115 protein-coding genes, 2 tRNA genes and 1 other RNA gene (1 of these 118 running past the window's edge) are annotated in these 115,343 nt (G+C 34.3%); 67 read left to right on the forward strand and 51 right to left on the reverse strand.

Translation table 11 applies throughout. The annotated features are described in order from the left end of the window. Window positions 1-19 precede the first annotated feature (19 nt). The 3 genes from BLQ19_RS12540 to BLQ19_RS12550 form a co-directional block, all read right to left on the reverse strand. Window positions 20-94, reverse strand: a tRNA-Pro gene (locus tag BLQ19_RS12540). A gap of 41 nt (window positions 95-135) precedes the next feature. Beyond that, a tRNA-Ser gene (locus BLQ19_RS12545) sits at window positions 136-223 on the reverse strand. Window positions 224-323: 100 nt separating this feature from the next. After that, window positions 324-2,372 (reverse strand): HD family phosphohydrolase, encoded by a 2,049-nt coding sequence (locus BLQ19_RS12550; protein ID WP_074538586.1) that lies wholly within the window; start codon window positions 2,370-2,372, stop codon window positions 324-326. A gap of 203 nt (window positions 2,373-2,575) precedes the next feature. Between BLQ19_RS12550 and BLQ19_RS12555 the strand changes: the two genes are divergently transcribed. Both BLQ19_RS12555 and BLQ19_RS12560 read left to right on the forward strand, forming a co-directional pair. After that, window positions 2,576-3,751, forward strand: a complete 1,176-nt coding sequence (locus tag BLQ19_RS12555) for an acetyl-CoA C-acyltransferase (RefSeq protein WP_074538587.1) — start codon at window positions 2,576-2,578, stop codon at window positions 3,749-3,751. Window positions 3,752-3,769: 18 nt separating this feature from the next. Continuing rightward, window positions 3,770-4,522, forward strand: a complete 753-nt coding sequence (locus tag BLQ19_RS12560; protein WP_025614671.1) for a C40 family peptidase — start codon at window positions 3,770-3,772, stop codon at window positions 4,520-4,522. An 86-nt stretch (window positions 4,523-4,608) separates the two neighbouring features. On the opposite strand, the gene BLQ19_RS12565 is transcribed toward BLQ19_RS12560, so the two are convergent. Together BLQ19_RS12565 and gyrA are read right to left on the reverse strand one after the other, a co-directional pair. Next, the gene (locus tag BLQ19_RS12565) at window positions 4,609-5,871 is read right to left on the reverse strand and encodes a tetratricopeptide repeat protein (protein WP_024480159.1); all 1,263 of its coding nucleotides are present in this window, start codon (window positions 5,869-5,871) and stop codon (window positions 4,609-4,611) included. 25 nt (window positions 5,872-5,896) lie between these two features. Continuing rightward, a complete protein-coding gene (gene gyrA, locus BLQ19_RS12570) occupies window positions 5,897-8,428 on the reverse strand; it encodes a DNA gyrase subunit A (protein ID WP_024480158.1) in 2,532 nt (843 codons plus the stop codon). 256 nt (window positions 8,429-8,684) lie between these two features. Here gyrA and BLQ19_RS12575 point away from each other — a divergent pair, with 256 nt between their 5' ends. Both BLQ19_RS12575 and BLQ19_RS12580 read left to right on the forward strand, forming a co-directional pair. Further along, entirely contained in the window at window positions 8,685-11,234 is a 2,550-nt protein-coding gene (locus BLQ19_RS12575) for an ATP-dependent Clp protease ATP-binding subunit (RefSeq protein ID WP_074538588.1), read from the forward strand. 295 nt (window positions 11,235-11,529) lie between these two features. Further along, window positions 11,530-11,931, forward strand: a complete 402-nt coding sequence (locus BLQ19_RS12580; protein WP_025614669.1) for a hypothetical protein — start codon at window positions 11,530-11,532, stop codon at window positions 11,929-11,931. A gap of 114 nt (window positions 11,932-12,045) precedes the next feature. Here BLQ19_RS12580 and BLQ19_RS12585 read toward each other — a convergent pair whose 3' ends face one another. The 3 genes from BLQ19_RS12585 to BLQ19_RS12595 are packed head-to-tail and all read right to left on the reverse strand — an operon-like array spanning window position 12,046 to window position 14,214. Beyond that, window positions 12,046-12,225, reverse strand: a complete 180-nt coding sequence (locus BLQ19_RS12585) for a hypothetical protein (RefSeq protein ID WP_025614668.1) — start codon at window positions 12,223-12,225, stop codon at window positions 12,046-12,048. Window positions 12,226-12,252: 27 nt separating this feature from the next. Beyond that, complete coding sequence (locus BLQ19_RS12590; RefSeq protein ID WP_074538589.1) at window positions 12,253-12,663, reverse strand: hypothetical protein; 411 nt, start codon at window positions 12,661-12,663, stop codon at window positions 12,253-12,255. Window positions 12,664-12,666: 3 nt separating this feature from the next. After that, window positions 12,667-14,214, reverse strand: a complete 1,548-nt coding sequence (locus tag BLQ19_RS12595) for a bifunctional ADP-dependent NAD(P)H-hydrate dehydratase/NAD(P)H-hydrate epimerase (RefSeq protein ID WP_074538590.1) — start codon at window positions 14,212-14,214, stop codon at window positions 12,667-12,669. 272 nt (window positions 14,215-14,486) lie between these two features. Between BLQ19_RS12595 and thrA the strand changes: the two genes are divergently transcribed. From thrA to thrC, 5 genes are read left to right on the forward strand one after another with little or no spacing between them, the layout of a single operon-like run. Then, window positions 14,487-16,931: a bifunctional aspartate kinase/homoserine dehydrogenase I gene (gene thrA, locus BLQ19_RS12600; protein WP_074538591.1), complete on the forward strand. Its 2,445-nt coding sequence runs from the start codon at window positions 14,487-14,489 to the stop codon at window positions 16,929-16,931. Between the two features lie 10 nt (window positions 16,932-16,941). Further along, window positions 16,942-17,868, forward strand: a complete 927-nt coding sequence (locus tag BLQ19_RS12605; protein WP_074538592.1) for a homoserine kinase — start codon at window positions 16,942-16,944, stop codon at window positions 17,866-17,868. A gap of 31 nt (window positions 17,869-17,899) precedes the next feature. Beyond that, window positions 17,900-18,937: an acyltransferase family protein gene (locus BLQ19_RS12610; protein WP_074538593.1), complete on the forward strand. Its 1,038-nt coding sequence runs from the start codon at window positions 17,900-17,902 to the stop codon at window positions 18,935-18,937. Between the two features lie 4 nt (window positions 18,938-18,941). Further along, entirely contained in the window at window positions 18,942-19,391 is a 450-nt protein-coding gene (locus BLQ19_RS12615) for a hypothetical protein (protein ID WP_139150259.1), read from the forward strand. A 52-nt stretch (window positions 19,392-19,443) separates the two neighbouring features. Continuing rightward, on the forward strand, window positions 19,444-20,736 hold the full coding sequence (thrC, locus tag BLQ19_RS12620; protein ID WP_074538594.1) for a threonine synthase: 1,293 nt from the start codon (window positions 19,444-19,446) through the stop codon (window positions 20,734-20,736). 96 nt (window positions 20,737-20,832) lie between these two features. On the opposite strand, the gene BLQ19_RS12625 is transcribed toward thrC, so the two are convergent. Beyond that, a complete protein-coding gene (locus tag BLQ19_RS12625; protein ID WP_074538595.1) occupies window positions 20,833-21,780 on the reverse strand; it encodes a polysaccharide lyase family 7 protein in 948 nt (315 codons plus the stop codon). A 211-nt stretch (window positions 21,781-21,991) separates the two neighbouring features. Then, window positions 21,992-23,725 carry a polysaccharide lyase family 7 protein gene (locus tag BLQ19_RS21730; protein ID WP_029448670.1) on the reverse strand — a complete coding sequence of 578 codons (1,734 nt, stop codon included), beginning with the start codon at window positions 23,723-23,725 and terminating at the stop codon, window positions 21,992-21,994. A gap of 254 nt (window positions 23,726-23,979) precedes the next feature. On the opposite strand from BLQ19_RS21730, the gene gcvT reads away from it, so the two are divergent. The 5 genes from gcvT to BLQ19_RS12655 all read left to right on the forward strand — a co-directional run bounded on the left by gcvT (window position 23,980) and on the right by BLQ19_RS12655 (window position 27,906). Next, entirely contained in the window at window positions 23,980-25,065 is a 1,086-nt protein-coding gene (gcvT, locus tag BLQ19_RS12635) for a glycine cleavage system aminomethyltransferase GcvT (RefSeq protein WP_029445972.1), read from the forward strand. Further along, a complete protein-coding gene (locus BLQ19_RS12640) occupies window positions 25,065-25,979 on the forward strand; it encodes a glutaminase (RefSeq protein ID WP_074538596.1) in 915 nt (304 codons plus the stop codon). The genes gcvT and BLQ19_RS12640 overlap by 1 nt, the downstream gene beginning before the upstream one ends. Before the next feature lie 3 nt (window positions 25,980-25,982). Further along, window positions 25,983-26,804 (forward strand): sugar nucleotide-binding protein, encoded by an 822-nt coding sequence (locus BLQ19_RS12645; protein WP_024480143.1) that lies wholly within the window; start codon window positions 25,983-25,985, stop codon window positions 26,802-26,804. A 25-nt stretch (window positions 26,805-26,829) separates the two neighbouring features. Continuing rightward, window positions 26,830-27,117 carry a 4a-hydroxytetrahydrobiopterin dehydratase gene (locus tag BLQ19_RS12650; protein WP_024480142.1) on the forward strand — a complete coding sequence of 96 codons (288 nt, stop codon included), beginning with the start codon at window positions 26,830-26,832 and terminating at the stop codon, window positions 27,115-27,117. A gap of 78 nt (window positions 27,118-27,195) precedes the next feature. Further along, entirely contained in the window at window positions 27,196-27,906 is a 711-nt protein-coding gene (locus BLQ19_RS12655; RefSeq protein ID WP_024480141.1) for a YebC/PmpR family DNA-binding transcriptional regulator, read from the forward strand. Window positions 27,907-28,004: 98 nt separating this feature from the next. Here the strand turns inward: BLQ19_RS12655 and BLQ19_RS12660 are convergent, their stop codons facing one another. The 8 genes from BLQ19_RS12660 to BLQ19_RS12695 all read right to left on the reverse strand — a co-directional run bounded on the left by BLQ19_RS12660 (window position 28,005) and on the right by BLQ19_RS12695 (window position 34,854). Further along, a complete protein-coding gene (locus BLQ19_RS12660) occupies window positions 28,005-29,027 on the reverse strand; it encodes a hypothetical protein (protein ID WP_074538597.1) in 1,023 nt (340 codons plus the stop codon). A gap of 70 nt (window positions 29,028-29,097) precedes the next feature. Next, window positions 29,098-29,646 carry a 1-acyl-sn-glycerol-3-phosphate acyltransferase gene (locus BLQ19_RS12665; protein WP_025614656.1) on the reverse strand — a complete coding sequence of 183 codons (549 nt, stop codon included), beginning with the start codon at window positions 29,644-29,646 and terminating at the stop codon, window positions 29,098-29,100. Window positions 29,647-29,668: 22 nt separating this feature from the next. After that, entirely contained in the window at window positions 29,669-30,745 is a 1,077-nt protein-coding gene (locus BLQ19_RS12670; RefSeq protein WP_024480138.1) for an iron-containing alcohol dehydrogenase family protein, read from the reverse strand. Between the two features lie 6 nt (window positions 30,746-30,751). After that, entirely contained in the window at window positions 30,752-31,375 is a 624-nt protein-coding gene (locus BLQ19_RS12675; RefSeq protein WP_074538598.1) for a CatA-like O-acetyltransferase, read from the reverse strand. A gap of 2 nt (window positions 31,376-31,377) precedes the next feature. Continuing rightward, on the reverse strand, window positions 31,378-32,079 hold the full coding sequence (locus BLQ19_RS12680) for an HAD family hydrolase (protein ID WP_074538599.1): 702 nt from the start codon (window positions 32,077-32,079) through the stop codon (window positions 31,378-31,380). Then, complete coding sequence (kdsB, locus tag BLQ19_RS12685; RefSeq protein ID WP_034668590.1) at window positions 32,070-32,798, reverse strand: 3-deoxy-manno-octulosonate cytidylyltransferase; 729 nt, start codon at window positions 32,796-32,798, stop codon at window positions 32,070-32,072. Before kdsB ends, BLQ19_RS12680 begins: the two co-directional genes overlap by 10 nt. A 22-nt stretch (window positions 32,799-32,820) precedes the next feature. After that, a complete protein-coding gene (locus BLQ19_RS12690; RefSeq protein WP_024480134.1) occupies window positions 32,821-33,387 on the reverse strand; it encodes a DUF4126 domain-containing protein in 567 nt (188 codons plus the stop codon). Window positions 33,388-33,414: 27 nt separating this feature from the next. Then, window positions 33,415-34,854, reverse strand: coding sequence for an ATP-dependent DNA helicase (locus BLQ19_RS12695; protein ID WP_074538600.1), 1,440 nt, complete (start codon window positions 34,852-34,854; stop codon window positions 33,415-33,417). A 103-nt stretch (window positions 34,855-34,957) separates the two neighbouring features. On the opposite strand from BLQ19_RS12695, the gene BLQ19_RS12700 reads away from it, so the two are divergent. The 4 genes from BLQ19_RS12700 (at window position 34,958) to BLQ19_RS12715 (ending at window position 37,618) form a co-directional block, all read left to right on the forward strand. After that, the gene (locus BLQ19_RS12700; protein WP_024480132.1) at window positions 34,958-35,608 is read left to right on the forward strand and encodes a hypothetical protein; all 651 of its coding nucleotides are present in this window, start codon (window positions 34,958-34,960) and stop codon (window positions 35,606-35,608) included. Continuing rightward, on the forward strand, window positions 35,586-36,416 hold the full coding sequence (locus BLQ19_RS12705) for a DUF3822 family protein (protein ID WP_025614650.1): 831 nt from the start codon (window positions 35,586-35,588) through the stop codon (window positions 36,414-36,416). The genes BLQ19_RS12700 and BLQ19_RS12705 overlap by 23 nt, the downstream gene beginning before the upstream one ends. Beyond that, on the forward strand, window positions 36,416-36,949 hold the full coding sequence (locus tag BLQ19_RS12710; RefSeq protein ID WP_074538601.1) for an RsmD family RNA methyltransferase: 534 nt from the start codon (window positions 36,416-36,418) through the stop codon (window positions 36,947-36,949). The genes BLQ19_RS12705 and BLQ19_RS12710 overlap by 1 nt, the downstream gene beginning before the upstream one ends. Before the next feature lie 72 nt (window positions 36,950-37,021). Further along, window positions 37,022-37,618: an LURP-one-related family protein gene (locus BLQ19_RS12715; protein ID WP_025614649.1), complete on the forward strand. Its 597-nt coding sequence runs from the start codon at window positions 37,022-37,024 to the stop codon at window positions 37,616-37,618. Here BLQ19_RS12715 and rnpB read toward each other — a convergent pair. After that, window positions 37,616-37,937: RNase P RNA component class A (gene rnpB, locus BLQ19_RS12720), an RNA gene on the reverse strand. The two genes, BLQ19_RS12715 and rnpB, sit on opposite strands and share 3 nt — an antisense overlap. 131 nt (window positions 37,938-38,068) lie before the next feature. Between rnpB and BLQ19_RS12725 the strand changes: the two genes are divergently transcribed. Further along, window positions 38,069-39,922 carry a DNA polymerase III subunit gamma/tau gene (locus tag BLQ19_RS12725; protein ID WP_074538602.1) on the forward strand — a complete coding sequence of 618 codons (1,854 nt, stop codon included), beginning with the start codon at window positions 38,069-38,071 and terminating at the stop codon, window positions 39,920-39,922. A gap of 70 nt (window positions 39,923-39,992) precedes the next feature. Further along, a complete protein-coding gene (locus BLQ19_RS12730; protein ID WP_074538603.1) occupies window positions 39,993-40,574 on the forward strand; it encodes a MiaE family protein in 582 nt (193 codons plus the stop codon). Here the strand turns inward: BLQ19_RS12730 and BLQ19_RS12735 are convergent. The 10 genes from BLQ19_RS12735 to rpsA form a co-directional block, all read right to left on the reverse strand. After that, entirely contained in the window at window positions 40,571-41,470 is a 900-nt protein-coding gene (locus tag BLQ19_RS12735; protein WP_024480127.1) for a Ppx/GppA phosphatase family protein, read from the reverse strand. The genes BLQ19_RS12730 and BLQ19_RS12735 overlap by 4 nt on opposite strands. Before the next feature lie 13 nt (window positions 41,471-41,483). Then, on the reverse strand, window positions 41,484-43,556 hold the full coding sequence (ppk1, locus tag BLQ19_RS12740; RefSeq protein WP_074538604.1) for a polyphosphate kinase 1: 2,073 nt from the start codon (window positions 43,554-43,556) through the stop codon (window positions 41,484-41,486). After that, the gene (locus BLQ19_RS12745; protein WP_074538605.1) at window positions 43,553-44,041 is read right to left on the reverse strand and encodes a SixA phosphatase family protein; all 489 of its coding nucleotides are present in this window, start codon (window positions 44,039-44,041) and stop codon (window positions 43,553-43,555) included. Before BLQ19_RS12745 ends, ppk1 begins: the two co-directional genes overlap by 4 nt. 32 nt (window positions 44,042-44,073) lie before the next feature. Then, window positions 44,074-44,718 carry a pyridoxamine 5'-phosphate oxidase gene (gene pdxH, locus BLQ19_RS12750; RefSeq protein ID WP_024480124.1) on the reverse strand — a complete coding sequence of 215 codons (645 nt, stop codon included), beginning with the start codon at window positions 44,716-44,718 and terminating at the stop codon, window positions 44,074-44,076. A 94-nt stretch (window positions 44,719-44,812) separates the two neighbouring features. Continuing rightward, complete coding sequence (locus BLQ19_RS12755; RefSeq protein WP_074538606.1) at window positions 44,813-45,718, reverse strand: ribonuclease Z; 906 nt, start codon at window positions 45,716-45,718, stop codon at window positions 44,813-44,815. A gap of 17 nt (window positions 45,719-45,735) precedes the next feature. Continuing rightward, the gene (locus BLQ19_RS12760) at window positions 45,736-46,197 is read right to left on the reverse strand and encodes a DUF3291 domain-containing protein (protein WP_029448652.1); all 462 of its coding nucleotides are present in this window, start codon (window positions 46,195-46,197) and stop codon (window positions 45,736-45,738) included. After that, window positions 46,194-46,526: a ribonuclease Z gene (locus BLQ19_RS12765; RefSeq protein ID WP_074538607.1), complete on the reverse strand. Its 333-nt coding sequence runs from the start codon at window positions 46,524-46,526 to the stop codon at window positions 46,194-46,196. Before BLQ19_RS12765 ends, BLQ19_RS12760 begins: the two co-directional genes overlap by 4 nt. A gap of 6 nt (window positions 46,527-46,532) precedes the next feature. Next, window positions 46,533-47,459: an aspartate carbamoyltransferase catalytic subunit gene (locus BLQ19_RS12770; RefSeq protein WP_029445957.1), complete on the reverse strand. Its 927-nt coding sequence runs from the start codon at window positions 47,457-47,459 to the stop codon at window positions 46,533-46,535. A 30-nt stretch (window positions 47,460-47,489) separates the two neighbouring features. Beyond that, complete coding sequence (gene pyrR, locus BLQ19_RS12775) at window positions 47,490-48,035, reverse strand: bifunctional pyr operon transcriptional regulator/uracil phosphoribosyltransferase PyrR (RefSeq protein WP_024480120.1); 546 nt, start codon at window positions 48,033-48,035, stop codon at window positions 47,490-47,492. A 165-nt stretch (window positions 48,036-48,200) separates the two neighbouring features. Continuing rightward, window positions 48,201-50,021: a 30S ribosomal protein S1 gene (gene rpsA, locus BLQ19_RS12780; protein ID WP_074538608.1), complete on the reverse strand. Its 1,821-nt coding sequence runs from the start codon at window positions 50,019-50,021 to the stop codon at window positions 48,201-48,203. A gap of 281 nt (window positions 50,022-50,302) precedes the next feature. On the opposite strand from rpsA, the gene BLQ19_RS12785 reads away from it, so the two are divergent. The 3 genes from BLQ19_RS12785 to BLQ19_RS12795 all read left to right on the forward strand — a co-directional run bounded on the left by BLQ19_RS12785 (window position 50,303) and on the right by BLQ19_RS12795 (window position 54,173). Continuing rightward, complete coding sequence (locus BLQ19_RS12785; protein ID WP_024480118.1) at window positions 50,303-50,683, forward strand: LysM peptidoglycan-binding domain-containing protein; 381 nt, start codon at window positions 50,303-50,305, stop codon at window positions 50,681-50,683. Between the two features lie 207 nt (window positions 50,684-50,890). Further along, window positions 50,891-53,473: a right-handed parallel beta-helix repeat-containing protein gene (locus BLQ19_RS12790; protein ID WP_074538609.1), complete on the forward strand. Its 2,583-nt coding sequence runs from the start codon at window positions 50,891-50,893 to the stop codon at window positions 53,471-53,473. 4 nt (window positions 53,474-53,477) lie between these two features. Beyond that, a complete protein-coding gene (locus BLQ19_RS12795) occupies window positions 53,478-54,173 on the forward strand; it encodes a fibronectin type III domain-containing protein (protein WP_074538610.1) in 696 nt (231 codons plus the stop codon). 89 nt (window positions 54,174-54,262) lie between these two features. On the opposite strand, the gene cmk is transcribed toward BLQ19_RS12795, so the two are convergent. Both cmk and lon read right to left on the reverse strand, forming a co-directional pair. Then, window positions 54,263-54,955, reverse strand: a complete 693-nt coding sequence (cmk, locus tag BLQ19_RS12800; RefSeq protein WP_074538611.1) for a (d)CMP kinase — start codon at window positions 54,953-54,955, stop codon at window positions 54,263-54,265. A gap of 119 nt (window positions 54,956-55,074) precedes the next feature. Further along, entirely contained in the window at window positions 55,075-57,525 is a 2,451-nt protein-coding gene (gene lon, locus BLQ19_RS12805) for an endopeptidase La (protein WP_025614638.1), read from the reverse strand. 217 nt (window positions 57,526-57,742) lie between these two features. Here lon and BLQ19_RS12810 point away from each other — a divergent pair, with 217 nt between their 5' ends. From BLQ19_RS12810 to BLQ19_RS12825, 4 genes are read left to right on the forward strand one after another with little or no spacing between them, the layout of a single operon-like run. Next, complete coding sequence (locus BLQ19_RS12810; RefSeq protein ID WP_024480113.1) at window positions 57,743-58,294, forward strand: RNA polymerase sigma factor; 552 nt, start codon at window positions 57,743-57,745, stop codon at window positions 58,292-58,294. Between the two features lies 1 nt (window position 58,295). Continuing rightward, window positions 58,296-58,856: a hypothetical protein gene (locus BLQ19_RS12815; protein WP_074538612.1), complete on the forward strand. Its 561-nt coding sequence runs from the start codon at window positions 58,296-58,298 to the stop codon at window positions 58,854-58,856. Then, window positions 58,837-59,925, forward strand: coding sequence for a DUF4097 family beta strand repeat-containing protein (locus BLQ19_RS12820; protein ID WP_074538613.1), 1,089 nt, complete (start codon window positions 58,837-58,839; stop codon window positions 59,923-59,925). The genes BLQ19_RS12815 and BLQ19_RS12820 overlap by 20 nt, the downstream gene beginning before the upstream one ends. 31 nt (window positions 59,926-59,956) lie before the next feature. Further along, the gene (locus BLQ19_RS12825; protein ID WP_074538752.1) at window positions 59,957-60,682 is read left to right on the forward strand and encodes a head GIN domain-containing protein; all 726 of its coding nucleotides are present in this window, start codon (window positions 59,957-59,959) and stop codon (window positions 60,680-60,682) included. 51 nt (window positions 60,683-60,733) lie between these two features. Here BLQ19_RS12825 and BLQ19_RS12830 read toward each other — a convergent pair whose 3' ends face one another. Then, a complete protein-coding gene (locus BLQ19_RS12830) occupies window positions 60,734-62,260 on the reverse strand; it encodes a polyamine aminopropyltransferase (RefSeq protein WP_074538614.1) in 1,527 nt (508 codons plus the stop codon). Window positions 62,261-62,311: 51 nt separating this feature from the next. Between BLQ19_RS12830 and BLQ19_RS12835 the strand changes: the two genes are divergently transcribed. Together BLQ19_RS12835 and BLQ19_RS12840 are read left to right on the forward strand one after the other, a co-directional pair. Continuing rightward, a complete protein-coding gene (locus BLQ19_RS12835) occupies window positions 62,312-62,878 on the forward strand; it encodes a Cj0371 family chemotaxis-regulating polar lipoprotein (RefSeq protein ID WP_024480108.1) in 567 nt (188 codons plus the stop codon). Further along, window positions 62,847-64,019 (forward strand): glutathionylspermidine synthase family protein, encoded by a 1,173-nt coding sequence (locus BLQ19_RS12840; protein WP_175444436.1) that lies wholly within the window; start codon window positions 62,847-62,849, stop codon window positions 64,017-64,019. The genes BLQ19_RS12835 and BLQ19_RS12840 overlap by 32 nt, the downstream gene beginning before the upstream one ends. On the opposite strand, the gene speD is transcribed toward BLQ19_RS12840, so the two are convergent. From speD to glgB, 6 genes are all read right to left on the reverse strand, one after another. Next, window positions 64,012-64,386 carry an adenosylmethionine decarboxylase gene (gene speD, locus BLQ19_RS12845; RefSeq protein WP_051327627.1) on the reverse strand — a complete coding sequence of 125 codons (375 nt, stop codon included), beginning with the start codon at window positions 64,384-64,386 and terminating at the stop codon, window positions 64,012-64,014. The two genes, BLQ19_RS12840 and speD, sit on opposite strands and share 8 nt — an antisense overlap. A 22-nt stretch (window positions 64,387-64,408) precedes the next feature. Then, window positions 64,409-64,948, reverse strand: a complete 540-nt coding sequence (locus BLQ19_RS12850; RefSeq protein ID WP_074538616.1) for a hypothetical protein — start codon at window positions 64,946-64,948, stop codon at window positions 64,409-64,411. Window positions 64,949-65,047: 99 nt separating this feature from the next. Next, window positions 65,048-66,376: an MFS transporter gene (locus BLQ19_RS12855; RefSeq protein ID WP_074538617.1), complete on the reverse strand. Its 1,329-nt coding sequence runs from the start codon at window positions 66,374-66,376 to the stop codon at window positions 65,048-65,050. 94 nt (window positions 66,377-66,470) lie between these two features. Further along, window positions 66,471-67,280, reverse strand: coding sequence for a M48 family metallopeptidase (locus tag BLQ19_RS12860; protein ID WP_024480103.1), 810 nt, complete (start codon window positions 67,278-67,280; stop codon window positions 66,471-66,473). Window positions 67,281-67,380: 100 nt separating this feature from the next. Continuing rightward, the gene (locus BLQ19_RS12865) at window positions 67,381-69,780 is read right to left on the reverse strand and encodes a glycoside hydrolase family 31 protein (RefSeq protein WP_074538618.1); all 2,400 of its coding nucleotides are present in this window, start codon (window positions 69,778-69,780) and stop codon (window positions 67,381-67,383) included. A 101-nt stretch (window positions 69,781-69,881) separates the two neighbouring features. Beyond that, window positions 69,882-71,777, reverse strand: a complete 1,896-nt coding sequence (gene glgB, locus BLQ19_RS12870; RefSeq protein WP_074538619.1) for a 1,4-alpha-glucan branching protein GlgB — start codon at window positions 71,775-71,777, stop codon at window positions 69,882-69,884. A gap of 166 nt (window positions 71,778-71,943) precedes the next feature. On the opposite strand from glgB, the gene BLQ19_RS12875 reads away from it, so the two are divergent. From BLQ19_RS12875 to BLQ19_RS12900, 6 genes are all read left to right on the forward strand, one after another. Beyond that, window positions 71,944-72,507, forward strand: a complete 564-nt coding sequence (locus tag BLQ19_RS12875) for a dihydrolipoamide dehydrogenase (RefSeq protein ID WP_074538620.1) — start codon at window positions 71,944-71,946, stop codon at window positions 72,505-72,507. A gap of 154 nt (window positions 72,508-72,661) precedes the next feature. Beyond that, a complete protein-coding gene (gene msrB / locus BLQ19_RS12880; protein ID WP_034668541.1) occupies window positions 72,662-73,162 on the forward strand; it encodes a peptide-methionine (R)-S-oxide reductase MsrB in 501 nt (166 codons plus the stop codon). Window positions 73,163-73,344: 182 nt separating this feature from the next. Further along, a complete protein-coding gene (gene lpdA / locus BLQ19_RS12885; protein WP_024480098.1) occupies window positions 73,345-74,736 on the forward strand; it encodes a dihydrolipoyl dehydrogenase in 1,392 nt (463 codons plus the stop codon). Window positions 74,737-74,816: 80 nt separating this feature from the next. Next, complete coding sequence (locus tag BLQ19_RS12890; RefSeq protein ID WP_074538621.1) at window positions 74,817-75,101, forward strand: DUF3817 domain-containing protein; 285 nt, start codon at window positions 74,817-74,819, stop codon at window positions 75,099-75,101. 103 nt (window positions 75,102-75,204) lie between these two features. Continuing rightward, window positions 75,205-75,888 (forward strand): hypothetical protein, encoded by a 684-nt coding sequence (locus tag BLQ19_RS12895; protein ID WP_074538622.1) that lies wholly within the window; start codon window positions 75,205-75,207, stop codon window positions 75,886-75,888. 2 nt (window positions 75,889-75,890) lie between these two features. Next, window positions 75,891-76,190: a hypothetical protein gene (locus BLQ19_RS12900; RefSeq protein ID WP_074538623.1), complete on the forward strand. Its 300-nt coding sequence runs from the start codon at window positions 75,891-75,893 to the stop codon at window positions 76,188-76,190. A 1-nt stretch (window position 76,191) separates the two neighbouring features. Here BLQ19_RS12900 and aroQ read toward each other — a convergent pair whose 3' ends face one another. The 3 genes from aroQ to BLQ19_RS12915 form a co-directional block, all read right to left on the reverse strand. Further along, complete coding sequence (gene aroQ / locus BLQ19_RS12905) at window positions 76,192-76,605, reverse strand: type II 3-dehydroquinate dehydratase (RefSeq protein WP_025614625.1); 414 nt, start codon at window positions 76,603-76,605, stop codon at window positions 76,192-76,194. Window positions 76,606-76,835: 230 nt separating this feature from the next. After that, the gene (locus tag BLQ19_RS12910) at window positions 76,836-77,300 is read right to left on the reverse strand and encodes a hypothetical protein (protein WP_024480093.1); all 465 of its coding nucleotides are present in this window, start codon (window positions 77,298-77,300) and stop codon (window positions 76,836-76,838) included. Window positions 77,301-77,426: 126 nt separating this feature from the next. Then, entirely contained in the window at window positions 77,427-77,942 is a 516-nt protein-coding gene (locus tag BLQ19_RS12915) for a hypothetical protein (RefSeq protein ID WP_074538624.1), read from the reverse strand. Between the two features lie 185 nt (window positions 77,943-78,127). On the opposite strand from BLQ19_RS12915, the gene xerD reads away from it, so the two are divergent. Further along, window positions 78,128-79,024, forward strand: a complete 897-nt coding sequence (gene xerD, locus BLQ19_RS12920) for a site-specific tyrosine recombinase XerD (RefSeq protein ID WP_074538625.1) — start codon at window positions 78,128-78,130, stop codon at window positions 79,022-79,024. Window positions 79,025-79,026: 2 nt separating this feature from the next. Here the strand turns inward: xerD and BLQ19_RS12925 are convergent, their stop codons facing one another. Further along, window positions 79,027-79,512 (reverse strand): hypothetical protein, encoded by a 486-nt coding sequence (locus BLQ19_RS12925; RefSeq protein ID WP_139150260.1) that lies wholly within the window; start codon window positions 79,510-79,512, stop codon window positions 79,027-79,029. Between the two features lie 118 nt (window positions 79,513-79,630). Beyond that, window positions 79,631-80,923: an NAD(P)/FAD-dependent oxidoreductase gene (locus BLQ19_RS12930; protein WP_074538753.1), complete on the reverse strand. Its 1,293-nt coding sequence runs from the start codon at window positions 80,921-80,923 to the stop codon at window positions 79,631-79,633. Between the two features lie 95 nt (window positions 80,924-81,018). Here BLQ19_RS12930 and BLQ19_RS12935 point away from each other — a divergent pair, with 95 nt between their 5' ends. The 3 genes from BLQ19_RS12935 to BLQ19_RS12945 all read left to right on the forward strand — a co-directional run bounded on the left by BLQ19_RS12935 (window position 81,019) and on the right by BLQ19_RS12945 (window position 83,721). After that, entirely contained in the window at window positions 81,019-82,446 is a 1,428-nt protein-coding gene (locus BLQ19_RS12935; protein WP_074538627.1) for an amidohydrolase, read from the forward strand. 120 nt (window positions 82,447-82,566) lie between these two features. Continuing rightward, window positions 82,567-83,061 (forward strand): RNA polymerase sigma factor, encoded by a 495-nt coding sequence (locus tag BLQ19_RS12940; protein ID WP_074538628.1) that lies wholly within the window; start codon window positions 82,567-82,569, stop codon window positions 83,059-83,061. A 12-nt stretch (window positions 83,062-83,073) separates the two neighbouring features. Continuing rightward, the gene (locus BLQ19_RS12945; protein WP_074538629.1) at window positions 83,074-83,721 is read left to right on the forward strand and encodes a DUF8845 family protein; all 648 of its coding nucleotides are present in this window, start codon (window positions 83,074-83,076) and stop codon (window positions 83,719-83,721) included. On the opposite strand, the gene BLQ19_RS12950 is transcribed toward BLQ19_RS12945, so the two are convergent. Both BLQ19_RS12950 and BLQ19_RS12955 read right to left on the reverse strand, forming a co-directional pair. Then, window positions 83,718-84,521 (reverse strand): lysophospholipid acyltransferase family protein, encoded by an 804-nt coding sequence (locus BLQ19_RS12950; RefSeq protein WP_029445934.1) that lies wholly within the window; start codon window positions 84,519-84,521, stop codon window positions 83,718-83,720. The genes BLQ19_RS12945 and BLQ19_RS12950 overlap by 4 nt on opposite strands. Window positions 84,522-84,560: 39 nt before the next feature. Continuing rightward, on the reverse strand, window positions 84,561-85,199 hold the full coding sequence (locus BLQ19_RS12955) for an NUDIX hydrolase (RefSeq protein WP_074538630.1): 639 nt from the start codon (window positions 85,197-85,199) through the stop codon (window positions 84,561-84,563). On the opposite strand from BLQ19_RS12955, the gene BLQ19_RS12960 reads away from it, so the two are divergent. Continuing rightward, entirely contained in the window at window positions 85,198-85,902 is a 705-nt protein-coding gene (locus BLQ19_RS12960; protein WP_074538631.1) for a peptidylprolyl isomerase, read from the forward strand. The two genes, BLQ19_RS12955 and BLQ19_RS12960, sit on opposite strands and share 2 nt — an antisense overlap. Before the next feature lie 22 nt (window positions 85,903-85,924). On the opposite strand, the gene BLQ19_RS12965 is transcribed toward BLQ19_RS12960, so the two are convergent. Together BLQ19_RS12965 and BLQ19_RS12970 are read right to left on the reverse strand one after the other, a co-directional pair. Beyond that, window positions 85,925-86,542: a trimeric intracellular cation channel family protein gene (locus BLQ19_RS12965; protein ID WP_074538632.1), complete on the reverse strand. Its 618-nt coding sequence runs from the start codon at window positions 86,540-86,542 to the stop codon at window positions 85,925-85,927. Between the two features lie 2 nt (window positions 86,543-86,544). After that, window positions 86,545-87,258: an RDD family protein gene (locus BLQ19_RS12970; RefSeq protein WP_025614615.1), complete on the reverse strand. Its 714-nt coding sequence runs from the start codon at window positions 87,256-87,258 to the stop codon at window positions 86,545-86,547. A 33-nt stretch (window positions 87,259-87,291) separates the two neighbouring features. Here BLQ19_RS12970 and BLQ19_RS12975 point away from each other — a divergent pair, with 33 nt between their 5' ends. The 13 genes from BLQ19_RS12975 (at window position 87,292) to BLQ19_RS13035 (ending at window position 99,533) form a co-directional block, all read left to right on the forward strand. Beyond that, window positions 87,292-88,257 carry a stage II sporulation protein M gene (locus BLQ19_RS12975; protein WP_074538754.1) on the forward strand — a complete coding sequence of 322 codons (966 nt, stop codon included), beginning with the start codon at window positions 87,292-87,294 and terminating at the stop codon, window positions 88,255-88,257. Further along, window positions 88,250-89,146, forward strand: a complete 897-nt coding sequence (locus tag BLQ19_RS12980; RefSeq protein ID WP_074538633.1) for a hypothetical protein — start codon at window positions 88,250-88,252, stop codon at window positions 89,144-89,146. The genes BLQ19_RS12975 and BLQ19_RS12980 overlap by 8 nt, the downstream gene beginning before the upstream one ends. 5 nt (window positions 89,147-89,151) lie before the next feature. Further along, the gene (locus BLQ19_RS12985; protein ID WP_074538634.1) at window positions 89,152-89,889 is read left to right on the forward strand and encodes a DUF4129 domain-containing protein; all 738 of its coding nucleotides are present in this window, start codon (window positions 89,152-89,154) and stop codon (window positions 89,887-89,889) included. After that, a complete protein-coding gene (locus tag BLQ19_RS12990) occupies window positions 89,876-91,099 on the forward strand; it encodes a DUF4350 domain-containing protein (protein ID WP_074538635.1) in 1,224 nt (407 codons plus the stop codon). The genes BLQ19_RS12985 and BLQ19_RS12990 overlap by 14 nt, the downstream gene beginning before the upstream one ends. Then, the gene (locus BLQ19_RS12995) at window positions 91,089-92,087 is read left to right on the forward strand and encodes an AAA family ATPase (protein ID WP_025614610.1); all 999 of its coding nucleotides are present in this window, start codon (window positions 91,089-91,091) and stop codon (window positions 92,085-92,087) included. Before BLQ19_RS12990 ends, BLQ19_RS12995 begins: the two co-directional genes overlap by 11 nt. A gap of 71 nt (window positions 92,088-92,158) precedes the next feature. Next, entirely contained in the window at window positions 92,159-93,490 is a 1,332-nt protein-coding gene (locus BLQ19_RS13000; protein ID WP_074538636.1) for a DUF58 domain-containing protein, read from the forward strand. Window positions 93,491-93,634: 144 nt separating this feature from the next. Further along, window positions 93,635-94,738 carry a toxin-antitoxin system YwqK family antitoxin gene (locus BLQ19_RS13005; protein WP_074538637.1) on the forward strand — a complete coding sequence of 368 codons (1,104 nt, stop codon included), beginning with the start codon at window positions 93,635-93,637 and terminating at the stop codon, window positions 94,736-94,738. A gap of 104 nt (window positions 94,739-94,842) precedes the next feature. Next, complete coding sequence (locus BLQ19_RS13010; RefSeq protein WP_074538638.1) at window positions 94,843-95,736, forward strand: hypothetical protein; 894 nt, start codon at window positions 94,843-94,845, stop codon at window positions 95,734-95,736. Between the two features lie 126 nt (window positions 95,737-95,862). Continuing rightward, complete coding sequence (locus tag BLQ19_RS13015) at window positions 95,863-96,648, forward strand: SGNH/GDSL hydrolase family protein (protein WP_074538639.1); 786 nt, start codon at window positions 95,863-95,865, stop codon at window positions 96,646-96,648. A 164-nt stretch (window positions 96,649-96,812) separates the two neighbouring features. Beyond that, window positions 96,813-97,172, forward strand: a complete 360-nt coding sequence (locus tag BLQ19_RS13020; protein WP_074538640.1) for a cupin domain-containing protein — start codon at window positions 96,813-96,815, stop codon at window positions 97,170-97,172. Window positions 97,173-97,235: 63 nt separating this feature from the next. Beyond that, window positions 97,236-98,033 carry an ion transporter gene (locus tag BLQ19_RS13025; protein WP_074538641.1) on the forward strand — a complete coding sequence of 266 codons (798 nt, stop codon included), beginning with the start codon at window positions 97,236-97,238 and terminating at the stop codon, window positions 98,031-98,033. A gap of 52 nt (window positions 98,034-98,085) precedes the next feature. After that, a complete protein-coding gene (locus BLQ19_RS13030) occupies window positions 98,086-98,496 on the forward strand; it encodes a hypothetical protein (protein ID WP_074538642.1) in 411 nt (136 codons plus the stop codon). Window positions 98,497-98,720: 224 nt separating this feature from the next. After that, window positions 98,721-99,533, forward strand: a complete 813-nt coding sequence (locus BLQ19_RS13035) for a VanW family protein (RefSeq protein ID WP_074538643.1) — start codon at window positions 98,721-98,723, stop codon at window positions 99,531-99,533. Between the two features lie 75 nt (window positions 99,534-99,608). On the opposite strand, the gene BLQ19_RS13040 is transcribed toward BLQ19_RS13035, so the two are convergent. Further along, window positions 99,609-100,001, reverse strand: a complete 393-nt coding sequence (locus tag BLQ19_RS13040; RefSeq protein WP_029445920.1) for a hypothetical protein — start codon at window positions 99,999-100,001, stop codon at window positions 99,609-99,611. Between the two features lie 395 nt (window positions 100,002-100,396). On the opposite strand from BLQ19_RS13040, the gene BLQ19_RS13045 reads away from it, so the two are divergent. Next, complete coding sequence (locus BLQ19_RS13045) at window positions 100,397-101,107, forward strand: DUF4488 domain-containing protein (RefSeq protein ID WP_074538644.1); 711 nt, start codon at window positions 100,397-100,399, stop codon at window positions 101,105-101,107. A gap of 50 nt (window positions 101,108-101,157) precedes the next feature. On the opposite strand, the gene BLQ19_RS13050 is transcribed toward BLQ19_RS13045, so the two are convergent. Both BLQ19_RS13050 and BLQ19_RS13055 read right to left on the reverse strand, forming a co-directional pair. Then, the gene (locus BLQ19_RS13050) at window positions 101,158-101,364 is read right to left on the reverse strand and encodes a helix-turn-helix transcriptional regulator (protein ID WP_029445918.1); all 207 of its coding nucleotides are present in this window, start codon (window positions 101,362-101,364) and stop codon (window positions 101,158-101,160) included. Next, window positions 101,354-101,830 carry a hypothetical protein gene (locus tag BLQ19_RS13055; RefSeq protein ID WP_074538645.1) on the reverse strand — a complete coding sequence of 159 codons (477 nt, stop codon included), beginning with the start codon at window positions 101,828-101,830 and terminating at the stop codon, window positions 101,354-101,356. The genes BLQ19_RS13050 and BLQ19_RS13055 overlap by 11 nt, the downstream gene beginning before the upstream one ends. A 350-nt stretch (window positions 101,831-102,180) precedes the next feature. Between BLQ19_RS13055 and BLQ19_RS13060 the strand changes: the two genes are divergently transcribed. From BLQ19_RS13060 to BLQ19_RS13075, 4 genes are all read left to right on the forward strand, one after another. Beyond that, a complete protein-coding gene (locus BLQ19_RS13060; RefSeq protein ID WP_074538646.1) occupies window positions 102,181-103,218 on the forward strand; it encodes a hypothetical protein in 1,038 nt (345 codons plus the stop codon). Window positions 103,219-103,280: 62 nt separating this feature from the next. After that, window positions 103,281-103,625: a hypothetical protein gene (locus BLQ19_RS13065; RefSeq protein ID WP_074538647.1), complete on the forward strand. Its 345-nt coding sequence runs from the start codon at window positions 103,281-103,283 to the stop codon at window positions 103,623-103,625. A gap of 176 nt (window positions 103,626-103,801) precedes the next feature. After that, the gene (locus BLQ19_RS13070) at window positions 103,802-104,491 is read left to right on the forward strand and encodes a DUF4272 domain-containing protein (protein WP_074538648.1); all 690 of its coding nucleotides are present in this window, start codon (window positions 103,802-103,804) and stop codon (window positions 104,489-104,491) included. A 53-nt stretch (window positions 104,492-104,544) separates the two neighbouring features. Beyond that, entirely contained in the window at window positions 104,545-105,276 is a 732-nt protein-coding gene (locus tag BLQ19_RS13075; RefSeq protein WP_074538649.1) for a M949_RS01915 family surface polysaccharide biosynthesis protein, read from the forward strand. A gap of 28 nt (window positions 105,277-105,304) precedes the next feature. Here BLQ19_RS13075 and BLQ19_RS13080 read toward each other — a convergent pair whose 3' ends face one another. Next, window positions 105,305-106,519, reverse strand: a complete 1,215-nt coding sequence (locus BLQ19_RS13080; protein WP_074538650.1) for a multidrug effflux MFS transporter — start codon at window positions 106,517-106,519, stop codon at window positions 105,305-105,307. Between the two features lie 196 nt (window positions 106,520-106,715). Between BLQ19_RS13080 and udk the strand changes: the two genes are divergently transcribed. The 9 genes from udk to lepB all read left to right on the forward strand — a co-directional run. Continuing rightward, window positions 106,716-107,324 (forward strand): uridine kinase, encoded by a 609-nt coding sequence (udk, locus tag BLQ19_RS13085; protein ID WP_024480061.1) that lies wholly within the window; start codon window positions 106,716-106,718, stop codon window positions 107,322-107,324. Between the two features lie 26 nt (window positions 107,325-107,350). Next, complete coding sequence (locus tag BLQ19_RS13090) at window positions 107,351-107,683, forward strand: FtsB family cell division protein (protein WP_024480060.1); 333 nt, start codon at window positions 107,351-107,353, stop codon at window positions 107,681-107,683. Then, window positions 107,676-109,040 carry a methylmalonyl-CoA mutase subunit beta gene (locus BLQ19_RS13095; protein ID WP_074538651.1) on the forward strand — a complete coding sequence of 455 codons (1,365 nt, stop codon included), beginning with the start codon at window positions 107,676-107,678 and terminating at the stop codon, window positions 109,038-109,040. The genes BLQ19_RS13090 and BLQ19_RS13095 overlap by 8 nt, the downstream gene beginning before the upstream one ends. Beyond that, window positions 109,033-111,186 (forward strand): methylmalonyl-CoA mutase, encoded by a 2,154-nt coding sequence (gene scpA / locus BLQ19_RS13100; RefSeq protein ID WP_074538652.1) that lies wholly within the window; start codon window positions 109,033-109,035, stop codon window positions 111,184-111,186. Before BLQ19_RS13095 ends, scpA begins: the two co-directional genes overlap by 8 nt. A 345-nt stretch (window positions 111,187-111,531) precedes the next feature. Beyond that, window positions 111,532-112,305, forward strand: coding sequence for a ParA family protein (locus BLQ19_RS13105; protein WP_024480057.1), 774 nt, complete (start codon window positions 111,532-111,534; stop codon window positions 112,303-112,305). Then, window positions 112,305-113,210 carry a ParB/RepB/Spo0J family partition protein gene (locus BLQ19_RS13110; protein WP_024480056.1) on the forward strand — a complete coding sequence of 302 codons (906 nt, stop codon included), beginning with the start codon at window positions 112,305-112,307 and terminating at the stop codon, window positions 113,208-113,210. Before BLQ19_RS13105 ends, BLQ19_RS13110 begins: the two co-directional genes overlap by 1 nt. Further along, entirely contained in the window at window positions 113,200-113,862 is a 663-nt protein-coding gene (locus BLQ19_RS13115; RefSeq protein ID WP_074538653.1) for a DUF5683 domain-containing protein, read from the forward strand. Before BLQ19_RS13110 ends, BLQ19_RS13115 begins: the two co-directional genes overlap by 11 nt. Before the next feature lie 5 nt (window positions 113,863-113,867). Further along, window positions 113,868-114,569, forward strand: coding sequence for a 4-hydroxy-tetrahydrodipicolinate reductase (dapB, locus tag BLQ19_RS13120; protein WP_074538654.1), 702 nt, complete (start codon window positions 113,868-113,870; stop codon window positions 114,567-114,569). A 36-nt stretch (window positions 114,570-114,605) separates the two neighbouring features. Further along, window positions 114,606-115,343, forward strand: partial view of a signal peptidase I gene (gene lepB / locus BLQ19_RS13125; RefSeq protein WP_074538655.1) — the start only. Its footprint extends 963 nt past the window's final position; the window shows 738 of its 1,701 coding nt (coding positions 1-738); it begins with the start codon at window positions 114,606-114,608; its stop codon lies off the right edge, out of view.

Here is a 115,343-nt window from a genome sequence, read left to right on the forward strand (position 1 = left end):
CAACCTATCTCTAGGTTCGTCGGGGTGGCAGGATTCGAACCTGCGACCTCCGCGTCCCAAACGCGGCGCGATAACCGGGCTACGCTACACCCCGAGAAGTGTTGTAACACTATCTCTTTCAATAATAAAAAAAAGCGGAGAGACAGGGATTCGAACCCTGGGTACACTTTTGATGTACGACGATTTAGCAAACCGTTCCTTTCGGCCACTCAGGCACCTCTCCAGTAATTTCAATTATCTTGCATTTAAAATGCGGTTGCAAATGTACTTTTTAGAATACGATATCGCAACTTTTTTTTTACTTTTTTTTTATCTATTTTCTACTACTCTGGATACTCGACTCTTAGATGATAAATATTTGTTAGTTTTTGCTTCATCACCTTCTTTATGGCTTCAATTTCCTTAAAAGTGATGTTCGCATTTAAAAACTGATTGGCGTTCATCTGTCCGCTTATTATCTTGTTTACAAATTCGTCAATAATCAAGAACGTAGGATTTTTTAAACTTTTTGAAGCTGCCTCTATGGAGTCTGCCATCATTAAGATAGCTGTCTCCTTAGAAAAAGGAGTTGGTCCTGGATATCTAAAATCCTTTTCGTTCACCTCCCCATCAATTTCTAATTGCTTTTTATAAAAATAATAGACCAAAGTAGTGCCGTGATGCACCCGTATAAAATCTATAATCCGGTCGGGGAGATTATTTTTTCTAGCCAATTCAATACCTCCGATAACATGATCTATGATTATCTTCGCACTATCTATTGGCGCTAATTCATCATGCGGATTAACATTGGTAATTTGGTTTTCCGTAAAATACGTTGGATTATTCATTTTACCAATATCATGATACAAAGCCCCTACCCTAACCAGCATAGCATTTGCTCCTATCTCATTGGCTGCCGCCTCTGCCAAATTAGCCACTTGTAAAGAATGATGAAATGTCCCAGGAGCCTTATTGGATAATTCTTTTAAAAGTCTAGAATTTGTATCAGACAGTTCTAATAAAGAAACATCAGACACCAGTCCAAATACCTTCTCATAAATATAAATTAATGGTTGCACAAAAAGAGTGATCATCCCATTCAATAAAAACAAGCCGAAAACTAGCCATTGAACATTATCAAGATTTCCTTCGTGAATTATATGAAACGCAAAATATGCGACAATGTAAATAAGGATAATCTGCCCCACAGAGATAAAGAGATTCGCACGCTTGTACAATTCAGAAACCGTTAGAATAGTTACGATACCAGTAATAATTTGCAGAAAAACGTACTCAAAACTATTAGGCACTACGAAGCCTAAGATAAGCACTGCCAAAACATGTACAAACAGCCCTAAACGCGCATCAAAAAATGTTTTTAAGATGAGCGGTAAAATACAAAGCGGCACTACAAATACATAAGCCTCATTATACTTAACCACCAAGGTGGTCACAAATACCATGATAAGTATATTGAAGAAAATAAAAGTAACTTTCGTATTATTTTTATAAATGTCTTTCCTATATTTCTTTAAGAAAAGCAAAAGCATCATGAGTACTAATGCCACCAATACGGAGTAACCAAATAAAATAAAATAGTAATTATTTGAGGTCCACAATTCTGACTCATACTCACTTTTAAGCGATAATAGAATTTTATAGTTTTCAGATTCAACCACCTCTCCCTTAGCAATAATTAACTTGCCTTGATCTACAGTTCCGCGCGTATAAGACAGCTTAGAATACGCATCTTCTAAAACTTTCTTAGACAATTCTCTATCCTGAAACACATTAGGTTCCACTATTTCAAAAAGCAGCCGTTGGTACTCCTTTTCTAAATTAGAAACATTGTTTCGTTTAAGAACAACATTAATAACACTATCCAAATCTTCTTTTGTAAACAGCTGATTACTATTAATTCTTATCTCCTCATTATTCCGAATAAGATTTATACTATTGGATGTAGATTTAATTGCGGCATCATTCGACACCCCTTTTTCATAGAGAACATTCAATATATTTTCACCAACATCATAAAGTTTATCCTTATTTGCCGGCACCTCAGATAACCCGTCTATCAATCTTTTAAACTCAGAAGAATAAGCAGCGTACACTCCATTTACAATCTCCTTATCATAAGAGTAATACGGTATTTGTCTGTTTTTAATGGCAGCTTTCTCTTTCTCTATGTCATCATCAGACTTTTTTATAGAGAAATCTACCGGAGCATAGTAATTATCATACTGCCAAGGTTTCCCTTTTTGGAATTCATACTTAAACTTTCCTCCTTTGGGGAAGAAAAAAACAATAAGCACGGTAGAGAGTATATAGATAAAATATTTATATACGGTAGATTGATTTTTATAGAGATTATCTAAAAATGTACTCATTAGGATTTGTTAATGTATTTCAAAAATAGAAAATATAAGCTTAACAATTGATTTTAGGAGAATTCATAAATGCTATAGGAGTAAATAAAGTATAAACACTGAGGAATAAGTAAATATTAACAATATTCGCCTCCTTTTTTTAAAATCATCCCAGTTCATTGCACTTAAATTTATTAATTTCGCACAACTAATTATTCGACAAAATGAAAAAAGTAGTAATCGTATCTGCAGTGAGAACTCCTATAGGAAGTTTTATGGGTAGCTTATCCACTGTATCAGCACCAAAATTAGGCGCGACAGCAATTAAAGGCGCTTTAGATAAAATAAAATTAGATGCTTCTTTAGTAGAAGAAGTAATCATGGGTAATGTTGTTTCTGCAGGAACAGGTCAAGCACCTGCAAGACAAGCAGCTATTTACGCTGGAATACCAAATACTGTTCCCTGTACTACTATTAATAAAGTATGTGCTTCTGGAATGAAAGCCGTTATGCAAGCCGCTCAAGCAATTGCATTAGGAGATGCCTCTATTGTAGTAGCTGGTGGTATGGAAAACATGAGTTTAATTCCGCATTACGTACATATGCGTAATGGCCAAAAATTTGGACCTACTACACTTGTAGATGGGATGCAAAAAGATGGTTTAGTAGATGCTTACGATGAAAATGCTATGGGTGTTTGTGCAGATGCCTGTGCAACGAAATATGAATTCTCTAGAGAGGATCAAGACAATTATGCCATACAATCTTACAATAGATCTTCTGAGGCATGGGAAAAAGGCAATTTCAACAATGAAATTGTTCCTGTAGAAGTACCTCAACGTCGCGGTGAACCTACAATAGTACATCAAGACGAAGAGTATAAGAACGTAAGAATGGATAAAATTCCATCACTTAGACCTGCTTTTACAAAAGACGGTACGGTAACCGCTGCAAATGCTTCTACGATCAATGATGGCGCTGCTGCTTTAATACTAATGAGTGAAGAAAAAGCAAAGGAATTAAACTTAACTCCTTTAGCGACTATTATAGGATATGCTGATGCTGCTCACGAACCAGAATGGTTCACTACAGCACCTGCCAAAGCACTTCCTAAAGCTTTAGATAAAGCCAATATTACTATTAAAGATGTTGATTACTTTGAATTTAACGAAGCATTTTCTGTTGTTGGCTTAGCTAATATGAAATTATTAGGTCTTACGGATAAAAACGTCAACGTAAATGGCGGTGCTGTCTCTTTAGGACATCCTTTAGGCTGCTCTGGCGCAAGAATCCTGGTTACCCTAATAAATGTCTTAGAACAACAAAATGGAACCACAGGAGCTGCTGCTATTTGCAACGGTGGTGGTGGTGCTTCAGCCATTGTAATCAAAAGAAATTAATTATCAGTAGACCAAACTATGCAATACGGCATATGCCCTCTTAGTGTTGTTCCTGTACGATTAAATCCTGAAGATACCAGCGAATTAATAAGTCAGTTACTTTATGGCGATTACTATAAAGTAATTGACACTCGTAAATTTTGGAGTAAGATCAGGATCGCTTATGATGGTTGTGAGGGCTGGATTAGCAACTTACAATTAAGATTTATCACCGAAGAGGAATACACAGCTATTGCTGCTAAAAAAGACCATGTATACGCCAATGATTTGGTTTCTTTTGTAGCGACACCAGAAAATGCGCTGATACCTGTACTCTTAGGAGCCACCATAAGCAATGCTGCATTATTACAACATACCTTTGAAGGAAGTGCTACGGTAAAATCTTCTAACAAAAATAATCTAATCGAAGTTGCATTGCTTTACCTAAATGCACCATATGTATGGGGAGGAACTACTCCCTTTGGCATTGACAGTTCTGGCTTTACACAAATGGTCTATAAAATTAATGGCCATAATTTACTCAGAACCGCTGGCCAGCAAGCTACGCAAGGTGAAGCATTAAGTTTTATTGAGGAAAGTGAAGCTGGCGATTTAGCTTTTTTTGACACCAATGAGGGGATTATTAACCATGTGGGTATCATCATGCAAAATAATTATATCATTCACGTAAGTGGCACGGTAAGGATTGATCGTATAGACCACACCGGTATTTTTAATACTGATACAAAAACCTACACGCACAAACTCAGAGTAATCAAAAAAATATTTTAAACATATATCTTCTGATTACTTAAGAGCAATAAAAAAGCCTTTACATAATTTGTAAAGGCTTTTTATATTATTAGTAGTACATTGAATTACTCTCCAATTAACTTCTTTAATCTCATGAAGTTTTCATTATCACCTAAAGCTCCATAAATGTTCTTTAATTGCTCTAAGATTCCTTGATTATCTGGATTTAATTTTAAAGCTTGCTCTAAAATATCAGCACCCTTTTGAAACAATCCATCTTTTTTCTTTTTAAGCTCATCGTATTTTGCGATATCGGCTCTAGAATTCCCTAATGAATTCATAGAATCTATCATTCCGTTTCCTTCGTTTACATACGTTGTAGATAAGTTTAATTGTGCATTTACATAACCAGGGTTTATTTCTAAAGCTCTATTATATGCAGCTCTTGCATCTTCAATATTACCTTGCTCCATATTAACAACACCGATATTATAAAACAAATCTGCGTTATCTGGCTGCAATGCTGTAGCTTCTGCCATTAAAGACTTAAACTTATCTTTATCTCCTAATTTGAAATAAAGATTAGCTTCATTTAAAATTAAGTTAACATCTTCAGGGTCATTTGCACGTGCATCTTTATAAGCACCTAACGCTTTATCATCCTGACCTAATTGCGTATAAATTAACGCGATGTTTTTAATAATTTCAGAACTCTTAGAAGGACTTTTCTCTTCTTTAGGATCTTTGTAAGTCTTAGACTTTACCATAAGATCTCTTTGAGTCTTATCCATTTCTTCAGTTTCACCAGTAGCTACGTTAACCGCTGTATACTTAACTTCAGAACCGTCATACCCTAAGTCTTTAAGCTCATTGTAGTATGTTAATGCTTGCTCATATTCACCACCATTCACAGCACTACTTGCCGCATAATACAAGTAAACAGTATCTTTTGGACTCAATTGGTAGCCCATGTACAGTTTTTCTGCTGCTGGTTTGTATTGCTTATTGTTGTTATCTTCAACGGCAGCATTGATTAAATCTGCTGTCATTCCTGATAATTTTTGCTTTGATTCTACTGTATATTTAGCTTTTCCTGACGCTTCTTCCGTAGCAATAGTTTCTCTGTAAGACTCGATAGCTGTATTAAAGGCACTTGCATCTCCTTTTTTTGCAAGCATAGCAAAAGTTTCTCCTTTTAAGAAGTGATACTGTGCTTTCATTTTATCATCTGCACCACCTATTAAAGAGGAAGCACTTTCTAAGGCAGTTTTAGCTTCAGCTGCACTACCTGACTTTAATGCTTTTTCTGCAGTTTTTAACTCGTTCTTCTGCGAGAATGCTACCATTGTGCAAGACATTGCAGCTGCTATAAATAATCTAGTTTTCATTTTTAATATAATTTTAATTTAGTGTTTATTCTTCAGTTTCAGTATCCTCAGTATCAATTGCCGTGCCATTCTCCGGATCTACATCCAAATCGTTCACATCTAGCTCATCTACAGCATCTTCGTCTTTCATGACTTTTGCCACAGCTGCGATAGAATCTTTACCTTTTATATTGATTAATCTAACTCCTTGCGTAGCTCTACCCATAACACGTAGATCTTCAACGCTCATTCTAATAGCAATACCCGATTTATTGATAATCATTAAATCATCAGAATCAGATACATTTTTAATAGCTACTAAACCTCCTGTTTTTTCAGTAATAGAAATTGTTTTAACTCCTTTACCTCCTCTATTCGTCACTCTATAGTCTTCAATACTTGAACGCTTACCATACCCCTTTTCAGAAACTACAAGAATCTCTTCTTCAAAGTTATGTACAGATACCATTCCTATTACCTCATCATCATCGCTAGCTAAAGTAACCCCTCTAACCCCTGAAGCATTTCTACCCATTGGCCTTGTCTTACTTTCTTCAAAACGAATAGCTTTACCTGACTTAAGTCCTAAGAATATTTCACTAGTACCTGTAGTCAGTTTAGCTTCTAATAGCTCATCATCTTCTCTAATACCAATAGCATTAATACCGTTTTGACGTGGTCTAGAATATTGCTCTAAAGAAGTTTTCTTTACAATACCTTTCTTAGTCGCCATAATCACAAAGTGACTATTTACATATTCTTCATCTTTTAAATCTTGCGTACAGATGAATGCTTTTACTTTATCATCACTTTCAATACTAATTAAGTTTTGAATAGCTCTACCTTTTGATGATTTACTTCCTTCAGGAATTTCATAAACACGCATCCAGAAACATTTTCCTTTCTGGGTAAAGAATAACATATATTGGTGGTTGGTACCCACAAATAAATGCTCTAAGAAATCTTCATTTCTAGTAGAAGATGCTTTTTGACCAACTCCTCCTCTATTTTGTGTTTTGTACTCAGAAAGCGCTGTTCTTTTAATATAACCTGCATGAGAAATAGTTATTACCACTTGCTCATCCGGAATCATATCTTCCATACTAAGATCACCACCTGCAAAGTTTATTTCAGAACGTCTATCATCACCGTACTTAGCTTTTACTTCCGCTAATTCTTCTTTGATAATTTCCATTCTACGCTCTTTACGCGCAAGAATATCTTTTAAATCTTCTATAGTCTTTTTAATCTCATCGTATTCCGCACGTAACTTGTCTTGTTCCAGACCTGTCAATTGGCGTAAACGCATCTCAACGATTGCTTTTGCCTGAATTTCTGTCAGTTTAAAGCGTTCCATTAAGTTTGTTCTCGCTTCGTCTGCATTAGAAGAGGCTCTAATAATAGCGATAACCTCATCTATATTATCAGAAGCTATAATCAAACCTTCTAAGATATGTGCTCTATCTTCTGCTTTTTTAAGCTCAAATTCTGTTCTACGAACAACTACTTCATGTCTATGCTCTACGAAATAATGAATCATTTCTTTCACATTCAACATCTGTGGTCTTCCATTAACTAGTGCAATGTTATTAACACTAAAAGAAGACTGAAGCGCTGTATACTTATATAAGGTATTTAAAACAATATTAGGAATAGCGTCTCTTTTTAAGATGTAAACGATACGCATACCATTTCTATCAGACTCATCTCTAATGGTAGAAATTCCTTCTATTTTCTTATCATTAACAAGATCGGCAGTCTTCTTAATCATATCTGCCTTGTTTACCTGATAAGGAATCTCGGTAACAATGATACATTCACGCCCTTGAACCTCTTCAAAAGATGCTTTTGCACGCATTACTACACGCCCTCTACCAGTATGAAAAGCTTCTTTGACCCCATCATAGCCGTAAATAATTCCTCCCGTAGGAAAATCTGGAGCTTTTATATGGGTGATTAACTCATCAATGGTAATATCATTATTTTCAATATAAGCTATGGTACCATCTACAACTTCTGTAAGGTTGTGAGGAGGCATATTTGTTGCCATACCTACTGCTATACCAGAAGCACCATTTACCAATAAGTTTGGTATTCTGGTAGGTAATACTTTAGGTTCCTGTAAAGAATCATCAAAGTTTAATTGATGATCTACAGTATCTTTATCTATATCTGCCAACATGTCGTCAGCAATTTTACGCATACGCGCCTCTGTATAACGCATTGCTGCCGGGCTATCTCCATCAATAGACCCAAAGTTACCCTGACCATCTACAAGCATGTAACGCAAACTCCATTCCTGAGCCATACGTACCATAGAGTCATAAACAGAAGTATCACCATGTGGGTGGTACTTACCTAAAACCTCACCCACGATACGTGCAGATTTCTTATGAGCACTTGTTGAACGAACACCTAATTCGTACATTCCAAATAAAACTCTTCTATGTACTGGTTTTAAACCATCCCTAACATCAGGTAACGCACGTGACACAATGACCGACATTGAATAATCAATGTAAGCGGATTTCATTTCATCATCTATGTTGATAGGAATTAATTTTTCTCCTTCTGCCATTTTAAAATCTTATATTATTTACTAGGTTAAAAAACATGCCAATATACAGAAAATCGAAGCTATCAATACAATTCTTTCATAGTTTATTTAAGAATTTATCAACAGTTTACACTATAGTGTTATTAATAAAATGAATTGCCTTTAGTTGTGAATGTATGTTTTTTTCCGTCTATTAGATATAATTTATCGAATATAGGAACAGTATTTGTTATTGTTTCAGATAGATTTAGTATTTTTAATGTTGAAAGGAATATATATGGATGATAATTTTTCACCTAGAGTAAAAGATGTAATTGCTTACAGTAAAGAAGAAGCTTTACGACTTGGTCACGATTTTATAGGTACTGAGCACTTAATGCTTGGGCTATTGCGTGATGGAAGTGGAAAAGCAATTAGCATTCTTGACGCTTTAGATGTAGACTTAAATCACCTTCGTAGAAAGGTAGAGATTTTAAGTCCGGCAAATCCCAATGCTACTCCTATGCAAAAAGACAAAAAGAATTTGCATTTGACAAGGCAGGCGGAACGCGCACTAAAAACAACTTTTTTAGAAGCAAAGCTTTTTCAGAGCTCTTCTATCAATACAGCACATTTATTGTTATGCATTCTAAGAAATGAGAATGACCCAACTACAAAATTGCTACATAAATTGAAAGTAGACTATGATGGAGTTAAAGAACAATTCAAATCTATGATTACAAGTGATGATGACTATGTAGATTCACCTACATCAGAATCTTTCCCTAATGATGCCGATGATGCAGCAGAAGGTAAAGAAGGAAACTTTGGAGGAACAACGAATCAGAAAGGAAATAAAAAATCTAAAACTCCAGTTTTAGACAATTTTGGTCGCGATTTAACACAAATGGCGGAAGAAAATAAATTAGATCCTGTGGTTGGTAGAGAGAAAGAAATAGAACGTGTTTCTCAAATCCTAAGTAGAAGAAAGAAAAACAACCCCCTTCTTATAGGAGAACCTGGTGTTGGTAAAAGTGCAATCGCAGAGGGTTTAGCACTACGTATTATTGATAAAAAGGTATCACGTATACTTTATAATAAACGTGTAGTTACCTTAGATTTAGCTTCTTTAGTTGCTGGTACAAAATACCGTGGCCAGTTTGAAGAACGTATGAAAGCGGTTATGAATGAGCTTGAAAAGAATGATGATATTATTCTTTTTATTGATGAAATTCATACTATAGTAGGCGCAGGTGGTGCTACAGGAAGCTTAGATGCTTCTAACATGTTTAAACCAGCATTAGCAAGAGGAGAAATTCAATGTATTGGTGCAACTACCTTAGATGAATACAGACAGTATATAGAGAAAGATGGTGCTCTAGAGCGTCGTTTTCAAAAAGTAATTGTGGAGCCTACTACCGTAGATGAAACTATTGAAATACTTAAAAACATCAAAGGAAAATACGAAGATCACCATAATGTTATTTATACAGATGAATCTATTATTGCTTGTGTAAAGCTTACCAATAGATACATGACTGATCGTTTTCTTCCAGACAAAGCCATTGATGCATTAGATGAAGCGGGTTCTCGTGTACATATAGTAAATATGGATGTACCTAAGCAAATTCTAGAGCTTGAAAAGCAACTAGAAGATGTGCGTGAACTTAAGAATACTGTTGTAAAAAAACAACGTTATGAAGAAGCTGCGAAACTTAGAGATGACGAAAAGAAAATTGAAAAAGATTTAGCGGTAGCCCAAGAAAAATGGGAAGAAGAAAGCAAATTACATAGAGAAACTGTAACTGAAGAAAATGTTGCAGACGTAGTTTCTATGATGAGTGGTATTCCTGTAAATAGAATTGCTCAAACAGAGATAACTAAGTTATTTGAGCTACCAGACCTTATTAAGTCCAATGTAATTGGTCAAGATGAAGCGGTTGCTAAAGTAGCCAAAGCTATTCAAAGAAACAGAGCTGGATTAAAAGACCCTAATAAACCTATTGGATCTTTTATTTTCTTAGGTCAAACTGGTGTGGGTAAAACTCAATTGGCTAAAGTTTTAGCAAAAGAATTATTTGACTCTGAAGATGCATTGATTCGTATTGATATGAGTGAATACATGGAGAAATTTGCTATCTCTCGTTTGGTAGGAGCACCTCCAGGATACGTGGGTTACGAAGAAGGTGGCCAATTAACTGAAAAAGTTCGTCGTAAACCTTATGCCGTAGTTCTTTTAGATGAAGTAGAAAAAGCGCATCCAGATGTGTTTAACATGATGCTTCAAGTATTAGATGATGGCTTCTTAACAGATAGTTTAGGCCGTAAGATCGATTTTAGAAATACAATCATTATTATGACCTCTAATATTGGTGCGCGACAATTGAAGGACTTCGGACAAGGTGTTGGTTTTGGTACTTCAGCAATGAAATCTCAAACTGATTCTCACCAGAAAAGTGTTATAGAAAATGCATTAAAAAAGGCTTTTGCACCAGAATTCTTAAATAGAATTGATGATGTAGTGGTATTTAATCCTTTAGAGAAAGAAGATATTCATAAGGTTATTGATATTGAGCTTCGCAAATTGTTATTACGAATTAAAGATATTGGCTATGAATTAACCTTATCTGATAAAGCCAAAGATTACATTGCCGAAAAAGGTTTTGATAAACAATACGGAGCAAGACCATTAAAACGTGCTATTCAAAAGTACATTGAAGATGCTTTAGCAGAAGAAATTGTTAGTTCTAAACTACAAGAAGGTGACACTATATTTATGGATCTTGATGAAGAAAAAGATGAATTAACCATAAAGATTGAAAAATCTAAAAAAGAATCTGAAGCCTAATACCTTCTAAATTCAATTAAAAAGAGAGCCAATTGGCTCTCTTTTTTTGTTTTCACTACTGCTATACAAGTATGAAAGCCATATATAGCAATTAGGCTATAATCAGATACTTAAAAAGTACTACAACAATATAATTAGCAACAAAATAAATGTAATCGTTTTCATTCAATCACATTTCAGTATTCGCAAACTTTAGTTACTTAAGCGATATATAAGCGCTTTATCTATTATTTTTTAACAGTTTTAAGCTTAGTAGTATTTTCGTCCGCGAGACACACTATTTAAAATACGAAGAATGAGTATTGAACAATCGAAAAAAAGAGTCATCGTTCAAGAGTATCATCTTGAAACTGGTATGGTTCAAGTATACGATGATTACATGGTTGCTATTTTTGCCGAAGGCGCGACCATCACTCTAGAAAGAGCTTATCAAATCATAGGAATTGCAGAAATACACTTTAGGGAAAAAAACTTTGGATACATCAGTTTACGAAAAAATTCGTACGCTTTAGATCCTACCGTTTACAGCTACATTCGTGAAATTGAGAATTTAAAAGCATTTGCTGTTGTTTCTGTTAAAGAGATTGATATGCATAATTTCAAAATAGAAAAGCTATTCTACAAAAATTCCATGAAATTTTTCATTGAATTTGATAACGCACTCGCTTGGATCAAAAGACGTGTAAAAGCTAAATAAAACAGAAGAGCCTTTCATTTACATGAAAGGCTCTTTTTTTATCGAATCTATTAGTATACCAGAAAGAGCTAATCTGAATATTCGTTATGTAAATCAGTATTTTTTTTCATTGGCTTAATCTTTCCACTTCTGTTTTAAGTATTTCCCTAGCATACTCCCCACTATCCCTAAAAGAATAACTATCACCAGCTCTACCCAGTTAAAACCGCTATTCGGAACGTTAGTGGCTCTTGAGTAGATAATATACCCAACCACAGGACCATATGCTACTAAATTAATTACCAACTTTTTCATAGTTATTCCTTATTAAAATTACTTTAATTAATCTCGAAACTGATTGCGTTTTTCTTTCTTCTCCTGAACCTTAATTACAAAACCCGCTTTTTTAATACGCACGGTATCATAAACTGGTTTATCTAAAAAAATTTCATTAATCTTTGGGTCTTTACTAGAGTATTGCACTTTAAAATGCTTGCCCACCCAACCTGGATATATCTTACCATCTAAATAAGTAGCACCTTCAATTTTTTTACTGCCGACATAAAACTCATACATAGCATATGAATTTGAATTTTGAATATCAATCTCTGTGCACTCAACTATTCCATATACCGAAAAATATTTTAAATGAAAGTATGCCTGCAAATTAGTATATAAAAAAAAACATGCAAATAACAAACCAATAACAGCTACTGGTTTTTTAGAGCTAAAAAAATCTTTAAACTTATTCATTCTCTATTGCTGTTCTTGTTCTTCCATTTGCGGGGGCTGTTCCGGCTGCTTAAATAAATCGATATAGGCATTACCCAAACTATCTATGAGTGCACTAGCGGTGAGTGATTGGTAGCCAGTACTCTCCACCGCAATATCTCCAGAGGTTCCATGCAGGTACACCCCGAAAATTGACGCCGTCAAGGGTTCATAGCCTTGAGCAATTAATCCTGTGATGATTCCAGTTAATACATCACCACTTCCAGCAGTAGCCATACCAGGATTTCCTGTAGTATTTATATAGCCTTGACCATCATATACCGTTATGGTATGCGCCCCTTTGATCACTACAATACAATCATACTTTTTTGAAAATGCTTTTACTTTTTTTAATTTATCAAAATCGTCTTTCCACTTACCTAACAAACGTTCCAATTCTTTAGGATGCGGCGTTAATACCGTTTGTGCCGGCAAATTCTTCAAAAAGGCTTCATTTAAAGCCAAGATATTAATAGCATCAGCATCTAAGACCAATGGCGTTTTATTGCTTTTGAGAAAAGTACCTAATGCTTCCTGTGTCTCTTTAGCAGTACCTAAACCCACTCCTATTCCAATAACATCGGGCGTGATATCAAAATTAACTGCACTTATGCATTCATCCTGATCATCTGTTAGCACCATAATTTCTGGCAAAGCAGTCTGCAAAGGCACGTAACCACATTTAGGTAGGTATGCCGTCACTAAACCAGCACCAGAGCGCAAACAAGATTTTGAGGCTAATTGCACAGATCCTATTTTACCATAACTCCCACCAATAATTAAAGCGTGACCGTAAGTACCTTTATGTGCAAATTTCTCTCGCGGAATATAAGACGGTAATACCTCTAATTTGCTTATCAATTCATAGTCGACTTCCGTATTCGCTACAAATTCAGCATCAATCCCAATATCTATAATTTCCCATTGATTGGCATAAACACCTGTTTCTGGAAGGAAAAACACCAATTTAGGGGTTTGAAAACTCAAAATATGATTTGCTTTTACAACGGCATCTTCATTCTTTACTGGTTTATCCGTATAAAGTCCCGAAGGTAAATCTACCGCCAGAACAAAAGCATCTGATGCATTAATTTTTTGCATCAACTTAACCACCCAAGCATCTGGATTCCTATTTAATCCAATACCAAAAATAGCATCTATAACAATATCTTCTTTACTAATTTCTGGAAAATCAGAATCGCTATTAATAAAATTTGGCCAAATTTTACGATCTTTTAATCGCTTTAAATTCAATAAAAAATCATCAGAACGTTTCTCACTATAGTTTACGATATGTACTTCTATACTATAACCATGTTCTTGTAAATGTCTTGCGACAGCTACACCATCGCCACCATTATTACCAATACCACAAAACAGCTGAATTTTTACCGGAGCACCCTGAAGTCTAAGGTGTAACCAATTAAAAATTTGAATAGCGACGCGCTCCATGAGTTCATCACTTTTTATTTGCTGTTTTTCTATTGTATATTTATCAGCTTGGTAGATTTGTTTTGCGCTAAAAATCTTCATTCAATAATAATATTTAACATTAATTGCTGATTCCGTAAAAATTTCGGAAATCATTTGATAATGAACTCAAAAATACTACATTTGACTATATCTTTAAAAGATATAAAGACCTAATAATGGATAGTCAATTTAACCTTTCTACATTTTATATTGCGTGTGATACTACTATCACTTTCAGCACCACTACCCCATTGGGGTAATCTGCTATATACTCGTCCGTTTTCGCATATTCATGCATTTTTATTTTTATTACCACAAAACTATTTCTCATAATGAAAGTTCTAAAATTTGGAGGCACTTCTGTTGCTAACGCTAAAAACATAGCCCTTGTTAAAAACATTGTGGCTAATTCTCAAGTCAATAAAAATATCGTCGTAGTTTCTGCCTTAGGCGGAGTTACAGATTTACTATTAAGTACAGCAACACTAGCTTCTGCTCAAGATAACACCTATAAAAATAGCCTTAAAGAAATTGAGGAAAGACACTTAATTACCATTAAAGAATTGATCCCTGTTTTACAACAAAGCAAGGTATTAAGTAAGGTAAAAAGTGAACTTAACACGTTAGAAACCTTATTAGAAGGTGCTTATTTAATAGGCGAAATTACACCAAAACTATCTGATAAAATTGTTAGTTATGGCGAACTATTATCGTCTTACATCATCAGTGAATATTTTATTGCAGAACAACTCAACTGTAGCTACAAAGATAGTAGAGAACTTATAAAAACAAATTCTAACTTTGGTAAAGCCATTGTAGACTTTGCCACAACAAATTCTAATTGTAAAGAGTTTTTTACAGCCGTTCCTGAACAAGTTATTGTCATGGGTGGCTTCATAGCCTCTTCTACTTCTGGAGATTCTACTACCTTAGGCAGAGGGGGATCTGATTATACAGCTGCCATTATAGCTAGTGCTATTGATGCTGAACTTTTAGAAATTTGGACGGATGTTAGTGGAATGTATACGGCTAACCCAAGAATAGTAAAGCAAGCGATGCCTATTCCGCATATTTCTTATGAGGAAGCTATGGAGCTTTCGCATTTTGGAGCTAAAGTATTATACCCTCCAACAATACAACCTGTACTTTCTAAGGGTATTTCTATTGTCATTAAAAATACTTTTGATGCGGAAAACGAAGGTACCTTAATTACAAAAAATAAAAATGAACTAGGAAAAACTGTTCGCGGCATAAGTCATGTAGAGCATATTGCATTACTCTCGTTAGAAGGGCCTGGTATGGTTGGAATTCCTGGAATCTCTAAACGCTTTTTTGAAGTATTATCACAAGCAAATATTAGCGTTGTATTGATTACACAAGCATCTTCTGAACACTCTATCTGTGTAGGTGTTTCGGATAATGACGCTATAAAAGCGGTTCAAATTGTAAATGAAGCTTTTGAATATGAAATATCCTTAGGCAAAATTAAACCTGTTATTGCAGAAGAAGATTTAGCTATTATTGCCCTTGTGGGCGACAATATGAAGCGTCATCAAGGATTAAGCGGTAAAATGTTTAGTACTTTAGGAAAAAATAATGTTAACATAAGAGCAATTGCACAAGGTGCTTCTGAACGTAATATTTCTGCGGTCATTGTAAAAGATGACGTCAAGAAAGCCTTAAATACATTACATGAGGAGTTTTTTGAAGACAATACCAAACAATTAAACCTTTTTGTAATGGGTGTCGGTAATGTGGGCACAAAATTCTTAAATCAAATACAGCAACAACGTAAATTTTTAAAAGAGAACCTAAAATTAAATATCCGCGTTATTGGAATTTCTAATTCTAGAACAATGGTTTTTGATGAAGACGGTATCAGTCTTAAAAGTTGGGATGAAAAACTAAAAGCTGGAGAAAAAACAGACAAACAAAAGTTCTTTGAAAACATTCAAAAACTAAATTACAGAAATAGCATTTTTGTAGACAACACCGCTAGTGCAGAAGTTTCTGAAACCTATGCATCTTATTTGAAGAACAGTATTTCTGTGGTGACCTGTAATAAGATTGCTTGCTCTTCTGAGTACAACAATTACAAAAACCTGAAAGATTTAGCTCGCAAATACAATGCGCCATTTTTATTTGAAACCAATGTAGGTGCTGGTTTGCCTATTATTGATACGCTTAAAAATCTGATTGCGTCAGGAGATAAAATATTAAAAATTCAAGCAGTACTTTCGGGTAGCTTAAACTTCTTGTTTAATAATTTTAATGACCAATCTACTTTTCATGATATTGTTAAACAAGCACAAGAGCAAGGTTATACAGAACCAGATCCTAAAATAGATTTGAGTGGTATTGATGTAATGCGTAAGATTTTAATTTTAGCACGGGAAAGTGGCAACAAAATAGATATTGAAGAAATAACCAATACACCTTTCTTACCTGAAGAAAGCCTTGCTACCACAAACAATGAGGACTTTTTTGCTTCGCTAATTAAATATGAAGCTGATTTTCAAAAAATGTTTAAAGAGGCTAATGATACCGGCAGTAAATTAAAGTATGTTGCTCAATATGAAGATGGCAAAGCAAGCGTTGGCTTACAGCATATCCCTAAAGGTCACGACTTCTATAATTTAGAAGGTAGTGACAATATTGTATTATTCTATACAGAAAGATACCCTAACCAACCTATGATTATCAAAGGTGCTGGTGCTGGTGCTGAAGTAACTGCATCTGGTATTTTTGCTGATATTATAAGAATAGGTAACTTTTAATCTGTAGGCTATGAATGCAAATGAAATTAGAGTTTTCTGTCCAGCAACTATTGCTAATGTCTCTTGCGGATTTGATGTTTTAGGACTCGCTTTAGATGCTGTAGGTGATGAAATGGTGGTTAGAAAAACAACTCAAAAAGGCATCAGAATTACCAAGCTTATAGGGCAAGATTTACCTATGGAAACTCTACATAATGTAGCGGGTGTTGCCGGTTTAGCACTGTTAGCACAAAGTGATTACGAAGGTGGTTTTGATATTGAAATTTATAAAAAAATAAAAGCAGGAAGTGGAATTGGTAGCAGTGCTGCCAGTTCTACTGGTGCTGTTTGGGCCATGAATGCCCTTTTAGGCAAACCTTTTTCTCCATTAGAATTGGTGAAATTTGCCATGGAAGGAGAACGTTTAGCAAGTGGCGTAGCCCATGCAGATAATGTTGCTCCTGCCCTCTTTGGCGGTTTTACGCTCGTACGCAGCTACCAACCATTAGATGTTATTAAAATAAATACACCGAAAGAATTATATGCTACCGTTATTCACCCTCAGATTGAAGTAAAAACATCTGATTCTAGACGTATCTTAAAGACTACTATTTCTTTAGAAGACGGAATTAAACAATGGGGAAATGTGGGCGGATTAATTGCAGGCTTATTTACAGAAGATTATGAGCTAATTGGAAGATCATTAGAGGACCATATTGTAGAACCCATTCGTTCTATTCTTATACCTGGCTTTGACATGGTAAAACAAAAAGCAATAGAATCTGGCGCATTAGGTTGTGGCATATCCGGTTCTGGCCCCTCAGTGTTTGCATTAAGTAAAGGTATAGAAACTGCAAAAAAAGTAGCACAGGCCATGACTGATGTATACGATAAAATTGGGATAGATTACGACATTCATGTATCTAAAGTAAATACAGAAGGAATTAAAGTTTTATAAATAAGTTTGATGTATCGTTAAATTAAGGATTTTGAGATTAGATCAATTAACATTTTCTAGATTCATAGCTGCCATAGCAGTTGTAATATACCATTACGGCCTAGAAGTGTATCCTTTTAATTTAACACCTTTAAGAACATTATTTGAGCAAGGAAACATAGCGGTAAGTTACTTTTTTATACTCTCGGGATTCATTATGATCATTGCGTACCATCAGCATAAAAAATTAGAATTCTTAGCGTATATTAAGAAAAGATTTGCTCGGATTTATCCTGTGTACTTCTTGGCATTAGTGCTTGTTTTAGCTTTTAAATTATATTACCACAAAGACAGTGAACTCGGCAATCTGTTTTTGAATTTACTAATGCTCCAAAGTTGGATTCCCGGTAAAGCCTTAACGTTTAATTACCCAGCTTGGTCATTGGCTGTAGAATTCTTTTTTTACGCGTTATTTCCATTCTTATTCAATACGTTTTATAGCAAGCTGTCCCTTAAAAAATTACTATTTCCGATACTGAGTATTTTTACTTTAAGCCAAGTTGTGTTTCATTGGGGAATATTCTCAACATCCTACACAGGGTATCCTTCAAAATTTCATGAGTTCCTATTTTATTTTCCACCGATGCATTTAGCAGAGTTTTTAATTGGGAATTTAGCAGGCATATTTTTTGTAAAAAAACTACAGTACCATATTAAAAATTATGATTTAGGTATTTTAATACTTCTTTTCATGATACCGATTATATTATGGTACAATACGCAATTAAATTTTCACAATGGATTATTAGCCTTGCTGTTCATCCCTCTCATTTTACTTATGAGTGCAAACTCAGGATATATTGCTAAGATTACGAAATATGGTCCCTTAATTTTTTTAGGAGAAATAAGTTATGGCATCTACATTTTACAGAGTCCTGTATTTGCTTGGACTAAAGCACTATTAAAAGATTACAGCATCACTAACGAAACCACAAAATTCTATATAGCAACCGCTATGCTAATTGCGTGTTCAGCACTTTGTTTTACCTATATTGAAACACCATTACGCAATTTTTTTAAAAAATTTTAAGCCTATGAAAAGTATCCGACTATTATTTGTCTTAATTTTATTTTCGACTGTAGCCCTTGGGCAAGAAATACGAAAAGAAAGTTTGTTTGAAGGGACTTACAACAATGAGCCCATTCAAATTTACATTCAATCTTTTATGCAGGAATGCACCGGAGATATTTATTATAAAAGTATTGTACGTTTTCTTGATGCGGATAGAAATGAGAAAACTTGGCGAAAATTTGTAGTTTATGCAAATGACAATAATGGTTTTTTATTGGTAGATGACTACTGGAATTCTGGCAGGTACACTAACTACCTTTTTATTGAACAAAATGGATCTGAATTTAAAGGATATATTAAGAATGAAAAAATACCAAAAAAAGAAGTTTCCTTATATAGAAATACAATACGATCTGATTTTTCTGAACTAAGAGAAGAAGTTCAAAGCTTTGAAGATACGGATGATTGCTAGCCAACACTACAAGACATTATAAAACAACTCAAAAACTCCAAATTAAAAGAAAATGAATTTTTACAGCCTCAACAAAAAAGCCCCGAACGTAAGTTTTAAAGAAGCAGTAATTAAAGGTATTGCTCCCGACCGCGGTTTATATTTTCCTGAGAAAATTACTCCACTAACTAGTGATTTTTTTGAAAATATAGAAGATATGTCTACGATAGAAATTGCCCATAAAGCAATTAGACAATTTGTCTCTGATGACATTGATGATGATAAACTCAAAACTATATTAGAAGACGTTTTAAACTTTGACTTTCCTGTTGTGGAAATTAACAAAAATGTAGGAACCCTAGAACTGTTTCACGGCCCTACACTAGCATTTAAAGATGTAGGTGCTGGTTTTATGGCTAGGTGTTTAGGCCATTTTTCTGAAGGTAGTAAAAACGAGGTGACGGTATTAGTGGCTACCTCTGGAGATACTGGAGGTGCTGTTGCTAATGGTTTTTTAGGCGTAGAAGGTGTAAAAGTTGTAATCTTATACCCTACAGGTAAAGTAAGTGATATTCAAGAAAAGCAACTTACCACACTGGGCAAAAATATTACCGCCTTAGAAGTAGATGGTACCTTTGATGATTGCCAAACCATGGTAAAAACCGCCTTTCTAGATCAAGATATTACGAGCCTAAAACAATTAACCTCTGCCAATTCTATAAATGTAGCACGCTGGTTACCTCAATTATTCTATTTCTTATTTGCTTACAAACAAGCAAAATCTCAAGGAAAAGAGATTGTGTTTTCTATTCCGAGTGGAAATTTTGGTAATATCTGCGCAGGTATTGTTGCGCAACAACTTGGGATGCCTGTAAAGCATTTTATCGCTGCTACAAATGTAAATGATGTAGTCCCTAGATTTATGAATACGAAGAGTTATGATCCTAAACCTTCAATAGCGACTATATCGAATGCTATGGATGTAGGAGATCCTAGTAATTTTATAAGAATTAGACATATCTATAAAGATGACTTTAGCACCATAGAGAAAAATATATCTTCTTATGCGTTTACAGATGAGGAGACCAAAGAAGCCATGTTAGAGCTGTATAATGACTATAATTATATTGCAGACCCTCATGGAGCGGTTGGCTATTTAGGGCTTAAAAAATACCAAGAAACAAATCCTGACACTTATGGTATTTTCCTAGAAACAGCACATCCTGTTAAGTTTTTAGATATTGTAGAAGATACGATAAAAGAGAATATAGATATTCCTAAAAAGATTATCAAACAAATGAACAAAAAGAAAAAATCTATTAAAATCTCTACCTATGATGAATTAAAAAACTATCTGGTAGGTTAATTTTATTTGTACAAAAATTAGCATTAAAAAAGGGTATTCACATTAAATGAATACCCTTTATTGCTATCAACTAAATAACAAAAAATTATCGTTTTTCTAAAAGTGTTTTGCGAAGAAGTCATAAACAACAACTTCACCATAATTTAGAGGATCATCGGTATCACTACCTTCTTTTTCAGAATTACTTTGCGTATAGTTCCCAATTTTGAAATAAGACTGGTCATAATCTAAATCCATTAGCACAGCATTGCCTTCATCTAAAACAAGGTATTGTGTGGCTGTACCATTTTCATAGTTTGCCTTTAAATCTCCATCTTCACTATAATAACAGTAATGCTTACCATCTATGACTTCAAAAATTACTTCGTGGTTAGTTCCTAAATTATAATCTGTTTTTATGGTAACATCGGTTCTGAGTTTATTACCATTAAAGCTTAAAAATAAATGAGCATCTTCCAACCTTAATACCATAGCATCATCAATCCCAGCCTCTTTATCGCCATGAATTTGAGTTCCTACAACATGACTTTTATTTATAGGTAGCTGCGTAAATGCTTGTTTTACGTAAACTACATGTGTACCTGTGGTAGTCCAGTAAATATCAGCAGTACCATCTTCTGTTCTCTCTCTAAGTTCAGAGCGTATATAGGTAGAGTTTGTTGTGGTATTGTTAGTACTTCTAATTGGTGCTCTAAATACAATTCCGTTTTTAGCTTCATTCACATAGAAATATTCATTGTTATCCTCATCACAAAGGGTCTTATCTTCTGTTCCATCAGGATACGTAATTTTCCATTGTGCACAATTAGCCATCAAATCTGCCGGAATTTTAGCGGTGCCACTCGTTTCATCAGGAGTAGTGTCATCTTCTGGAACTGTTGGATCCTCAGGTTCCTCTACTTCTTCTACCGGAGTCTCCATTTCTTCAGCTGCACTAGTATCTTCTTCTAATGGACTTCCTTTATCTGAGCAATTTACATTTGCGCCTAAGATGGCAATAGCTATAAAAAATTTAAAAAAAGTAGTACCTAAGCTTTTCAACATAATTAAAATTTAAAATTACTTTTTGGTAAACCAAATTGGTTCACCAATTACAAATATCGTAAATAAATCGTAGCTATAGCGCTGTAAATTTAATATTTCGTTGAATGGCTTCAACTTTATCAAAAAATAGACCTAAAAAAAAGGGTATTCACATTTCTGCGAACACCCTTTACTGTTGACTAACTTACTCAAAAAAATTAAAAACTATTCCTTAATCATGATCTACGAAAAAATCATAAACCACTACTTCACCATAATTATTAGAGTTTCCGGTAGAACTACCTTCTTCTTCCGCATTACTTTGTGTGTAATTTCCAATCTTAAAATAGGATTGATCATAATCAATATCCATTAATACACTATTACTACCATCCTTTACTAAATAAGAGGAAGCTGTACCATTAAGATATTTACTTCTTAGATCACCATCTTCACTATAGTAACAATAATGCTTACCATTTTTAACTTCGAAGATTACTTCATGAACAGTTCCTAAGCTATAGTTAGATTTTACCGTTACATCACTTCTAAGTTTATTACCATTAAAACTTAAAAATAAATTAGAACCTTCTAAACGTAAAACCATTGCATCATCAATACCAGCAGCTTTATCACCATGTATTTGAGTGGCTACCAAATGATTTTTTTCAATAGGTAAATGTGTAATTGCTTGTTTTACATAAACTACATGGGTACCATCTGTAGTCCAGTAAATATCAGATTTACCATCTTCCGTTCTTTCTCTAAGTTCAGATCTTACATAATCAGAATTAGGAGTAGTTCCGTTATTACTGCGAATAGGAGCTCTAAATACCATCCCATTCTTTGCACTATTTACAAAGAAATATTCATTGTTAGCCTCGCCACAAAGTGTTTTATCTTCTTCTCCGTCAGGATAGGTGATTTTCCACTGGTTACAGTTACTCATTAAATCTGAAGGAATAGAAGCATTCCCTGTTGGCGGGTTGGTTGTACCTCCACCATCGCTCTCGCCACTAAACACTTGAACCTCTGCTAATGATAATGCATTTGTTCCTTTTAGTTTAATTCGAACTCTTGATCCTGTTACGCCACCTGTACTTATGGTTACTGAAGGATTAGGTGTGCTTGTAATAGTTGTTTTATAAACTTGTGTCCCTGCATCATTGTATACAAAAACATCAAAATTATTTAAGCGTGAAGAACAACAGCTATCAGTTCTGTTCCATATAACAATATCTCCAATGGTATAATCATCACCCAAACGCACTTGCCACCATGGGGAAGAACTATTAGAGGTATGCGTTACACTACCTTGACTCCAAGCTCCTGAAGTATTCCCATCTACAGCAAGACCAGGAAGACCTGCACTAGAAGAATAGTTAGAAGATTGTTCTGCTGTTTTACCTAAAGCAAGATTATCACTTACCGTAGTTTGACTAACACTTACTGGAGTAATTTTAATCCAGTTAATGTTCCATCCACCACCTGTTGCAAGTAATTTTAATGTACTGGTCCCTGCAGATAAATTAACGGTTTTAGAGGTGGTTACCCAACTTTGATATCCTCCTGTAGCCGCTTTATTTACATTTGATAATTTTGTATTCCCTTGGTAAAAATCAAACTTAGATGCGTTGGACTTAGAAGCTACTCTAAATTCAAATTTGTAGCTTCCTGAAGCTGGCACCGTCAGTGAATATTCTAGATAATCTCCTGAGTCTATCCATCCAACATTACTACCTCCTCCACTATCCGAAGTAGATTCTGTTTGGATACCCTTCATACCATCAAAGTTTTCTGCTTGAATGGTCTGCGCATTAGTCGATGAAATAGTCACGTTAGGCGACACCAATAAATTTTCATCTGAAAGATCGTTTTCGGCACAATTAAAAGCTAAAGCTAAAATTGGCACTGTTAAAAGTCTTAAAACTGTTTTTGACTTCATCAATTTTTGTGTGTTTTTCATAATACTTAAGTTGAGTGTTTCAATTGGTACTCCAATTTGGATTACCAATTTGGTTGACCAATTATAGACCCGAAATATTTAAATTCCAAATTAAATGTCATTTAATCGATGAAATCCATCTTTTTGACCGATTTTTTTAAAGAATTGATAATCTTGAAGAAAATAATGTAAGACTGTTCAATGAATATTCTCTGGCATTAAAGTGACATATCTAACATATTTTCAATAATTTTGAACGACTAAATAAATTAGAAATGAAAAACACCGCATTAACAGAAATACACGAAAAATTAGGCGCCAAACTTGTTCCTTTTGCAGGATTTAATATGCCTGTATCTTATGAAGGCGTAACTATTGAACATGAAACCGTAAGGGCTGGCGTTGGTGTATTTGATGTTTCTCATATGGGAGAGTTTTTAATTAGTGGACCAAATGCTCTTTCATTAATTCAAAAAGTAAGCTCTAATGATGCCTCCAAGCTCTCTATTGGTAAAGCTCAATATAGCTGTATGCCAAATGAAACCGGCGGTATTGTTGATGATTTAATTATTTATCAAATAAAAGAGGAGCAATACTTATTAGTAGTAAATGCTTCTAATATTGAAAAAGATTGGAACCATATTTCAAAATACAATACGAATATTAGTGCAGATATGCGCAACATATCTGAAGACTATTCCCTATTGGCTATTCAAGGACCGAAAGCTGTAGAAGCAATGCAGTCTCTTACCAATGTAGATTTAGCTACTATTAAATTTTACACTTTTGAGGTCGCACCGTTTGCAGGTATTGACAATGTTATAATTTCTGCCACTGGTTATACTGGTTCTGGAGGTTTTGAAATTTATTGCAAAAACACAGAAGTAGCACAAATTTGGACTAAAGTATTTGAGGCTGGAGAAGATTTTGGAATTAAACCAATTGGCTTAGCCGCTAGAGATACCTTACGTTTAGAAATGGGGTATTGTTTATATGGCAACGATATTAATGACACCACGTCCCCTATTGAAGCAGGTTTAGGATGGGTTACAAAATTTACTAAGGATTTTGTAAATAGCGAAAATTTAGCCAAAGAAAAAGCAGAAGGTTCTAGCAGAAAACTTATTGCATTTGAACTTGATGAAAGAGGTATTCCGCGTCATGATTATGAGATCGTAAATGCCGCAGGTGAAAAAATAGGTATAGTTACTTCTGGCACCATGTCTCCATCAATAGGAAAAGGAATTGGTTTAGGATATGTACCTAAAACAGCGAGCGCATTAGGCGAAAAAATTTATATTCAAATTAGAAAAAAAGCAATCCCTGCAACCATAGTGAAATTACCATTTTATAAAAATTAATGATTAAATACCCCGATATACTTCACAACATACAACTGGAAATTAATAAGGTTCCTGATCGAGGGAACGTGGCGAGTTATATTCCCGAGCTCTCAAAAATAGATCCTCATAAATTTGGTATGCATATTATTGATGCCAACCAAAATGAATTTTCCGTGGGCGATTCTGAAGAAGCTTTTTCTATTCAAAGTATTTCTAAAGTTCTCTCACTGAGTCAAGCAATTGGTCTTATCGGAGAAGAGCTTTGGAGTCGTGTTGATGTAGAACCATCGGGAGACCCTTTTAATCATTTATCGCTATTAGAACAAGAAAACGGTATTCCAAGAAACCCCTTAATAAATGCAGGGGCCATTGTTGTTGCAGATATACTCGTGTCTAAACTGAAAAATCCTAAAGAAGATTTTTTAACATATATACAAGAGATATCAGGAGATAAAAGCATTAATTTTGATGCTGATGTTGCTACCTCTGAAAAAGAAACAGGTTTCAGAAATTATGCAGCCGCCAACCTATTAAAATCATATGGGAATTTACACAATGATGTAGATACCGTTCTTGATTTTTATTTTCACCAATGTTCTTTAGCTCTAAACTGCAAGCAGCTTACCAAGCTCTTTTTCGTATTTATGAACCGCGGAAAATGTTTGCAAAACAAGACTTATTTAACCACCAGCCAAGTAAAACGAATTAATGCATTAATGCTAACATGCGGTTTTTATGATGAAGCCGGAGAATTTGCTTTTGAAGTGGGGCTGCCTGGTAAAAGTGGTGTAGGCGGAGGAATTGTGGCACTTTTACCCGACAACTACTGTGTAGCTACATGGTCTCCGGGACTTAATAAAAAAGGAAACTCTAAATTAGGCATGTTAGCGTTAGAGATGCTAACTACTGCAACAAAGCAGTCAATTTTTTAAAAGGTGGATAAAAAGAAAATTCTTATTCTTGGAGCCAGTGGCTTTATAGGCAATGCTATATACAAAGAGTTATGCAACTACTTTAATACCTATGGCACCTATTTTACTGCGCGCAAAGGTTTTGATAAAAACAAACAGTTCTACAGCTATAATTTAGAAGAAGACGATATTCACGAAATTTTAGAACTCGTACAACCAGATATTATAATATCTGCTTTGCGAGGTAGCTTTCCGGCGCAAATTATTGCACATGAACACCTGGTAGAATATGTAATGCAAAGTCATTGTAAGCTGTATTTTATATCATCTGCCAATGTATTTGATTCTTACAGCAAATACCCTTCTTATGAATATGACAAGACCTTATCGGAGAGTATCTACGGGCGCTTAAAGATAAAAATTGAAAATATGTTGCTTCGTATTCCTAAAGAAAAAATGGCCATCCTAAGAGTACCTATGGTTTTTGGAAACGGTTCACCTAGAATAAAGGAAATGAAAGCAAGTATTTTAAATAATGATCCCGTAGAAGTATTTCCTAATCTAGTTTTAAATGTGACCCATGATTTGAAACTTACACAACAAATACATTATTTAGTAAGTAAAAACAAAAGCGGTATTTATCATTTAGGAAGTAATGACTTGGTGCATCATGATGAATTTGTAAAGGAAATTTTAAAACGTGTAGGAAATTTTTCTCCGCTATTTAAAAGTGTTTACACCACCAATGAGGAGCGCTATTTGGCCGTTTTACCAAAAGATAACAAACTACCTAAAAACTATCAAACCACCTATGAAGAGATTATTAACGATCACGTTATAGGTTAACATTATATGTATTAAAAAAAGAACTATGGAAGCATTAAATTTATTAGAAATAGAACGTATTTTAGAACAATTAGACGGTTGGGAATATGTAGACGGCGCCATTGAAACTTCTTTTCAATTTGAAAATTTCAAAGAAGCTTTTACCATCATGACTCGTATTGCATTTGAATGTGAAGCACAAGGCCATCACCCAGATTGGAGCAATGTTTACAATTCTTTACATATTCGATTAAACACACATGATGTAGAAGGTGTAACCGAAAAAGACTTTAGATTAGCTAGAGCTATAGAAAGTATTGTTGATAGTGAATAACCTATCTTTGACTTTCACTTGTTAAAAATGCAAATTATATTAAATTTGTACCTACTAATATTATAATCAGATTTAGAAATGGGAAGAGCTTTTGAGTTTAGAAAGGCACGTAAAATGAAAAGATGGTCCGCAATGTCTAAGGCGTTTACGCGTATTGGAAAAGATATTGTAATGGCAGTAAAAGATGGCGGCCCAGACCCAGATACTAATTCCAGATTAAGAGCTGTTATACAGAATGCAAAGGCTATTAACATGCCCAAGGATAATGTAGAGCGCGCAATAAAAAGAGCAAGCGACAAAAGTCTTGGCGATTTTAAGGAGGTTCTTTTTGAAGGCTACGCACCACATGGTATTGCTATCTTAGTAGAAACAGCTACAGATAACAACACAAGAACCGTTGCGAATGTCCGTAGTTATTTTAATAAATGTAATGGGAACATGGGAACTTCTGGTTCCGTAGAATTTATGTTTGACCATACATGTAATTTTAGAATTCCCGCAGAAGGTATTGATCCTGAAGAACTTGAATTAGAAATGATAGATTTTGGTGCGGAAGAAGTTTTTGCTGATGAAGATGGTATTTTAATCTATGCTCCTTTTGAAAGTTTTGGAGCCATTCAAAAAGAATTAGAAACCAGAGAATTGGAAATTTTATCTTCTGGTTTTGAAAGAATTCCGCAAGTAACTAAAGAATTAAATGAAGAGGAAGCTGCTGATGTAGAAAAACTTCTTGAAAAATTGGAAGAAGATGATGACGTTCAAAATGTCTATCATTCTATGCAAGAATAAGATTCTTTCATTTTTCTTATGATAAAAAAAACCTGTTGAAGAAGTTCAACAGGTTTTTTAGTACAACACACAATTTATAAATCAACCTGAAATTCTTATTAGTTAGCGTAAAAATATAGCGAAGATGCCATTGCTAAACTTGTATTGATGGTTGGTGATAGATCTCCTCCAATAGTACTATTTGAAAAAGAAAGTACTCTACCTCCACCATTAGCAGCTTCCGCTATAAAGACAGTTTTTGTAGTCGCATCATATTCTGCTGCAACTGGGTTTCCTAATAATGTATTACTACCCGCTACCCGCACTTGATTATTTGCAACAGCCATAGTATCACCATTATTTACAGTGTCAAATTTGTTTTCAAAGTCTGAGATAATATGAAAGACACCATCGGAATCTGAGGCAGCATCACCAACATCTGTCAAAATCATTGTTCCGTTATCATAAGCCAGCCCATGAGTTCTTACAATACCTTCTATCGCGATTCTTTTAGAAGCACTTACTGCTGCATTTGTGGTGTTCATCGTTGTAAAATTGGTATAAACAGCTAATTCATTAGTCTTATCTACTACAGCATATAAATCTCCATTAACGAATTCGATACCCCACAAAGCAAAATCTGTAATTACAATATTGCGCAAAGTTAGTGTTCCATTGGTTTTAGTATATACAAACAACCTTCCGTCTGGAGTCGTAGTATCTCCATCTACATCGCTATTATCCGAAACAACGACAATATCATTATAAACTGCAATATCACGAGGACTTTGTAAATCTGAAGCGCTTGAAACAGTCGCTGAAATTGTAGCGCTAGCCAAGAATGTAGAAATATCAGAATAAACATTTAATTGGTTTGATGATCTCGAAGCCTGGATTACTTCATCTATAGCTGCATCATAGTAAATTCCTTCTGCAGCTGTTGAAGTAGTCGTTAAGGTTTTGATCTCTCCAGAAAGTATATCAAGAACCGTAATGTTTCCATCTGAATTATTAGAAACATACAACTGAGAACTTTTAATTGTATTGATTCCTGAATCATTATCATCATCATTATCACATGAAGAGAATGCTATCAATGTAAGAGCAGCTAGTAAGCTACAGCTAAATACGTTTTTTTTCATCTTTTAAATTTTATAGTTTTCTCTACCTACGAGAAACTTATAAAGAGGGTTTTAAAAAAATGAAAAAAAATTAATCTACTGTAAAACTCTTCTTAGGAATTCTACCTAATACGCCCTTGAAAAATGATTTGTATAATTTGAAATCTGCCGCTTGGTCTTCTGTAGGATTATAAGCTTCAGAAATTCTAATTTGTTTTTTTCCATAATCAAAAGCTACCATTACCACGGGTACTTTAGCCGCTTTTGCTATAAAATAGAATCCTGTTTTCCATTCCGTAACTTTATTTCTGGTTCCTTCTGGGGATAAAGCCAATCTAAACTTTTCTTTACGGTTGAAAATATCTGCAATAGCAGAAACGGTATCACTATTTTTATTTCTAATGATGGGTGCCCCGCCAACTTTTTTTAAATACCACCCAATAGGACCTACAAACAGACTCTTCTTCCCTATAAAGTTTATTTCTTCCTTCCATATTCTTCGCACTAAAAGGCCTAAGAAAAAATCGGAATAACTGGTATGAGAAACTACAATCATAACACACTTTTTTACGTCAGGAAAATCCCCGATAAGTGTCCACCCCATTAGTTTAAAATAAATAAATTTCGCAATAGCATGCATCATAGGATGAATTTATTTTACGTTATATCTTTTTAAATAGTTGCAGTAAACGATCATAGGTCATTATTTCTTTCCAATTATCCCCTAGTGCATTTTCCCACAACGGCACTAAACCAAAAGATACTTGAATCATAATATCAAATTGTTCCTCTGATAAACCGGCACAAATACCGGTAGGTAATTTAATTTGATGTTTTTCTTGCATCTGCTTAAATACTTTCACACCTTCTGGATAAAATTCTTCTAGGTATTGAAAAACCAAACAATTACCAATACCATGTTTTACGCCCAACAAATAAGACAATCCGTAACTCATAGCATGAGCAATACCCACTTGAGAATAAGCAATACTCATACCCCCATGCCAAGAGGCCATCATTAACTTATCCCGAGATTCTTCTTTTGAAATATCACCTAGATATACCTCGTGACACAAGTCTAGCGCTTTCTCTCCATAACTTTGACTAAATGCATTTAAATAAGTACCGTTCAAAGACTCTATACAATGAATATAGCAATCCATACCCGTATAAAACCATTGTTCTTTCGGAACACCATGTGTTAATTTCGGATCTAGAAGTACTTGATCAAAAGGCGTATGATCAGAATTGATTCCCAGTTTTTTCTCTGGCCCCATGAGTACAGTAGTTCTTGAAACTTCTGCTCCAGTACCACTAATGGTTGGTATCCCTACATGATAAATAGCTGGTTTTTTAACAAGGTCCCAACCTTGGTATTCCGCTGCACTTCCTGGATTGGTAAGCATTATAGCTACAGCTTTAGCTACATCTAATAAGGTACCGCCACCAATACCTACGATCCCAGAAGGCATTTCTGTGAAACTCTCCTTAATTTTAGCTACGAGAACATCTACTTGCGCTGTTTTAGGCTCTTCCTCTGATGAAATAAATATAATTTGATCATTAAAAAGCAAGGGAACTTCTGTAATTAAAGGTTGCCCCTCAAACACATCGTCTATAAAAAATATAAAAGGTGCTTCTGAGCTCTTACGCTTTGGCATTAAAATTTCTCCTAATTGAAGAAAACTCCCATGACCAAAAACTACTCTGGGTACCATTGGAAAATTCCTGTATTTCATTCCCTATTATTTATATGAATTTAAATATTCTTGAAATTTATCAAAGAAAAGACTTAAATGATACCCATCTATTAAAGCATGATTAACACTTGCGGCTATCGTCATTTCAAACTTACTATTTGATGCTTCTGCTTTTCCGAAAGCAAATTTAGGAACAGATTCCTTTACCCCTTTAAGTGGCTCCTTATGACCCTGAATAGGAATCCAAGGCATTGAAGAGCAGTAAATACAATCTAAAGTATTCACTGGCGGAAACAATGAATCACTATTAAAGATCCGTTCTTTTTCTCTGTTTAAATTATTGATAAACGTCAAGAGCTCCTCACTAAACGGAACAAAAGAAAAGCCAAATGTTTTATTAGGTCTGAGAATTGTAGCTGAAGTATGAATGGTATCATAGACAGCTACCTTATCATCTTCAATTCTATATTTAAAATTCTCCACAGAATTTATCGCACGCATGCAAGCATGTAAATACACCGCAAAAAAAGACAAACTATATTCTTTAGCGTAAGCCTTTGCTATAGTTACATCTACTTTTGTTGTTACTGAGAAATATGGGTCTAAAAAAGAATTAAAAAAATGAAAATGCTCTTTTCTATCCCAAGTATCTAAATCTAAAAACTTCATAGTTACACAAGTTTCAGTAGCTCTTTAAGTCCGCTAATTGTTTGGTATTCTTTTCCATTTGTTTCATGATCTTCTACTTGTTCATGCTGCCAAGTTGTATGAAACGGAACGTGTATTGCTTTTGCTCCAATATTAATAAGCGGCAATACATCAGACTTAAGTGAGTTTCCTATCATTAAAAAGTCCTTTACATCTATTTCTAAATGATCTAAAAGATTCTGGTAGTTAGATTCTTTTTTATCACTTAAAACTTCTACATGATGAAAGTAATCAGACAAATTAGAACGGTCTAATTTACGTTCTTGATCCAACAAATCTCCTTTAGTCAGGACAATTAAACGATACTTTTTTGATAACTGTTTTAGTACTTCCTCTACATCTGGCAACAATTCTACAGGTTGAGAAATCATCTCTTTTCCTATATCTAAAATTTTATGTAAGGTTTGATGCTGCACTTTATTATTTGATAATTCTAAGGCAGATTCTATCATAGAAAGTACAAAACCTTTGATACCATACCCATACAATTCGAGGTTTTTAATCTCCATTTTAAAAAGATCCTGATCTATAGTATTCTTAGTTTCGTAGCCTTCCAAAAGACTAGCAAATTTCTCTTCTGCTTCTCTAAAGTAGGTCTCATTCACCCAAAGGGTATCATCTGCATCAAAACCAATAACTTTTATTTCATCGTACTTTACTTCCATGCTTTTATTGCTCTTTCCAAATCTTCTGGAGTGTCTATTTCTATTCCTGAAACAGTAGTTTCTACCATTTTTAATTTTTTACCATACTCTAAATACCGGATAGCTTCAATTTTCTCAGTAGCTTCTAGAGCTAACATTGGCAAGCGTTGAAAATCCATTAAAGCTCTTTTTCTAAAGGCATATATTCCTTTATGCTTATAGTATACGCTCCCCACCTCTTTTGCTCTAGGATAAGGTATTGGAGAACGCGAAAAATACAAGGCAAAGTTCTTATTATCTACAATAACCTTTACCGTATTTGGATTACTAATTTCTTCCCAATCCGTAATTTTCACCATTAAGGAAGCTAAATCTATTTCTTTAGTAGGATCATTATCAAAAACGTCTAGCACACTTGCAAGACTTTCTTTTTCAGTAAAAGGCTCATCACCTTGTACATTTACGATAATATCAACATCCATAGCTTCTACAGCCTCTGCGATACGGTCACTACCACATTCGTGCTCTTTGACACTCATCATAGCTTTTCCACCAGCTTCTACAATAACATTAAAAATTACGTCGCTATCCGTAACTACAAAAACATCATCAAACAAATTGGTATTAACAGCAGCTTCGTAAGTTCTTAATATTACAGGCTTACCCTGTAAATCCTGCATTAATTTAGCAGGAAAACGAGATGCCGCGTAACGCGCAGGTATCATTGCAATTCTTTTCATGTTTTCAGTATAAGATTTGTAATTAAGCTCTTCTAGGTCTAATTTTTCTATAAATCCAGAAAATAACAGCTAAGATAATCACAACTAATACACCTGCAATTATTGGAGCAAATATTGATGCTGTGGTGACCACCATTGCAGTACCCGTTTCTACCGTAGATACAATAGGATTCGCTAATCCGCCTGTCGTTGAAGTAGAAGCCAGTCTTGTTGTTGCTGATGCTCCCTTTATTGCGGTTGCAGTACCACCACCAGCTATAATAGCTAATGACCATGTAACAACAGGATCTAAATTTGCAACCGTAGATACCATTACCGCAGTACCTGCAATTGCCGCTAAAGGTACCGCTGCACTATCTAAAAGGTTATCTACCCAAGGAATGAAGTAGGCAAATATTTCTACTAATGTAGCAACACCTAGCGCCACAACCGCCGCCAAACTCCCTATCCATTGCCAACTATCATTTAGTTCCCAAAGGTTAAAATAAGAAGCTAAGCTTAGTGCAAATAAAGGTAAGAAAACTCTAAACCCTACAGAAGCTGCAAGCCCTATCCCTAAAAAAATACTCAGTATTGTTTCGGTTGTCATGATGCGAAATTAGGAATCTAAATTAATCTATTCTGAATCAAGAAAAAAATCCTTCTTAAATCCTATTAAATACAACTTGTTTTTTGCCCTTGTTACTGCGGTATACAGCCAGCGCATATTCTCCTTATCCATACCGTTTGGCATGTACGGTTGTTCTACAAATACCGTATCCCACTGCCCTCCTTGAGATTTATGACAAGTAATGGCATAAGAGAATTTTACTTGTAAGGCATTAAAAAATGGATTATTCTTTACCGCTAAAAACTTTTTATATTTTGAAGTTTCGTTTTCATAATCTAAAAGTACTTCTTGGTATAGCCTGTTCCCATCTTCATAAGGCAATGAAGGTGCTTCTGCAGTAATAGTATCTAAAAGTAGCACGGTATCAAAAGGTTTCTGATTAGGATAATCAACCATTTTCACACTCACTTCTGCAAATTTAAACGAATATAGCTCCTTGATAGAGTAAATTTCTAAAACTTCAATAATATCACCATTCGCAATAAAACCAGCCTCAGACTCTGGTTTCAACCAAAAGTAATTGTTCTTGACTACCATCATATAATCACCCACAGATATTTCATTCTCTAGGTATAAAATGCGATGCCTAATATTTTCATTATAAAGATTTGCACGTTTATTAGATCGAACAATAAAAGCTGTTTCCTCTTTACCATTCTGAGAATAAGAATCTTCTATAGCCTCTAAAATTTCGTTGCCTTCTATAAGTCGAACGATATCCTTAAAAGGAGCTACATCAAATTTGAAATCATCATAGAATTCACTTTGCAATTGTTCCCGCAAATTAGTGGCATTATAGAGAATACCAGAATCTCCTGCTTGCCTTACTACTTGGTCTAATTCTAAAACAGAAACTTCCTTATTGTAATTTAAACCTAATTTTCCAGCGTCTAAAGCCGGACTAATATCTAAGCGCACCGGAGGCAACTGTGCCGTATCTCCTATTAAAATAAGTTTACAGCCATGACCAGAATACACAAATTGCATAAGATCATCTAACAAAGAACCATTCTCAAACAACTTAGAATCTGCTGGTGCATCTGGAATCATTGAAGCTTCATCTACAATAAAAATGGTATTTCTATGCTTATTTGGTGCTAAAACAAACTTGACACCTCCTCCTCGTTCTTTTTTGGGGAAATATATTTTTCGGTGAATTGTTAATGCTGATGTCTTTGAATAATTAGACATTACCTTGGCAGCCCTACCTGTTGGCGCCATCATAACCGTTTTCATATTGGTATTCCACAGGTTGGTAACTATGGTACCTATTATAGTAGTTTTACCAGTTCCCGCAAAGCCTTTTAATAAGTAAACCGTGTCTTTCTCTTTCGATAAGACAAAGTCTGCTAAATCTTTTAGAGCATGACTTTGAGCATGTGTAGGATCGTGAGGAAATTTTTCTTTTAAAATTTTATAAAAAGAAGCAGAATCTATAGCTTTCATATATGCTCAAAGATAATGATGATTTTTAAGCACAAATACTTTTGTGATTAAAAAAAAATTGTAGATTTGTCATAACCACTTAAATTAATTAACACGAAAAAAAATGAAGATCGTTTTACAAATTATACTTTGGATTGCATGTATTGGGTTTGGGTATTTGATTTATAGTTCAGTTAATGCTCCAATTGAGTTTGCTAATGTGAAAGAAGAGCGTTTCCAAAAAGTAATTAATACTTTAAAAGATATTAGAAACTCTCAAGAAGCGTACAAAAGCTCTAAAGGGGAATACGCAAAGGATTTCAATTCATTAATTAATTTTGTTGAAAATGGAAAATATACCATTACACAACAAAGAGATACTTCATTTTTAGAATTTAATGAGCAATTTGGTATTGACATGCTTGTTGAAAAGAAAATTATTGACACTTTAGGTTTTGTTTCTGTAAAAGATTCTTTATTCAAAAAAGATACTCGTTACAAAACAATGATGAATGTTCCTGAAGCTCCAAATGGTGAAAAATTTACTATGGATGCTAAGAAGATTGACAAAAGTGGATTTAGTGCGGCAGTATTTGAAGCTAAAGTTGCTAAAGAAGTTGTTCTATACGATCAGCCAAAAGATTTAGTTGCTAGAGAAAAAACATACGTGAACGTTGAAGAAGTTAACGGTCCTGATATTAGAGTAGGATCACTTGAAGAGGTAAGTACCAACGGTAACTGGCCACCGATATATGACAAAAAAGAAAGAAATTAATACTACCAACTCTGAATTGAGTTATAAAAAATTGTCCATTCAGATTAGTTTGAATGGACTTTCTTTTTGTGTCTTAGATTCAGTTGAGAATAGCATTATAAAGCAGGAACATATTTCCTTTAAAGAAGAGGTAATTCCTTTTCAACTTTTAAAGAATTTAAAAGAAACTCTTGAAAAGTTTGAAATTACTAAAATGTCTTTTTCGAACATTACGGTAATACACAGAAACCCTCTTTTTACCTTAGTACCAAAGGCGCTTTTTGATCCAGAAGAGTTACCAAATTACCTTAAGTTTAACGCTAAAATCTTAGCGAACGACCAAATCGCTTACGATGAAATTAAGAATTATGACATTGTAAACATCTATGTACCTTTTACAAACGTCAACAATTACATCTATGAACTCTTTGGTGAGTTTGAATATAAACATAGTGGAACCATCCTAATTGAAAGTTTACTTAACAATTTCACAGCAGGAAAAGAACCAATTTGCTACGCACACATTACAGAACAACAAGTAGATATCACTGTAATTGCAAATAAAAATTTAGTATTCTATAATAGTTTTATATTTGAAACTAAAGAAGATTTCATATACTATATTTTATTTACTATTGAACAACTAAAACTTGATACTGAAACCATCAAACTGAGGTTATTTGGCAGTATTGAAGAAGGAGACGAACTCTACAACCTTATCTTTACGTATGTTAGAAATGTTGATGTATTTATACCATCAAGTCTTTCGCAACACCTCAATGATAAGGATAAAAAAACAATTGATTTCACTACACTAAGCGCTTTTTAATGCGAATAATATCAGGAAAACACCGAGGAAGAAGATTAACAGCACCATCAAAACTACCCGTTAGACCAACAACGGATATGGCTAAAGAAGGTTTGTTCAATATCTTAAATAACGATTATTATTTACCAGATATTTCTGTTTTAGATTTATTTTCAGGAACAGGAAATATTGCTTTTGAGTTTGGCTCTAGAGGATGTACAACAATTACAGCCGTAGACGCTGATCAAGGTTGTGTGAAATTTATAACCGAAACTACAGAAAAGCTAGAATTACCGATTTCTACGATCAAAAGCGATGTGTTTAATTACCTAGAAAAAACAACATCGAAGCATCATATTATTTTTGCAGACCCTCCTTACGATCTTGCCATTGAAGATTTTGAAAAAATTCCTGAATTGGTATTTTCGAGAGAACTTCTTTTAGAAGACGGGTTGTTGATTGTAGAACACTCCAAACATACCGATTTATCTAAGCTAGCCCAATTTAGCAAGCAAAGAAAATATGGCGGTAGTGTATTTAGCTTTTTTGAGTAAATTTCAGCGCACGCATACCATTTATAGGATAGTGCCGTTTGCTACTCATATATAATCGACAAAAATCAACCGATGAAAAACCTAAGTTTTCCAATTAAATTCGTTTTTAATGTTTCCTCTTTTGCAAATGATTTTACTGCTACCGATGCCTCAGGACAGACCGTAGCTTATGTAAAACAAAAAATGTTTAAGCTTAAGGAAGATATTTCCATCTTTGAAAATGAAAGTAAAACCAAATTAAATTTCAAAATTAAAGCTGATAAATGGATTGATTTCTCTACAGCGTATAGCTTTACAGATGCGGAAGGTCAAGAATTAGGAAAAATCGCGAGAAAAGGTTGGGCTTCTATCTGGAAGGCTAAATATGAATTAATAGACCAAAATAAAAACTTACAATACCATATTCGTGAAGAAAATGCTTGGGTCAAAGTATTTGACAGCATGCTTGGTGAAATACCAGTTCTTGGAATGTTCACAGGCTACTTATTTAACCCTTCCTATATTGTAACGGACTTAGAAGGTAAGAACGTCACCCGTTTAAAAAAAGAAGCCTCTTTTTTTGGTAGAAAATTTGAAGTTTCAAAATTAACAGATATTGATGTGGATGACGAACAACGTATCACATTAGGATTAATGATGATGATTCTTCTTGAAAGAAGAAGAGGATAAAAAAGCAGGCCGTAAGCCGGATTCTGTGACCCTTGATTTACATCAAGGGTTTCTTATCATTTATCTAGACCTTTAGTTACCCAAAGGCTCTAACCGCCTACCCTTCAGCACGAGCGTGCCGCCCTTAAAGCTGATATACATGACGTTTCACCGTATAGAGTTTACCTGGTTTCACTACAGCATTACCTGTACATACTTTCTGTTGCACTTGTCCTCCTCTAGTAAACTAGAGTGACGGGCATTACCCGCTATACTGCACTATGGTGTCCGGACTTTCCTCGTTTTGCACAAAGCAACCCGCGATAAGATGACCTGCTGCCGGCAAAGGTAATTTAATTGTTGATAAATTAACTGCTAATAAACTATAAATAGCACTTATTCTGCTAAGCTATTTTTATATTTGTAATTACTGTGCTAAACAGTATCATAATTTTTAAAAAGCAATACGTATTGGAACCTTTTGTAGTATCGGCAAGAAAATATAGACCCCAAACATTTAAAGATGTCGTGGGGCAACAAGCGATTACCAATACGCTTTTAAATGCCATTGAAAATAATCATTTAGCGCAAGCTTTATTATTTTGCGGTCCTAGAGGAGTAGGAAAAACTACCTGCGCCCGTATTTTAGCTAAAAAAATTAACGAAGATGGTGAGCAACATCCCGATGAAGACTATGCATTCAACATTTTTGAGTTAGATGCCGCATCTAACAACTCGGTAGATGACATTCGTAGTTTAACAGATCAGGTTCGTATACCACCACAAGTAGGAAAATATAAAGTCTATATTATAGATGAGGTTCACATGCTTTCACAATCTGCATTTAATGCTTTTTTGAAAACATTAGAAGAGCCACCAAAGCACGCAATTTTCATATTAGCAACTACTGAAAAGCATAAAATAATTCCTACTATCTTATCGCGTTGTCAAATTTTTGATTTCAAAAGAATAACGGTTAAAGATGCTGCAGAATACCTAAAGTATATCGCAGAGAATCAAGGAATTGAAGCTGAAGATGATGCTTTACACATCATTGCCCAAAAAGCAGATGGCGCTATGCGAGATGCTTTATCCATTTTTGATAGAGTCGTTAGTTTTGCCGGCAAAAAATTAACCCGTAAGGCCGTTACAGAAAATTTAAATGTTCTAGATTACGATACGTATTTTGGAGCTACAGATTTAATATTAGAACACGATATACCCGGCTTATTAGTACAGTTTAATGATACCCTTGCAAAAGGATTTGATGGTCATCATTTTATCACAGGACTAGCATCACACTTTAGAGATCTTATGGTATGCCAACATCCATCTACGATAGCGTTGTTAGAAGTTGGTGACGAAGCCAAGAGATTATACCTAGAACAATCCAAAAAGACTTCTAGCAGCTTTCTAATGAAAGCCATAGATATAGCTAATGATTGTGACATTAAGTATAAGTCCAGTAAAAATCAGCGGCTCCTAGTAGAACTATCCCTCATGAAATTATCCTCTATCGATTACGATGGAGAAAAAAAAAATCCTAATTCCGTAACAAGCGAAGACTATATTATTCCAGCTTCTTTTTTTAAAAGTGAACACTTTAAAAAAAGAACAACAAATTCTACTAAAGCAAATCATGACACCTTAGTCACCACCAACGAATTACCAAAAATAGTTGATGAAAAGATTGATGCTACCGCACCTATTTCAAATACCCCCGAAGGAACGACAGCAGTAGACCATGCCGAAACATATATTCCTCAAGAAAACTTATCTGAGCAAAAAGTAGAAGAAGCTACACCTGATAGTTTCGAAGAAGAAAAAAAGCCTGTAGCAAAATTATCTATCAACACGCCAAAAAACAGAGTTTCCGGACTATCCTTATCTAGCTTGCGTGTAAAGAAAGAACATCAGCTGAATCGGAAAGAAACGGTTATTGACGAAAGCAAACTCCCGAGATCTCCTTTCTCTGAGGAAGATATGCAAAAACATTGGGCAGATTTTGTTCATAAAATTGATATTGACGGCCGTAAAATATTAGCATCTAACCTTAATAGCGATACTCCCAAACTAAGAGATAATTTCACTATTTGGATTGAACTCCCAAATAGCACTATGAAAAAAGAAATTGAACGGGAGCAGTTTGATTTGATGGAATATTTACGCTTAAAACTAAACAACCACTTTGTTAAATTACAAATTACCATAAACGAAACTACCTCTACCAAATTTGCCTTTACTCCCGAAGAGAAATATGAAAAACTGAGAGCCAAAAACCCTGCAATAGATCTATTAAGACGTGAGTTTGATTTGGATTTATAATGATTGATACCATAAAAAAGATATTTTAATTGGTAGGTCACCCTACTATTAGTGCTTAATATTAAAAAAAATGCTAGGATTAAAATTACCAACAGATCCAAGATGGGTTAATATTGTTGAAAAGAATATAGATGAGATATTAACAGATCATGCGTATTGCGAGCAGAAAGCAGCCGCTACCGCCATATCTTTAATTGTATCTTTTCCTGAATACACGGAACTTGTACAAGAAATGATAGCTTTAGTTCGTGAAGAAATGGGGCATTTTAAAATGGTTCATGATCGCATTATCGCAAGAGGTCAAATTCTTGGACGTGATCGAAAGGATGAATACGTAGTGCAATTATTGAAATTTTTCCCAAAAGGTGGCAGTAGAACTACACAGTTAGTACATAGACTTCTCTATGCAGGACTTATTGAAGCTAGAAGCTGTGAAAGATTCCGTTTACTATCTGAAGAATTAGAAGATAAGGAGTTAGCTGATTTCTACCACAAGTTAATGATTAGCGAAGCAGGCCATTATACCATGTTTTTAAAATTCGCTAGGCAATACGGTGACCGCAATGAGGTAAGTCAAAAATGGGAAGACCTTTTAGTATACGAAGCCAACATTATGAAAGACTTTAGCAAAAGCGGCAGTATTCACGGCTAAGGTTTCTTTGCATTAGTATCGTAATAAAGCGTTTTTATAATACCGTCAGATAATCCTATTTTAGGAACATGAATTTTCTTCGCACCGCTCCACTTTGCAGCAGATAAAAAGATCTTAGTTGCCGGTATAATAACATCTGCCCTATCCGGGTTTAAACCAAGTTCAGAAATACGCTCGTCATACGTAAGGCTCTCTAAAAAGCTGTACTGCGCTTTTAACCAAATTGATGATAAAGGCTCCCCCTCTTTACGTCCAGAAATTTTATGCAATTTATTGATATTACCTCCTGAACCAATAATAGAAACATCTGGAATATTCCGAACATGTTCTTTGATCCAATCTTCTAATTTTTTCCAAGTTGCTTCGCCTACCATATTATTTAGCAAACGCACTGTTCCTAACTTAAAAGATTTAGAAACCAATATCTTTCCCTGTGTAAACACTGTAAACTCGGTACTCCCTCCTCCTACATCAATATACAAATAAGACTTATCCTTTTGCATTAGTTGCTTAAGATCTGTAGAAGCAATGATCGCAGCCTCACGTTTCCCGTCTATTAACTCAATTGTAATATCTGCTTCGTCTTTAACACGTTTAATAATCTCTAAACCGTTATTTGCTTCGCGCATCGCAGAAGTAGCACAAGCCATATATTGTTCTACCCCAGCAACATCCATTAACAACTTAAAAGCCTTCATCGTATTGACAATACGGTCTGCATTACGATCTGTAATTTCTCCTACCGTAAAAGAATCTTCTCCTAAACGCACAGGAACCCGAACTAAAGCACTCTTGCGAAAAAGAGTGGTCTTATTTTTCTCCTCTATAATGTTATGTGTCAACAATCGGATAGCGTTTGAACCAATATCTATTGCTGCAAATTTCCTTACTTTCAATATTTCTAGTATTTTAAGATTCTAATTTTGCTTTGTAATAATCATATAGCGCAAATTGAGAACGGACTTCTGGACCTTTTATTTTTTTGTATGCATTATCTTGTTTCTGAGAAAAAACACGTGCTTTTAAATTATCACTCCATGAAATCTCAAAGGTATCTATCAGCTCCTGCTTAATATCTTTATCATAAATAGGACAACCCACCTCTACTCTATAGTCTAAGTTTCTAGTCATCCAATCTGCTGAAGTAATAAATATTTTAGGATCCCCATTATTCCCAAAAATAAACGATCTAGGGTGCTCCAAAAATTTATCTACCACACTAATGGCTTCAATATTTTCACTCATACCTTTTACGCCAGGAATTAAGCAACAAATACCACGAACAATTAATTGAATTTTAACCCCTGCATTACTAGCTTCATATAATTTATCTACCATCTTATACGAAGTAAAGCTATTCATCTTTATTTTGATGTACGCCTCCTTTCCTGCTTTTGCATTTGCAATTTCAGTATCAATCAGTTTTTTGAAAAGATTTTTCGTATAATGTGGAGAAACAATTAAATGCTTGTATTTATTAATCTTGTAGGTGGTCTCAAAGAAATCAAACACCTTATTCAACTCTTTTAAAATATCCTCATTAGCAGTAAACAAAGTATAATCTGTATAGATACGCGCTGTAGCTTCGTTAAAATTACCAGTACTTATAAAACCATATCGTTTTATAACATCATTCTCCTCGCGCTCTATTAAACAAATTTTACTGTGCACCTTTAATCCCGGTACTCCAAATATTAATTTAACGCCTTCAGCTTGTAACTGCTCTGCATACTCAATATTGGCCTGTTCATCAAAACGTGCTTGAAGTTCTATTTGAACCGTAACTTGTTTTCCATTTTTAACTGCATTTATTAAGGATGCCGCTACCTGAGAATTATTTGCAAGGCGATACACTGTAATCTTAATGGTTTTTACTTTTGGATCTAAAGCTGCCTCCCGCAAAAACTTAATGATATATGAAAAAGTATGATAAGGAGTGTATTGTAAAAAGTCTTTCGTTGCAATGGGCTCAAACAAACTGCCTTCCATATTTAAACCTTTAACAGGTAATGGCGTAATTTTATCATACAAAAGATCTTGTCTTCCTAAACTAGGGAAGCCCATATAATCTCTACGGTTATGATACCTTCCACCAGGAATAACACTATCTGTATCCTCAATATTCATTTTCTCTTTTAGAAAATTAAGGGTGTCTTTTGCGATACTTTTATCGTACACAAAACGAACAGGGTCACTCGTTTTCCGATGCTCTACACTGCTCGATATTTTTTCGATAAAACTCTTACTCAAGTCGTTATCCATATCTAACTCTGCATCACGAGTAATTTTTATCATGTGAGCAGAAATAGACTTGTATTCAAACATGTTGAAGATACTTCCTAAGCAATAGCGAATCAGGTCATCTAAGATTATAATATAATCTTTACCATCTTCTTTTGGCAAAACAACAAAACGATCTATTCCCTTAGGAATCTCAATTAAAGCATACCTATTTTCAGAATTTTTAAGATCTGTTTCTGGTTTTAACACCATTTTTATGGCCAAATAGGCTGCAGTATCCTTCAAAACAGGAAACTCTCTTAAGTCATTTAAAATGATGGTCATTAAAACAGGACTCACCTGATTGGCAAAATATGTTTTTATAAACTCAGACTGCTTAGGGGTTATTTCCTTTTCATTTATAATGTAAATGTCTTCTGCTTCTAATTCTTTTTCAATTTCACCCAGAATCTTTAAACTTTCTGTTTGCTGTTTGATAACGATGTTTGTTATCTGCTCTAATAAATCTTTCGCTATCTCACCACCCAAAACACTTTTACCTGTTTTACCAGCCTCGACAATACGTTTAACCGTAGCATAACGTACCTTAAAAAATTCATCTAAGTTGTTAGAAAAAATACCTAAAAAGCGCAACCTTTCAATTAAAGGCACCTTCTTATCCGCGGTTTCTTGCAACACACGTTTATTAAATTGCAACCAGCTAATTTCGCGATTAATATATTGATTCTTACTCTTTATCATTTTTTAAGATATTTTGGTACTAAAGTTCTTTCTGTTTTTCCTTTTGTAATGGTTTTCCAGTGTTCTACATCAAAACTAAGCTGAACAAAACCAGCAGTGGGCACATTATCAATAAACTGGCTCCCTAATGAATTTGCAATTTCGGTAAAGGCGTGATTATGACCAAAAATAAAAACACTATTGAGGTCATTATTTAATTCTTTTATAAATTGGAGCACGGATTCTCCTGAAAAATCATATAAATCATTCGAAATTTGAAATTTATGTAAAGAGAAATCCAATTCTTTTAAAGCAATTATAGCAGTATGCAAAGCCCTATTTGCTGGACTAGAAAACGCAGCATCTATAGGCAACTGTAATTTACTAAGCGTTTCGCCAACAATGTGGGCATCTTGGATACCACGCTCTTTTAAAGGTCGGTCTCTATCTGAAACAGCATATTCCCATGTAGATTTGCCGTGACGCATTAAATAAATAGTCTTCAATAGTTTTATTTTAGTTGAATTAGGGGTACTAATTATGGCGCTAGTCTATCTATTTTCCAATCGATATTCTCTAAGGAAAACCTGATACGATCATGCAATCTATTAGGTCTACCTTGCCAGAACTCCATAGAGATAGGCTTTACGATATATCCGCCCCAATTCTTAGGACGTAAAATTTCTTTAGTTTCGTATTCTTTTTCTAATTCTTTAAGCCTCCCTTCCAATACCTCTCTAGAAGCGATTACGGTGCTCTGTTCTGAAACTATAGCCCCAAGCTTACTACCATCTGGACGCGATTCAAAATACCCATCTGATAAATTTTCAGGAATTTTCTCTGCCACACCTTTTATAATAATTTGACGCTCCATAAAAGGCCAGAAAAAAGAAACACAAACTTTTGAATTATTTGCTATAGCTCTACCTTTTTCACTATCATAATTGGTATAAAAAATAAACCCTTCATGAGTGTATTTTTTTAGTAGTACAACCCTACTCTTAGGAAAACCATCTAAACCAATAGTAGAAACTGTCATCGCATTTGGTTCTTCTACCCCTTCTGATGCTTCTGTCTCATAGAACCATTTTTGAAAAAGTTCCATCGGGTTATCCGAAATACGTTCTTCTGTGAGTTCGCTTTTTTCGTATGTTTTTCTGTAGCCTCCTAAATCTTTTTGCATCTAATTTTCCCTAATATGTACACTTACAAAGTTCTGAAAAAGATACTAAAAGATGAAGATTACTGAGTTTAATTATTTAAAAATATTCTATGCTTTAAAAGTTAAAAACCTTGCCATCATCTGCGAGAGAAACGGCATCGAAAATTTCAGAAGCTTCTTCTTTAAATAAGTCTATTGATTTGTAGCGCGTAGAATAATGCCCTAGTATCAATTGCCCTACATTTGCTTGTTTAGCAATAGAAGCAGCCTCTTTTGCCGTTGAATGCTTTGTTTTGGGCGCAAGTTCTGCCTGTGTTTCCAAAAAAGTAGCTTCATGATACAACACATCTACGTTTTTAATTAAAGGAACAATATCTGGTTTGTAGGCCGTATCACTACAAAAAGCATAACTTTTTGGTTTTGGCGGATCAAAAGTTAACTCATCATTAGGTATCACCCTACCATCATCTAAAGTGATGTCACGGCCATTTTTAATATTTTGAAAATAACAGGTTTCAATTTGGTACCGTTGTGCTGCTTCAACATCTAAAGTTCTAGCGGCTAATTTTTCCTCAAATAAAAATCCGTTAGTATATACCCTATGACTTAGCGGAATAGTTTTAACCGTTACTTTATCATCCTCATAGATTAATTCAGATTCCTTAGAAGTTAATTCATGAAAAATAAGTTTATAATTAGTCCATGAATTTCCCAATCTCAGCAATAAATTTATAGCTTCTTCAATTCCTTTAGGTCCATAAATATGCATTTCTGAATCCCTTCCCAGCAATCTAAACGTAGAAACTAAACCCGGCAGACCAAAAAAATGATCTCCATGAAGGTGTGAGATGAAAATATGATTAATTTTCGAGAATCTAATTTTATGTTTTCTTAGCTGCACTTGCGTGCCCTCTCCACAATCTATTAGAAACATGTGGTTTTTTATTTCAAGAACCTGAGACGTAGGGTTCGTCATTGTTCTAGGAGTAGCTGCATAACAACCAAGTATTGTTAATTTCATAAAAAAATTATCTTGTTTTACGCCATAAAGTTTTCTGCATCTTCTGCCGTAAATTTACTTTTAAATGTAAAAGCATAGGGAGTTTCTCCATGCTTTTGAAGATAAGCCAAGCGCTTCTTAGCCTCTTCTACTGTTGGTCGATGATTTTCTTGTACATACCAAAATGCCATATGCATGGCTGTCATCTTATGGAACCATTCTTTTTTCCTTTTGAATATTTCAACATGCTCTGATGCATAGGTAAATTGATAAAGGGCCTCCATATGTTTCCAAACAGACATGTTAACTAGAATAAACGTATCCTCAAAAACCTGAATAGACGTTGCATTATCTTCATTCGCTACTAAACGCCAAATAAAACCAGAACTAGCTTCTGCCAAAGTATTTATCCGATCTAAGTTGTTTGCGAAATCTTCCATAATAGGACTATCGATTTCCGCAACCATCTTAGCTATATTTACCTGAGCAAGGTAGCTCATATACCCAAATCTCTTTCTATCTCTTCCATTTCAATAATATCTTTCGCCTCTTGAATACTAGGCGCGACCGAAATATGATCAGGAACATCCTCATAAGAAACCGCATCTGTAACCAATACAAATGATTTATTTGCTTTCTTATGCGTATTAGAAATATCTAAAAATTCTAAAATATCATTCTTAGTAATTTTAGAGAACGAGAAAAGATTAATGATAATATGATCATTTTTTATATTCTCATAGCCTTTAGAAAGGTTCTCTAAAAATATGTTTAAGGTTGGATTTTCTTGATAAACAATCGTTGTATTTTCATCTTTGTCAAAAATCATAACTAACTATTTTATTTTTGAAGCTAATAAATAAATCACTGCCATGCGAATGGCCACCCCATTTTCTACTTGATTTAAAATAATAGATTGCTTAGAATCTGCCACATCACTAGTAATTTCCACTCCGCGATTTATGGGACCTGGGTGCATAATTACGATTTCCTTATCTAAACTTTGAAGTAGTTTCTTATTTACACCGTACTGTTGTGTGTATTCTCTTGTGGTAGGAAAATAGCTAATATCTAAACGCTCATTCTGTATTCGCAGCATGTTTGCAACGTCACACCATTCTAAAGCTTTCTTTAAGTTTGTTTCCACACCTACCCCTAAAGATTCTATATACTTAGGCAGCAATGTTTTAGGGCCACAGACTTTTACATTTGCACCTTGTAATTTTAAAGCAAAAATGTTAGACAATGCTACTCTTGAATGCAAAATATCTCCAACAATCACCACGTTCTTACCAGCTACATCTCCTAACTTTTCTCGGATAGAATAAGAATCTAATAATGCCTGGGTAGGATGCTCATGCGCCCCATCTCCCGCATTTACGATAGATGCTTTTACGTGCTTGGATAAGAATATACCGGCTCCAGGATTAGGGTGACGCATCACCACCATATCTACTTTCATTGCCAAAATATTGTTTACGGTATCTATTAAGGTCTCCCCTTTTTTAACAGAAGATTGCCCTGCCGAAAAGTTAATCACATCTGCAGACAAACGTTTTTCTGCTAGCTCAAAAGAAAGTTTTGTTCGGGTACTATTTTCAAAAAAGACATTGGCTATGGTAATATCACGTAAAGATGGTACTTTTTTAATAGACCTATTAATTACCTCTTTAAAATGATCTGCAGTTTCAAAAATAAGCTGAATATCTTGTTCTTTAAGATATTTAATTCCTAATAAGTGATTTACACTCAACTCGCTCATATGCTTATTTTTGCTATTCTATATTAAATTTTATGCCGTAGTATTAATTAAATAGACTGCATCTTCGCCTTCATTCTCTTTCCACTTAACCTTTACTTTCTCATTATTTATAGCATCAACTTGTCTGCCTCTATAATTAGGTTGTATAGGCAAATGACGGCTAAACCTTCGATCAATTAGTGCTAACAGCTCTACATCTAAAGGTCTACCAAAAGACTGCAAGGCAGTTAAAGCGGCATTTATACTTCTTCCCGTATACAATACATCATCAATAAGCACTACATTTTTATCTTCTATAAGAAAATTAATTTTAGTTTTATTAGCTTCTAAAGTTTTGTCTCCTCTACGGAAATCGTCCCGATAAAAAGTAATATCTAAAAATCCTAAATTTATATTTTTAACGCCGTAATCGTTTTGAAGAATATCGGTAAGTCGCTGTGCTAGGAATATGCCTCGAGGTTGAATACCTATAAGTACTGTATTTTCAAAATCTAAATGATTCTCTAAAAGCTGACAAGCCAAGCGATGCAGGATAATATTTATCTCTTTTGAAGAAAGCAATACTTTTTGACTCATGCTAAAAATTCTGTGAATACAAAAGTATCAAATTATCTTTTAAAATAGGAATCAAACTAGATAATCATTTTACGCAAATTTGAGAATTCATCATAAAAAAAGCCCGAACAAATGTCCGGGCTCTTTTAAACCTACTTGAGCAGGTTAAGATTATGATAGAAAAGACTATTTAGTCTTACCTTCCATTTTATCTTTTAACGCTTGTAACGCTTCATTAGCATCTCCTAAAGTAGGTTTTGCTTCATCAGCTTGAGCAGCAGCTTTCTTAACAGCAGCTTTTACATTACGTTGTTCTTCAGCTTTGAATATAGCAGTATGACTTGCTACAACTCTCTTGAATTCTTTGTTGAACTCAATGATTTTGAATTCAGCAGTATCACCTTTACCTAATTTAGAACCATCTTCTTTTTCTAAATGACGTGTTGGTACAAATGCTTGAATATCTTCATTGAAATCAATAGTTGCTCCTTTATCAACAACCTCACCGATAGTACCAGTATGCGTTGTATCTAAAGCAAATTCAGTTTCATATTTATCCCAAGGATTATCAGTAGTTTGTTTATGACCTAAAGATAATTTACGTCCTTCAACATCTAACTCTAATACTTCAACTTCTAATTTGTCACCTACAGTTACAAATTCTGATGGATGCTTAATTTTCTTAGTCCAAGATAAATCAGAGATATAGATTAAACCATCAATACCTTCTTCTAGCTCTACGAATACACCAAAGTTTGTAAAGTTTCTTACAATTCCAGTATGTTTAGAAGCTACAGGATATTTAGTTGTAATGTCAGTCCATGGGTCTGGCGTCATTTGCTTGATACCAAGAGACATCTTACGATCATCACGATCCATAGTTAAAACTACCGCTTCAACCTCATCACCAACTTTTACGAAATCTTGAGCAGAACGTAAGTGCGTTGACCATGACATTTCAGAAACGTGAATTAATCCTTCAACACCTTCAGCAACTTCGATAAATGCACCGTAATCAGCAATAACGACTACTTTACCTTTAACTTTGTCACCAATCTTAATTTCATCAGATAAAGCTTCCCAAGGATGCTTCTCTAATTGCTTAAGACCTAATTGGATTCTTGATTTGTTATCATCAAAATCAAGGATTACAACATTTAATTTCTGATCTAACTCAACAACCTCATTCGGGTGGTTAATTCTAGACCAAGAAAGGTCAGTAATGTGAACTAAACCATCAACACCACCTAAATCAATAAACACACCATAAGAAGTAATGTTTTTAACAACCCCTTCTAATACTTGTCCTTTTTCTAGTTGACCAATGATTTCTTTTTTCTGTTCTTCGATATCAGCTTCAATAAGTGCTTTATGAGAAACAACAACGTTTTTAAACTCGTGGTTGATTTTCACTACTTTGAATTCCATAGTTTTACCTACGTACTGATCGTAATCTCTAATTGGCTTCACATCAATTTGAGAACCTGGTAAGAATGCTTCGATTCCGAAAACATCTACAATCATACCACCTTTAGTTCTACACTTAACAAAACCATTAACGATTTCTTCTTTATCGTGAGCAGCATTAACTCTATCCCAAGCCATGATAGTTCTGGCTTTTCTATGAGATAATACTAATTGACCACTTTTGTCTTCACGAATGTCAATAAGAACCTCAACTTTATCACCAACTTTTAAATCTGGATTGTAACGAAATTCGTTCAGTGAAATAACACCTTCTGATTTTGCGTTTATGTCGATAATAGCTTCACGATCTGTAAGATAAACTACAGTACCTTGAACTACTTCTTCATCCATTGTATCTACAAAGTTTTCAGCAACTAGTTGCTCAAACTCTTGAAGTTTGGCATCATCAACTTGCTCAATACCTTGCTCGTACTTTGTCCAGTTAAAATTTTCTAAAAATTCTTGAGGGTCTTGTACAGGTGCCTGTACTTTTGCTTCAACAGCTTCTGCTGCTTCAGCTTGTTTTTTGTCTTCAGCCATTTGCTGATTAATAATTTGTATTCTGCAGTACTTAATAAGAGTTAAAACTTATACTACAAAAGTATTATACATTGTTTTGTTTAAACGTCCCTTTCTCCTCTTAATATTACTAGTTTAAAAAAGGTGTGCAAAAGTAAGCATTTTTTTAAAAATACACAAGCTAATCTGCTGACATAAAATTCAATACCACAAAGCCTTATTTTTAGGACACTTTTTTTAATCGTATTTATACTATTTTTTGTATTTTTAAGTTATTAAATTAACTATTAAAATAAATAAACATGAGCGTAAAAGCTAAATACCAAGGCGTTTTAAATCTTGGAGAAGAATTAGGAATTAAAAATGGTGACGTATCTGAAGAAGGTGGCGTTTTAAAAATAAAAGGTGAAGCAAACACACCTTATGAGAAAAACCTTATTTGGGATAAAATAAAGGAAGTAGGTGGCGAAAATGCTTCTGACGTAAAAGCTAACATTACTGTTGCTGACGAATCTGTATATCACAGACATACTGTAAAAGGTGGAGAATCTTTAAGCAAGATTGCGAAGCAATATTATGGCGATCCTATGAAGTACACTAAAATATTTGAAGCAAACACTGGCGTTTTAAAAAGCCCAGATGTTATTCATCCAGACCAAGTATTAGTTATTCCTAACCCATAATACAGGAACATATTTCAAATTTAAAAGGCGCTCTATGAGCGCCTTTTTTTGTGCCTTTAAAAATATTCAATTACCCATTATTTTTTAATGTTTCTTCATATCATGTAATCATGATGGAACACTCACTTAACCCATTTGTTATAAAATGTAAACCATACCATTTATGGTCTTTTCTTAAAAAAGGTTTTCTTTGAGGAAAAACCACCTATGAATATTAAAAGACTACCTCTACTCTTATTCCTTTTATTCAGCCATTCATTAATTGTCGCCCAAACATTATATGTTGCTACAGATGGCAATGACACTAATGATGGATCAATAGCGAATCCGTATAAAACGTTTAGCAAAGCTATAACTGAAATGTCTGCCGGCGATGTCTGCATTATCCGAGGAGGTATTTATGAAGAAGAACTTACTATTAACAAGAGTGGTACAGCTGGCAGCTATTTAACTTTCAAGGCTGCCGAGGGCGAAAATGTACAGATAAAAGCTACCTCCTATATTAATGGATGGCAACCACATAGTGGATCTATATTTAAAACGATTGTTGACATTCCTATTGAAAGTAGATTTCGGGCAATATACCATAACGACGAATATATGGATTTAGCGCGCTGGCCGAACAATACTGACAACAATCGATGGACCATAAACAGTACCCCTGTAATAGATGGTGATGGGACGCATTTTATGGTAGACAACCTACCTAATATTGATTGGACAGGCGGCTTAGTTTACTACTTAGGAGCACACTCCGGAACTAGCTGGACAAGGTCAATTACGTCCAATACGGCAGCAAGAATAAATTATACCGGTGTAGATATCACAAAATGGCCTTTTACCCCCCATAATCCAACGGTTTGGCGCGACAACCCAGGAAACAATCGCGGTCAATTATATGTATTTAACAAGCTTGAAGCTTTAGATTATGCACGAGAGTGGTATTATGAAGAAACAACAAAAACATTATATTTTCAAACTGCCGATGGATCTATTCCAGAAGATAACACGGTAGCTTATGCGAGAAATAAATATACCGCTCAACTATATGGAAATTATATTAAGCTCGAAGGATTAAACTTTTTTGGAGGAAGTCTAAAAATACACAACAATGCAGATAATAACCAAGTCATCAATTGTCAAATTATTCATGGGAGTGAAGGTCATGACTCTTTAACAAATACCTCTGCACAAGCCGGTGAAGCTGCCATAGAGGTGCTTGGAGACAATACAGTTATTTCAGGCTGCATAATAGATCATAGCGCTGTAAGCGGAATACTGATAGCAGGATGGGCTGCTTCTAATGGAATTATCGAGAAAAATAAAATAAGTAATATCGATTATATAGGTATTCATGCCTCACCAATTAGAACAAGTGCATCGAATATGAAAATACTAAAAAATACTATTTTCAATACCGGAAGAGACGGCATGTATGTTAATGGTCTTAATTCTGAGGTTGCCTATAACGATGTTTCAGCTTCACAAAAAATAAATAGTGATTCTGGTATTTTTTACACTGTTGGTAATGCAGATTTAAAAAACATTGAAATTCACCACAACTGGTTTCATGATGCTACAGCACCCGCTTACTCTCACCCTACAGGAAGTCCTGGCAAAGCAGCAGGAATTTATCTAGACAACAACAGCAAAGGATACACTGTACATCATAATGTCGTCTGGAATATTTCATGGAGCGGTTATCAAGTTAATTGGAATAATACCAATTTAGATTTTTACCATAACACCATTTGGAACGCTGAACGCGCAATGGATTCTTGGGTTAATGGGTATACTCAAGAAAATAATAAAATTTACAATAACTATTCTAATATTGGAGATTGGTTTAGTAAAACCGCATCTGATTTTGATATTCAAGACAATCTAATAAATTCCATTTCCCCTTTTGAAGATGCTGATGCTTCGAATTTTATGCCAATAACTGGAAGCGCGGTCGTAGATAAGGCTCAAATTATAGCAGAATTCTCAAAACCATATAAGGGTGTAGCACCCGATATTGGCGCTTATGAGTTAGGTGGCACTCGATGGACTGCCGGAATCAATGCTGTTGAAGACACTGGAGAAGGTATTTCCTGGTCTGTTTTAAAAACACAATTCCTAATTACTACTTCATCAGAAACTTGTCCAAATCAACACAATGGGAAATTACATATAGAGGCCGATTTTTCTGAAAATTACACCCTAAATTTCAATGGAAGCGATACTACGTTCACAAAAGACACCCTTTTTGAAAATCTTGATCCCGGCACTTATGATTTTTGTATTTCTATCATCGGGAATACAGAAAGTCAATGCTTTAGTATAGAAATAAAAGAAGCTAATGAAATAACCGGAAAATCGGTAGTTTCTCTAAATAAATTATCGGTAAAAATAGAAAAAGGAACTGCTCCCTTCCATATCATCGTAAACGAGAAGTTACTTTTTCAAACCAATGAAAATTCATTTGATGTAGCGGTTAGCCATGGTGATATTGTAAAAGTAACATCAAGCGCTCAATGTGAAGGAACATTAAGCAAATCGATTGAAATACTAGAAGATATAGTTGCCTACCCGAATCCAACAAGCGGAATTTTTCAAATTTCAGTTCCGAAAAACGAACACCAGATTACTATTGATTTATACCATATAAATTCTCAGTTAGTATCCTCTAAACCATATCTAGTAACGAATGGAAAAGTAAATTTAAACTTAGTAGGTGAGCCTTCTGGAGTATACATCGTTAAAATTAATGGTAAAAACCCTAGCGCTATTCAAATACTAAAAAACTAAAATCATGAAAACTATTAAATCTATTGTAATCATAGCGCTCATTTCTGTTTCATGTTCAAAAAGTGGCAGTAGTTCTGATGAAGCGCCTGAACAAAATTTAGCCCCGACTAAAGTTAATTCTTTAATCTACCCATCAAACAATTTATTATGCATCACTAATCTTTTAGATTTTGAATGGAATAAAGCTACTGACCCAAATGGGGATACCTTATCCTACATTCTTGAAATATCTAAAACAAATAATTTCTCAAGCAACAATCAAACCTTTGAGGTTGATAACACTACAAAATCTGTAACACTGGAGGAAGGAACTGCTTATTACTGGCGTGTTAAAGCAGTTGACAGCAAAAATCTAAGCGGTGAATATTCCTCAACATTTCAATTTTATACTGAAGGTCTTGCCGAAACAAATCATATTCCTTTTTCTCCTCAATTGCTTGCTCCAGAACGTAATACTGCAATTACCAGCAATACTACAAAACTAGAATGGCTCTGTACAGATGTAGATAATGATCAACTTCTTTATGAAGTTTATTTAGACACCAATAACCCACCAATGATTAAAATTGGCGATAATATAAATGTTCAACATTTAGAAATTTCATTAAACCCGATGAACACTTATTATTGGAAGATTATTGCCAAGGACAGTAACGGAGGACAAGCTATAGGTCAAGTATGGAGTTTTAGCAGTAATTAAATACTAAAATAAAAAGCGAGATAATCTTTTTATTGAGATCACCTCGCTTTTTATTAATCGACAGTTAAAGGCCAAAACAATATCACTAATTACAGTTTATTAATCACCCTTTGAGCATAGCCTAAAATACGTTCAAATTGCTCTTCAAGCCCCATATCGCTATTATCAAACTCAATAGCATCATCTGCTAATTTTAACGGCGAAAATTCTCTATGAGAATCTATATAATCTCTTTGTTCTACATTTTTAAGTACTTCTTCAAAAGTAACATCATCTCCTTTATCTAGTAATTCTTTATACCGTCTAGTTGCTCTCTTCTCCGCAGATGCCGTCATAAACAATTTTAATTCTGCTTCAGGAAAAACCACGGTTCCTATATCACGACCATCCATGACAATACCTTTCTCCTGCCCCATTTTCTTTTGCATCTCTACTAATTTGTAGCGTACTTCTTCAATGGTAGCAATTTGACTTACATTTCTAGATACTTCTAGCGTCCTAATTTCTTTTTCTACATTTTCATTATTCAAATACATCTCTGCAAAGCCTACTGTTTCATTGTAAACAAATTTGAGATTTATTTTAGGCAACAGTTTTACCAACGCCTCAATATTACTACTCTCCGTACCAATAAATTCACTGCGCATAGCAAATAAAGTCACTGCTCTATACATAGCCCCTGTATCTACATAGATATATCCTAGAGCCTTGGCTAGTTGCTTGGCTATCGTACTTTTTCCTGTAGATGAATATCCATCTATTGCTATCGTAATTTTTCGCATGGAATAAAATTAAAAAGAAATGTTTAGTTCTCTCTTTTAGTTAGGAAATATTTTAGAAAAAAAGGATGGTTATTAAATCAACAACCATCCTTTTAAAAATCAGTTATAAAAAAATGCTTTTACAGCTTTTTAGCGTTTTTTACTTTTTGGTTTGTAATTGCTAATGCAACCACTTCATGCATTTCTGTCACATAATGAAATGTCAAGCCTTTTAAATATTCTTCTTTAATCTCAAGAATATCTTTTCTGTTCTCTTCACACAAAATGAGCTCTTTGATACGTGCGCGTTTTGCAGCTAAGATTTTTTCTTTAATACCACCTACAGGCAACACTTTACCTCTTAACGTAATTTCACCGGTCATCGCCAAACTTTTCTTCACTTTACGTTGCGTAAACAAAGAAACTAGAGACGTTAGCATTGTAATACCCGCGCTCGGACCATCTTTAGGCGTTGCTCCTTCTGGCACGTGAATATGCACATTGTATTTTTCAAAAACATCTGCATCAATACCAAATAAATCACAATTAGATTTAATATACTCCATGGCAATAGTAGCCGATTCTTTCATCACCTTACCAAGGTTACCGGTGATGGTTAAATTACCTTTTCCTTTTGTTAAGATAGATTCTATAAATAGAATATCCCCCCCAACACTGGTCCAAGCTAATCCTGTAACTACACCCGCAACATCATTGTTTTCATACTTATCACGTTCCATACGTGCTGGACCTAGAATTGTCACTATATCGTCATTCGTAAGTTTAAGATTGTGCTCTAATTCCATCGCTATATTCTTAGCCGTATTACGTACTACCTTAGCCACTTGCTTTTCTAAACCACGCACACCAGATTCTCTCGTATAGCCTTCCACAATTTTTTCTAATTGTGGCTTCCCTACTTTAAGATTTTTATCGGAAAGACCATGTTCTTTAAGCTGCTTTGGCAATAAATGTCTTTTTGCAATCTCTACTTTTTCTTCAATAGTATAACCACTTACAGGAATCATTTCCATACGGTCACGCAATGCTGGCTGAATATTTCCAATATTATTAGCGGTAGCTACGAACATAACTTTAGAAAGGTCATAGCCCATCTCCAAGAAATTATCATGAAACTCGCTATTTTGTTCTGGATCTAAAACTTCTAACATGGCCGAAGAAGGATCTCCTTGATGGCTATTAGATAATTTATCTATTTCATCTAAAATAAAAACAGGATTAGATTTCCCTGCTTTTTTCAAGCTTTGGATTATACGACCTGGCATGGCCCCAATGTATGTTTTTCTATGTCCGCGAATTTCAGCTTCATCTCTCAAGCCTCCTAAAGATACCCGCACATACTCTCTTCCTAAAGCTTCTGCTATAGATTTTCCCAAAGAAGTTTTACCAACTCCCGGAGGCCCATAAAAACATAAAATTGGAGATTTCATATCATTACGCAGCTTAAGCACAGCCAAATATTCTATGATTCTTCTTTTTACATCTTCTAAACCGTAATGATCTCTATCTAGAATTTTCTGAGCTCTAGCTAAGTCAAACTTATCTTTAGAAAATTCATTCCAAGGTAAGTCTATAAACAGCTCTAAATAATTGCGCTGAATGCTGTATTCTGCCACTTGCGGATTCATACGTTGCATTTTAGCAAGCTCTTTCATGAAATGGTCATTAATTTTCTTGCCCCATTTCTTCTTTTTAGCTTTTTTACGCATTTCCTCAATCTCTTCTTCATAAGACCCGCCACCCAATTCTTCTTGAATGGTTTTCATCTGTTGATGTAAGAAATACTCTCGTTGTTGCTGATCTAGATCCGTACGAACTTTAGACTGAATATCATTCTTAAGCTCTAATTTCTGAAGCTCAACATTCATATACTTTAGCATTGCTAAAGCACGTTCTTGCAAACTAGGAATCTCTAAAAGTTCTTGTTTAATATCTACATCTACGCTAAGATTAGAAGATACAAAGTTGATTAGAAAAGAATTGCTTTGAATATTTTTTATCGCAAAAGAAGCATCGCTAGGAATATTAGGATTATCCTTGATGATTTTTAAAGCTAATTCTTTCACAGATTCTATAATTGCTAAGAATTCTGGATTAACAGGATCAGGACGCTCTTCTTTAGCTTCTCGAACTGTAGCCGTCATGTATGGCTTTTCGGTAAGTACTTCGGCTACTTCAAAACGTTTTTTACCCTGAATAATTACCGTAGTATTACCATCAGGCATTTGTAAAACTCGCAAAATTCTGGCGACAGTACCTAGCGTATTAATATCCTTTACCCCTGGATTTTCTACATTCTCATCTTTCTGAGAAACAACCCCAATGACTTTACTACCATTATTAGCATCTTTTATTAAGGCGATAGAAGAATCTCTCCCTGCCGTAATAGGAATAACTACCCCCGGAAATAAAACCGTATTACGCAAGGGTAATATTGGTAATGTTTCTGGCAGCTTTTCACTGTTCATCTCCTCTTCATCTTCTGGAGTTAGAAGAGGTATTAACTCAGAATCTTCATCGATACCTTGTAACGACATATTGTCAAAATTTGAAAATTTAGAATTTCCCATAGTTATATTTCGGTCATTCTGTCACCGTAGTGCAGAAATCTGTTTAGTATTTATTTTTTAACATAGGCTGAAAACCCTAATAACTACAGGAGTTAGTAAGGATAGCAACTTTTTTTCAATTATAAAAAGCAATTCTTATGCCAACACATAAAAAATATTTTAAAAAAAGTGTAACATTACAGAAACAGAATCATCATTACTACAAAACAACCATTTTTTGAGCCACAAAAAAGAACATATTGATACATTGTTGCAAATGTGTTTAAACGGAAAACAAAGTGCGCAACTAGAAGTTTACAATAGGTATTACAAAGCAATGTTTAACACTGCGGTAAGGATTGTAAAAGATAGTGCCATTGCAGAAGACGTCATGCAAGAGTCGTTTTTAAGCGCATTTACCAAACTAGATTCCTTTAAAGGAGAGGTAGCGTTTGGAGCCTGGTTAAAGCGCATTGTGATAAACAACAGTATCTACCAGTATAGAAAGCAACTAAAGAAAAATGAAGTTGCACTGGACGAAGTAATGTATAAGGTCGAGGATACTGACGGAATTGCCTCTGATTATGTGTTTACGGAACAAAAGGCTCAAAAAGTGATGGAAACCATGAAACAGTTAAAAGACAATTACAGAATTTCTTTGACCTTACATTTAATTGAAGGGTTTGATTATGAAGAAATAAGTGAGATTATGAATTTAAGTTATGCAAATTGTAGGACAACCATTTCTAGGGCGAAAGACAGTTTGCGAAAAAAATTAATGGCGATATAAGATGGAGAAGGATATGATAGAGGAATTATTTGACCAGCACGAAGGTCGTTGGGACATAGAAGAGCCAAGCAAAGGGCACGAGCTTCGGTTTTTAGAAAAACTGAATACCGCTAACGGCGTAAAGAGCTTCCCTAAGAAAAAGAAAACACCTTATAAATTTCTTTTCATCGCAGCTAGTTTATTGCTCGTTTTTGGACTGGGCTTTTTGTTTCTAAATGAAAGTAATTCTATTGATGATCAAGTGGTAGAAATATCACCAGAGATATCAAACACAGAATTTTATTTTGCGAATGTTATCGCTCAAGAAGTAAAAAAATTACAAAGTGAAAATTCTCCAGAAACAAAAAAAATAGTGGATGATACTATGATTCAACTATCTAAGTTAGAAAAGAATTACAAAGGATTAGAAACAGATTTAATCAATGGCGGTAACAGTAAATTAATACTAAGCGCTATGATTACCAATTTTCAAACAAGAATAGACTTGCTTGAAGATGTTTTACAACAAATTGAAGAAATAAAAAATATCAAAAAATCAGAACATGAGAATACAATTATATAAATACGCATTGCTTTTTGCAGCCATCTTGCCCTTCAATTTAATGGCAACAGATGGTCTAAAAGGAAAACATACCAAAGAAAAAACAATTAAAAAAGAGTTTACTGTAAATTCTGATGCTCTTTTAAAAGTATCTAACAGTTATGGAAACCTAAACATTACATCATGGAATGAAAACAAAGTAGTTATTGAAGTTCATATTACTGTAAATGGAAATAACGAAGAAAAAGTTTCCGATAAGTTAAATGGAATAACCATAGCTATTGATGGAACGAGTAGCATTGTTTCTGCCAAAACTTTATTTAACGAGAATAAGAGTAGTTGGAACTGGGGCTGGGGAAATAACAGCAATGTAAATATGCAAATAGATTACAACATTAAAGTCCCTGTTAAAAACAGTGTTCATTTAAACAATGACTACGGAAGTATTACCCTAGATAGAATAGATGGTCATGCAAAAATTTCTTGCGACTATGGCCGTCTAGAAATTGGTGAGCTACATGGCCGAAATAATGAATTGAATTTTGATTACACTTCAAAATCTACCATTGGTTATATTAAAAGCGGAAAAATAAAGGCAGACTATTCTGGATTTACAATTGATAAGGCCGGAGATTTAGACATCAATTCTGATTACACCAATGGTACAATTTCTAAAATGCAAAATTTAATCTACCATAATAATTATGGTAAGATTGAAGTGCAGGAGGTAAATAATATAGACGGAAATGGTGATTATATTAATGTGAAATTAGGAACGGTACATGGTAATGTAGACATCACTTCTGATTACGGCGGTATTCAAATAGGAAATATGGCTGCAGATGCTAATAATCTAACCATTCGTTCTGATTATACCGGAGTAAAAATTGGATACCATCCTGACTACCATTTTAATTTTGAAATTAGTACAGAATATGCCGGAGTTAGTGGTAAGGACAATTTTGAAATTATTGTGAGTAAGGAAGAGTCTAGTGAGAAATTCTATCAAGGATATTATGGAAAGTCATCCAGCGCTAACAGAGTTTCCATAACAAGTGATTACGGTGGAATATCCTTCAGCAAAAACTAAAAAACAATCAATCAAAAAAAGAACAAAAATCATGAAAAATTTATTTATCGCAGCCTTAGTCTTAGCTACAATTACTTCCTGTTCTGCGCAATGGGGAAAAAAAATTAAAGGAAATGGCGTCATTAAAACTATAGAAAGAACCACAGGAGATTATGATGCTATTACCATTAGTGGCTTTTTTGATATTGAATTAGTAGATGGCAACGAAGGGGAAATACGTATTACTGGAGAGGAAAATCTTTTGGAATATATTATTACCGAAACTAAAGATGATCAGCTCGTTATAAAAATAGAAAATAACAAAAACATACAACCTTCTAAATGGAAGAATAGCATAAAAATAACAATCCCTGTTGAAGAAATTGAAGCACTTTCACTCTCAGGTTCTGGTGATGTTGTTAGTAAAAAAACACTAAAAACTTCTAAGTTTAAAACAAGCATGTCTGGCTCAGGAGATATTACGCTACACCTTGAAGCCAACGCTATTTCTGCAACTATGTCTGGGTCTGGAGATATGAATTTGAGTGGTAGTACTACTGAATTTAAAGCGACTCTTTCTGGTTCTGGAAATATAGAAGCCTATGAACTAGCTACTGATCATGTAGAGGCAACGGTTTCTGGCTCTGCAGATATACAAGTTGTCGCAAATAAGAGCATTAAAGCTAGGGTCTCTGGTTCTGGAGATATTAGCTATCGTGGTAATCCTAGCAAAATAAACACGAAGATATCGGGGTCTGGTAGTGTTTCTAAAAAGTAAAGATCAATCAAAAATCGAAAAGTCAAAAACCTCTTTTAATTAAGGGGTTTTTTATTTGGTACCCGATTGTAAATCTGTTTTCCATTTATTCCAATCATCTAAAAAGTAATTTAGAATAATAGGACTGTCTAAAGTATTTATTTTTGTTTCTGCTATTTGAATGTCTTTAGGAAACTCAAATGCCATTTGAAATTGGCTTTCCGTTAAAAATTTTAGATTATCCGGCAAGGCTCTCTTTACATCTTGCTCATCAACAGGAATATCACTAGCAATAATAAAGCCCCAATCTCCAAAAGAAGGTATGTATGTATGGTAGGGTTTTACATGCTTATAAACCTCCGTTAAAGTGTTATTAATGCAACTGAAAACAGAATTTGAAAAGTAAATTTCTCCGGACTGCGTCACAAACAACCCATTCTTATTTAGCTTTTGTTTTGCTAATAAAAAAAACTGCTTGCTATACAACCTTGCAATAGCTTCATTTGTAGGATCTGGCAAATCTGCAATGATTATATCATATTTCTTATCAATACGATGTAAAAAAGTAAAGGCATCTTCTGCAATAAGATGCACTCGTTTATTCTTTGCCGCTCCGTCATTTACTTTTACAAAATTAGGATCGGTCTTGGCTAAATGAAACATCGTACTATCTATATCTACCACATCTATAGCCGCAACAAGTTCATGTTTTAACACTTCTCTACTTGCTAAGTTCTCTCCTCCACCTAAAATCAAGACTGTTTTGGGTTGCGCATGCAAACTTATAGGAACATGCACCAAAGGCTCATGATATCTATATTCATCTGCCGAAGAGAACTGGATAACTCTATTTAAATACAATCGCAAGTCTTCTTGCTTTTTAGTCACCACAATTTTTTGATAGGGCGTCTGCTCATTTAAAACTATCGGGTTTTTATAGATCGCATGATCCCATGCTTTTAAAAGTTGTCCGCCAAAAATAACCAAGACCAATAATACTGTAATAGAGAGTAGCCCTAAGAATAGTGTCTTTTTTGATTTTTCTAAAAAAACATGGTTTAGCGCCAAACCTAATAAAATATTGAAAATACCAAATATTAAAGAGGAGTAATACAAGCCAACGAAAGGCAACAATAAAAAGGGAAAAAGCAAGGTGGCCAACAGTCCGCCGATATAATCTAAAGACAATACGTTCGATAGGTTATTCTTAAAATCAGATTCGTCAGAAACAAAGGTAAGCAGCGGCACTTCCATCCCAGTTAAAAGGCCTATTAGAAAAATTATTGCCAAGCATATAATCTGAAGCGTTAAAGCATCTACACTAACAAAAGAGTAGAAAAGCAACGGCACTGAAATACCTCCTATTAACCCCAATAGAAATTCTATATGTACAAAAAACTTTAAAGGCATTTCTCTAAAAAATTTTGATAAAAAGGCTCCGATACCCATTGAAAACAGATAAACACCGATAATTATAGAAAATTGTCTTACGCCATCTCCCAAAAAATAAGTTGCTGTTGTACTTACCAAAAGCTCATATATAATAGAACAAAGCCCTGCTATAAAGACAGCAAACGAAATAAGTATTCTTTTTCTCATAAAAATTAGTTATGTTTGAATATCGTTACATAATAGAAAACAATTTCAAAGATGAATAAAAAAATGATGACTGGATTAGCATTTTTAAGAAAAATGATGCTAGCCGCTGTTTTAAGTAGTTCGATATTGGTAATTAGCTGTGGAGACAGCGACGGAAGTCCTAAATTAAAGGATTCTGAAGAAAAAACCATCTACGAAACTACGAAAGGCACAGTCACAGAAGTTGAAGAAATTGAACCAGGTGATGATTATAAGATTATTGACGAACGAATTATTGACAAAAAAGAAAATTCTATAGCCATTGTTCACGGATTAAACGGACAGATAGACACCTTGTCTTTGGCTAAAATAGACAATGGTTCTGAAGAAAATGGATACCGTAATAGATCTGGCTTGCGCTCTATATTATATTATTCTTTAGCGTCTTCTTTTTTCAATAGAAACTTATCTAATGTATCTCCAAATTCTGGCTACTATAAAGATGCCAGTGCCTATAATAAATCTACAGGATTAAAGAATGATTTAACTAATTCTGCAACCTCAAGAAAAGTTAGAGTACCAGGAACATCATCAAAAGGATACGGAAGTGGAAAATCGTTTAGATCGTTTGGAGGATAGTCGTTTTAAAGAAATAAAACGACTTAAAAAAAAAGATGTATCACACCATTTGCTGTGGTATTTAAAGCAAGATTATTTTTCTGAAGAATTATTAGGGCTCCATAATTTTGAAATAGAGAATTTCAAAAAACTTAGTGCTGGTGCGTATGCTTTATATGAAAAAGCAACGGAAAAGATCCTACGAGAGAATCAGCTGGGACTTTTAGACATTCCTGATTTTTTTCATGATTGCATCAATCACAGTTGGAAAAACAGAACAAAACATCCTTTTCTATACGGTAGATTTGATATCAACGGGGGTATTAAACAGCGAGATTCTAGTGTTATAGAATTTAACGCAGATACCTGTAGTACCTTACCTGAAACTATACATTGGCAATCGTTACAAAATAAAGAATTGAAAGGCAATAATACAATGCAATTCAATAATTTAGCTGCAGATATTGCACAAACTTTGAGACATTTAAAAACTACAATAGACCATCCTAATCCTTTTATTTTAGGTTCTTCTTTTGGATACGAAGAAGATGTTCTTAATGTAAATTCTATTTTAGACATTGCACATGAAGAAGGATATAAAACATTCTACACCAATTTAGAAGAGGTAACTTTTTCTCAAGAAAATGGCATACTTTATGAAATTAATGGCGAATATCAAATTGTAGATGTTTGGTTTAAAATGATTCCTTGGGATTGGATGTTCAATGAAGAACCACAATTAGCAAAAGACCTTTCGGGTATTATCCAAAAAGATTTATGTACTGTTTTGAATCCGCCTTATACCGCCATTTGGCAGAATAAGAAGTTCATGGCCTATATTACGGAGCATTTTCCAAATCATTATATCGCCCAAACACTTACGAAAACACCCTACTATAATGACTATGTTACAAAACCTGTTTATGGAAGATTAGGTGAGAATATAGAGATAAAAGGAACTCTAAACACGCAGTCTAAAGGCGATTATGAAAATCAAGATGTCGTGTATCAAAAATATTATCCTTTAGAAAGAGATTTAGAAAACTATTATTACCAAGCAGGCGTGTTTTTTACAAACCAACCTTCTGCCTTAAATTTACGTTCAGAAGAAAACGCTATAATTTCTGATGATTGTGAATTTATGTCGCACTACATTATTTAGCTGGAAGATTAACCTTCTGAGCTAGTTTTAGTTCTCCCCTATTTAATTCGTTTAATGTGATCTGATCTGATTCAAAAAGTTCTTTTAGCAAACTTGTGACTACAGCTGTATCAAAAGCTTTACAAGAGAAGACATCTACGGCAGCATAGTTATGTTCTGGCCACGTATGTATACTTATATGGCTTTCTGCTAATAAGATGAAGCCCGTAACCCCTACAGGTTCAAATTGTTTAAAAGCTTCGTTAAGCTCTTCTAAATCTAATGTAGCGGTTATTTTATGAAGAGATTTTTTAATATAAGGAACAAAAGAAAGTTTTTCTGTGTTGCAATTATATACATCCCAAGTAGCGTGAATCCCTATGAACAAAATTTAAAGGTTTAAAATTAAATTATTCAGAATCGCGTGCGTTATTGATTTCTGCTATAAATTCTTGTGGTGAAAATAATTTTTGTAATACTTCATAACTATCTCCTTCTTCCATCTCAATCATTTCTGGCAAAGCCTCTCTTGGTCCATAATCCCAAGTTACAGGATTTATTAAGCCAGTAATTAAAGCATAGTTACCTTCAAGCTCCAGACCCAAAAACTCTACGGTTTTTTGCGCATTGGTTAATTCATACATGCTATACGTGCTATTATCTCCATAATATTCTCCAGACATTAAGTACTCCGTTAAAGTTGGATTCACCATGTAAACATCGGCCGTAAAATTAAAATTTACAATACTATCATTTTGCAAAGTAATCGTATGTTGGCCTTTTCCCATTTCTACCCAAACTACTTGTTCAGCAGGAATTTCTACTTCCAAAGAATCTACTTTTAAAAGTACTGGACTTGAAGTTGGATTGTCTATCGCTAAATCTACACTATTACTGCTACAAGAAACAAGCACTATGGCTACACTTAGAATAGTAAAAATAATTTTCATAATTGGCGGGTATTGGTTCAAGGAAAAATTAACAAAATATACTGATATTGCTAATATACTTAATTGTATATAAAATATTCACTAAAAGTCAATTTTATATCATTTTTTCTCCACTCTAAACAGTAAAACAATACCTGCTAAGAAAAATACGAACAAGAATAGTATAGCATATCGCATGCTACTCACCTGATCTACAACAGCAAAAATAACCATTCCGATAACGATACCTATTTTTTCTGCAACATCGTAAAAACTAAAATACGAGGTTGTATCCTCTGTATCTGGCAAAAACTTAGAATATGTAGAACGGCCAAGAGACTGCACACCTCCCATGACTAGACCTACCAAACCTGCCGCAATATAAAACTGCATAGGTGTCATCATAAAAAAGGCATAAAAACACAAACACAACCATATAAGGTTAACCGCAATTAAAGTGTTGATATTTCCAAATTTCGCAGATGCCTTAGACGTTACAAAAGCCCCCAGCACCGCGACTAATTGGATGACCAAAATACTTATAATAAGTCCTGTTGTTTTTTCTGAATCTGTAGCCCAACTTATTTCCTTTTCTCCAAAATAAACAGCCATTAACATAATGGTTTGCACTGCCATACTAAACACGAAAAATGCACCCAAATAGCGTTTTAACCTTCTATTCAACTTTAAATTCTCCCAAACCTGCTTCAATTCTTTTAGACCGTTGAAGACAACCGACTTCGTGATTTTATGTCCTGTAGACACTCCTTTAGGTAAGACATAGAAGGTATACTGACTAAATAACGCCCACCAAATACCCACTGTAATAAAGGAGATTTTCATAGCCTCAAACTTAGCAAGGTTTAAAGATTCTTCTGTATCTCCTACCTCAAAACCAAACAGTTCAGGCATCATGACCATGGCTAAGTTTAGAATAAGCAATAAGACACTACCAATGTATCCCAAAGAAAACCCTTTAGCACTAATACTATCTTGCTGGTGTTCAAATGCGATGTCTGGCAGGTATGAGTTATAAAACACCAAACTCCCCCAATACCCAATTAGCCCCATAAAATAGAAAAACATACTTAAGTGAATATAATCCAAGCTAAACCAATACAACCCCATGCAACCAATGCTTCCTACATAGCAGAAAAACTTCATGAACATTTTCTTATTTCCTACATAATCTGCTACTCCCGATAATATTGGCGACAATATTGCTACCGTTAGAAAAGTAAAAGCCGTGACTATTGAAATTAGCACAGTTGGCTTCATTTCATATCCAAATGCGGTAACCAATTGATCTGAAGACGCAAAAAGCGCTGAATAAAAAATAGGAAAGATAGAAGAGGCAATTGTTAAGGTATAAACAGAGTTTGCCCAATCATAAAAAGCCCAGGCGTTTAATAATTTCTTACTCCCTTTTTCTGCTTGAATTTTTGCCATGTTTGTGGTTGTTGGTTGATTTTTTTAAATAAAAAAAGCTGTCCTTTTAAAAGAACAGCTTAATATATTACTTAATAATTAAATTTCACTACTATTATTTAAAACTAGTAACACCAAATTTAGCCGCTTCGGCTTTTGCTTCTGGCGCCCAAACGGTTAGATTATTAATTCGCGTGTCATTAGAAGGGTGTGTACTCATAAATTCTGGTGTAGATGATGCACCACTATTTGCTTTCATTCTTTTCCAAAGCTCCGCAGCTTCATCTGGGTTGTAGCCCGCAATTGCCATGATCTGCAAGCCTATTTTGTCTGCTTCTGTTTCGTGGCTTCTGCTAAAAGGTAACATTCCTAATACATTTGATCCTACCCCATAGTATTGGTTAAACAAACCTAAAGCTTTCTCATCCTTTAGGGCCACATTACCCACTACAGCACCAATTTGCTGACCGTAACTGGCGGTCATACGTTGCGCTCCATGATCTGCCAATGCGTGAGCAACTTCGTGCCCCATAACAACCGCTACTCCTGTTTCTCCTTGACAAATAGGCAATATTCCTGTATAAAAAACGATTTTCCCTCCAGGCATACACCATGCATTTACGGTCTCATCTTGCACTAAGTTATACTCCCATTTATAATCATTTAAATATCCTGGATAACCGTTTGCAGTTAACCAACGTTCTGCAGCGGATGCAATTCTTTGACCTACCGTTGTAATCATTCTTGAATCTGCCGTATTCTCAACCGTTTTATTTTCGGTTAAAAATTGATCATACTGCGCAAAGGCTGTTGGAAAAATTTGACTGTTCGGAAATGCGTTAAGCATTTTCTTTCCCGTAAACGGATTTGTTTTACAAGCAGATACGCCTATAAATATGGCAAGAATTAAAATAATTTTTTTCATAATAATATTTTTAATCGCTTAAAGAATACAACCTTAATAGGTTACACATAAAGCATATTCTTTAATATAGTTAATGTTTAGTGGTTAAAATTACAAAAAATTAGCTCCCTAATAATTGTAATGTTGTAAATTCTTTATTCACTTCAATACAATTGTTTTCTAGAAGTTTCACATCATCTAGACTTACCTTTTCACTATCAATTAAAACAGATTCTATTGTAAAGGGCAATCCATGTAATTGCATTTTTATAGTTTCATAAGATGTAGTATATGTACCATCTTTAAATTGTTGAATAATAAGTTCATTCTCTTTACCATTTAATTTAAAGTTGCGGAGACTGTACCTTCCTTTTTTATAGTCAAAACCATCTTGCGCATCTTCATAAACCGTAGAGTTTTCTACCCCCAGCTTGAAGTACACGTCTATCAGTAATTCTAAAACTTTAAGTTCTCCTACATACTGCTGTACTGGGTACTTAGGAATCATAGCGCCTTCTTTTATAAACATTGGTATCTTGTCAATATCTGCTACAACCCACTTCTCCATACCACCAACAATTACTTCTCCGGTCCAGTAATTATACCAGTTTCCTCTAGGCACATACATTCTTCTACCTTTAGAGTTAGGTTCTTGAATAGGGCACACTAAAATTTGCTGTCCGAAGATAAATTCATCGGTTCTAAAGTGCGTTTGAGGATCTTCTTGATCATATAAAACCAAGGCCCGAAGCATAGGCAATCCTTCTTTAGAATATTTATAAAACATGGTGTATAAATACGGTAATAACTGATACCTTAATTCAATGTATTTCCGAACAATATCTGTAATTTCTTCCCCGAAAGACCAAGGCTCTTGATCTCCATGGTCCCCACTAGAGTGCACTCTACAGAAAGGGTGAAAAATTCCTAACTGTACCCATCTCGCAAACAATTCACCATCTGGCTGCTCTGCAAATCCACCTATATCAGAACCTACAAAAGAATAGCCGCTGATGCACATGCGCTGCATTTGCACGTTTGCCAACCACAAATGTTCCCAGGTAGCTACATTGTCCCCTGTCCAAGTACAGGCATAGCGTTGTGTACCGGCATAGGCCGCTCTTGTAATCACAAAAGGACGCTTTGGATACACATGCTTTTTGACTCCGTTATAGGTAGCCCTCACCATTTGCATACCATAGACATTATGTGCTTTTCTATGCGTACTTGGGTGCCCATCATAATCATGACGTGTATCTAATGGGGCTGTTTTAGAAGGTACTTCCATTACCGCAGGCTCATTCATATCATTCCAAACCGCATGCACTCCGATATCTGCCATAAACTCTTTATAGAGTTCGGCCCACCATTTTCTTACTTTAGGATTGGTAAAATCTGGAAAATTACATTCCCCTGGCCACACTTTACCATGCATATAAGGCCCATCTCCCCTTTTACAGAAATAGTCATGCTCCATGGCTTCCTGATAGATCCAATAATCTCTATCAATCTTGATTCCAGGATCAATCATGACTACGGTTTTAAAACCATCTTCTGCCAATTCGGCAATCATTCTTTTTGGATCAGGAAACAATTTTTTATCCCATGTAAAACATCTAAACCCATCCATGTAATCAATATCAAGGTATAGACCATCACAGGGAATTTTCAGATCTCTGAAGTTTTTTGCTATTTCTTTAACCCTACTTTCTGGGAAATAACTCCATTTAGACTGCTGAAAACCTAAAGCCCATAGGGGCGGTAATTCTGGAGTTCCTGTTAAATCTGTATACAAGCGCACTACTTTCTCCATTTCTGGCCCATAGATGAAATAATAATTCATCTCACCACCATCTGCCCAAAAGCTTGTTACATGTTTCTTCTCTTGTGCAAAATCAAAATGCGTTTTAAATGTATTATCAAAGAAAATACCGTAGGCTTTATTATCTGTTAGCCCTACATAGAAAGGAATGGCTTTATATAAAGGATCTTGATCCTTACCATACGCATATTGATCTGTGACCCAATTTTCTACACGCTTGCCTTTTAAGTTAGAATGTGTGGCTTTATCTCCCATACCATAGAAGCTTTCTCCAGTACGGGTAATTTTACTCATTTTAATAATATTGCCACCGTATTCGTAATTCTCTTCCCAATGAAACCCTAATTCATCTTCACAAATAATGTTGCCCTCAGGATCAGAAATTTGAGTACGTAGTGTTTTTTTATCTACAAGAATTCTCATTCTTACTGTAGCAATAATATATTCTGTAGGAGTTTCATGAACATTAAGTTCATTATACCCTCTTAGTGCGTTTTTGTTTAAAGCATAAGAAAAATCTGGTTCAAAATTATGATCGGTTGCATATCTGAAACGGACCATACTATTTCTTAATACTGTAATTTGAAGTATTACTCCATTTGCCGTAGTGAAATATAGTTTATCCGTATCCTGTTTGAAATCTACAATTTCATTTGGATACAAATTACCTTTATATTCAAGCTCTGTATTCGTAATCATAGCGAATCAAATTATTTAACTAACAAAAAAAAGATATTATGCGCGAATAATAAAACTATATTTTACGCATTTATAAACTATTACGTTATAGTTACATTTTACTATTGTAAAATAACAATTCCTAGCGGTGGTAAAGTAATTTCTATGGAATTCTTATAGCCGTGCGATGGTATTTTATCTGTTTTAATTTTCGAGTTTAAAACTCCAGAGCCTCCATATTTTTTAGCATCACTATTAAATATTTCTTTCAATTTCGTTGCTTTCGGAACTCCTATTCTGTAATTTTCTCTTTGTACTGGTGTAAAATTACAGATGACAATCACATCATTTTCCGCATCATGCCCCTTACGGATATAAGCAAGGACTGAATTTTCTCCATCCCCGTAATCTATCCATTCAAAACCATCTGCGCTAAATTGTTTTTCATACAATGCAGGATAGTTTTTATAAAGTGTATTTAAATCTTTCACAGTAGATTGTATGCCCGAATGAAAATCATACTGTGTTAAATGCCAATCTAGACTTCTTTCAAAATTCCATTCTGATGATTGACCAAATTCTCCTCCCATAAAAATTAGATTTGTCCCTGGATGTGTAAACATGTACCCAAATAACAAACGTAAATTAGCAAAGCGTTGCCACTCATCCCCAGGCATTCTGTCTAAAAGCGATTTTTTACCATATACAACCTCGTCATGTGAAAAAGGAAGCATAAAATTCTCAGAAAATGCATAGGTTAAACTAAAAGTAATATCATTCTGATGGTGTTTTCTGTAGATTGATTCCTTTTTAAAATATTCTAAAGTATCATGCATCCAACCCATCATCCACTTCATACCAAAACCTAAGCCTCCTAAATCTACTGGTCTAGAAACGCCAGAAAAAGCGGTAGATTCTTCTGCTATGGTTTGTATCCCATCAAAACTCGCATACAATTGTTGGTTCATTTCTTTTAAGAAAGAGATGGCATCAAGATTTTCATTATTCCCATAAATATTTGGCTCCCACTCCCCTTCTTCTCTGGAGTAATCCAGATAGATCATAGAAGCAACGGCATCTACCCGTAAGGCATCTACATGAAACTGATCCATCCAGAACATAGCATTGCTAATTAAATAGGCCCGTACCTCATTTCTGCCGTAATTAAAAATTAGACTTTTCCAATCCGGATGGTAGCCTTTGCGTCTATCTGGATGCTCATACAAATGAGAGCCATCGAAAAAACCTAGCCCATGTGCATCTTCAGGAAAATGTGAGGGTACCCAATCTAAAATTACTCCAATATCATTCTGGTGTAATTTATCTATTAAAACTTTAAATTCTTCTGGATTTCCAAATCTAGAGGTAGGTGCAAAATATCCAGTTAATTGGTATCCCCAAGAAGGGTCATACGGGTATTCCATAATCGGCATAAATTCTACATGTGTAAAATTCATTTCTTTTACATACTGCACCAATTCTTCCGCTAAATCTAAATAACTTAAAAATTGATTGTCTGCTTTACGTCTCCAAGAGCCTAAATGAACTTCGTAAACAGAATAAGGTTTATCTAAACCATTTTTATCCTTACGGTAACCCATCCATGCCTTGTCTTGCCAAGAGTAATCACCGCCCCAAACTACAGAACCTGTTTTTGGTGGTTTCTCGCAAAAACGTGCAAAAGGGTCTGCCTTCTCCGTACTAATCCCAAAATTATTAGACCTAATATTATATTTATAAAGTGCTCCTTTTTGAATTCCCGGAATAAAACCTTCCCAAATACCACTATCATCCCAACGTACATTAAGTTCATGACCGCCTACTTGCCAAGAATTAAAATCGCCTATAACACTCACCGAATTGGCTGTTGGTGCCCATACTGCAAAATATGTACCGTCTATACCCGCTACAGTGATAGGGTGTGATCCTAGCTTCTCGTACAATTTAAAGTGTTTACCTGCTTTAAATAGATTTATATCAAATTCTGTGAATAGACTATGTACTGCTACGTTTGGCATGAGAATATTTTATTTACTGCAATATAATCAAGTTTGAATAATAGTTCATTTAATAAAACGTTACTTTTGAAACAGTTTCCATTTAAATGTTGAGAAATTAATAATGGAATGCTTTTTGATTCTATCATTAAAAGTGAAAAACTATATATAATTTAAAATACAAAAAATGAAAAAAGCGATACAATTATTAGGAATGTTTTCAATAGTATTATTTGTTTCTTGCTCAGGGAGTGATGGAGTAAACGGAGCGAATGGTTTAAACGGTGAAAACGGAGAAGATGGTATTAATGCTCAAGTTTTTGAAGTAGATGGTGTGAATTTTGATTATGAAGCGAACAATAATTGGTTTGCTACACGATTAACATTTAATGATTTTACAAATTTTGAAATTCTTGAATCTGATGCTATTCTAGTTTATAGATTTGATGGTGAAGTAGACTTGTCTGATGGCCCTGCAAACAATTGGAGTTTAATTCCTCAAAATTTCTTCGTGAATCAAGGTACTATACAATATACTTTTGCACACAATTTTGTAGATATGGATTTATTTATTGATGGAAATTTTGATATGACTACATTAAGTGATGATTTTACGCAAAATCAATTTTTTAGAATAGTTATACTGCCTGGTGATTTTCTAAGTTCTAAACTAGATAAGTCCAACATGGCTGCCGTATTAAATGCAATCAATGTTGACGAAGAAAGTATTACGCGTATTTCTATGAAATAATTACTTCTTAAAATATTTAAAAGCTCCATTGGATAATTATCTAATGGAGCTTTTTATTTATAGCTACCTGTACATTTATCAAAATTTTAACGACCAATTGATTCTGAGCTACGTAAATTAGAGTGAAAAGAAAATTTAAATTAAAAAAAAAGCTATGATTAAGAATATCCTATTAGGTGTATTATTTATTGTCACCGGATGCAACGGTGTATCTCAAGAGAAGAAAGTTGCAATGGACGATAACACCCAACAAGAAGAAAATTTTGAAGTGAGTCTTTCAAACGATGAATGGCGTAAAAAACTAACGGCTACAGAATATTATATTCTCAGAGAAGAAGGTACAGAACGTGCATTTTCTAGCAATCTTTTAAAGATAAAAGAAACAGGTGTGTACTCTTGCGCTGGTTGTGGCACCCCGGTTTTCAAGAGCGAAAACAAATTTGACTCAGGCACGGGATGGCCCAGTTTTGATCAAGAAATTAAAGGCAACGTTGCTTTTGATGTAGATTACAAGATTGGTTATGAGCGTACGGAAGAGCACTGTGCTGTTTGTGGCGGACATTTAGGACATGTTTTTAATGATGGCCCTAGAAATACTACAGGTAAAAGACATTGTATCAATGGTGCTGCACTACACTTTACTCCTGCTAAATAATTTATTTAACACCTTAAGAATAACGGTACCGAATTAGAATTTAAAAAGGCTATTTAAAAAAATAAATAGCCTTTTTCTATTTGTAACAAATCTCTCTTGTAATTTTCAAAAACTAGTTACCCCTTTGCGTTCGATTTTGTAACTTTGCAACTTCAAATTAAAACATCAAAAAAAATATATACATGAGCAATTTTGATATTATTGTTTTAGGAAGTGGCCCAGGAGGCTATGTAACTGCGATTAGAGCGTCTCAATTAGGATTTAAAGTAGCTATCGTTGAGAAGGAATCTCTTGGTGGGGTTTGTTTAAATTGGGGGTGTATACCAACTAAAGCATTGATCAAGTCTGCTCAAGTTTTTAATTATTTACAACATGCGGAAGACTACGGTTTAAAAGTTAATGGCGTAGATAAAGATTTTAATGCTGTAGTAAAAAGAAGTCGTGGTGTTGCCGAAGGTATGAGCAAAGGTGTTCAATTTCTTATGAAAAAGAACAAAATTGAAGTTATCAACGGGTACGGTACACTAAAAGCCGGAAAAAAAGTTTCTGTTAAAGATGCAGAAGGAAAAGTAACAGAATACAGTGCTACCAATATTATTATCGCAACAGGTGCTCGTAGTAGAGAATTACCAAATTTACCTCAGGATGGTAAAAAAATAATTGGTTACAGACAAGCAATGACTTTAGAAAGTCAGCCTAAGAAAATGATTGTTGTAGGTAGTGGAGCTATTGGAATTGAATTTGCATATTTCTATAATGCAATGGGTACCGATGTTACCGTTGTAGAATACTTACCAAATGTAGTTCCTGTAGAAGATGAGGATATCTCTAAACAATTGGAGCGTAGCTTCAAGAAAGCAGGTGTTAAAATCATGACCTCTTCAGAAGTTACTAAAGTAGATACTTCTGGTGAAGGTGTAAAGGTTACTGTAAAAACAGCAAAAGGTGAAGAGCATTTAGAAGCAGACATTGTATTATCTGCTGTAGGTATTAAAACAAATATTGAAAACATAGGCTTAGAAGACGTTGGTATTATTACCGATCGTGATAAAATTTTAGTGAATGATTTCTACCAAACAAACATCCCTGGCTATTACGCTATTGGTGATGTTACTCCAGGACCAGCTTTAGCACACGTTGCTTCTGCTGAAGGAATTCTTTGTGTAGAAAAATTAGCGAACCTACATGTTGAACCATTAGATTATGGTAATATTCCTGGCTGTACATACAGTACTCCAGAAATTGCATCTGTTGGTTTAACAGAAAAACAAGCAAAAGAAAAAGGATTAGATATTAAAGTTGGTAAATTTCCTTTCTCTGCTAGTGGTAAAGCTAAAGCTTCTGGAACTCCAGATGGTTTTGTAAAAGTTATTTTCGATGCTAAATATGGTGAGTGGTTAGGTTGTCATATGATTGGCGCTGGTGTTACAGATATGATTGCAGAAGCAGTTGTAGCTCGTAAATTAGAAACTACAGGTCATGAAATATTAAAAGCAATTCACCCACACCCAACAATGAGTGAGGCTGTAATGGAAGCTGTTGCTGCTGCTTACGATGAAGTAATTCACCTATAAAGGCACTAGCACATAAGATAAATAAAACAAAAAATGCTGTGCCAAAACACAGCATTTTTTATACCCTAAAACATACAATTATGCTTAAAATTTTTAGTCTTACTGCAATTTTAGAAGGAATTTCTTATTTACTTTTATTTGGCGTAGGCATGCCCTTAAAATACTTAGCAGGCATGCCGGAACCTAATATTTATATAGGTTACGCACATGGGTTTTTATTTATTGCCTACTGCGCATTAGCCGTACTATTTTCTTACGAAAGAGAATGGGGACTAAAGAGGTTATGTATTTTACTAGTTGCCGCACTACTACCATTTGCTACATTTTATATTGACAGAAAATATTTAAAGCCATTGGAAGCATAAAAAACAACTATCACCTAAAACCATATTTTAAAACCCCTGTTAACAGGGGTTTTCTCTTTTAATAAATACAACATCTTTGTTACAACCAATTAATAACGCATGTATGTATTATAATGTAACAGATTATTATGATCCGGTTGGAGCGAAACAAATACCTAGTAAATGTCCCGGTTGCGGGACTTCTAATTGCTTAGAACTTCTCTTTTATCAGAAAAGAATAGAAACCTCATTTTCAAAAAAAGTAACCACCAAAGTTAGTGGCGTACTTTTCTGTGACAATACACAGTCAGAAATTGCTCCCGTACTATGGAACGATGAAATTGAACAGTATTATGTCCTCGAAAAAAGCAAATTAAATCTACAGCCTAAAAAACTGAGCTTCAATAAGTGGTTTTATTGTTTGATAATTCTACCTCTCATACTCATCGCTACTACCATAGGTTATAATATATATGAAGAAGAGAGCTATATTGACGAAACAAAAGCTATTGAACAAGTACATGTCGGAGAAAAAGTAATGGTCTTATACACCACTACAGATAGCAACAATGTGACCGATAACGGTACAACTTGGTTTTTAGTTAAGAAAATTGAAGCTGATTCTATTTGGGTACAACGTCATGAAGTATTTGATACAGAAGGCGATGTTCATTTTGATTTAGCAGCATCTAAGTTTACCAGAGAAACGTTAAAAGCATCCCTTACACAATTTAAAACAAGAGGATTATTTGGACACGATTACCCTTCTCAGAAATTTTCAGGCTACATCACCACATTACAAAAATAGGTATGAAAAGCATGTACCTAAACCAATCTTCTAGAAACCCTAACAAGCCGTTATTTATAGGCCTACTTTTAGGGATAGGCTGTATTGCTTTTGGCTGCTATTTATATTCAGACTTAGCCGCTTGGGAAAATTCTAATGAAGAAATGCACCTACCTGCATTCTTATGGGGCGTATATGACCATACCGGCAAAATAGGTATTACTGGATTGTTTTCTGGTATTGGTCTTATGAGTATTATTTCTGGCTATAAAAAAACAAGTGCCTACAAAAGGCTCATTAAAGCTACGAAAAAACAAAGGTGATCTATAAAAAACTCTGTATGGCTAAATCGTAACTCTGCAATCCAAAACCTAAAATAACACCTTTAGCTACCGGTGATATATAAGAAACATGTCTAAATTCCTCGCGCTTATGCGTATTAGAGATGTGTACTTCAATAACCGGTGTTGTCACCGCCTTTATGGCATCGCCAATTCCTATAGACGTATGAGTGTAAGCAGCAGCATTTAGCACAATGCCATCGTATGAAAAACCTACGTCTTGGATTTTTCCGATAAGTTCGCCCTCAATATTGGATTGAAAATATTCTAATTCAAGGTCTTTAAACTTAAACTGAAGCTTAGCAAAGTAATCTTCAAAAGTATCCGAACCATATATTTCTGGTTCACGTTTGCCTAAGAGGTTTAAATTTGGACCGTTAAGTATTAGTATTTTCATCAAGTAGTTCTTAGTTGTTTTTTTATTGGTCTGATGCAATTCGCCAATCAACAATAAAGCTGCTAGTGCTTTTTGCCTAGGTTCATTTCATTCTGCTAAATTAATAATTAAAAAGGCATAAAAAAAGCAGAAGAGTATCTTCTGCTTTATACCAAGTATTTTGAACCGTATTCTATCTAATGCACTATGAATACCGAAGTATAGTCACTTGACTAAATACACCACCTATTTTAGTCTAAAACGTATCTAAATCCTAGACCAAATCTAGCGGCTTCAAAATCACTACCATCTCCATTAAAGCCTAAAGCAGGCCTCCAATCAAACGTAAGCGCCAAAGGAACAGTGTTAAATTTAAGATCCATCCCCACCATCGGGCGTACTAAAAAATTAGAACCACCATCATATAAAGTAACCCCTGGTCCTACTCCCGCATACCATTTTAGACCATCGGTGCCTTCTATAGCTCCATGATATTCATAGAATGCCTGGATTAATGTAGAGCCACTCGCAAATAAAACATCAGCTTCAATAGCCGTATCCGGAGCTAAGAAAAATTTAGCACTTGGACCTACAAATGTTTGTCCTGAACCAAAGTCTATCCCTAAGCCTACCGCTGTTTTATAATCTGATTGTGCGTGTAGTTGCGACAAGCCTAACCCACATAAGATAAGCACAAATATTGCTATTCTTTTCATAATCTATTGTTTTACATTAAGAAATCAAAGCTATTTTTTTTAGCTAACACTGCAAAATTTATCCTTTAGTTTTATGCAAAAAAAGGAAGCCAATTGGCTTCCCTTACTATTCAAATTTGTGTATTCTTAGAAGTGTAGTGCAAAACCAATATTGAATTGTAATGCATTTTCATATACATCATTTAATGCAAGATTATATCGTAAACCTGGCTCAAGACTAACATTCTGTCCTAAAAAGATAGCGTAACCACCTTGCAAACCAATATAGCTAGGGTTCTCATCAACATCTTTTATACTTGCTCCTGCATAATCAACCTGAACAGGAATCATACTTGAAATATAGTATTTTGCACCAATCTTGTAACTAAAAGTATTTAGACCATTATCTGCATACCCAAGACCAACTTTTACCGCTAAATCATCAGCTACAAAATAACCACCTTCAGCACCAATAGACCAAGAAGTATCTCCATCAACTGAAGTTAAAGAGAATGCTGTATTTGCCCCAACAGGAGCACCGAAACCAGTATTAGCTTCAATCAACCAACTTCCCATGGCTGTTTGACCACCACCATTTTCATCTTGTGCCTGAACACCAAATCCAAATAACGCCATAGCAGCAATTAAAAACACTTTTTTCATAATTTTAAGATTTTTGTTTATGTTATACTTAGAAATGAAAACGATGACAATTTCATTTTATTTTAAAGTATTTTCTACGGAATACTCAAAATATCTAAATTATTTTATCAAAATACACAAAATCAAGTCATTAGACACTAAAAAAAAGTTTGTTTTTAATCCAATTTTTCAGGTACATTTAACCTATGAAATGGAACAATGCATTGAGAGATTATCAAAACTATTTAAAAATAGAGCGTGGTTTATCTGAAAATTCTATCAGCAGCTATTCTCTAGACCTACAAAAACTACTTTTATTTTTGGAAGCAAATAAGATAGTCACCTCTCCTATTCAAATAGATAAGCATATTGTTCAACAATTTATTTACGAAATTTCTAAAGATGTAAATCCACGTTCTCAAGCTCGGATCATTTCGGGCTTAAAAAGTTTTTTTAATTACTTAGTTTTTGAAGACTATAGAACAGACAACCCTTTAGAATTAATAGAGTCTCCTAAAACAGGTAGAAAATTACCAGACACCCTTTCTGAAGATGAAATCAATGATTTAATCGCGGCTATAAATCTGTCTACCCCTGAAGGAGAACGAAACAGAGCTATTTTAGAAACTTTGTATGGTTGTGGACTAAGAGTATCAGAACTCGTCAACCTTAAAATTTCTGATTTATTTTTTGACGAAGACTTCATTAAAGTTACGGGTAAGGGAGATAAGCAGCGTTTTGTTCCTATTAGCGAAATCAATAAAAAATACATCACTTTATATAAGAATGAAATAAGAGTACATCTAAACATTCAAAAGGGCTTTGAAGACATCCTGTTTCTTAACAGAAGAGGTAAACAACTGACTAGGGCTATGATTTTCACCATTATAAAGCAATTAGCTGTAAAAATCGATTTAAAGAAAACCATTAGTCCACACACCTTTAGACATTCATTTGCTACACATTTATTAAAAAACGGAGCAGATTTGAGAGCAATTCAACAGATGTTAGGACACGAAAGTATTACTACTACAGAAGTATACATGCATGTAGACCGGTCTCATTTAGCTCAAGTACTAAATGAGTTTCATCCAAGAAAGTAACTTTAGAATTTTAAGGTTGTTCCTAGCTTTATTAAACTGCTATTATAATTATTATTAAAATTCTGCTTTCCTATTATAGTTTCGCTCATGAGTTCTATCAATAAATTCTCCTGCACCTCATAACTTAGTCCATTCATAGCACTAAAATTCATGGTGCTGTTTGCGCCTCCCACAATATTACGTTCCATAATCATTTCCGCCCCTGTTAATATACTAAGCTTTCCTATAATAGGTTTACGAAATAGCAATTGAGGTTTAAAAACATCTCCCATCGCATTGGTATCATAATACCCTCTTAACATCAATGCATTTTTTTCATTGATCTTCCAGTCCATTATAAAACTAGAGTGCTGTTCATCATTAGCGAAATTAGCATACCCGATAGAGGAAATAGAAAAACTTCCTAAACTTTTAGGTTTCTTTTCTTCTTGGGCGTTTAGGCTTATAAGCCCTAACGCAAAAGTAAACGGCAGTAATAATTTGATCATTGTAGTAGTTTTAGGAAACATAATGCAAGAAAAATAACTAAAAACAACTACTAATCATATTGTAGTAGAGAATATTACCCTAATATTAACATACTGCATCGAAAACACCCCATCAGGATTACTCTTTAAACATGGTGTAATCTCTCTTATAAGGCCTAATAATTAAACGTGCTTCGCGATCAAAACGAACATAATTATATACCCAATTTATAAATACCACCATACGGTTTCTAAATCCTATTAAAAAGAATAGATGTACAAACATCCAAACAAACCAAGCAAAAATTCCTTGAAATTTATACGCATCTAAATCTACTACCGCTTTATTTCTGCCAATAGTAGCCATACTTCCTTTGTCCTTATATACAAAGGGCTTTAAAGGTTTATTCTCTAACAGATATGTTAAGTTTTTACCTAAATTTTTACCTTGTTGCATTGCAGGTTGTGCCATCATAGGATGCCCACAAGGGTAGTCTGGAAGTTCCATTCCAGCAACATCCCCTACTGCAAAAATATTTTCATGACCAATTACTTGGCTAAACTCATTTACTTTAATCCGGTTGCCTCGTATTAATAATTTTTCCGCATCGAGACCTTTTATGGCTGCTCCTTTTACGCCAGCTGCCCAAACAAGGGTTGCAGCTTCAAAAGATAATTTGGTTTGCGTTGTTGCGAGCTTACCATCATAACTTTTTACGCGTGTATTTTTCCAAACTTGCACCCCTAACTCTTCTAAAAAATCTTCCGCTTTTTGAGAGGCCTTTTCACTCATCTCCTTTAAAATGCGGTCACCAGATTGCACTAAATTTATCTGCACCCTTCGCGTATCTAAATCCGGATAGTCTTTTGGTAAAATACCTTTCTTTATTTCTGCTAATGCTCCTGCCAATTCTACTCCCGTTGGACCGCCACCTACAATCACAAAATTCATTAAGGCATCGCGCATATGAAGATCATCCGTAAGTAGTGCTTGCTCAAAATTTTCTAAAATTAAGCTTCTAAGATTCAAAGATTCTGGAATAGATTTCATCACCATTCCATTTTTTTCTATCTCTTTGTTCCCGAAAAAATTAGTTTCAGATCCTGTGGCCATCACCAAATAGTCATAATTAATGGCTCCAATATTGGTAATCAACTCATTCTTCTCTGGAACCACCTCTTCTACATTTGCCAAACGAAAGAAAAAATTTGGATAATCTTTTAAAACTTTACGAATAGGATATGCGATGGAGTCTGGTTCTAAACCACCTGTAGATACCTGATATAATAAAGGTTGAAAAGTATGATAGTTATTTTTATCTAAAAGTAAAACTTGCACTTCTTTCTTACTTAGCTCTTTAGCTAAAGAAATACCTGCAAAACCACCTCCTATAATTATGATCCGGGGGAAATTACTTTTGGGAATATTCATTGCGCTCATAAAAGTAAAAATAAACAATCGGTCTTAGCTAGCATAAAAGAAAATGCTATTTTTATAATGATCTAAAATAGCATAACCCCTTTGCCATGAAAAAACCAATAGTACTTACCGTAATTAGTCTTTTTTGTATGTCTTTGCTTTTAGCGCAAAAAACCAAAGAAGAAGTCTTAAAAAAAATAGACACAAAGGATGAAATTTATACAGGTATTGCACAAAGCATCTGGAATTATGCCGAGATGGGATATCAGGAAGAAAAGAGCAGTGCTTTATTACAAAAGACTTTGAAGCAAGAAGGGTTCTCTATAAAAAAGGGCGTTGCGGGAATGCCAACAGCTTTTATAGCGGAATATGGAACAGGTACGCCTGTAATTGCTATTCTTGGTGAGTATGATGCATTACCAGGACTTTCCCAAAAAGCAACTCCTAAAAAGGAATCTCTCGGTAAAGATGCAGGGCATGCTTGCGGCCACCACTTGTTTGGCACAGCATCTACCGCTGCTACAATAGCTGTAAAAGATTGGATGAAGTCTAACGCGCAAAAAGGAACCATCCGTTTTTATGGATGCCCTGCGGAAGAAGGTGGATCCGGAAAAGTATACATGGTTAGAGAAGGCCTATTTGATGATGTAGATGTGGCCTTACATTGGCACCCTGGGAACCATAATGCCGCTAGTGCCGGTGCGGCTTTAGCTAATAAATCGGCCAAATTCAGATTTCATGGTGTTTCTGCACACGCTGCTGCATCACCTGAAAAAGGCCGTTCGGCATTGGATGGCGTAGAAAGTATGAATGCTATGGTTAATATGATGCGCGAGCATATTCCCCAAGAAGCAAGGATACACTATGTGATAACAGATGGCGGTAAAGCACCTAATGTAGTTCCAGATTTTGCAGAAGTTTATTACTACGTGAGGCATAATAAAAGAGATGTGGTGATTGATCTATTTGAACGTTTAACGAAAGCTGCCGAAGGGGCTGCTTTAGGCACGGGTACTACTATGGATTATGAGATGATTGGTGGCACACATGAATTATTACCCAACCTAAGCTTACAGAAAGTTATGCACGCTAATTTAACTACGGTAGGTGGGTTTACCTATACTCCTAAAGAACAATTATTTGCTGATGAAATTACACGTACATTAGGCTTACAAAAAACAGATATGCAAAAAGTGACTGCTATAGCACCTTATGCTACGGAGGCAAAAGCTTTTGGATCTACAGATGTGGGCGATGTAAGTTTCGCTGTCCCAACGGCGGGACTAAGTACAGCAACATGGGTGCCAGGAACAGCAGCACATAGCTGGCAAGCGGTGGCTGCCGGAGGTACTTCTATAGGCTATAAAGGAATGATGATTGCTGCAAAAACCTTAACATTAACCGCTATTGATGTATTTGAAAACCCTGCATTAATTATAGAGGCTAAAGCAGAACTAGAAGAAAAAAGAGGAAAAGATTTTAAATACATTCCCCTTTTAGGCAATAGAAAACCAGCCTTAGATTACAGAAATTAATGATTTTCAGGCTGTTACTTAGAATTTATACCACAACCGATACGATTTTATCGGTTTTTTTAATTAATACTGTAACAAAACCATAGTTTGTACTACTAATAAGCATCAACCAACCACAACGTGAGTAAAGAATTAGAGCATTCATTTGTAACTGAACTTGAGAACAATCAAAATATTGTTCACAAGGTTTGTACACTGTATACAAATGATAAGGATGCTCATAATGATTTATTTCAAGAGATTGCCATTCAACTCTGGAAAGCATATCCAAAGTTTAGAGGTGATGCAAAGTTTAGTACTTGGATGTACCGTGTAGCGTTAAATACAGCAATAACCCTATACAGAAAATCAAAGAAGAGTATACGTACCATTGATTACGATTCGGTAATATTTAAAATAAAAGCCGACGAATATGACGCAACAGAAGAACAACAGTTAAAATTAATGTATAAAGCTGTAAAGCAATTGAATGATATTGATAAGGCATTAGTCTTTCTTTATTTAGAAGATAAAAATTATACAGAAATTTCTGAAACACTGGGTATCTCTGAAGTAAATGCAAGAGTGAAGATGAATAGGATCAAGACAAAATTAAGAACCATACTTAATCCATAAGATTATAGCATGATGGATGAACTAGAATTATTAAAAAGAGATTGGCAAAAGAAGGAAGTAGAACACCCAAAGTTGACCTACAATGAAATCTATAAAATGCTATGGAAGAAATCTTCTTCTATTGTAAAGTGGATATTTGTGATTAGTATTTTAGAGTTTGTATTACCACACTTACTCTACTTACTGCCCTCTACAAAAAACAATATAGACCTTTTTGGTACTACTGGTTTTGATAACTATTTTATAGGATTTTCGGTATTCTACTATGCGGTAGTTTTCTATTTCATCTACCAATTTTACAGTCGCTATAAAGAAATTTCCGTGTTGGATAATGCCAAGCATTTAATGGCTAAAATCTTAAAAACACGAAGAACTGTTAAGAACTACATTATCTTTTCATTATCAATGGTTTTTATAATGATTGTAATGTTTATGTTGGGTATTTACTTGAACAATGACTTTTCCTCACTCCTTACAGATATGAGTGCTAATGCGGAAAATATCAACCCTGTTGAATTAAAAACAACCTTAATTATTACCATTGGAGTCTTTGGCCTAATTATGATTGCAGTGATGGGAGTTGTGTATTTTTTGCTCTACGGATTGCTTCTAAGAAAGTTAAATAGCAATTATGCAGAACTTAAAAAGTTAGAAATTTAAACACGCCATTTACGTTGTTTATTTTCTTCTTCTAAGGCCGCTAAATCTTTGGCTGAGATTACTTTTAAGAAGGAAGGATGTTGCTCAATAGCATATTCTAATTTCTCAATTATAGCTTCAAAAGATTCGTTTTCGTAGTCTATTTCTAAAGGTGCTTTTACCACCATAGATTGTAAAATACCTTTCTTTTTAACCCGTAATCCTTTTTTATCAAAAGAACGTCTAAAACCATCAATTACCACAGGCACAACAATAGGTTTGTATTTTTTAATAATATGCGCCGTACCTTTTCGTAAGGGTTTCCAAGGCGTAGTAGTTCCTTGTGGAAAAGTAATTACCCAACCATCATCAAGTGCTTTTCCTATATTAGAAATATCACTCATTTTAACCTGTCTGTTTACATCTTTCCCTTCTGCTCTCCAGGTACGTTCTACGCTTATAGATCCTGCGTAGGCCAAAATTTTTGTTAACAAACTTTTTTTCATAGTCTCCGCTGCTGCAACATAATACATGTTAAGCTTCGGTTTCCAGATATACCCTATATTTCTAATATTATTATCCCGACCACTTAAACTAGCATTAAACACATGAAACATAGCCACAACATCTGCAAAGTAGGTCTGGTGATTACTTACGAACAATACATTGGTATCTGGCAGACTACGCAGAATGTCTGCACCTTCTATTTCTAAAGTATTAAAACCTTTATATCGTCTATGCGAGAGCAAGGCTAAAATACGTATCAACCATTTCTTAATAAATAAATTATGTCCAAAAGGATTTTTCTTAAATAGGGGCATCGAAGTTAATTTTGTACCTGCAAAATTACAAAATAAGCTTTATAGTACTTGCTTTAATAACTCTTTTACTTCACTTAACATCATTGCAGTAGCTCCCCAAACCGTGTAACCATTTAATTTAAAGGCAGGTACGTCTATATTCTCCGCATAGGATGTTGTTAAATTTTGACTAAATATTGCGGTATCATCCATGAAATCTTGCAAAGAAACTTCAACTAAGGCTGCAACTTCTCTTTCTTGAATAATAAACGGACTAGGATTTTTATACAAGCCTATATAGGGCTGCACTTCAAAATTACTTGGAGGAATAAAGAGTTCTGTCAATGATTTTATCACCTCTACTTTTTCTGGCAGCACGCCTACTTCTTCATGAGTTTCTCGTAATGCGGTATGTAGTAAATCGGGATCAAACTTCTCTGCTTTACCTCCAGGAAAACCAATTTGATTGGAATGTACCCCTTTATAGGTTTTCCTTAAAATTAATAACAAGGTAGTTTCTTCTGCCTTTGGATAGAAAAGCGACATTACCGCAGCCTTACGAGCTTTTTTTGGTGCCTTATCTAGTTTTTGTAATTCTTCAATACGGATATCTGGCGCCATTTTATAGTGCGAATCTGCTCCCGGAAGCGGTAGATTTTTTATTTTTGAAATCCGTTTAGAAAAATCATCAAAATTCATGATACAAAAAAAGTTCTATTTTTTAGCCTTCAGCATTGTCCTTTTGGCTTCTTCTTGCAAAGATACGCCAAGAGAAACAACTCCAAATTCTTCTACTTCTGAGATTAAGAAAGATACAATTATTGAAGCACCCAAAGAAATAGAGCCAGAGAAATTTGTGCTAGATGAAGAAAATGCTATACCTTTTTTCTTCGAATATGAAAAAACTTTAAAAGAGGATAAGGTTAAAATAACTACTAATTTAGGCAGTTTTACTATTGAACTTTATGATAACGTACCGTATCACAAAGCTAATTTTATCTACTTAGCCAAAAAAGGATATTTTGATTCTACTCTTTTTCATCGGGTGGTGAAAAATTTTATTATCCAGGGAGGAAACTCAGATAATCCAGAAACAGGAAAGAAACGTGCCGAAATTGGTCGCTATTTATTACCTCCAGACACAAAAAAGGGATACAAACATCATAGAGGTACTATCTCTATGCCCAGCAGTGAGTTAGATAACCCTCATAAATTAGCCTCTCCTTTTGAATTTTTTATTGTGGTAACAAAACCAGGCTCTTATCATTTAGATAGTACCTACACTGCATTTGGTAAAGTCATTGAAGGTATGGATGTGGTAGACCTCATTAATAGTCAACCTGTTGAACAAGGCGATTGGCCAATACAAAACATACACATTCTAAAAGCAGAAGCTTTTTAAGGTATAGCAGTTAATAATTGCGCTAAACTTCCTCAACGGGTTTGTAAATATTTGGTAGCGTAATTTTAAAATGCACCGCCAGTAACCGAACGGTGATTACAATTATAATACCCCCTACATATGGATAGGCGTCTTTTAATGGTAGTTTTTCTAATAAAAAATACCCTATTCCGCCTAAAATACATGCGGTGGCATAAACTTCTTTTCTGAAAATTACAGGAATTTCATTACACAAAATATCTCTTATAACCCCTCCAAAACTAGCGGTAATAGTCCCTAAACCCACACACATAACAGGGTGAAGACCAATGGCAATCCCTTTTTGAATTCCTACCATAGTATATAAGCCAATCCCAATAGTATCAAATAAAAATAAAGACCTACGCAGGTATTTTAATTGATTTCTAAAAATAACGGCAGCCGTTACGCTCCCTAATATGGTAGCTAAGTAAACCATATCCTGCAACCACACTACAGGAGTACTTCCTATTAAAATATCACGCAGCGTACCTCCACCAACTGCAGTAACGAAGGCAATAATAAACACTCCGAAAATGTCTAGCCTTTTATCCATCGCCATCATCACTCCTGAAATAGAGAACGCAATAATCCCTAAAATATCAATTGCAAAATAAAACATATCTAATCTTGTGTGTAATAACTATAATCTTTAATAACAATATCTACAAATTCTATAGCCATGATATCTGTCGTAATTACAGCTACATCTTTAATTTTTTTACTTAATTCTACAATCACGTTATGATCTCCTTTTCTACGGGCATCATCAAACATTTGCTTAATGGTTTGCATTTCGCGATCACTAAATACCGTTACTTGAGGAAACTTAGGCACATAACCTTCTGGTAATTCTCTTAGCACAGTATCTCTAATACTTATTCTTTTCTTCTCACTAATAACGGTGGTCCCTGCAGCCATATCTCCTACGCGTTGGCCATTACCACGTAGCAAAATTGTTAATACCGCAACCCCACCTGAGCTTAAAGATATATCCAAAATTCGCAAAATCCATCGAACAAAATAATTTGCAAATGTAGGGTTAGATCCGTCAAGTTTCACCACTCTAATTTTTAAAGCACTTTTCCCAACCGTTTTACCATTATTAAAGGTTTCCAATAATAAATAGTACAAAAACGGAGGTAAGGAAAACAGCATATACATCGTCCAAGAATCTCCAGAATCTAAATCTAAAGAAACCATAAGGATTATAACCAAGATATAATAAGCTACAATTATGAGGGTATCGATTAAAAACGCCAGCATTCTATCCCCTAAATGAGCCGTATTTTGACTTATACTAATATTTTGAGCGGTTTCTATTTGAAATTGTTCCATATTTTACTTTCTTTGAGTAAATACCCAAGGTTAATGCGCGAGGCTGCTTTCGTCAAACAAAATAAAGACAAATGGACAACTTTTGAAAATGTCCTAGCAAAGAAAACAGAAATAAATCCTGATGAACTTTCTGACCTTTATATTGAAATTACGGATCACTTAAGTTATGCTAAGACCTTCTATCCGCAAAGTAATACTGAATTTTTTCTAAATGCATTAGCAGGTCAAGCCCATAGGCAAATCTATAAAACAAAACGAGAATCTAAGAACCGTATTGTACGCTTTTGGAAAACAGAATTTCCGACCATGTTTTACCACCACCAGCGAGAACTATTAATTGCTTTTCTAGTCTTTGGTTTTTTTGTTGCTGTAGGTGTTTTCTCTTCGGCCAGCCAAGGAGACTTTGTCCGTTCTATTTTAGGCGATGGCTATGTAAATATGACTCTTGAAAACATAGAGAACAATGACCCTATGAAGGTTTATAAAGAACAAGGGGAGTTTAATATGTTTCTAGGAATAACGATTAATAATATTAGAGTAGCCCTCATGGCTTTTGTTTACGGCATATTGCTGGGTGTAGGTACTATCTATGTACTTCTTAGAAATGGTTTAATGCTAGGCTCTTTTCAATATTTCTTTTTTGAAAAAGGCTTGGGGTGGGAATCTGTAAGAACCATTTGGATACATGGTACTATAGAAATATCTGTAATTATTATTGCAGGTTGCGCAGGCTTAGTCCTAGCCAACGGCTTACTCTTTCCGGGCACCTACCCAAGAATAGAATCTTTTAAAATGGGCGTAGTAAACGGACTAAAAATTGTAGTGAGTACCATTCCCTTTTTTGTCATCGCTGGCTTTTTAGAAGGCTTCATTACAAGACACACAGAAATGCCAGATTGGTTAGCTATCTTCATCATCTTAGCTTCCTTATCTTTGATTATATTTTATTATATAATTTACCCTATACAACTCCATAAAAAAAACCAACCACATGAATAACCAATTTATAGACTTTAAGCAAAAGCGTGAGCTAGGTGATATTTTGTCAGATACTTTTGCTTTTTTACGCACACAATTTAAGCCCTTTTTTACCACCTTTTTTAAAATTGTAGGTCCTTATTTGGCCGTGTTTTTAATTAGTTACGGATTCTATTTTTCTAGCTTCTCTTCTATTATCGATTTTAATGCGAGTACGGAGTATGGCGTTAACCCTTTTGATGTATTTTCAAGCGTTGCTTTTGTTATTGCTGCAATTGTTTTACTATTTTCTGGTATTGCCACCTATGTACTTTCACAAGCTACCACACTTTATTACATACAATCCTATACAGAGAATAATGGAACTATTAACGATTCAGAAATTAGAAAGAATGTCTACAAGAATTTCTGGAGTTTCATAGGGCTAGGTATTTTAGTGATTTTATCAGTAGGGGTCGCCTTTCTATTTTGCTGCATTCCTGGAATATTTTTATATGTACCGCTATCCTTAAGTTTTGCTATTATGGTCTACAGTAAACGAAGTGCTACAGACTCTTTTGGCTACAGTTTTGATTTAGTCAAAGATTATTGGTGGATGACTTTTGCTACTATTTTTGTGGTAGGTCTTATTGTTACTTTTGCCTCTTACGCTTTTAGTATTCCTGCTATTATTTACCAATACTTCAAGATGGGTATCTTTTCTGGAGAACTTGATTCAGAAACTATGGACGTAAATTTTATAGACCCCATCTATATCGTACTTAATTTAGTTTCTACACTCGCACAATTCTTACTTAATATCATATCGCTCGTTGCTATTACCTTTATTTATTTTGACCTTAATGAAATAAAGAATAATGAAGGAACTATGGAACGTATTCAAAAATTAGGAGGAGACTTAGATTCATAAATTCTATGAGCAGACTGCTATTTCTCTTTCTAATTTTCTGTGCTTTTCTAGTACCAGTACAGGCGCAGCAAGATTCTCTTGTACGCTATGACGATACGCGTTTAACAGTAAAAGAAATTACAAAAGATGACCTCAGCACCTATCAAGGTGATCCTGATTTTAATTATGAAGAAAAAGTAAAAGAAGCTTCGTGGCTAGATGATGTTTGGGCTTGGTTTCAAAATATCCTTAAACGCATATTTGAATGGGTCTTTGGTATAGATGCTGCAGTTGGCCCTTTAGCTTTTTTCTTAAAACTGCTTCCGTACCTTTTGTTATCATTCTTGATATTTCTCTTAATTCGTTTTTTTGTAAATACGAATTTGCGCAACCAAAACAACAGTGCAACCAATGCCAATAGTGTAGGCTTATCTGAAGAAGAAAATATTATTAAAAATGAAAATATTGATGATCTTATTGCTAATGCCGTTGCTAATAAAGAGTACCGCTTAGCCATTCGATATTCATATTTGATGATTTTAAAACTCCTTACGGATAAGAATATGATTCAATGGGAATTGCAAAAGACCAATTCAGATTATCTAAATGAACTAACCCAAAACCAATTAAAAACACCCTTTAAAGCAAGTACCCGCCTCTATGAATATATTTGGTATGGTGATTTTACGATAGATGAACCCAAGTATCAAAAAGCTGCCTTAGCTTTTGCTACTTTAAAAAAGAGCATCAATGAAAATTCGTAAGACAAACATCGTTTATATCATCATAGGGATACTCACCTTTGCGCTCATATTATATCTAGAGTATAATAAGAAAGAAGAAATCAATTGGTTCCCATCTTATGTGGCTCAACATAAAATTCCTTATGGGACTAAGGTATTTAATGATATTTTAGAACAGAAATTTACAAAAACTACGCCTATTACGGTACCTCCTTTTCAGTTTCTTGAATCAAAAGGTACCGAAGAAGAAAGCACGTATCTCTTTATCAATAATTCGGTTTCATTCCAAAAAGTAGAATTGGAAGCTCTTCTTGACTGGACTGCTAAAGGCAATACCTTATTTATTGCCTCTTCTAATTTTGAAAAAGAATTATTAGACACCCTGCACTTAGAAACAAAAAGCCTTTTTGGCGATGAAGGTTTGGCGCATGAATTTCAGCACCGTTTGGTAAATCCACAATTAAATTCTAAAATAAAATATCAATTTAAAAAAAGTTATAGCACCATGTATTTTAGCCAATTGGATACGCTAAATACCGTGGTTATCGGAGAAGTATCTAATGGTTCTGGGAGTAATTCAGTTTTTGAAACATACCCCAATAGTGTTCAACAACAATTTGGAGCAGGAAAAATTATTCTAACAGCCTTCCCTATAGCCTTTACTAATTACTTTATTTTAAAAGATAATAACAGAAATTACACGGCTGGAATGTTATCGTATATAGATGAAGAAAAACCAATCTATATAGACGCTTATTATAAAAGCGGCAAAAAATTCTATACGTCTCCCATGTATATATTCTTAAATACAAAAGAGTTAAAATGGGCGTATTACATGATTATTATTGGAGCCTTGGTCTACGTACTTTTTGAAGGGAAACGCAAACAGAGGGCGGTACCCATTGTTAAGCCATTACAGAACCAAACTTTAGCATTCACTAGGACTATTGCAGAAATGTATTATGAAAAGGGAGATCGTAAAGCTATTGCACAACACAAGATAAGTTACTTCTTAGAATACATTCGGTCTCATTTTTATTTAAACACCTCTGAAATTAACGAAGACTTTTTTGAAAATCTCGCGGCAAGAACGCATCATGATCCACATGAAATTAAAGACTTGTTTTTAATCTTCAGCTCAATAAAACACAAAGAATTTATAACAGATGTAGGATTGATACAACTCAATACTGCCATAGAAAATTTTAAAGCAAAAGCTCATGGAAAATAACGATACCAATACAAACGATCTAAGTTTTGATAACAGAATACCCTTAGAAGATTTAAAGAATGCGGTAGAAGCTATAAAAGCAGAATTGGCCAAAGTAATTATTGGGCAAGAAAATTTTATAGAATTATTGATTGTTTCTCTCTTAGTAGAGGGTCATGTGCTTATAGAAGGTGTACCTGGAATAGCAAAAACAGTTACGGCAAAACTGTTTGCAAAAACGTTACAAACAGATTTTAGTCGTATTCAATTTACACCAGATTTGATGCCTAGTGATATTCTAGGAACTTCTATTTTTAATGTAAAAACCTCTGAATTTGAATTTAAAAAAGGGCCTATTTTTTCTAATATTATTTTAATAGATGAAATAAACCGCGCCCCTGCTAAAACACAAGCTGCCATGTTTGAAATCATGGAAGAGGTACAAGTAACTATGGATGGTACTACTTATAAAATAGCCGAACCGTTTATGGTCTTAGCCACACAAAATCCTATTGAACAAGAAGGCACATATGCGTTACCAGAGGCCCAATTAGACCGTTTCTTGTTCAAAATTAAGGTAGAGTACCCTACATTAGAAGAGGAAATAAAGATCATACAAACGCATCATGATCGTAAAGGCAGTAAACCTCAAGGATTAATAAACGCGGTGATTTCTCCTGAAAAATTAATGGACTACAAGCAAAAAATTCAAGAGATTGTAGTAGAAGAAAAAATTATAAAATACATCGCAGAAGTAATTTCTAAAACGCGTAACCATCCTCATTTATATCTAGGAGGTTCTCCAAGAGCTAGTATTGCTACATTAAATGCTGCCAAAGCCTTTGCAGCTATTGATGGGCGTGATTTTGTAATCCCTAATGATATCAAGAGAGCTTTAGTTCCTGTTTTGAATCACAGGGTTATCTTAACACCTGAACGTGAAATGGAAGGCATGAGTACCGATAGCGTAATTAAAATGATTATGGAATCTGTTGAGATACCGAGGTAGTTGAAATAGCCACCAAAAACGGCAGTACACATTACCTTTTTACATTTAAACCTGTAGTTAATTAAGAGCAAATGAATTTTTTAAAATCGTTTTACATACATAATTCCTTTTTTAGGTATATCGCTATTTTATCAGCGTTATTTATTGTGTCGTACTGGGTAAAATGGCTTTATCCTATTGCCTGGATGACTACATTTTTTCTAATAAGTCTTTTTGTTTTAGATATTTTCCTATTGTACCGCTCAAAAAAAGGCATCGATGCCAGCCGAATAGCCCCTCAGAAGCTATCAAATAGCGATCATAATACCATCACTTTAAATTTTAGAAGTTTTTACCCTTTCAAAGTACTTATCACGATTATTGATGAGCTACCCGTACAATTTCAAAAAAGAGATTTTGAATATCATACGATGCTTACAAAAGGAGATAAGAAACAATTTGATTACACGGTACGCCCCGTAGATCGTGGTGAATATGTTTTTGGAAATTTAAATATTTTTGTTTCTTCAACCTTAAAAATGGTAAAACGCAGGTATATATTTCAGAAAGATGAAATGGTTCCGGTATACCCTAGTATTATTCAAATGCAACAGTATGATTTTCTTGCAATGAGTAATAATTTAACCGAATTTGGGCTTAAAAAAATTCGTAGAATTGGACACACTCAAGAGTTTGAACAAATTAAAGAATATATTGCTGGTGATGATTTTAGAACCATCAATTGGAAAGCCACTGCAAAAAGAAGTCAGCTGATGGTAAATCAATACCAGGATGAAAAATCACAACCTATCTATTCTATTATAGATACTGGAAGAGTCATGAAAATGCCTTTTAACGAGCTTAAATTAGTAGATTATGCTATTAATTCAACCTTAGCTTTTTCTAATGTCGCTTTAAAAAAGAATGATAAAACCGGGATGATTTCTTTTTCTAAAAAGATTGAAACTTTTCTACCTGCAGTTCAAAAAATCACCTATTTAAATACTATTTTAGAAAAACTATATAACATCACTACGGCCTTTACAGATTCTGATTTTGGTTTGCTCTACGCACATATTAAAAGAAAGGTAAACCACAGAAGTCTGCTTTTATTATATACCAATTTTGAACATATTTCTGCCATGCGCAGACAGCTTCCTTTTTTAACCGCTATCGCTAAAAAACATGTATTAGTAGTTATCTTTTTTGAAAATACAGAGTTAAAAGAACTTATAGAAACCAATGCAGAAGACATTCAAAGCATTTATCACAAAACAATTGCTGAGAAATTTTCTTTAGAAAAGCGATTAATGCAGAAAGAACTGCAACAATATGGTATACAAACCATACTTACAAAACCAGAACACCTTACCATAAACACCATAAATAAATATTTAGAGATAAAGGCGAGAGGCCTTTTATAACAAACATTTTGATTGCTTCTAGAGATGATTATCTATTCATTAGAAGCGTTTAAAATCTACTTTATCAATAGAAAATAGTATTAAAATTGAGGATATTAATTATTTAGCTTTATTTTTAGAACTTAATAATGAATACCTACCATCATGAAAAACACCATAGTAATCTTATTACTTTTTATTGCATCTACCCTACAAGCACAAGAAACGTATTTGATGTGGAACGATGTAGACACTCAAAGATTCGGAAAAGAAACTATTTTTAAAACAGATAACAAACCGCTAGAAGGAGCTTATAAAATTGCAGAAAATAGTGGTGCCTATACCCAAGCTACTTTTAAAAATGGTAAAATGGTAGGTACTAAGAAAGATTTTGATTTTACTGGTAAATTAGAACAAGAAATTACCTTTAATGAGAATGGGCAAGCAGATGGCAAAAGCACATCTTACTATTCTAATGGTAAAGTATATGAAGATTTCATGTATAAAAATGGTCTGAAAGAAGGCGAATGGAAAACCTACACCAATAAAGGAGTTCTTCAAAAAATAGAATCTTACAGCAGTGATTTAAAGAATGGCAAATGGGTTGCACACCTTAAAGATGCTGGTACCGGAACAAAACTTATAGAAACATCTTACTATAAAGATAATGAAGCAACGGGCAAATGGAATCAAAAAACAGAAGACGGCCGTTTAATCTGGGAAAAAAATTACTCCGATGCTAAAGATTATTCTAAAAAGGAATACTTTTCTAATGGGAAATTAAAATCAGAAGAACTTTACAAAGACAATAAGTTAGACGGTATTTGTAAATATTACAGCTCTGCAGGAATCATCCTTAGCGAGAAAAAATATGAGGCTAGTTACTTAAAAAATCTAGTTAATTTTTATGCTAATGGTACAAAAAAAGAAGTGGCAGATTCTAAAGACGGGCACCGTAATGGTCCTTATCAACTATATTCTGAAGATGGCACCCTTATTCTTGAAGGACAGTTTACCATGGGCTACAAATCTGGTGAATGGAAAAGCTATACAGATGACAAGATGCTCAAAGAAATGTACACTTTTGAGGACAGTAGAAAAAAAGGTCCGGCTAAGACGTATAATGCTGCTGGTAAAGTTGAAAGTGAAGGTGAATACCTAAACCACGTAAAAACTGGGCTATGGAAGTACTACAAGCTTAACGGAAAGGTTTCTAAAGAAACGGAATACAAAAATGGAAATATTGTTTCTGAGAAAAAATACAATTAATTTATAAAGAACAACCACTAAGTACGACAACGGAAATACTTAGTGGTTATTTTTTGCTTTAAAAATACTAAAGCACGCTAATTGTAAGTTATCAGAAATCAACTATGGAATATTTAGAAAAAATAGATTGGCCTTTTATTTGGAGTATAGTAAGAGATACCGTAATTCCACATTCAGGCACCTTAATTTTTAACACCCTCTTATTTCTATTTTTAGGTTTCGCTATTTCACTTACCTACTCCATAGCCATTGCAAAGAAAAAATTACTCAAAAGAAAACCAAAATACTATAACTGGGCTGTGAAATTATACATCCCTATTGTCATACTATCTTTCTTATATGTTTTTGGGCAGATAGGTCTTATCCGTGGCATTTATAAATGCTTAGAAAAAGAGAAAACAAACATTGTCACTGGAATCTACACCAATACTCTAGGTTTTGCTTTTGAAACCGAAGAATCTAAAAATGATTTCATTAGCAAAATACAAGCCACTGCCATAGATACCAAAAACCGGTCTGATGAATTTATCTTTCAATTGAGAAAAGAATCAAAAAATCACAACTCTGGCTATTCGCTCGTAGATTCAGGGAAAAATAAAATAGCTGATTATTTAATTACAAAATATGGTACAGACATTTACAAAGCAGGAGTGTATGCCATGCTTAATCTTGCCGTTGCAAAAGCTGCACATACCAATTTAGATGATGTAATGGCTTACGATGATTTTAGTGCAGGAATGGATTTTCTAATTTCTGTGGGTCATAGAGATATTGAAATGGCCGTTTTAGAAAAATTAGACACTTGGTTTACTTCTTTACTAAGTAATCAATATTGGGCCATGGTAAAGTCTTTACTTCTACTAGCTTTTATTATAGTACTTATCCCTATTGCCGAGTTCTTTATCTATAAACAATGGATTGAACCAAAACTTCTTGAGAAAGAGCTTTTAACGGCGCAAGAGCATAAACCCAATCCCGTAGGAACTCCTCTAGAATAACCTTGTTGTCTATGCGGCCAAGCTATTATAAGGAAAATATTAAAGATTTACTGGCCCCCATCATATGATATAGTAGATAGTAAAAATCTAAAAAAATAGAATAGTAACAGCATCTAGGAATAGCTTATGAATTTAAAATATACTTTAGGAGCCATCTTGACTATTCCATTATTACCTCTTCTATATTTTCAAGGCAAAAAAATTAAAAAAAGTGTTCCAAGGTTACCCGAGGCAAAAAATCCCAAAGGAATTTCAACAACTACTTCAGAAAAAACGTTTCATTTACTCACTATCGGAGAAAGCACTATTGCAGGTGTGGGTGTAGCTACCCATCAGGAAGGTTTTACCGGTAGTTTAGCTAATGAGCTAGCTAGCAAATTACATAAGAATATAAATTGGACTGTATTTGCTAAAAGTGGCTATACTGCAAAAAAGGTAGCCAAGAAAATAATTTATAAAATTCCTGAACAACCTATAGATTTAATTGTTATTGGACTCGGTGGTAATGATGCTTTTGAACTTAATGGTCCAAAAAAATGGAATCATGATGTACGTAATCTTATTAATAGACTTCAAGTAAGATTCAAAGGCGTTCCAATTATATTTACTAACATGCCTCCCATTAAAGAATTTCCTGCCTTTACAGGCTTAATAAAATTTACTATCGGCAATCTTGTAACAATATTAGGAGATGAATTAGAAAAAGTGGTTAAAGATTTTGATAACGTATATTATTATACCCGACCAGTAAGTTCTATAGATCTTATAAAACGTTATGACCTCAAAATAAGTAAGGCCGATTTTTTCAGTGATGGCGTACACCCGTCTAAAATTACCTATCAAATTTGGGCTAAAGATATTTCCAATTTCATTCTACAATCTCCAGAAATAAAAAAAGCAATAGGCTTTTAATTTTTTAAACGCTTACACCGTTGGTTCCTCTAGCATAATTTTTAATTTTACAGAAAGTCAGCGCTTTATGGAGAAAATAACTAGTATTTTTAGTTTTCAGGATTCCAAAATATCCTACAACTAGAATTGTTAACTACCCTAACAATTTGTAGCACCAAAAAAAAATGAACATACAAGAAGAATTAAACGGCGTTCAAATCTATTTTTCACCGAGAATCCTTACCGCAGTGAATGATCAATATGTGAAAGTAGCTAAAATTAAAGGCGAAGATATTCCTTGGCACCATTATGAAAATGAAGACGAACTGTTTTTTATCATCTCTGGAGAACTTTTAATGGAAGTTGAAAATGAACCCAACAAAATTATGAAAACCGGAGATTTATATGCGGTCCCTAAAGGAATTAACCACAGAGTTTCGTCTAAAGAAGAATGTGCCATCATGCTAATAGAAACAAAAACCACCAAACATACTGGTGCTATAGAAACGAACATTACTAAATCAATCCAAGAACAATCCTATTAAAGCAGCCTTTAGAGATAGGTACTGCTTAAAAATTAAATAAATCAACCACCAACACCATTTACATTGAAAAAGAAAGTTCACCATTTCATCAACAACAATCCAATATTCTTAAAATTTATATACGGACTTATCATCCTTAATATTTTAGCCATAATATTAGCCTCTTATAAAGAAATCCGATTCAATTACAGTCAGGTTCTAGAGAATTTCGAATTGTTTTCTGTCGTAATTTTTTCTTTAGAATATGTTATAAGACTTTGGACTGCAGACGTGGAATATAAAAAGGGAAGCGCTTTTTCAAAAAGAATAAAATTTGCAACATCTGCCTATGGTATCATTGATATCCTAGCGATTCTTCCCTTCTACTTGCCTTTATTTTTCCCTTTTGATTTAAAAGTCTTAAGAATACTCCGACTCTTTAGATTACTTAGAATTTTTAAATTAGGTAGGCTTTCAAAATCAATGAAAACAATTACCAATGTTCTAAAAGAAACAAAATCTGAATTATCTATCACTGTATTTGTAGCATTTGTACTGCTTATTCTATCCTCTACCCTCATGTATTATTTTGAGAACGAAGCGCAACCAGAGAAATTTGAAAATATAGGACAAGCATTATGGTGGTCTGTGGCCACACTTACTACCGTTGGTTATGGTGATGTGTATCCAGTAACTGGCGTTGGGAAAATATTAAGTGCTATTATTGCGTTAATAGGAATAGGCTTCATTGCTTTACCCACAGGTATCATAAGTTCTGCTTTTATAGATAAGGTACAAACGGATAAACAAAAAAAAATAGACAATATGCATATTTGCGAATGCCCAAAGTGCGGAGCCAAACACGAAAAAAATGTTATTTAAAAGAAAGCTACAACAACTAATATGGACGTCGTAACCTTAAACATAAAAATATATGGATCAAATTGAATTTCCTGTTATCAGAATCAACAGTAAAAACTGGTCTGACACAGAAGAAGGTATTCCGCTTGAGACCCCCTATATTTACACTCCAAAAACTACCATTTTTAATCAGTTTTATCTAAATAAAGAAGTTGCCGATTGTAAAGGTACCATCTATAAAATCATAGACAGGAAGCAACCTGATAATTTTTGGCGCGTTATTTTTAGTTTTATTCCGGGAGTTTATAAAGCTGAATTAGTCTTTCAAAATACTTCTAAAACAATAACACTACCTGCCTTGAAGGAGGATTTAATTATGGGTATAAAACGCTTTGAAACTGAAGATACCAAAAATATCACCAAAGATTGGATTGCAGAAACAGAAAGCGCAAACAGCATCAGAGAAATGCTTGCAGGAGCATAAAAGAAAACTAAATACTGGTTTCAACATAAAATCAATAAAGGGTTTATATAATTGACGGTGAAAACCTCAACTATCAATTTCTAATGTAATACGAGAATATTTTGATTGAAAAAACGCTATTGTTGATTACCTTATTAGATGAAAAGTCTAAAACCTATTCTATAGAAAGAGTACAACTAAAAAATACTCTGCAACAGTGGAACTAATCTTTAAAATAAATTCTCTTGAACGAAATTGAAAAACCAAAAGATCGCGGACACTTAAGACAAGTTTTAGGGAAGGAATACTTTATTCTCAAACGAAGGTACCATTGGTTATTTACAGATCGCACCTATGCAAAAACGACTACCAATGAAGGTCATGAGCATTCTGTTTTTTACCACAAATCTCTCGTATTAAGACCTTTAAAAGATGTAGATATGTATCTGCAAGAGAATAAAAGAACGAATCTTAGCATAGCCATTAAACATTTGCATGAAATAGAAATAAAACCGAATGAACATTTCTCATTATGGAAACTTGTGGGGCGTCCTACAAAAAGGAAAGGCTATTTAGAAGGGCTGGTATTAAAAAGTGGCGCTATCGATAGAGATATTGGAGGCGGACTTTGCCAATTGGGCAATCTTCTCTTTTGGATTTTTGCTCATAGTCCTTTAACAATTACGGAACGATACCGCCATGGATTTGATGTTTTCCCTGATGTAAATAGGAAGGTTCCTTTTGGTGCAGGAGCTACACTATCCTATAATTATATAGATTTACAAGTTAAAAATGAAACCAAATATAGTTTTGTAATTAAACTATGGTTAGATAAAACACACTTAAACGGTGAGCTATTTTCTAATACTAAAATTAAAGAATCTTATAAAGTTGTAGAACGTAACCATCAAATAAAACAACAATCTTGGGGTGGTTATTCTAGACACAACCAAATAGTGAAGATAACCAATACAGGAGAAACTGAGACAGCCTCCATAATTGTAGAGAATCATGCTATAATGATGTACAATCCGTTTCTACAGAACAAAGAAGAGTAACCCAGACATACAACTAAAACCCGTACCACCCTGCATACTTACACTACGCTAAGAGAAATTGAAATCAGCAACACCTTATTCTAAATCGCTCTTAGCCTGCGTCACGTTTTGAAAAGAAGGAAAAGTTTCTGTAATACTCCCTACCCCCTTTTTGTTAACTTTAAAAATAACGTCTTTAGATGTAGTAAATAATAATACCGATAAAAAAGGATTTTTAATATGTGGTTTTATAACCTCTAAGGCTTCTTCTAAGCTGAGCTCTTGCTCTTGATCTTCTGTGTCTCTAGACCGGTATCTAAACTTAAGCAATACTTTAAAACCCTTATCAGAATAGACTGGTCTTAAAAATATATTTTTTAATTCGGGCTTACCAATGGTCTTTGCCATAGTTAACTTAGCGAAGCGGCCTTCCTGAATACTTTCTTTTACTTGTTCCCAGAAAAGAACAAACACTTCTTGATATGGCATAAACTAAGGGTATTATTGAAAAATTTATTTAGGCTTCAAAAATACTACTATTAATTCAAATCAAAAATTTGAATTGACATCAAATACTCGTTCACTAGAAATAACAGGTCGAAACCTACATATGTAGCCTGCGCCTAAGTACACCTATAATTGTCTTTATTTTATTCCAAGAATTTTATTGAAAGTTCTTACTTCACATTGATAAAAACGAACTAACTTTTGTTTAAGAGTTTTTAAAAAATCATGCATGCTATTGAAGTTTAACTATTTACTATTGGACGCCAAATAAAAAAAATGTTACACTTTCTATATAAAAAACGCGCATTATATACATCAGAACAAAGCAACCTAATAAATTTCTTAGTATTTTTAAAAAGCGTTAAAAACAGCATCTAATGAAAAAAATACTACTTGTTTTGATTACGATCTTATGTTTTACAGGCATAAAAGCCCAAAGTATTAAAGGTGCTTGGGAACGCTATTACACCAATGATAAAGGAGACCAGATTAAAAGTGTGGTTATTTTTTCTGATGGCTACCAAGTATTAACCAATTATAATGCTACAACTGGAGCTTTTATTGATTGTAATGGTGGTACCTGGCGTTTAGATAAGGAAACCATTACTGAGAAAGTTGAGTTTGATTCACAAAGACCAAAAAGAATAGGTACTGAAGTCAGTTTTAAAGTGGCAATAACCAATTCTACACTGACAAAACTAGAAGGTGCTATCCAATTTCATAAAATAGATGATGGCCGTCCTGGAGCTTTACAAGGAGCTTGGTTAATGTCTGGACGTATTAAAGATGGAGAGCAACAAACAAGAGACACTACACTTCCTAGAAAAACCATGAAAATATTATCCGGAACACGCTTTCAATGGATTGCCTATAATACCGAGACCAAGCAGTTTATGGGAACAGGTGGTGGCACCTATACAACACAGAATGGCGTTTATACAGAATCCATCGAATTCTTCTCTAAAGATAATTCCAGAGTTGGTGCTAGCCTAGATTTTGACTATCAGATCAAGGATGGCAATTGGCATCATTCTGGAAAATCTAGCAAAGGAAACCCCATTTACGAGATTTGGAGTTTACGTAAGTAATAGGACCAATCCCTAATTAGTATGGCTTTGGAGTAAAATGTACAGCCCATTTATAACCAATCAGAATCTTCTAAAGTAAATAGCTGGCTTATTTCAACTTTAAAAACTTCAGCTAATCTAAGCGCTAAGACTGTTGAGGGAATATATTTACCTAGTTCCATCGCATTGATGGTCTGCCTACTGACTTTTGCCAATTTTGCTAAATCAGCTTGTGTAATATTTTTCTTGGCCCTTTCAACTTTTATATTATTCTTCATAGAGAGCTGCTTTTTTTAGTTTGGAAATCTGCCAAGTAAACCTGATGATAAAAAAAAGCAAGATGGTAAACATATTAAATATCATAACCCATAAAAAGGAAAAGTTGTAAATAAACACAAAAGAAAACAAAAGTGTTCCATAGTTTGCATAAACAGACCAAACTAGAGATTCTAATCTGATTTTTGAAATATACTCATCTTCTAATTTTTCTTTGGAGAAAGCAACAAACAAAGAGCTCACAATAATCAAAATTCCAAAAATTTCATTTAAAATATTATTTTCCACCATTCCAAACACTAGCTTATTTTCAAATATATCGTCTAAAAAAATAGCTGGAACATTGAAATCTAAATAATAAGGTTCATATTCAAATACGAGTACGAAAAAACCTAGAATAGCAGATGGAATGAGCATAATAAGGCCCATTTTTTTAAACTTATGAGGAAGGAGGTAATTATTATTCATATAAAATTCATTTAAATATAATCAAATGTAAAACAAACTTTACTTTTAGACAAGCGTAATTTACATTATATGAATTTATTATCTATAAAATTTAATTAATAAGTGAGAATATATAACGCTTCGGTTCGTCGAAAACTATAATATTAACAGGCAGCGCAAATAAAAACAATCACATTACTCTTCTACTTTTGTATAGTTTTAAGACAAACTCAAGTCGTACATATTTTCTACACAAGAAGTGTATTCTAAAACCAAAATAATTTATACCCTAAAAAATACTGATTACAAAAACCACATACTATCCAATTAGCTCCTACATTGAATATATAAACCACACTAAAAATTATAACATGGATATTTTCAATTCAAACAGAAAATTAGAAGAATTAGTAATGTTCGGAATTGATTGGGGTATATTTCTTCGTCATGATATGGAGGGCCAAATTGCTCCTTTCATGTATTTAAAAAATGGAGATGAAGAGTATGTAAGGATGCTGATGACTGATGGTGATCCTTTAGAATATGCAAAAAAAGTTTTAGCCCAAGAAGAAAAACCTTTTCAACAATTTATTGTTGGGTACGAAGGATATCTGAGTGATGACCAAAAGGAAAGAGTCGATACAATTATCGTACATAGTTTTGATGTAACTCAAGGAAAAGGAGTTTCACTTGGTCAGATGTTTTCACCTAAAGAAAATGGTGCTTTTAAGAAAATTGATAAAGTTACCTTCCTTGGAAATCCAGATATAATTATACCCTTACAACCAAATTTAAATCCTGATTATTCCGTTGAGGAAATAGGATTTAATGCAATAGCCTTAAGTGATAATGAAACAGGCCTAACTAAGTATGTTGCTATACTTACACATGACAGTCCTACCATAATTGCGAATACCTGCAAGCAATTTTTAAGAGGTAAATTTTCTTCCGAAAAGGCGCATGAATTAAGTGGTGATTTTGAAGTTAAAATTACGGATAATTGCATAAAAAACACAGAACTGCTAAGCTTCTTAGTTACAAACGCTATTGATGAAATACTTACTACGGATACTATTACAAATTGGGGTGACAAGTATAAAAGAAAAGCATCTATTTCAGCTACATATAACAATGAAATTATATATGAATCAGCAATTGATGTTAAGCCTTTAGTTGCTGCAAGCAAAAAGCAAGAAATTGATATGTCTAAATTGACGACAACAGAATTGGATCAAAAATTTATTGAGATCATAAACATACCTAATGCTAGGACAAATATAGAAGCGTTAACTAAAATGTCTGAACTTTTAAAGGAATATGAAAAAAGAGGTATTTCTACTCCTGATAAACGAAATCCTGTAAAATCGGGGAACACGGTAGAAAAAAAATGGTGGCAATTTTGGAAATAAATTTTACGTAGTACCAACCTTAAAACATTTGAAATTTAAAGCTCATAAAACCTATCTTTTATATGGAAAATTGTACTCTTTACAGCCACAAACTAGAATTTGAAAAAATTGTACAATTACTAAAAAAGCACGTACCAAAGGCGCATATTGATGTGCAGGATCAGGAAGAAAACAAATCAATTACAGCAACTCTTAAAGGTGGTTTTTTCAGAAAGGCGAAATCCTTAAAATTAAATTATCGTCAAAGAAAAAATCCTTCGTACACGCTTGATAAAGTAGCGTGTGGCCTGACCCAAAACTTAGAAGGTATGGTCAATTACATTCAAGCATTTCCAGCCAAAAATGAAGCTATAAAAAAAAATTTTTACACAAAGTTAAGGCGGCTAATTGTGAAATTGCTTTTATAGCAACACCAGAAATAACCCAGGAATTTGAAACTTTTTTACGAGAATTAGCACTAGAGTTAGACGCATACATCTTTGCACAACCCAACAAATTATTCGCTAAATCTCAAGGGCAATATTTTGCAGATAAGCACTTAAACCTAATAATAGATAACACTGGTGCTTGCGAAATTCAAGAATTGGAAGTAAATGTTGATGCAAAATATTACGATCAACCCGCAGAAAGCTATACTAAGGAACAAATAGAACGCAAAGAAAAATCAGAATCTTTTTTAGAACAGCATGGGATAAAAACGAACAAGAATTTGCCCTGCACTATTGATGCTGTAGCTGTAGAAGTAAAAACTGAAAAAGAACTAATTGATAGAGCCTATGCCTTACTCGTTATTGCCGCTAAAGGTGAGGGTGTGGAACAAGAACATTTAATAAAAATTGTTGAAGCCAAGCGAATTGATAGTTTTTCGCCCTATGAAACTTTTATATATGACGCAGCAACCTTAAGCGATCAAGAAAGAGCATATGCCACTTGGCGCTATGAAAGTTTGTATGTAGTCTTATGGGCCTTAGGAATAACAGAAGAATTAAAATATCCAGACGAAATTTGTGACGTAAGCGCTATTGTAAGTGCCATTTTTCAGCCTTCACGAGAAAATTTTGAAAAAATGGTTAAATTAAAAAGTCCGTTTGAAATTTTAGATGAACTGGATAAGACATACCGCATGAATTGGGCTTGCGTAGATGCCAGAATCAGCGGGAACGAAGTTGCAGGAGGAATAAATTCTAGTGTAGTTTATGAACGGCATTATGCCTTAAATTGGCTTACAAACCACCAAAATCAAGATTGGGATGCTGTTCAAACAAACACGTAATTATTCATATTAAACTACAAACTTATACTTTTAGCTCCGTAAACAATTGCACAATGAAAAAAATCCTACCACTTCTCCTATGTATAGTTACGACTATTATATCTGCACAATCAGAAGCTCATTTAGAAAAATTTAGCACTTTAGAACCCGATTTGTGGTTGGGTATTTGGGATAGTGCTCATTCTAATACCAAACTTAAAATAGATACCTTAAGCTATGATGATATTCCTAAAGCCATAGATTTTAGAGGTACCGTTGTAGAAGCCTTGCAATGGGAAGATGGTATAGGAGATAATCTTTTAATACAAACCGTAACAGGCCATTTTAATTGGAAAGATTATGAGGATAACGGAATAGACTATATGGTACAAGATAAAGCAGAGCTCTACGCCTATTTATTCACCAAAAACAAGGAAGAATCTAGCTATCAAAGGAAATGGAAAATTTACGACTATACAGAATGTTTTGGGGTAGATTGGTATATAGGGTTTTTAGCAAAAGCTACCACTATTACCGATGTAGATGAGGACGGAATTTCTGAAATCAGCATTCCATATATAAGTGTTTGTCGTGGGGGAATGGATCCTAGTTCCTCAAAAATAATCATGTATGAGGACACTGAAAAATATGCCCTGAGAGGTGCAACTATGATCATGTGTGGGTCAGAAAACGCTTATGGCGGAGATTTTACGATGAGTACTACAGTACAACATAATGCCATCTTCAAAACTTTCTTAGCAGAGCGTTGGGATAGTATTAAATGCGAAGACAGCATGCAGTTCTAATAGCCCTTCCCTATTAAGAACATTTAAATTACCCCTCAACCACAATTTCCGAAGGGCCCTGTCTAAACAACAAGAAAATAACTATTGCTGTTATTCCACACAAACTCAAACCAACAAACAAGGGTAAAACAGTTATCGTAATATAACTACCAATGTAGGTAGCAATAGGAATGGAAACGAGGGTAGATATAAAACCAGTAATCGCCGCCCCTATTCCAGCAATGTGCCCAATAGGCTCCATAGCAATAGAACGCATATTTCCCCAAATAAATCCTAAACAGAAAAATATTAGCGATAAGAAGATCATTAATACCAGAACACTAGGATTAGCACTGCCCCAAAATAAGGCCACATACATCAAAGAAAGTGATGTAAAGGTAATCAAAGCGATAAAGGCTAATTTTCGCATCCCAAAACGCAACACTAAGGTTCCATTTAAAAAAGTAGAAGTCCCTATAGACACGGCTAAAGCCGCAAATAAATAAGGAAAGGTTTCTTTTAAATTATATTGATCTTCAAAAACATGCTGTGCGGAACTCAAATATACTAAAAAGGCCCCGGTAATAAGACCTGAAATTGTAGTACAAGCTAAAGTCTCTTTATGCTTTACCAATTCTTTTACGCCGCTAATAAAAACACGAGAAGTAAACTTCACTTTATATTCTGGATGTAAGGTTTCTTTTTGTCTTCTCCAAAACCATGTACCTACAATTAGCGCAAAAAATACTTGCATATAAAATATTGCTTGCCATCCCATATGCTCAAGAATAATTTTACCGAAAGCAGGAGCAATCACAGGAACAAGTATAAAAAATGCAGTAACAAAAGACATTACTTTTGCCATATAGTTCCCCTCATAAGTGTCTCTAATTATTGATATAGATATAGTTCTTGCAGCAGACAAACCTATACCCTGCAAGATTCTACCAATGATCATAACTTCTAAAGAATTCGCAAAAACACAGATGAAACTAGAAACGATAAAAATAAAGAAACCAATGTAGATAATTGGCTTTCTACCAAAACTATCTGATAATGGTCCAAAAAATAATTGTCCTACACCCAAGCCCAAGAAAATCATAGTAATTAACAACTGATGATCTGTAGAATCTAAGGTATTAATCGCTATTCCTATGTCTGATAATGCCGGCAATAATGCATCTATAGACAAGGCTACAATAGACATCAAAGACGCCATTAATGCAATGAACTCAAAATTAGGTTTGGCACTCTCTTTTTTCATCCTGCAAAAATAACAATAAGCGAGTTCTAAGAAGGTTCTTTTACGTAATCATTTCTGTTAAATAAATGTAGTATTAATAGAAATTTAAGATGCTTAGATTTTTATATGCTTAAAGCAATGATCCGTTAATCCTATTTATCATTTCGTACTTTATATTCTATTTCAAATACCTATTTTTGTCACAAAATTCATTGAAATGCTTATAATTGGAATTGCGGGAGGAACGGGCTGTGGAAAGACTACAGTTGTAAATCAGATAATTAACGAACTTCCAATAGGTGAAGTTGGTGTTATTTCGCAAGACTCATACTATAATGATTTATCTCATCTCACGCTTCAAGACCGTCGTAAAACAAATTTTGATCATCCAAATTCCATTGATTTTGAACTCTTAACGCAACATTTAAAAGATTTGCGGGAGGGTAAATCAATACAACAGCCTGTATATTCTTTTTTAGAATGCAATAGAACAGACGAAACCGTGCCTACGCATCCTAGAAAAGTAATGATTGTAGAAGGTATATTAATACTTACCAATCCTGAAATCAGAAAAATGTTTGATATTAAAATATTCGTACATGCAGATTCTGATGAGCGTTTGATCAGACGTTTAAAAAGAGATGTAAATGAGCGCGGCTGGGATCTTGATGAAACCATCAGTAAGTATCAGTCTATAATTAAACCTATGCATGAAGAGTTTATTGAGCCTTCTAAAGAGTACTCTGATATTATTATTCCTAATAATAAATATAATACTGTTGCCGTAGAAATTGTAAAGAGTATTATAAACGAAAAATTGGTGTAATTTAGTAACCTTACGACACGTGCTCAATGAAAATTAAGGAGTTAAAAGAAAAAAAGTGGTTTTCAATCGCTACCAATATGTATGTATTGGTGCTCACCGTATTTGTCATTTGGATGCTTTTTTTTGACACCAATTCTCTTTTAATACATCTTGAACTTAAAAAAGAAATTAATAAACTCGAGAAAACGAAAGAGTACTTGCAGAATGAAATTGTAAAGGACAAAATTATAATTGAAAAACTATCTGATCAGGACGAGCTTAAAAAATTTGCGAGAGAACAATACTATCTAAAAAGAAAGAACGAAGAAATCTACTTAATAGAATATGCAGATAGCCTAAAAACTGAGGACGATGAATAACACGAAGCTTTTTAAGGAGTTTACCGATGTTTCTACCCAACAGTGGAAGCAAAAAATTCAGTTTGATTTAAAAGGTAAAGATTATAATGAAAGTTTAGTTTGGGAATCTTTAGAAGGTATTAAAGTAAAGCCCTTTTATAATTCAGAAGATAGTCTTATAGAAAATGCTATCCCGAAGCCTTTAAAACCTTGGAAAATTACGCAAGGTATATACGCAGGTAATGAAGAGATTGCAAATAAAAAAGCCCTTAAAGCCATAGAAAAAGGGGCTGAAAGCATCCTGTTTACACTTCCCGATGAACGTGTTTCGGTTAAAGGACTGCTAGCTTCTATTGATGTACAAAAAATAAGTTTATATTTTGACTTTCAGTTTTTATCCTCTGGATACATTCTTAATGCTCATGCCTACTTAAAAGGCTTAGAAGCCGAATTCTATTTCAATTTTGATCTAATTCATCACCTGACAAAATCTGGTAATTGGTATGCAAGTGTTGAAGAAGATTTTAGGCAGTTTGATGGTATTGCAGCTACCACAAATGCACTAACACTGGATGTTACAAACTACCAAAATGCAGGAGCAAACCACGTGCAGCAATTAGCCTATAGTTTAGCCCATGCAAATGAATATTTAAACAGAATACCTACTACACAAATTCAAAATTTCCACATCAATTTTAAAATAGCAATAGGTAGTAATTACTTCTTTGAAATTGCTAAAATTAGAGCCCTTCGCCTACTCTATAAGACATTAGCGGCAGCGTACGGAGCTCCGGAAGATTGCAACATATTGGCGGTTACTTCTAAAAGAAATAAAACGATATACGACTATAATACTAATATGCTTCGTAGCACCACAGAATGCATGTCGGCCATATTAGGCGGTGCAAATGCCGTATACAATATTCCTTATGATGCGCTTTATCATAAAACTAATGAATTTGCGGAGCGTATTGCTCGCAATCAATTAATTGTACTTAAGGAAGAAAGCTACTTTGATAAAACCACTAATCCGGCAGACGGTTCTTATTATATTGAGAGTATTACAAAACAACTGGCAGAAAAAGCATTGACTCTTTTTAAAGAATTAGAAAAAGCAGGCGGATTCTTAAGTCAGTTGAAAACAAATACCATCCAAAAGAAAATTAAAGAAAGTGCTCAAAAAGAGCAAGAGTTATTTGATGCAAAAAAAGAAATACTAGTAGGCACCAATAAATATGAATCTAGCTTAGATAAAATGAAGGGTGATTTAGAATTATTCCCTTTTGCAAAAAATAAGCCTAGAAAAAGCAGTATAGAACCTATTTTAGAACGAAGGTTATCGGAAGAATTAGAACAAAAAAGGTTGGAAAATGAATAGAAAAGACCTTCAACATATCACGCTAGATACTTCTTCTCTGCAGGAAACGGGTACTCCAACAAGTGCATTTGAAACTGCGGAAGGTATTGATATTAAATCATCCTACTCAAAAGACAATCTCAAAAATGTAGAACATTTAAATTTTGCAGCTGGTATTCCACCTTATTTAAGAGGTCCGTACTCTACCATGTACGTCCTTAGACCGTGGACTATTCGGCAATATGCAGGGTTTTCTACTGCAGAAGAAAGTAATGCCTTTTACAGACGTAATTTAGAAGCAGGCCAGAAAGGGCTTTCAGTAGCTTTTGATTTACCTACCCACAGAGGTTATGATAGTGATCATGAGCGCGTAGTGGGTGATGTTGGAAAAGCAGGGGTTGCCATTGATTCTGTAGAAGACATGAAAATTTTATTTGATGGAATTCCATTAGATAAAATGTCGGTTTCCATGACCATGAATGGTGCTGTTTTACCTATTCTTGCTTTCTATATCGTAGCAGCACAAGAACAAGGTGTTTCATTAGAACAATTATCAGGAACTATTCAAAATGATATTTTAAAGGAGTTTATGGTACGTAATACGTACATCTACCCTCCTACACCCTCCATGCAAATTATTGCAGATATTTTTGAATACACGAGTCAGAAAATGCCAAAATTTAATAGCATTAGTATTTCTGGCTATCACATGCAAGAAGCTGGTGCAACTGCAGATATCGAATTAGCCTATACTTTGGCAGACGGATTAGAATATATTAGAACCGGATTAAAATCTGGCCTTAAAATTGATGAATTTGCCCCACGCCTTTCGTTCTTTTGGGGAATTGGCATGAATCATTTTATGGAGATCGCTAAACTTAGAGCAGGAAGAATGCTCTGGGCAAAATTGGTAAAACAATTTGATCCTAAAACAGATAAATCTTTAGCTTTACGCACGCATTGCCAAACCAGTGGTTGGAGTTTAACAGAGCAAGATCCTTTTAACAATGTAGCTAGAACTACTATTGAAGCTATGGCAGCAGTTTTAGGGGGCACCCAAAGCTTGCACACCAATGCCTTGGATGAAGCCATAGCATTACCAACAGATTTCTCTGCCAGAATAGCAAGAAATACACAACTTTACATTCAAGAAGAAACCAAAGTAACAAAAACGGTAGACCCGTGGGCTGGCAGTTATTATGTAGAAAGCTTAACCCATGAAATTGCAGAAAAAGCATGGGCTCTTTTAGAGGAAGTTGAAGAATTAGGCGGAATGACTAAAGCTATTGAAGCCGGAATTCCGAAAATGCGTATTGAAGAAGCCGCAGCAAAAAAACAAGCAAGAATAGATAGCAATAGAGATAAAATAGTTGGTGTAAATAGTTACCGATTAGAAAAAGAAGATCCCCTGCATATTTTAGAAGTTGACAATCAAGAAGTACGTAGACAACAACTGGAACGCTTGGCACAAATTAGAGAAAACCGCAATGAAGCTGCTGTAAAATCTGCGCTATTAAAGTTAACTAATGCTGCTGTAGCAAAGGCAGATGGTACCGAACAAACTTCAGAACCTGATAAAAATTTATTAGCTTTAGCAGTAGAAGCCGCTAGCGCACGTGCCACATTGGGAGAAATTAGTGATGCATTAGAGGCCGTTTACAATAGACACAAAGCAGTTATTAAAACATTTACAGGCGTGTATTCTAAAGAAATTCAAAACAATGAAAGCTTTAAAAAAGCTAGGGAGCTTGCTGATGTTTTTGCACAACAGGACGGTAGAAGACCGCGAATTATGGTTGCAAAAATGGGACAAGATGGTCATGACCGTGGAGCAAAAGTAGTTGCAACCAGTTATGCAGACCTTGGTTTTGATGTAGATATAGGCCCTTTGTTTCAAACACCTGCCGAAGCCGCAAAACAAGCGGTAGAGAATGATGTACATATTTTAGGCGTATCTTCTTTAGCTGCCGGACACAAAACGCTTGTTCCTCAAGTACTAGAAGAATTAAAGAGATATGGTCGTGAAGATATCATGGTCGTGGTTGGTGGTGTCATACCAAAGCAAGATTACCAATTCCTATATGATGCTGGTGCGGTTGCTATTTATGGACCTGGAACTAAAATAAGTGATGCCGCTATAGAAATTTTAGAAATTTTAATTGATTAGGACGTTTACCCGAATATTTAAGCTTTTGGAACTAAAAAAATATTGTAGTGAATGAAAAATTTGAGAATGTAGAAGATACACAAAGTACAAAATAGTAATTTTTAGTCCTTGTATAAATAATGGTATAAGGTGTTGCACTTTTAGTACTTTATCTACTTAAATAGCTATTGAAAATCAATAATTTAGCGCAAAAAAAATTTCAAAATCTGGCATATTGTATCTTTATAGGTAAAAATATTAACCATTTTTAACGCTCTAAGCCACGTTTATTCACGAACTGTTAACAAAATACATTTTTTAGCATTGTAAATAATCGTATTTTTAGCCCCTAACTTACTTTATATTATGGGCAAGATAATAGCCATAGCAAATCAAAAAGGTGGTGTCGGCAAAACCACTTCAACCGTAAATTTAGCCGCAGCCCTAGGCGTGCTAGAGAAAAAGGTCCTTTTAATTGATGCTGATCCCCAAGCAAATGCAACATCTGGTTTAGGTATAGATGTTGACAGTATCGAAATAGGTACCTACCAATTATTAGAACATACTAAGACAGCAGAAGAAATTATCATTGAAACCACGTCTCCTAATGTAGATTTAATTCCGGCGCATATCGATTTAGTTGCGATTGAGATTGAATTAGTCGATAAGGAAGAGCGTGAATATATGATGAAAAAAAGCATATTGTCACTTAAAGAAAAGTACGATTATATCTTAATAGATTGTGCTCCTTCATTAGGTCTACTAACGTTGAATGCGTTAACCGCTGCAGATTCTGTCATTATTCCTATACAATGTGAATATTTTGCCTTAGAAGGTTTAGGCAAATTATTAAATACCATAAAAAGTATACAACGTATTCATAATCCTGAATTGGATATTGAAGGGATGTTATTAACAATGTATGATTCTCGTCTGCGATTATCTAATCAAGTAGTAGAGGAAGTGCGTAAGCATTTTAGCGAAATGGTTTTTGATACCATTATCCAACGTAATGTGAGATTGAGTGAAGCTCCAAGTTATGGAGAAAGTATTATAAAATATGATGCTTCTAGTAAAGGTGCCGTTAATTATTTAAGTTTAGCACAAGAAGTATTAAACAAAAACAAGGAGAAAGTATAATGGCGAAAGCAACCCAAAAACAAGTATTAGGTAGAGGTCTATCTGCTTTATTGAAAGACCCTGAAAATGATATTAAAACTGCATCCGATAAAAATGCAGATAAAGTTGTTGGTAATATTGTAGAGTTAGATTTAGATGCTATTGAGGTAAACCCTTTTCAGCCGCGTTCTAATTTTAATGATGAAGCTCTGCATGAGCTAGCTTCGTCTATTCGAGAATTGGGGGTTATTCAGCCAATTACAGTTCGTAAATTAGAATTTAACAAATACCAGTTAGTTTCTGGGGAAAGAAGATTTAGAGCTTCTAAATTGGTAGGATTAGAAACGGTCCCTGCCTATATCCGTATTGCTAATGATCAAGAATCGTTAGAAATGGCTTTGGTAGAGAATATTCAAAGACAAGATTTAGATCCTATTGAAATTGCATTATCCTACCAACGTTTAATTGATGAAATTCAATTAACGCAAGAAAAAATGAGTGAACGTGTCGGTAAAAAACGTTCTACGATAACTAATTATTTACGTTTACTTAGATTAGATCCTATCATCCAAACAGGTATTAGAGATGGCTTTTTAAGTATGGGTCATGGTAGAGCGCTTGTAAATATTGATAAGAAAGACGACCAGCTTGCTTTATACGAACAAATAATTAGTCAAAATTTATCTGTTCGTGATACAGAAAAAGCCGTAAAAGAATACCAAAACCCAAGTACCAGCCAAAAAGAAACCGTATCTAAAGTAACTAAAACCCCAGGTTTTATTGAAAATAGTTTGAATGATTTTAATTCTTACTTATCTGTAAAAGTTGAGGCAAAAGCTACGGATAAAGGAAAAGGAAAATTAACAATCCCTTTTAATTCTAAGGAGGATTTTGAGCGTATTAAAAAATTAATTCTTGGTGAATAAATTCTTATTTTTTCTACTATTTTTTGTAGGGTTTACTTTTGCGACACTAGCCCAAGAGGAGAAATCTACACCAAAAGAAGATACTCAATTAGACAGCATTCAAACTGATTTAAAAAGTCAGGGTATTGTTGTTAAAGATTCGGTATTCAAAAAGCGTGTTGAAATAAACCCTTTAGCTCCTGCTAAAGCTGCATTTTATTCAGCTATAATTCCTGGTTTGGGGCAAGTCTATAATAAAAGGTACTGGAAAGTGCCTATTGTTTACGCTGCCTTAGGAGCCAGTATTTATGCTTACGACTACAACAACACCCAGTACAAACGTTTTAGAACGGCCTTTAAAAGCAGACAAGCAGGTTTTACAGATGACGAGTTTTATGACTTGGCACCTTTTAGCGATACAGAACTTACAGAACCGGAGTTTTCTACAGATGCACTACAGGATGCACAAGAAAACTTTCAAAGAGATCGCGATTTAATGGTCTTGGTTACTATTGGCTTATATGTATTGAATATTATTGATGCTAATGTTGACTCTCACCTAAAACAATTTAATGTAGATGATAATTTAAGTGTAGATTTTCAGCCTTACTTAGATTACAACGAGATTACGGCTCAACCAAATTATGGTATGGCTTTAACTATAAAATTTTAAAGAACATGAGAATTGCACTCTTCGGATATGGAAAAATGGGGAAAATGATAGAAGCTTTAGCGCTAAAAAAGAACCATACTATCGTCGCAAAAATTGATAATGACACCACTGAAATAGATTTTTCTTCTTTTGATGTTGCTATAGATTTTAGTCAGCCTTCTTCAGCTTTCAATAATATTAAAATGTGTTTAGAAAACAACACTCCAATTATAAGTGGCACTACAGGATGGTTAGACCGTTATGAAGAGGCTGTTATTTTATGTAATGAAAATAATGGAGCCTTTATATATGCCTCTAATTTTAGCCTAGGAGTAAATTTATTTTTTGAGCTTAATGAATGTTTAGCTAAAATGATGGCGAATCTAAGAGACTACAATGTATCTCTAGAAGAAATACACCATACGCAAAAACTAGACGCTCCTAGCGGAACTGCTATAACTTTAGCAGAAAGTATTATCAAAAACACTTCATATACAGGTTGGGAATTAGATGCCACCAAAGATCACATACTACCCATAAAAGCAATTAGAGAAGCTAGTGTTCCTGGAACACATAGCGTTACTTACGGCAGTAATGTAGATAGTATTGAAATTAAGCATACAGCACATAATAGAGAAGGGTTTGCTTTAGGCGCCTTAACTGCTGCAGAATGGATTATTGGTAAACATGGCGTTTTTTCTATGAAAGACGTATTACATATTGATTAAGAAACAACAACATACAGCACTAAATACATACGTATAATGAACGGAACGCAGTGGTTAATATTTATAGTAGTTATTCAAGTAATTCACTTTTTAGGTACTTGGAAATTATATATTAAAGCCGGTAGAAAAGGTTGGGAAGCAGCAATACCTGTATATAATGCTATCGTATTGATGAAAATTATCAACCGCCCAAAATGGTGGGTAATTTTGCTATTTATTCCTATCATTAACCTTTTAATGTTCCCTGTAATTTGGGTAGAGACCATTCGTAGTTTTGGCAAAAACTCTTTATTAGACACTTGGTTAGTATTATTAAGCTTTGGTTTTTACACGTATTATGTAAATTACGCTCTTGATGTAACCTACATTGAAAATAGAAGTTTACAACCAAAAACAGTTGCAGGAGAATGGGTAAGCTCTATCGTATTTGCTATTGTAGCCGCGAGTATTGTACATACGTATTTTGTACAACCTTATGTAATACCTACATCTTCCTTAGAAAAAACATTATTGGTGGGTGATTTCTTATTTGTAAGTAAATTTCATTACGGCGCAAGAACACCAATGACTACCATAGCCGCTCCAATGGTACACGATACACTTCCTGTGTTGGGTGTAAAATCATATTTAACAAAACCTCAATTACCCTATTTTAGACTACCTGGTTTTAAGAAGGTAAAAAAGAATGATATTGTTGTTTTTAGTTGGCCCGCAGATACGGTGTATCAATTTTTTAAAAAAGATAAAGGGGTAATCAAACCCGTAGATAAGAAA

This window comes from Cellulophaga baltica (assembly GCF_900102165.1).
Taxonomy (GTDB): Bacteria; Bacteroidota; Bacteroidia; order Flavobacteriales; family Flavobacteriaceae; genus Cellulophaga; species Cellulophaga baltica.

Coding starts and splice junctions, on each gene's coding strand:
- BLQ19_RS12550 (WP_074538586.1), bottom strand. CDS start 2,372: ATGAGTACATTTTTAGATAATCTCTATAAAAATCAATCTACCGTATAT.
- BLQ19_RS12555 (WP_074538587.1), top strand. CDS start 2,576: ATGAAAAAAGTAGTAATCGTATCTGCAGTGAGAACTCCTATAGGAAGT.
- BLQ19_RS12560 (WP_025614671.1), top strand. CDS start 3,770: ATGCAATACGGCATATGCCCTCTTAGTGTTGTTCCTGTACGATTAAAT.
- BLQ19_RS12565 (WP_024480159.1), bottom strand. CDS start 5,871: ATGAAAACTAGATTATTTATAGCAGCTGCAATGTCTTGCACAATGGTA.
- gyrA (WP_024480158.1), bottom strand. CDS start 8,428: ATGGCAGAAGGAGAAAAATTAATTCCTATCAACATAGATGATGAAATG.
- BLQ19_RS12575 (WP_074538588.1), top strand. CDS start 8,685: ATGGATGATAATTTTTCACCTAGAGTAAAAGATGTAATTGCTTACAGT.
- BLQ19_RS12580 (WP_025614669.1), top strand. CDS start 11,530: ATGAGTATTGAACAATCGAAAAAAAGAGTCATCGTTCAAGAGTATCAT.
- BLQ19_RS12585 (WP_025614668.1), bottom strand. CDS start 12,225: ATGAAAAAGTTGGTAATTAATTTAGTAGCATATGGTCCTGTGGTTGGG.
- BLQ19_RS12590 (WP_074538589.1), bottom strand. CDS start 12,663: ATGAATAAGTTTAAAGATTTTTTTAGCTCTAAAAAACCAGTAGCTGTT.
- BLQ19_RS12595 (WP_074538590.1), bottom strand. CDS start 14,214: ATGAAGATTTTTAGCGCAAAACAAATCTACCAAGCTGATAAATATACA.
- thrA (WP_074538591.1), top strand. CDS start 14,487: ATGAAAGTTCTAAAATTTGGAGGCACTTCTGTTGCTAACGCTAAAAAC.
- BLQ19_RS12605 (WP_074538592.1), top strand. CDS start 16,942: ATGAATGCAAATGAAATTAGAGTTTTCTGTCCAGCAACTATTGCTAAT.
- BLQ19_RS12615 (WP_139150259.1), top strand. CDS start 18,942: ATGAAAAGTATCCGACTATTATTTGTCTTAATTTTATTTTCGACTGTA.
- thrC (WP_074538594.1), top strand. CDS start 19,444: ATGAATTTTTACAGCCTCAACAAAAAAGCCCCGAACGTAAGTTTTAAA.
- BLQ19_RS12625 (WP_074538595.1), bottom strand. CDS start 21,780: ATGTTGAAAAGCTTAGGTACTACTTTTTTTAAATTTTTTATAGCTATT.
- BLQ19_RS21730 (WP_029448670.1), bottom strand. CDS start 23,725: ATGAAAAACACACAAAAATTGATGAAGTCAAAAACAGTTTTAAGACTT.
- gcvT (WP_029445972.1), top strand. CDS start 23,980: ATGAAAAACACCGCATTAACAGAAATACACGAAAAATTAGGCGCCAAA.
- BLQ19_RS12640 (WP_074538596.1), top strand. CDS start 25,065: ATGATTAAATACCCCGATATACTTCACAACATACAACTGGAAATTAAT.
- BLQ19_RS12650 (WP_024480142.1), top strand. CDS start 26,830: ATGGAAGCATTAAATTTATTAGAAATAGAACGTATTTTAGAACAATTA.
- BLQ19_RS12655 (WP_024480141.1), top strand. CDS start 27,196: ATGGGAAGAGCTTTTGAGTTTAGAAAGGCACGTAAAATGAAAAGATGG.
- BLQ19_RS12660 (WP_074538597.1), bottom strand. CDS start 29,027: ATGAAAAAAAACGTATTTAGCTGTAGCTTACTAGCTGCTCTTACATTG.
- BLQ19_RS12665 (WP_025614656.1), bottom strand. CDS start 29,646: ATGCATGCTATTGCGAAATTTATTTATTTTAAACTAATGGGGTGGACA.
- BLQ19_RS12670 (WP_024480138.1), bottom strand. CDS start 30,745: ATGAAATACAGGAATTTTCCAATGGTACCCAGAGTAGTTTTTGGTCAT.
- BLQ19_RS12675 (WP_074538598.1), bottom strand. CDS start 31,375: ATGAAGTTTTTAGATTTAGATACTTGGGATAGAAAAGAGCATTTTCAT.
- BLQ19_RS12680 (WP_074538599.1), bottom strand. CDS start 32,079: ATGGAAGTAAAGTACGATGAAATAAAAGTTATTGGTTTTGATGCAGAT.
- kdsB (WP_034668590.1), bottom strand. CDS start 32,798: ATGAAAAGAATTGCAATGATACCTGCGCGTTACGCGGCATCTCGTTTT.
- BLQ19_RS12690 (WP_024480134.1), bottom strand. CDS start 33,387: ATGACAACCGAAACAATACTGAGTATTTTTTTAGGGATAGGGCTTGCA.
- BLQ19_RS12695 (WP_074538600.1), bottom strand. CDS start 34,854: ATGAAAGCTATAGATTCTGCTTCTTTTTATAAAATTTTAAAAGAAAAA.
- BLQ19_RS12700 (WP_024480132.1), top strand. CDS start 34,958: ATGAAGATCGTTTTACAAATTATACTTTGGATTGCATGTATTGGGTTT.
- BLQ19_RS12705 (WP_025614650.1), top strand. CDS start 35,586: ATGACAAAAAAGAAAGAAATTAATACTACCAACTCTGAATTGAGTTAT.
- BLQ19_RS12710 (WP_074538601.1), top strand. CDS start 36,416: ATGCGAATAATATCAGGAAAACACCGAGGAAGAAGATTAACAGCACCA.
- BLQ19_RS12715 (WP_025614649.1), top strand. CDS start 37,022: ATGAAAAACCTAAGTTTTCCAATTAAATTCGTTTTTAATGTTTCCTCT.
- BLQ19_RS12730 (WP_074538603.1), top strand. CDS start 39,993: ATGCTAGGATTAAAATTACCAACAGATCCAAGATGGGTTAATATTGTT.
- ppk1 (WP_074538604.1), bottom strand. CDS start 43,556: ATGATAAAGAGTAAGAATCAATATATTAATCGCGAAATTAGCTGGTTG.
- pdxH (WP_024480124.1), bottom strand. CDS start 44,718: ATGCAAAAAGATTTAGGAGGCTACAGAAAAACATACGAAAAAAGCGAA.
- BLQ19_RS12755 (WP_074538606.1), bottom strand. CDS start 45,718: ATGAAATTAACAATACTTGGTTGTTATGCAGCTACTCCTAGAACAATG.
- BLQ19_RS12760 (WP_029448652.1), bottom strand. CDS start 46,197: ATGAGCTACCTTGCTCAGGTAAATATAGCTAAGATGGTTGCGGAAATC.
- BLQ19_RS12765 (WP_074538607.1), bottom strand. CDS start 46,526: ATGATTTTTGACAAAGATGAAAATACAACGATTGTTTATCAAGAAAAT.
- BLQ19_RS12770 (WP_029445957.1), bottom strand. CDS start 47,459: ATGAGCGAGTTGAGTGTAAATCACTTATTAGGAATTAAATATCTTAAA.
- pyrR (WP_024480120.1), bottom strand. CDS start 48,035: ATGAGTCAAAAAGTATTGCTTTCTTCAAAAGAGATAAATATTATCCTG.
- rpsA (WP_074538608.1), bottom strand. CDS start 50,021: ATGGCTGAAGACAAAAAACAAGCTGAAGCAGCAGAAGCTGTTGAAGCA.
- BLQ19_RS12785 (WP_024480118.1), top strand. CDS start 50,303: ATGAGCGTAAAAGCTAAATACCAAGGCGTTTTAAATCTTGGAGAAGAA.
- BLQ19_RS12790 (WP_074538609.1), top strand. CDS start 50,891: ATGAATATTAAAAGACTACCTCTACTCTTATTCCTTTTATTCAGCCAT.
- BLQ19_RS12795 (WP_074538610.1), top strand. CDS start 53,478: ATGAAAACTATTAAATCTATTGTAATCATAGCGCTCATTTCTGTTTCA.
- cmk (WP_074538611.1), bottom strand. CDS start 54,955: ATGCGAAAAATTACGATAGCAATAGATGGATATTCATCTACAGGAAAA.
- lon (WP_025614638.1), bottom strand. CDS start 57,525: ATGGGAAATTCTAAATTTTCAAATTTTGACAATATGTCGTTACAAGGT.
- BLQ19_RS12815 (WP_074538612.1), top strand. CDS start 58,296: ATGGAGAAGGATATGATAGAGGAATTATTTGACCAGCACGAAGGTCGT.
- BLQ19_RS12820 (WP_074538613.1), top strand. CDS start 58,837: ATGAGAATACAATTATATAAATACGCATTGCTTTTTGCAGCCATCTTG.
- BLQ19_RS12825 (WP_074538752.1), top strand. CDS start 59,957: ATGAAAAATTTATTTATCGCAGCCTTAGTCTTAGCTACAATTACTTCC.
- BLQ19_RS12830 (WP_074538614.1), bottom strand. CDS start 62,260: ATGAGAAAAAGAATACTTATTTCGTTTGCTGTCTTTATAGCAGGGCTT.
- BLQ19_RS12835 (WP_024480108.1), top strand. CDS start 62,312: ATGAATAAAAAAATGATGACTGGATTAGCATTTTTAAGAAAAATGATG.
- BLQ19_RS12850 (WP_074538616.1), bottom strand. CDS start 64,948: ATGAAAATTATTTTTACTATTCTAAGTGTAGCCATAGTGCTTGTTTCT.
- BLQ19_RS12855 (WP_074538617.1), bottom strand. CDS start 66,376: ATGGCAAAAATTCAAGCAGAAAAAGGGAGTAAGAAATTATTAAACGCC.
- BLQ19_RS12860 (WP_024480103.1), bottom strand. CDS start 67,280: ATGAAAAAAATTATTTTAATTCTTGCCATATTTATAGGCGTATCTGCT.
- BLQ19_RS12865 (WP_074538618.1), bottom strand. CDS start 69,780: ATGATTACGAATACAGAGCTTGAATATAAAGGTAATTTGTATCCAAAT.
- glgB (WP_074538619.1), bottom strand. CDS start 71,777: ATGCCAAACGTAGCAGTACATAGTCTATTCACAGAATTTGATATAAAT.
- BLQ19_RS12875 (WP_074538620.1), top strand. CDS start 71,944: ATGAAAAAAGCGATACAATTATTAGGAATGTTTTCAATAGTATTATTT.
- msrB (WP_034668541.1), top strand. CDS start 72,662: ATGATTAAGAATATCCTATTAGGTGTATTATTTATTGTCACCGGATGC.
- lpdA (WP_024480098.1), top strand. CDS start 73,345: ATGAGCAATTTTGATATTATTGTTTTAGGAAGTGGCCCAGGAGGCTAT.
- BLQ19_RS12890 (WP_074538621.1), top strand. CDS start 74,817: ATGCTTAAAATTTTTAGTCTTACTGCAATTTTAGAAGGAATTTCTTAT.
- BLQ19_RS12895 (WP_074538622.1), top strand. CDS start 75,205: ATGTATTATAATGTAACAGATTATTATGATCCGGTTGGAGCGAAACAA.
- BLQ19_RS12900 (WP_074538623.1), top strand. CDS start 75,891: ATGAAAAGCATGTACCTAAACCAATCTTCTAGAAACCCTAACAAGCCG.
- aroQ (WP_025614625.1), bottom strand. CDS start 76,605: ATGAAAATACTAATACTTAACGGTCCAAATTTAAACCTCTTAGGCAAA.
- BLQ19_RS12910 (WP_024480093.1), bottom strand. CDS start 77,300: ATGAAAAGAATAGCAATATTTGTGCTTATCTTATGTGGGTTAGGCTTG.
- BLQ19_RS12915 (WP_074538624.1), bottom strand. CDS start 77,942: ATGAAAAAAGTGTTTTTAATTGCTGCTATGGCGTTATTTGGATTTGGT.
- xerD (WP_074538625.1), top strand. CDS start 78,128: ATGAAATGGAACAATGCATTGAGAGATTATCAAAACTATTTAAAAATA.
- BLQ19_RS12925 (WP_139150260.1), bottom strand. CDS start 79,512: ATGATCAAATTATTACTGCCGTTTACTTTTGCGTTAGGGCTTATAAGC.
- BLQ19_RS12930 (WP_074538753.1), bottom strand. CDS start 80,923: ATGAATATTCCCAAAAGTAATTTCCCCCGGATCATAATTATAGGAGGT.
- BLQ19_RS12935 (WP_074538627.1), top strand. CDS start 81,019: ATGAAAAAACCAATAGTACTTACCGTAATTAGTCTTTTTTGTATGTCT.
- BLQ19_RS12945 (WP_074538629.1), top strand. CDS start 83,074: ATGGATGAACTAGAATTATTAAAAAGAGATTGGCAAAAGAAGGAAGTA.
- BLQ19_RS12950 (WP_029445934.1), bottom strand. CDS start 84,521: ATGCCCCTATTTAAGAAAAATCCTTTTGGACATAATTTATTTATTAAG.
- BLQ19_RS12960 (WP_074538631.1), top strand. CDS start 85,198: ATGATACAAAAAAAGTTCTATTTTTTAGCCTTCAGCATTGTCCTTTTG.
- BLQ19_RS12955 (WP_074538630.1), bottom strand. CDS start 85,199: ATGAATTTTGATGATTTTTCTAAACGGATTTCAAAAATAAAAAATCTA.
- BLQ19_RS12965 (WP_074538632.1), bottom strand. CDS start 86,542: ATGTTTTATTTTGCAATTGATATTTTAGGGATTATTGCGTTCTCTATT.
- BLQ19_RS12970 (WP_025614615.1), bottom strand. CDS start 87,258: ATGGAACAATTTCAAATAGAAACCGCTCAAAATATTAGTATAAGTCAA.
- BLQ19_RS12975 (WP_074538754.1), top strand. CDS start 87,292: ATGCGCGAGGCTGCTTTCGTCAAACAAAATAAAGACAAATGGACAACT.
- BLQ19_RS12980 (WP_074538633.1), top strand. CDS start 88,250: ATGAATAACCAATTTATAGACTTTAAGCAAAAGCGTGAGCTAGGTGAT.
- BLQ19_RS12985 (WP_074538634.1), top strand. CDS start 89,152: ATGAGCAGACTGCTATTTCTCTTTCTAATTTTCTGTGCTTTTCTAGTA.
- BLQ19_RS12990 (WP_074538635.1), top strand. CDS start 89,876: ATGAAAATTCGTAAGACAAACATCGTTTATATCATCATAGGGATACTC.
- BLQ19_RS12995 (WP_025614610.1), top strand. CDS start 91,089: ATGGAAAATAACGATACCAATACAAACGATCTAAGTTTTGATAACAGA.
- BLQ19_RS13000 (WP_074538636.1), top strand. CDS start 92,159: ATGAATTTTTTAAAATCGTTTTACATACATAATTCCTTTTTTAGGTAT.
- BLQ19_RS13005 (WP_074538637.1), top strand. CDS start 93,635: ATGAAAAACACCATAGTAATCTTATTACTTTTTATTGCATCTACCCTA.
- BLQ19_RS13010 (WP_074538638.1), top strand. CDS start 94,843: ATGGAATATTTAGAAAAAATAGATTGGCCTTTTATTTGGAGTATAGTA.
- BLQ19_RS13015 (WP_074538639.1), top strand. CDS start 95,863: ATGAATTTAAAATATACTTTAGGAGCCATCTTGACTATTCCATTATTA.
- BLQ19_RS13020 (WP_074538640.1), top strand. CDS start 96,813: ATGAACATACAAGAAGAATTAAACGGCGTTCAAATCTATTTTTCACCG.
- BLQ19_RS13030 (WP_074538642.1), top strand. CDS start 98,086: ATGGATCAAATTGAATTTCCTGTTATCAGAATCAACAGTAAAAACTGG.
- BLQ19_RS13040 (WP_029445920.1), bottom strand. CDS start 100,001: ATGCCATATCAAGAAGTGTTTGTTCTTTTCTGGGAACAAGTAAAAGAA.
- BLQ19_RS13045 (WP_074538644.1), top strand. CDS start 100,397: ATGAAAAAAATACTACTTGTTTTGATTACGATCTTATGTTTTACAGGC.
- BLQ19_RS13050 (WP_029445918.1), bottom strand. CDS start 101,364: ATGAAGAATAATATAAAAGTTGAAAGGGCCAAGAAAAATATTACACAA.
- BLQ19_RS13055 (WP_074538645.1), bottom strand. CDS start 101,830: ATGAATAATAATTACCTCCTTCCTCATAAGTTTAAAAAAATGGGCCTT.
- BLQ19_RS13060 (WP_074538646.1), top strand. CDS start 102,181: ATGGATATTTTCAATTCAAACAGAAAATTAGAAGAATTAGTAATGTTC.
- BLQ19_RS13065 (WP_074538647.1), top strand. CDS start 103,281: ATGGAAAATTGTACTCTTTACAGCCACAAACTAGAATTTGAAAAAATT.
- BLQ19_RS13075 (WP_074538649.1), top strand. CDS start 104,545: ATGAAAAAAATCCTACCACTTCTCCTATGTATAGTTACGACTATTATA.
- BLQ19_RS13080 (WP_074538650.1), bottom strand. CDS start 106,519: ATGAAAAAAGAGAGTGCCAAACCTAATTTTGAGTTCATTGCATTAATG.
- udk (WP_024480061.1), top strand. CDS start 106,716: ATGCTTATAATTGGAATTGCGGGAGGAACGGGCTGTGGAAAGACTACA.
- BLQ19_RS13090 (WP_024480060.1), top strand. CDS start 107,351: ATGAAAATTAAGGAGTTAAAAGAAAAAAAGTGGTTTTCAATCGCTACC.
- BLQ19_RS13095 (WP_074538651.1), top strand. CDS start 107,676: ATGAATAACACGAAGCTTTTTAAGGAGTTTACCGATGTTTCTACCCAA.
- scpA (WP_074538652.1), top strand. CDS start 109,033: ATGAATAGAAAAGACCTTCAACATATCACGCTAGATACTTCTTCTCTG.
- BLQ19_RS13105 (WP_024480057.1), top strand. CDS start 111,532: ATGGGCAAGATAATAGCCATAGCAAATCAAAAAGGTGGTGTCGGCAAA.
- BLQ19_RS13110 (WP_024480056.1), top strand. CDS start 112,305: ATGGCGAAAGCAACCCAAAAACAAGTATTAGGTAGAGGTCTATCTGCT.
- dapB (WP_074538654.1), top strand. CDS start 113,868: ATGAGAATTGCACTCTTCGGATATGGAAAAATGGGGAAAATGATAGAA.